We start from the raw sequence: 111,910 nt of genomic DNA on the forward strand, positions 1-111,910 counted from the left end.
GGTATCGTCAGGTCCGTGACGCAGGTAAGGGACATCATGGGTGAAATTGCCGCTGCATCAGACGAACAGAATCGCGGCATTACCCAGATTGCACAGGCCATGACGGAAATGGATAGCACAACCCAGCAGAACGCTGCGCTGGTTGAGGAGTCTTCTGCTGCGGCCAGCAGTCTGGAAGAACAGGCGCTTGAGCTTGAAAAAACCGTTGCCGTTTTCCGTGTGCCGTCTTCCGGGACGTTTACACCCAGAGCGCAGACTACCAGGCGCAACGCACAACCGTCAGTATCTCTGATGGCGTCGAAAGCAAACTGGGAAACCTTCTGACCATCGTTGTCCTGCATCCTAAGGGGCCGACCGACGTCGTTTCTGGCATTCGGTGGTCCCCTTTCTGGGTTTATGTCATCGGAGGTGATAAATGTGTGACGATAACGCCGTTAATGCACTGCATGTTCACATTGGTAAAGCGGTGGAGGCTCTTTTTTATGATGGCGAGCCAATCACCCGTGCAAAAGTCATTGCCCAACTATGTCTGTTGTTAGATGAAGAACCTGACTGCATCCTGCAAAACGAAATAGCAGGCGCAGTCAGCCTGCTCACTTACCCGTTCGACACAAAATGAGAGTGAACGGGTTGCTACAATCCCTGGCGACAGAATTTTGCGTGCGATGAGAGGTTGATCTGAAGAGGACGTGGTTAACCTCCGCACTGCATTCATGATCGGGCATACCCGATTTACTGTAGCAACAAACATTCAGATTTATTCCTGTGATCCTCAATCTTCCTGGCAACGAGGCTCGTTCAGACGAGCATAGGGAAAGGGGACAGCTGACCCAGTGGCTGAACGCATTACCGGCTGGAAGCTGTATCAGTCCGGATAAGCAAGCGTATGAAATCGCTGACAGATATCAGTAAGTATTCTGATGTGTTCAGCGAGTCCGTGGCTGATCCAGTTCATTTTTAACAGTAATTTTATTAATTCATGCAGGCGCTTAAGGGACAGGTTATTGACCTGCACGTGATTTTTAGCTTTTTTCCACTCGGTGGTGTCTGGCAATGATCTGCCAGGTTTTCTCGCTTATTCCTCTCATAATACCGCGTTATGTTCGGGCGTCGCCAGTCGTGCTGCATCACCGATTTAACCGAAAAAGGTCACTTTCTGTAATGAGTAGGGGTTTCGATACCTTTCAAAAACATAAAAGAAACTGATTAGTTTTACCATCTGACCATAAAGTGTGTTTTAGGATAGCCGATAAAAGAAAGGTATCTTGACTTCTCCCTCGGGTAACCTCTCATGACAATTTTAAAGAAACTTACGCTGGTCTTTATCTTTACACTTCTGGCGCTGCTTTTTTTGGGCATTATCAGTATCCGCTCTCTGGGCGGCGCACAGGATCGGTTCGATTATGTGGCCACCAACTCCCTGCCCAGCATCAACAAAATCAGTGAAATCTCTCAGCTTCGTGAAGAAGCAAGACGGCAGATACTGATGGGCCTTTTGGGTACCGATAAAGCGATTTTTGAAAAGCATATGGTCACTGCAAAGGAATATCTGACCAAAACGCGCGAGGCAATGGATGACTATAAAGCCCATTTTATTTCAGATAAGAAGGATGGGGAGTCAATAAATCAGGCTATTCAGAATTTCGGGGTCTATCTCGAGAAAGTAAATAAGATGGCGGGCGTCTATCAGACCGGCGGCATTGATGCGGCCAGGGTCATGGTTTCCGATCAGGGAGAGACCGCGGCGGCCTCGGTTGTGGTGAGCCAGAATCTGAAGGATCTTCTAGCCTATAACTATATGATAGCCAATAACTTTGCGGCGGAAAACCATGCGCAGTATCTACATACGCTCTGGCTTCTGAGCAGCATTATAGTAGCCGCGGTGATACTGACAGCCCTTTCTTCATACTCTGTCCTGAGCTATATCAGAAAAGGCCTGCAGAATTTACAGAGCACCATGAAAACCATCGAGGAAACCCTGGACCTGACTCTTCGGGTAAATCTCAATAAAAAAGATGAACTGGGCGCAACGGCTGGCAGTTTTAATGCCCTTGTGACTAAGTTTCGGGAGGTTCTGTCAGGCGTCCGGGATGCCAGCAAAGAGGTGGATACGGCGTCAGAGGAAATCGCTCACAGCAATGATGATCTGTCATCACGCTCAGAGTCTCAGGCTTCTTCACTTGAGCAAACCGCAGCCAGTATGAACGAGCTGTCGGCCACCGTGAAACACAATATGGATAACGCGACAGAGGCGAATAACTTCATCGGTAAAGTGCAATCCATCGTCAACCATAGCAACCGTGAGCTGAATGATTTAACAAGTGCCATCAACGATATCTCTGTCTCTTCAAATAAGGTTTCAGAAATTATCTCCATTATTGATGGCATTGCGTTTCAGACCAACATTCTGGCGCTTAACGCTGCAGTGGAAGCCGCCCGTGCCGGGGAGCAGGGCAAGGGGTTTGCCGTGGTCGCCGGCGAGGTCCGCTCATTGTCACAGCGTTCTTCTGTAGCAGCCCAGGATATCCGGGGTCTGATTGAAGAAGCAATCCAGAATGTGGATAAAGGCGTGGTATACGCAGCGAATGTGACGTCGCGAATGAATGAAGCTCTGAGTGTTGTTGATGAAACGACGCAATTGATTAATCAGGTCAATACTTCCTCTAAAGAACAGAGTTATGGGATCGACCAGGTGAACATTGCGGTCACGCAGATGGAAAGCAATCTGCAGCAGAATGCCGCAATGGTAGAGCAGATGTCTGCCGCTGCGGGCTCACTGAGTCAGCAGGCGGGCAGGCTGCTGACAGAGGTCAGCTCATTTAAGCTCTGAGCCAATCCGGATTCAGCCAACGTTTATTACCGCACAGGCTGAGAACATAGCGTGACTGGCCCTGTTTTACCGGTTTCAATCCCGTGTAGGGCAGGGTGCAGCCTGAGGGTCAAAAAAATTTATTGCCGTCAAGGATGCGCGCTAAATGCGCTCAGAACGGAAGGCTCGCTTTGAGAATTATATCGACGCACGCAGCGGGCGATAATTTTGCGGTATCCAGCTGCAGATGATCCCTTCTCCAGGGTTCATAATCACGATCCATGACGGCCTGCCAGTCAGGCACTTTTAAGCCAGGAATTTCTGAGATTCTGTTCTCTACACGAGCCCGATGCTGTTCCGGATCCGAACAAAGGATTTCGATTTCCAGAAAGGGAACACCTGATGATAGTGCGATATCACGAAAACTATCTCGCACCAGATTAAGATCATTTACTGAGTCAGTGACAACGGGTAGTCCCAGTCTGAGATTCTCCCGCGCAAGCGCATAGAGGATGAAATAGCCTTCAGGGCCAATCTCTCTGAACGCTGCTGATTCATTACGCAGTACCTGTTCGATCGTATCGACGCGTAAATACACCGCTTTTAATTTTTCAGATAACATTTTAGCGACCGTGCTTTTTCCACAACCGGGAAGGCCACTGAATATGTACAGCATAACGACTCCTGTTTAAATCCGCGCTCCAGCGTTAAATTCTGACATGTTTGCAGAGCATGCTGCGCGCGATTATCCATACACATTACGAATGCGCATCACCCTTTGCCCGCAGCGAACGTGGGTGATTCTGCATAGCTATTTATCTGGCAAGGCTTCAACATTAGCAGAGCGGATTGCCGGGAGGTTTTGGGTAATCTTTTCCACAGGCCAGTCCCACCAGGCCAGCTTCTCGAGTATCGATAGGGTCTCATCGTTAAAACGCTGCCTGATAACCCTGGCTGGATTACCCCCCACAATCGAATATGCCGGGACATCCGACGTGACGACAGAACGTGACGAAATGATCGCGCCGTTACCGATTTTAATGCCTGGCATAATCAGCGCCTGGTAACCAATCCATACGTCATTGCCAATCACTGTATCGCCTTTATCGGGCAGGTCACCGGCCTGAGGCTGGCTTGCTTCCCATCCGTTTCCGAAGATGTAGAACGGATAAGTGGAGAACCCCGCCATGCTTTGGTTAGCCCCATTCATAATGAACTGAACGCCTTTCGCTATAGCGCAAAATTTTCCAATAATGAGTTTGTCGCCAATAAACGGGAAGTGATAAAGGACATTGCGCTCGAAGTTTTCTGCGCCTTCAGGGTCATCATAATACGTAAAATCACCGATGATGATGTTGGGGTTTTTCACCCTGTTTTTAATAAAACAAACCTGTGGGAAGCCTTCCATTGGATGGGGATTGGCCGGATCCGGTCCGTACATATTCTCTCCTTTACGTGCGGCTTTAGGTCGTTCCAGTGTACACCCTAATGCCCGTTGTCCTTTTCACAGACACAATGTAACCATGATGAGGGATAGATTCTGTCTGTGAAAAACTTCCGTTTCCTGATGTGCTGCTTATTAGAGTCTGGATAAATAATACGCAAAATTTTCATTCTCTGTTCATCCCTTTATTATCAATCATAGAGAATCAGAAACGATTTTATTAATGCCGTTTCGCCAGTGTGAAGCGTCACACGACGCCGTTTTCATAACGGCTGGTTTCAGATTTACCACTCAAAAATAAAATTTTTGCATTTTTGTCAGTTTATGCAGGGGCAAAGAGTTCTGATTTTCAGAATACTATATTTCAATTAAATCAAAGAGTTATGCTTGTAAGAATCCTGGCTATATGGAAGGTTTGGTAGGAAAGCGAAACGCTGAGAAACATAACTTTACATTGGTTTTTTTATGTGACGCTCAGAAGGCCAGTAAAAGACGTTAATTTAATCAGATTGCTTAAAATTAACAGTGTAAATTTCGCTCGCCGGGCAAATTATCTATATCGCCATATACTGACAGCATATTCGTTGAACGAATATAACCGTCTTTTATTAACGCTAATTCATAGCGGCAGGGCTGGCACCATACCGGCGTTTTAGCACAGGAGAGAGTAAAATGGATCAAACCGCATTTATGATTGGGTTTTCGGTCATGGCCATTGCATCACTGATTATTTACGTGACCGGTGATAAGAAATATCCCTTTGGTCACCATACACTCGTGCACGCGTCAGTGCCGTTTATTGCCGCCACAGCCTATCTGGCCATGGCGTTTGGGTTTGGCAATCTCACGCTGGACAGTGGCACGATAGTGTACCTGGCGCGTTACGCTGACTGGTCCATCACCACGCCTCTCTTACTGGCCGGGTTGGTCATGCTGGCTTTCCATGAACAGGGTAAACCAGGAGAAATGGGCGGCTTTCTGACTGCCATCATTGTGCTGGATGTGATGATGATTATCACCGGCCTGGTCTCTTCCCTGGCGGAAAATCCTGTCGCGAAATGGGTGTGGTATTCATGGTCGTGTGCGGCATTTCTGGGCGTTGTTTATCTGCTCTGGGGGCCACTGCGCGCACTGGCCGCGACGCGAGGCAACGCGCTGGCAGGTGCCTACAACAAGAATGTAGCCTTGCTGACCCTCGTGTGGTTTATCTATCCGATCGTTTTTCTGGTCGGTCCGGAAGGTCTCAGTGTCATCACTGATGCGACATCTGTTCAGGCATTCCTGATTCTGGATATTATCGCTAAAGTTTTCTACGCCTTCTACGCTGCGGCTAATATGAAAAAAGCGCTCTCTCATACTACGCCTGTTGGTGCTGTGAGGAGATGACAGCCCAGGTGCGGTTCGGCTGGGCAGGACTCTGGGGGGCAGCGCTCGCTGCCTCTTTCAGCCCCCCTGCGGGGCAAGTGCTGTTTGCGACCCTGGCCATTGGCGTTATCGGCATGGCACACGGTGCCAGCGATCTTGACGTCGTTAAACGCGAGCGTCAGTTCCCGTTTCTTGCCGCCTATGGACTGGTCATCTTGATCTGTCTGTTCTGGTGGCACGGTGCTCCGGCGCTGGCGTTGCCCGTTTTTCTTCTGGCATCTGCCCTGCATTTTGCGCTTGAAGACGCCCCTGATGGACGCAGCCCCGAACGTCTGGCGCGGGGGATAAGTATGATAGCGGCCCCAGCGACACTGCATCTGCAGGCATTTAGCGCAATTCTGCATGAGGCGGCACCAGGATTTTCAATGCCGGACGCTCTTGCTGTGGGCATTGCCATTACAGGGGGACTCTGTGCGTCAGGGCTTATTTTTGCGGGTTTCGTTCGTCAGGACAGGCGTCTTCTGACGGGTACACTGGCGTTATTACTGCTTCCACCTTTCGTCGGTTTTTCAATGGGATTCTTAATTTTACATGCGCTGCCGCAAACCCGACAGCGGCGCGATCAGCTGAAGTGCACCAGCTATCTCCGCTACCTGCAAGCCACCTGGCCGGTACTGACGGCGGCTCTTCTGCTGGCTGCGGGAACCATTGTGGTGATGCATCCTGTGGACAACGCGGGAATTCAGCCATTGTTTGCTGTACTGGCCGCACTGGCAATCCCGCATATGCTCATTACGCCCTGGTTTGAATCACGGCATCCGGCGTGAAACCGTCCCGCTAATAGGGTAGACGCCCCTACATTCACCACTCCTTCACTCCCCCGTCACCGTTCTGTCATCTGATCCCTTCAGGCTAACACCATCCCGCAGCGTCTTATCACTGCGTTCCCACTCTGTAACCCGTGAGGATTTCATCGTGATGGAGTTATCCAGACATCCGACCACTGTTTATCAGGCTGTTGCCGCACAACTGGAGCAGGCGCTGAAAGAGCGCTACCGCTGCGGCGACTATCTTCCTTCCGAGCAGCAGCTGGCCGATCACTACGAGGTCAACCGCCACACGCTGCGCCGGGCTGTCGATGAGCTGGTGCACAAAGGGCTGCTGCAGCGCCGTCACGGTGTTGGCATCCTGGTATTGATGCGTCCTTATGACTATCCGCTGCATGCCCAGGCGCGCTTCAGTCAGAACCTGATGGAGCAGGGGAGTCACCCGACCAGCGAACGGCTGCTGGCGGTACTGCGTCCGGCCAGCAACGACGTCGCCAATGCGCTGGGCGTGAAAGAGGGCGACAACGTCATTCATCTGCGCACCCTGCGCCGCGCCAATGGCGTGCCGCTCTGCCTGATTAATCATTTCCTCGCCGACCTCAGCTGGTGGCCGCAGCTTCAGCAATTTAACAGCGGCTCGTTGCACGACTTCTTAGTGGAACACACCGGCAAACAGCTGGTGCGCACTCAGACGCGTATCAGCACCCGCCGGGCGCAGGCCAAAGAGTGCCGGCAGCTCGACATCGCCCTGCATGCGCCGCTGCTCTGCGTGCGGACGCTCAACAAAACCAGTGATGGCGCGGTGGCGGAATACTCCGTCAGCCTGACGCGCGGCGACATGATCGAACTGACTCTGGAGCACTAATGGAACAGCAAACAGATCGCCAGCGCTGGCTGTCGGTACTGGCGCACAGCAGCGCCGCCTTGCTTGAAGCGCACTGGCAGGGGCTTAGCCTCCAGCCCGAATTCACCCTGGTCCGTCCGGCAGAGATTGGGCTGGCGCGACTCCAGGCGCGGATGGGCGCTACCGGCAAACGCTTTGTCATGGGCGATGCCACGGTGACACGTGCGGTGGTGCAACTGAGCGACGGTACCCTGGGTTACAGCTATCTGCTGGGGCGCGACAAAGCCCACGCTGAACGCTGCGCCCTGCTGGATGCGCTGTTGCAGCAGCCGGAAACACGGCCGTTGCTGGAAGAGAAGATTATTACCCCGCTGGCGGCGTGGCGCGAGGAGCAGCGACAGCTGCGCGCCCGTGAAATCGCCAGCAGCAAAGTGGATTTCTTTACGCTGGTTCGCGGAGATAACTGATGACTTTACTGGCAAGTTTTAACCATCCGGTCGCGGATGCGCAGCGTGCGTTTCGCCGTATTCTGAAAGCGATGAGCGAGCCGGGCGTGATGGTCTCGCTGCCGCTGCAGCAGGGCTGGGGCGCACTGTCACCGGCGGCCACAGCATTGCTGCTGACGCTGGTCGATCAGGAAAGTCCGGTCTGGCTGGATGCGCAAATTGACAATGAACAGCTGCGTAACAATCTGCGCTTCCATACCGGTGCACCCATTACTTCGCAGCAGGACGCACCGTTCGCCCTGAGCCATGCAACAGCACAGCCCGATCCGACGCAGTTCGCGGCGGGTGACAATATGTCGCCGGAGAAAAGCACCACGCTGATTATCGAAGTGCCGTCGCTGAATGGCGGACTAACGCTGCGTCTCTCCGGCCCTGGCCTGCGGGAAACCCGTGCTATTGCACCACAGCTGCCGGAAAGCGTGCTGGAATATCTGCGCACCCGTCCGCATCCGTTCCCGCAGGGCGTGGATCTGATCTTCACCTGTGGCGAAGCGATCATGGCCGTGCCGCGCACCACCGTTGTGGAGGTGTGCTGATGTATGTCGCGGTGAAAGGGGGCGAAAAAGCCATCTCTAATGCCCATCAGTTACAGGCCGATCTGCGACGGGGCGATCGGGCAGTAGCGGAACTCGGCTGCGATCAGGTGGCGCAGCAGCTGGGGCTGGCGGTGGATCGGGTAATGACCGAAGGCGGAATATACGATCCTGAACTGGCGGCGCTGGCGATTAAGCAGGCCAGTGGCGATCTGGTCGAGGCGATTTTTCTGCTGCGTGCCTATCGCACCACGCTGCCACGTCTGGCAGAGAGCACGCCACTGGCGACCGGTTCGATGCGCATCGAACGCCGCATCTCGGCGGTCTATAAAGACCTGCCGGGCGGCCAGGTGCTGGGGCCAACCTATGACTACAGCCACCGTCTGCTCGACTTCACCCTGCTGGCAAACGGTGAAACGCCTGCCGCGCCGCGTGACGACCGTTCGGTGCCGGATCAGTGTCCGCACATGTTCAGCATGATGAGTGAGGAAGGGCTGGCCACCGCCGAGAGGGATGACGGCAGCGAGCCGGTTGATATCACCCGCGAGCCAATGCGCTTTCCTGCTTCGCGCGCTGCACGGCTGCAACAACTGGTGCGTGGCGATGAAGGTTTTCTGCTGGCGCTGGGCTATTCGACCCAGCGCGGCTATGGCCGTACCCATCCGTTTGCTGGCGAGATCCGCACCGGCTATCTCAGCGTCAGCATCTGTCCCGAAGAGTTGGGCTTTGAGCTGGAGATTGGGGAAGTGCTGCTGACCGAATGTGAAATGGTCAACGGCGTCGCCCACAGTGATGACGCCGCGCCGCAGTTTACCCGTGGCTACGGGCTGGTGTTTGGCCGTGCCGAACGCAAGGCGATGGCGATGGCGCTGGTGGATCGGGCGCTGCAAAGCCGCGAGCAGAATGAGCGCGTGACCAGCCCGGCGCAGGACGAAGAGTTTGTGCTGTCGCACGCCGACAACGTCGAAGCCGCGGGCTTTGTCTCGCATCTCAAGCTGCCGCACTACGTCGATTTCCAGGCAGAACTGGAACTGCTGAAACAGCTGCAGCACGATTATCAGGAGCGCAACCATGGCTGAACTCACCGGCTATAACAATGGCTATCTCGATGAGCAGACCAAACGCACCATCCGTCGCGCCATCCTGAAAGCGGTGGCGATCCCCGGCTATCAGGTGCCGTTCGCCGGACGCGAGATGCCAATGCCTTACGGCTGGGGGACAGGCGGCATCCAGATTACCGCCAGCGTGATTGGCGATCAGGATGTGCTGAAGGTGATCGATCAGGGCGCTGATGACACCACCAATGCGGTGTCAATACGTCAGTTCTTTAAGCGGGTCAGCGGGGCCGCAACCACCGAACGCACCGCCGATGCCACCCTGATCCAGACCCGGCACCGCATCCCGGAAACGCCGCTGGAGGAAGACCAGATCCTGATATTCCAGGTGCCGATTCCTGAGCCGCTGCGTTTTATCGAACCGCGCGAAACCGAGACCCGCACCATGCATGCGCTGGAGGAGTACGGCATCATGCAGGTGAAGCTGTATGAAGATATCGCCCGCTACGGCCATATCGCCACGACCTACGCCTATCCGGTCCGGGTTAACGATCGCTACGTGATGGATCCGTCGCCCATTCCCAAATTCGACAACCCGAAGATGCACATGATGCCTGCGCTGCAGCTGTTTGGGGCCGGGCGTGAAAAGCGCATCTACGCCTTACCGCCTTACACCCGCGTGGAGAGCCTGGACTTCGACGATCACCCCTTCACCGTGCAGCAGTGGGATGAACCCTGCGCGCTGTGCGGATCGCGCCACAGCTACCTCGATGAGGTGGTGATGGACGATCAGGGAACGCGGATGTTTGTCTGCTCCGACACCGACTTTTGCCATCAGCAGCAGGAACAGCAACATGCACAGTGAACAGCCGCTGCTTGCGGTGAACCAGCTCACCCATCTTTATGCGCCGGGCAAAGGGTTTGAGCAGGTCAGTTTTGATCTCTGGCCCGGCGAAGTGCTGGGGATTGTCGGCGAGTCCGGTTCCGGTAAAACCACGCTGCTGCAGAGCCTGTCGGCGCGCCTCACACCGCAGCAGGGCAGCATTCTCTATCAGAATCGCGATCTCTATCAGATGAGTGAAAGCGACCGCCGTCGCCTGCTGCGCACCGAGTGGGGTGTGGTGCATCAGCATCCGATGGACGGGCTGCGTGCGCAGGTCAGCGCGGGCGGCAACATCGGCGAACGGCTGATGGCGACCGGAGAGCGCCACTATGGTGACATCCGCGCCGAGGCGAGCCGCTGGCTGCAGGCGGTGGAGATTGATGCCAGTCGCATCGACGATCTGCCGACCACTTTTTCCGGCGGGATGCAGCAGCGTCTGCAGATTGCCCGCAACCTGGTGACGCAGCCCCAGCTGATGTTTATGGATGAGCCGACCGGCGGGCTGGATGTCTCGGTGCAGGCGCGACTACTGGATCTGCTGCGCACCCTGGTGCGCGAGCTGAATCTGGCGGTGGTGATTGTCACCCACGATCTCGGGGTGGCGCGACTGCTGGCGCATCGCCTGCTGGTGATGAAACAGGGGCGGGTGGTGGAGAGCGGTCTGACAGACCGTGTTCTGGACGATCCTCATCATCCTTACACTCAACTGCTGGTCTCTTCGGTGCTCAATTAAATGACAACACTCACTCCGCGCCTGCGGGTAGAAAATCTGTGTAAAACCTTTGTGCTGCACAACCAGAACGGCGCGGCGCTGCCGGTGCTGCACAACGCCAGCCTGACGGTGGGCGAGGGCGAATGCGTGGTACTGCACGGTCATTCCGGCAGTGGCAAATCCACGCTGCTGCGCGCGCTTTACGGCAACTATCAGCCCGACAGCGGTCATATACGGGTTGCACATCAGGGTGAATGGATCGACATGGCGCAGGCATCAGCGCGCCAGATTATCGCCCTGCGTCGCGACACGCTGGGCTGGGTCAGCCAGTTTCTGCGGGTGATCCCACGCGTGCCGACGCTGGAGATTGTGATGCAGCCGCTGCTGGAGCGCGGCGTTGATCGCGAATTCTGCGAAGCGCGGGCCGCCGAACTGCTCAGCCGGCTGAATGTGCCGCAGCGTCTCTGGTCGCTCGCCCCGTCTACCTTTTCTGGCGGTGAGCAGCAGCGCGTGAATATCGCACGCGGCTTTATCGCCGATTATCCGGTGCTGCTGCTGGATGAACCCACTGCCTCGCTCGACAACGTCAACAGTGAGGCGGTGGTGAGCTTAATTGAACAGGCGCGCGCACGTGGTGCCGCCATCGTCGGTATTTTTCACGATCGGGCGGTGCGCGAGCGGGTCGCCGACCGGCTGCACCTGATGCACCCGATCGACACAGGAGTGCAGGCATGATCATCAATAACGTCAGACTGGTGCTGGAAAACGAAGTGGTCAGCGGGTCACTGGAGTTCCGCGATGAGCGCATCAGCAGCTTCAGCGAAACCACCAGCCAGCAGCCCGGTGCGCTGGATGGTGAAGGTGCCTGGCTGCTGCCAGGTCTGGTGGAACTGCACACCGATAACCTCGACAAGTTTTTCACCCCGCGCCCGAAAGTGGACTGGCCCGCACACTCGGCGATGAGCAGCCACGATGCGCTGATGGTTTCCAGCGGCATTACCACGGTGCTGGACGCGATAGGCGTCGGGGATGTGCGCGACGGCGGGCACCGGCTGGATAACCTCAGCAAGATGATCGACGCCATCCGCGACAGCAACCGCAAGGGACTGAACCGGGCTGAGCATCTGCTGCATCTGCGCTGTGAACTGCCGCATCCTACCACTGCGCCGCTGTTTGAAGCGCTGATGGGCACGCCTGAGCTGGCGCTGGTATCGCTGATGGACCATTCGCCGGGCCAGCGTCAGTACGCGTCGCTGACCAAATATCGCGAATATTATCAGGGTAAATATCAGCTTAATGACGCCGAGATGGATCAGTTCGAGCATGACCAGCTCACCCTTGCGGCAGCGTGGTCGCAGCCCAATCGTCAGGCGATTGCGGGACTGTGCCGGGAACATGGCATCGCCATTGCCAGCCATGATGACGCCACCGCCGCGCATGTGGAAGAGTCCCATGCGGCAGGCAGCCGCATTGCGGAGTTTCCGACCACGCTGGAAGCGGCACGTGCCTCACGCTATCGCAACATGCAGGTGCTGATGGGTGCGCCCAACATCGTGCGCGGCGGCTCGCACTCCGGCAACGTCGCCGCCTGGGAACTGGCGTCACACGGCCTGCTGAACATTCTGTCGTCCGATTACTACCCGGCCAGCCTGCTGGATGCCGCGTTCCGGCTGGCGGATGACGAGCGCAACAGCCTGGGCATGGCGCAGGCCATCGCGCTGGTGACCTGTAATCCGGCCCGCGCATTAGGATTGGAGGATCGCGGTGTCATCGCGGAAGGTTGCCGCGCCGACCTGGTGCTGGCGCACACCGCACACGGCTACCCGCACGTGCGGCACGTCTGGAGCAAAGGCCGGCAGGTGTACTGATGGCGCGGCTGATCTGGCTCACCGGTCCCTCCGGCTCCGGCAAGGATAGCCTGCTGGATGCGCTGCGGGAGGCACCGCCGCCCAAACTGTTGATCGCCCATCGCTACATCACCCGCGCCGCCGATGCGGGCGGTGAAAACCATGTGGCACTCACCGAGGCGGAGTTTGCCCGCCGCGCCGCGCTCGGTCTGTTTGCCGTGAGCTGGGAAGCGCACGGTTTCCGCTACGGCATTGGCTGTGAGACAGAACAGTGGCTGCTGCGTGGACAGAATGTGGTGGTGAACGGGTCGCGGCTGCATCTGGCTCAGGCACAGGCCCGCTTTGGCTCACAGCTGCTGCCGGTCTGTCTGCAGGTGTCGCCCGCTGTGCTGGCGGCGCGGCTGCGTCAGCGTGGACGGGAAGATGAGGCGGAGATTGCCCGGCGGCTGGCGCGTGCTGCCCAGCCGCAGCCCGACGGCTGTCTGATCCTCAACAACGACGGCGCGCTGGCGGAAACCGTCTGCCAGCTTCGCCAGATACTGGAGGCGCATCAATGACATCGACTTTTCCGGCACGGGCAGTAAGCGCCCGGCAGCGATATACGCGACCAGGAGCGCATCCATGAAACTCACTTTTCTTGGCACTGGCGGTGTGACTGCCGCGCCGCTGCCGGGCTGCGACTGTCACGCCTGTCAGCGGGCGCAGCGTAACAGCACTCATGCACGGGCGCCCTGCAGTGCGCTGATTGAGTTTGGCCACGAACGCATCCTGCTGGATGCCGGTCTGCCGCTGCTGGCATCACGCTTTCCGCCTGGCTCGCTGACCCGCATTCTGTTGACGCATTATCACATGGATCATGTTCAGGGCCTGTTTGCGCTGCGCTGGGGCGTGGGCGCGCCGATTCCGGTCTGGGGACCGCCCGATCCGCGTGGCTGTGACGATCTCTACAAACACCCTGGCCTGCTGGATTTCCGTCCCGCTTTAACCCCTTTTGTGGCGCATGCCTTTGGCGAGCTGCAGGTTACGCCGCTGCCGCTGCAGCATTCAAAGCTGACGCACGGTTATCTGTTTGACTGGCATGACACCCGGCTCGCCTGGCTGTGTGATACCTGCGGACTGCCGCCCGACACCGCCGACTTCCTGCGCGGCCAGCCGCTGGATCAACTGGTGATTGACTGCAACGATCCACCCCGTGCAGAGCCTCGAAATCACAATGATCTGACCCAGGCGCTGGCGATAGCAGAGAGGCTCAAGCCGCGTCAGACCTGGCTCACTCACCTCAGTCATGAGATGGATAACTGGTTAGCCGAAAACCCGTTGCCAGAAGGCGTGCTGCCAGCCCGTGACGGCCAGACTTTGCTGTGCGGCGCGCACTGGCCTGTCACGGTTTGATCATCTGGCTGTCATCTCGTGTTCATCGCGTCACGCCTTAATAACCGGCAGAACGCAATCAGCGATGACGGAGAACACCATGGCACAGGCACTTCTGAAAACGGTGGTCGACAACGATCTGCCACCGGCCAGCCTCAGCGGACAAAAAGTGTTGTCGGTGCAGAAACTGAGTAAAGCCTATGGCGACACGCAGGTGCTGGATCAGGTCAGTTTCGACCTGCACGCCGGTGAGCTGGTGGCGGTGATTGGCCGCTCTGGCGCGGGTAAATCGACACTGCTGCACATGCTCAACGGCACAATTAACGCGACGTCCGGTGCGATTATCAGTCTTCATCAGGGCGAAGCAGATCGTAACGTGGTCACGCTTAACAGCCGCCAGCTGCGCGAATGGCGCAGTCAGTGCGGCATGATCTTTCAGGATTTCTGTCTGGTGCCGCGCCTCGACGTGCTGACCAACGTGCTGCTGGGCCGCCTGAGCCAGACCAGCACGCTGAAATCCTTCTTCAAAATCTTTTCTGACCAGGACCGGGCGCACGCCATCGAACTGCTGCAGTGGATGAACATGCTGCCGCAGGCGCTGCAGCGGGCCGAAAATCTCTCAGGCGGACAGATGCAGCGCGTGGCAATCTGCCGCGCCCTGATGCAGAACCCCAAAATCCTGCTGGCTGATGAGCCGGTGGCCTCACTCGACCCTAAAAATACCAAACGCATCATGGATGTGCTGCGCCAGGTCAGCGAGCAGGGCATCAGCGTGATGGTCAACCTGCACTCGATTGAGCTGGTCAAAAGCTACTGCACCCGGGTCATTGGCATTCAGCGCGGTGTCGTGCTGTTCGACGGCCATCCTTCCCGACTCACCGACAGCCTGTTGCACCAGCTGTACGGCGATGAACTTAACCAAATCCATTAACGTCCACAGCAAGAGAATAATTCCGAATGAAACTGACTTCTTTAGCACTTCTGACCAGTGTCATGGCGTTTGGTGTCAGCGCAGCGGATGCGCCGAAACAGCTTAATCTGGGGATTCTGGGCGGGCAGAACGCCACCCAGCAGATTGGCGATAATCAGTGTGTAAAAACCTTCTTGGATAAAGAGCTGGGTGTGGATACCCAGATGCGCAACGCCTCTGACTATTCCGGCGTGATTCAGGGCCTGCTGGGCGGCAAGATCGATATGGTGCTGAGCATGTCACCGGCTTCGTTTGCGTCGGTCTACATTCAGGACCCGAAAGCAGTGGATGTGGTGGGTATTGTCGTCGATGACAAAGATCAGTCACGTGGCTACCACTCTGTCGTCATCGTTAAAGCGGACAGCCCGTATAAAAAGCTGGAAGACCTGAAAGGCAAATCATTCGGTATGGCCGATCCCGATTCGACGTCCGGCTTCCTGATGCCAAACCAGGCGTTTAAGAAGATGTTCGGCGGCACGGTGGATGACAAATATAACAACTTCTTCTCCAGCGTCACTTTCTCTGGCGGTCATGAGCAGGACATCCTGGGCGTGCTGAATAACCAGTTTGATGGCGCAGTCACCTGGACGTCCCTGGTCGGTGACTACAACAGCGGTTACACCTCTGGCGCCTTTGGCCGATTGATCCGCATGGACCATCCGGACCTGATGAAGCAGATCCGCATCATCTGGCAGTCGCCGCTGATCCCTAACGGCCCGGTGCTGGTCAGCAACAAGCTGCCCGCTGACTTCAAAGCGAAAGTGGTGTCGGCGATTAAAAAACTGGATAAGGACGATCACGCCTGCTTCGTAAAAGCCGTGGGTGGTGAACAGCATATCGGTGAGGCGACGGTCGCTGACTATAAAAACATCATCGATATGAAGCGTGACCTGATGAAAGGCAGCCGCGGCTAAGGCCGACGGTGCCCTGACTTTCCCCGTCGAGGCGGGGAGAGCGGGACGCGGCAACCCCGCCTGCGTCCCGCTGCTTTAGCGCCGGAGATCCTCCTTTGACCGAATTCGAACACTACTACCAACGCATCCGACGCCAGCAGAAACGTGACACGCTGCTCTGGTCACTGCTGCTGGTGGCACTCTATCTGGCGGCGGGCAGGGTGGCAGAATTTAATCTGCTCACCGTCTGGCAGTCGCTGCCGCATTTTTTTGACTATCTGCATGAAATCCTGCCGGTGCTGCATCTGCCGCTGCTGTTTGCCGACGGCAAAACCGAAGGTTCGCTGGCGTACTGGGGCTACCGTCTGCCGATTCAGCTGCCACTGATCTGGGAAACGCTGCAGCTGGCGCTGGCTTCGACGCTGATCGCGGTGGCCATGGCGGCGGTGCTGGCCTTTTTCGCCGCCGACAACACCCAGACGCCGGTCAGCGTGCGGATGACCATTCGTGCCTTTGTCGCCTTTCTGCGCACCATGCCGGAACTGGCGTGGGCAGTGATGTTTGTGATGGCCTTTGGCATTGGGGCGATCCCCGGCTTTCTGGCGCTGGCGCTGCACACCGTGGGCAGCCTGACCAAGCTGTTTTATGAGGCGATTGAGTCGGCATCCGACAAGCCGGTGCGCGGCCTGGCCGCCTGTGGCGCCAGCAAGCTGCAGCGGATGCGCTTCGCCTTCTGGCCACAGGTTAAACCGGTCTTTCTCTCTTACAGCTTTATGCGACTGGAAATTAACTTCCGCTCTTCAACCATCCTCGGGCTGGTTGGCGCGGGCGGCATCGGCCAGGAGCTGATGACCAATATCAAACTGGACCGCTACGATCAGGTCAGTATCACGCTGCTGCTGATTCTGATTGTGGTATCGCTGCTGGATACGCTATCTGGCCAGCTTCGTCGCCGTGTGACAGGAGATCGGACATGATGAGCCACGTACCTAATGTCACGCTAATGAAGCAGCAGCATCGTGAACTCTTTGCCGCGCAGCCGCGCTATCTGCGCCGCATAGGGCTGATGGCGCTGGCGGTGCTGCTCTACTATCTTTTTTTCTTTTCCGTATTTGGCCTGGAATGGTCGCGCCTGCTGATGGGCTGCCAGCAACTTGGACGCTATTTCCTGCGAATGTTTGTCTGGCATGACTTCATGAACTGGCCGTTTGGCTACTATTTTTCGCAGGTCGGGATTACCCTGGGGATTGTGTTCGCCGGGACGCTGACCGCCTCGCTGCTGGCGCTGCCGCTCTCGTTTCTGGCGGCACGCAACGTCATGCACGATCGCGCGGCAAAACCGCTGGCGTTTCTGATGCGCCGTTTATTCGATGTGTTACGCGGCATCGACATGGCGATCTGGGGTCTGATATTCGTGCGTGCGGTCGGCATGGGGCCGCTGGCCGGGGTGCTGGCGATTATCCTGCAGGATGTCGGTCTGCTCGGCAAACTCTACGCCGAAGGGCACGAAGCGGTGGAGCGATCGCCAGGTCGCGGGCTGAGTGCCGTGGGCGCCAACAGTCTGCAGAAACACCGCTTCGGCATCTTCACCCAGTCATTCCCGCAGTTTCTGGCGCTGAGCCTTTACCAGATTGAGTCCAATACCCGCTCGGCAGCGGTGCTGGGCTTTGTCGGCGCGGGTGGTGTCGGTCTGGTCTACGCCGAGAACATGCGCCTGTGGAACTGGGATGTGGTGATGTTCCTGACGCTGATTCTTGTGGTGGTGGTGATGGTCATGGATGTGATCTCCAGCCGCCTGCGCAAGCGCTACATTAGTGGGAAACCGGTGCCGTTGTGGCAGCCTGCTGCGCGCGATTAAGCCGTTCGCTGCGCTGCCAGGCGCGCTGCAGCGCCTGCACCAGCTGTGCCTGCTGCCAGGGTTTCGCCAGCCGTTCACACAGCGGCAGCGTCACCGGCTGGTGGCGCAGATCCTGACCGCTGATAAGCAATGTCGCCAGCTGCGGCCAGTTCTGATGGGCCTGCCGGATCACCTCTGCGCCGTTAATCTCGCCGGGCAGCATCAGGTCGCTGATCAGCAGGTCGATATCCGGAGTCTGGCGCAACAGCGCCAGCGCCTCTTCACCGTCGCCGCACTCCAGCGTCAGATAACCCAGCTGATGCAGATGCTCGCACAGTGTCTGCCGCACCGCCGGTTCATCATCCAGCACCAGCACCAGCCGGTTACTGGCCGCTTCAACATCTGCTGCAAGGTCAGCCTCACCGGGCACAGGCGGTGGCGGGGCGATGACGGCGGCTTCCGCTGCGCGCGGCAACAAGAGACGCACCGTGGTGCCCTGGCCCGGCGCAGTTTCCAGTTCTATCTGTCCGCCTGACTGCCGCACGAAGCCGTAAACCATGGACAGCCCAAGCCCGCTGCCACTGCCGGTCGCTTTGGTGGTGAAGAAAGGCTCGAAAACCTGTTCGCGCACGTCGGCGGACATGCCGCAGCCGTGGTCGATCACCTCAATTGTGACGCGGTCACGTTTTTCTCCCCCCTCCAGACGACGCTGATTCCAGATGCGCAGCCGGATTTCGCCGTTTTGCTGGTGCATGGCATCGCGCGCATTCACTACCAGATTCATCAGCGCATTTTCCAGCTGGCTGGCATCGATCCAGGCGGGCCAGCCGGGGCGCTGGGCATCAATAATCAGCTGCTGTCCCGGCAGCAGCGAGTGCTGAAGCAAGCCCTGCAGGTTATCCACCAGCGTCACCACCGACACTGCGCGCGGATAGAGCGCCTGTTTGCGCGAGAAGGCCAGCAGGCGCTGCGTCAGCTGGGCGGCGCGATCGGCCGCCTGTCGCGCCCGCTCAATGCGGGTGGCGAGGGGGCCGGGCATCAGCTGGCCTTCGGTCAGCGCCAGACTGCCGATAATCACCGCCAGCAGATTGTTAAAGTCGTGCGCCAGCCCGCCGGTCAGCTGACCGACCGCCTTCATCTTCTGGCTGTGCTGGAGCGCTTCTTCCAGGGTTTTACGTGAGGTGCGGTCCAGCACAGTATTGACCATGCCGCGCCGCGGAATCGGACTGAAACGCAGCTCCAGCGTACGGCCATCGGCCAGCCGGATCTCCTGCTGCTCACCGGGATCGTGCAAATCCACCGCCAGCGGGGCCAGCAGCTGCTGATAGTGGACGCCGCGATGGACCTCACGCGGCGCAAGGCCGAGCAGTTCCGCATACTGCGCATTCCACACCACCAGCTGACCATTGTGATCAAACAGAGCAAAGCCGTCGCGCATCGCCAGGAAGGTGGACTCCAGCTGGTTACTCTTCTCTTTCAGCAGCCGTGAGGTGTGGGCCAGCGAGGCGGTATTTCGGGCAAAGACGTTAAAGGCCCGCGCCAGTTCACCCAGTTCGTCACGCCGTTGCAGCCCCGGCACGCTGACGTTCTGTTCGCCCTGCGCCAGACGCGTCATCGCGCCGGCAATCGCTGTCAGGCTCGATCCGAGATTGCGGTAGATGTAGATTCCGGCATAGCCGGTAATCGCCAGCGCCAGCAGCACAAACAGCGCGATAAAGCCGATGATCGAATCAAGTTCGTGGTGAGTGGCCTGGGTACGCGCCTCACTTTGCAGCGCAACCTGCTGCACTGACGCATTGATATCGTCATTCAGCATCGCCACCAGTGCTTTAATCCGGTAGGTGGCATAGGCGATCGCCAGGTCGCTCTGTTCCAGCGCCTCCGCCAGCGGCAGCAGGCGCTGCTGAGTGGCCAGCAGTCGCTGCACGTTCTCGCCCGTGACGCCCGTCAGCGGCACAGTGCGCCACTGCGTCATCACCTGCTGGAGCTGCTCAATGATGGCGATGGGCGAGGGCGTGCGGATGGCGATGGTGATTAGCCGTTCGGTCTGTTCGCGCAATGCGGCATCCGGCAGTGTCCGCTGTTCCCGTTGCACCAGCTGGTCGATGTGACTGAGCAGAATCTGCGCCTGCCACAGATCACTCAGCATGTTGTTGCGCTGCAGATGCCGCTGATGGCCATTCAGCAGCAGGCTATTAATCGTCTGCTCCAGCATCAGGCTGCGGGCGCGGATCCGGGCGATGCGCTCCGGCTGACGGGCCGCCAGCGGTGCGCTGGCCAGCAGGCTCAGCGACTGCTGCAACGCCTGCTGATTCTGTTGCAGCCGCTGGGATTCGCTTTGATACTCCAGTGCCCCGACCACCTGCGACAGCCGCACGGCCGCCGTCGCCACATTGGCAGTATCGCGCGCCAGCGCCAGGCTGCCGTTCATATCTGCCAGCGTCTGCGCCTGTGCCTGTTCCTGAATCGCGCCGGCATGACGAAAGCCGATGATCGCCACCACGCTCACCATCAGCGTAACCGACACCACCAGCAGATTGAACATCAACAGGCGTCCACGCGCCCCGGCCTGCCACGGATAACTGCGCTGCATCCCACGACCTCTTAATCACTGCAACGATGCGCCGAGTATAGGAGCGTGATGTCAGGCGTTTATGACAAATATGAACGGCCGCTGACATTTTCCGTTTATCTGGCGTTGTTTTACTGGCGGCTATCCACAGTCCGCAGGAGCGAGGCGATGACAGCCACACCAATACTGGAAATGCGGGGCATTACCCGACGCTTCGGCAATTTTTATGCCCTGAAGGGTGTCGATCTCACGGTCTGGCCCGGTGAGGTTCATGCACTCATGGGCGAAAACGGCGCGGGTAAAAGCACACTGATGAAGATTCTGGCCGGTGCCTATACCGCCAGCAGCGGGGAAATTTTAATTGAAGGAAAGCCCTGGGCACTGAAAGGGCCGAAAGAGGCGCTGGCTGCCGGGATTACCCTGATTTATCAGGAGATCAATCTGGCACCCAACCTGACGGTGGCGGAAAACATTTTTCTGGGTAGCGAAATTGCACCCGGCGGGCTGGTGAAGCGGCGACAGATGGCTGAAGAGGCGCAGCGGGTCATTGATCGGCTCGGCGCACAGTTCAGCGCCTGGGATTTAGTCAGTCGTCTGAGCATCGCCGAGCAGCAGCAGGTGGAGATCGCCCGTGCGCTGCAGCGCAACAGCCGCATTCTGGTAATGGATGAGCCGACCGCCGCGCTCTCTAACCGCGAAACCGAACAGCTGTTTGCATTAATCAAACGGCTGCGCAGCGAAGGCATGGCGATTATCTACATCAGCCATCGTATGGCGGAAGTGTATGAGCTGTCTGACCGCGTCAGCGTGCTGCGTGATGGGCAATATGTGGGCAGCCTGACCCGTGACCAGCTTAACGCCAGTGAACTGGTGCGGATGATGGTCGGACGCCCGCTCAGCGACCTGTTTAACAAAGACCGTGCGATCCCTTTAGGCGACATCCGGCTGGCGGTGAATCACCTTACTGATGGCGGCAAAGTGCATCCCAGCAGTCTGGCAGTGCGGGCCGGAGAAATTGTCGGGCTGGCCGGGCTGGTAGGCGCCGGTCGCAGCGAACTGGCGCAGCTGATCTTCGGCGTACATAAGCCGAAAGAGGGCGAGATCTGGATCGACGGTGAGAAGGTCACCATTCATTCGCCGCGTGATGCGATTGCCCGTGGCATCGGCTTCCTCACCGAGAACCGCAAAGAGCAGGGACTGTTTCTGGAGATGGCCGCGCAGGAAAATATTGTGATGGCGACGCTGGAACGTGACGCCAGTTACGGGATGCTCAACCGACGCAAAGGGCAGACCATCGCCAATGAGGCGATCGCCTCACTCAATATTCGTGTTCCGCATGCTCAGGTCCGGGCGGGCGGTCTGTCCGGCGGGAACCAGCAAAAGCTGCTGATCTCGCGCTGGGTGGCGATTGGCCCGCGCATCCTGATTCTGGATGAGCCGACGCGCGGCGTCGATGTCGGCGCTAAAAGCGAGATCTACCGCATGATGCAGGAGATGGCGCGGCAGGGCGTGGCGATTTTAATGATCTCCAGCGAACTGCCGGAAGTGGTCGGGATGAGTGACCGCGTTTACGTGATGCACGAAGGCACCATCGTCGGTGAGCTGGAGGGCAGCCACATCAGTCAGGAAAATATTATGACGCTGGCAACCGGTGCGCACAGCGCGTCAACAGGCGAAATCTAAGGAGACCACCATGACACAACTGGCCCGCACCAAAGCGCCGACGCTGAAACGCGCCCTGATGGGCGATCTGCTGCAAACGGTGGGTATCCTGCCGATTCTGATCCTGATCGTGGCGGTATTTGGTTTCGTCACGCCAAACTTTTTTACTGAAGCTAACCTGCTCAACATTACCCGTCAGGCGTCGATCAACATTGTGCTGGCGGCGGGCATGACTTTCGTCATCCTCACCGGCGGTATCGATCTGTCGGTGGGGTCGATGCTGGGCACCACGGCGGTGGTGGCGCTGGTGGCGTCGCTGGACCCGATGCTCGCCTCCCTGACCATTCCGATGGCGCTGGGCGCGGGTCTGGTGATGGGGCTGTTCAACGGCATCCTGGTCGCCTGGGCCGGATTGCCCCCCTTTATTGTCACGCTGGGTACCTACACCGCATTGCGCGGAGCGGCGTATCTGCTGGCGAACGGCACCACGGTGATCAACTCCGATATTAACTTTGAATGGATTGGCAACGGCTATCTCGGGCCGGTGCCGTGGCTGATTGTGATTGCCTTTGCGGTGATTGCCATCTGCTGGTTCATCCTGCGTCGCACCACACTGGGCGTCCATATCTACGCCGTCGGTGGCAATATCCAGGCTGCACGCCTGACGGGCATCAAGGTTGGCGTGGTGCTGCTGTTTGTCTACGGCATGAGTGGCCTGCTGTCAGGGCTGGCCGGGCTGATGAGTGCCTCGCGGCTCTACAGCGCCAACGGCAACCTGGGCGTAGGTTATGAGCTGGATGCGATTGCGGCGGTGATCCTCGGCGGCACCAGCTTTGTCGGTGGTATCGGCACCATCACCGGCACGCTGATTGGCGCACTGATTATCGCCACGCTGAATAACGGCATGACGCTGATGGGCGTCTCCTATTTCTGGCAGCTGGTGATCAAAGGCGCAGTGATCATCATCGCCGTCCTGATCGACAAATACCGTACCCGTCATCATGTGAGTTGAGGCTTAAAAGGGCGGATGCGTTATCTGGCCTCCGCCACCTAAAAAACGCCATTAAGTGGTTGGCACCTTGAAAACAGCAGGAGAAGGTCTATGCGTTTTAATCCGATTGTAACCGGGCTACTGGCGGCAACGCTGTTCAGCACCGGCCTGGCTCAGGCAAAAGAACTCAAATCTATCGGCGTAACGGTCGGCGATCTGGCTAACCCTTTCTTCGTGCAGATCACCAAAGGCGCAGAGATGAAGGCGCGTCAGCTGGCGGGCGATAAAGTTAACGTCACGCTGGTCTCCAGCGGTTACGATCTTGGTCAGCAGGTCGGCCAGATTGATAACTTTATTGCAGCAAAAGTCGACATGATTATCCTCAACGCCGCCGACTCAAAAGGGATCGCCCCAGCCGTTAAACGGGCGCGTGACGCCGGTATCGTAGTGGTCGCGGTTGACGTGGCAGCCGATGGCGCGAATGCGACCATCACCTCCGATAACACCCAGGCAGGCGCAATGGCCTGTAAATATATCTCTGACCGTCTGAAGAACAAAGGCAATGTGGTGATCATCAACGGACCGCCTGTCTCTGCCGTGCAGAACCGTGTGGAAGGCTGCATGAACGAGCTGAAAACCCATCCGGACATCAAGCTGCTCTCCTCCAACCAGAACGCCAAAGGCAGTCGTGAAGGCGGACTGGAAGTGATGACCGGTCTGCTCTCGGCTAATCCAAAAATTGATGCGGTATTTGCCATCAATGATCCGACGGCTATCGGTGCGGATTTAGCGGCGAAACAGGCGCAGCGCAGCGAGTTCTTTATCGTGGGCGTCGATGGATCGCCGGACGGGGAAGAGGCATTGAAGCGTAAAAACTCACTGTTTGTCGCCACGCCAGCTCAGGACCCGCAGGTGATGGCTGCCAAAGCGGTTGAGATTGGCTATGACATTCTGCAGGGCAAACCGGCTCCGGATAAACCTGTGCTGATCCCGGTGAAGCTGATCGATCGTAATAATATCGGCAGCTATCAGGGCTGGACGGTGAAATAAGCGTTAGAGCGGCACCTTCGGGTGCCGCTTTCAGGAGGCCACTATGCAACGTTCAGAGGTTAACGACTACCTGCAACATACCCGCGAATTTTTCCGGCAGCAGGATGTGCATCTTCCGCCCTGGGCCGATTACAGCATCCGTCAGTGGCGCGCGCAGGATCGTGAAGTGATAGAGGAGATTCTGGCACTGCGACTGGGCTGGGATCTCACCAGTTTTGGCGCGGCTGATTTTTTTCAGACCGGGCTGACGCTGTTTACTCTGCGTAATGGCTCCCCTGGCGGACAGCCCTGGCATAAACCCTACGCCGAAAAAATTATGCACGTACGTGAAGGGCAACTGACACCCATGCACTACCATCCGCGCAAGATGGAGGACATCATCAATCGCGGTGGTGGCAACCTGATTGTTGAACTGCATAACCGCGACGGAGACGGGCTGGCCGACTCGCCGGTGGTGGTGTCGCTGGATGGCGTGCGACAGACCCATGCAGCCGGAACACAGCTGCGGCTTTCACCGGGTGAAAGTGTGACTTTGGAGGCGGGTATCTGGCACAGCTTCTGGGGCGAAAGCGGCTTCGGTGACGTGCTGGTGGGCGAAGTGTCGATGCCCAATGATGACGAAAACGACAATGTGTTCCTGACACCGCTGGCCCGTTTCAACCCGCTGGATGAGGATGAAGCGCCACGCTGGCTGCTGTGTAATGACTATGCGCATGCCTTTCTCTGAGCTGCATTTATTGCGTTCATTGCCTGACTCTTTTCAATCAATCCCAGTGCAAAATCTCAGTGCAACATTACCGGCCTCACGGCGGCAGGCCGGGCTGAGCGTGTGCTGTGTTTACCTCAATGATTTCGCGAGGTGCTCAGCGCTATTCAGCCTGAGTTTTCTGATACTGCGGGCGGGCGGCTCACCGAACAGGCGTGCATATTCACGGGTAAACTGCGTCAGACTTTCGTAGCCCACATCTGCCGCAACAGCGGCGACATTACCGGGGCGTAACATAAGCGCCTTGCGCGCCTCGTAAAGCCGGAGATGTTTTTGATACTGCAGCGGGGAAAGTCCGGTGCTGGCCCGGAAACCACGATGAAAGGCTGAAAGACTCATGCCCGCAATCGCCGCCATATCCTCAATACGAAGCGCGGCGGCATAGTGTGTACGCAACCAGACCAGCGCCTTTCTGATCTTCGCGAAATACCCGTTCACCTCTGCTGCCTGACGCAGTAAACCGCCCTGTGGGCTCAGCAACAGCCGATAAAGAATCTCGCGCTCTACTAACGGCGCCATCACCCTAATCTCGCCAGGCTTTGCTATCAGGCGCACCATCCGCAGCCAGGCATCCACCAGCGCCTCATCCACCCGATTGACTGACATGCCATTCTTTGTTTTGGGCGCATCGGTCATGGGCATCTGATGCAACAGTTCGCTGATAGCAGTGAAATCCAGTGTCAGGCGCACCGCCAGATAAGGTGAGGTTTCACTGGCCTCTGTAATTTCGCCTGTGGCGGGCAGGTCGAACGACGCCGTGAACATCTCTCCGGCGGAATAGCGGAGAGAGCGTTCGCCCATCTGCAGCCTTTTTTCTCCCTGCAGTATCAGGCTGACGAAAGGCGAATAGATTTCCGGCGGCAGGGGCATCGGCTGACTGACGCGGTAAAGATCCACGCGCGGAATCGCCGTCGCCGTGAGTTCATCAGCCGTGCATGCCAGCATTTCATCTCTTATCGCATCAAGCCTGTTTATGGGACACCTCTCCGGCGGTTGCCGTGTGCAGAGTGAGAAAAGCAGTAACAGGCAAATTTTAGGCAGGATTACAGCCGCCGCACAATCGGCTGAGGATTATTCTCGCTCTCTGACCATTTTACTGAAGGGGATGACATGAGAATTGAGAACGCCGTGATTATGATTACCGGTGCATCGTCGGGCATCGGAGAAGCCACCGCGCGTGCGGCGCTGGAGGCGGGTGCGCAGGTTATTTTACTGGCACGACGCAAAGACCGCCTGGTTGCCCTCGTGGGAGAATCAGGCAAAGCACTGGCTGTGGCCTGCGATGTGACGCAGCCAGAGCAGATTGCAGATGCTGTCAGGCAGGGGATAGCACGCTTTGGCCGGATTGATGTGTTAATCAACAATGCCGGGCAGGGGTTGTTCGCGGCGGTTGAGGAGATTGCTGCAAGCGAGTTCAGAGCGCTGCTCGACCTGAATCTGATCGCGCCGCTGATGATGATGCAGGCGGTGATCCCGCAGATGCGGGCGCAGGGCGCGGGGTGCATTATCAACGTCAGTTCCGGTGCGACTCTGGCAACCTGGCCGGGATCGGCGGCCTATACCAGTTCCAAAGCGGGACTGAATATGCTCTCCGGCGTGGCACGGCTGGAGCTGGCAGACGCCGGGATAACGGTATCTGCTGTTTATCCATTCATGACCGTCTCGGAATTTTACCAGTCGGTGAAATCGGGGCAGGACGTTGCGATTGCGCAGGCACAGCAGAGCGCCGCAATTGCGCATACGCCACAGCGCGTGGCTGAAACGATTCTCACCGTCATTCAGAGCGGAGAGGCGCAGGTCGATCTGGTGCCGCGCGCCTATGGCGGAAGTTATGAGGGATGAGTACCGGCCAGCGGAACGCAGGCCGGGTAAAGTGATTCAGGCGATCTGGCTGGCGCGTAGCGCGGCTTCGGGTTTCATCACGTCAGCGGAAAAGACATAGCCCAGCCCGCGAATGGTGCGAATCAGGTCGGGCTGATGCGGGTTAGTTTCGATTTTGCGGCGCAGTCGCATGATCAGCACATCGATGGTACGGTCAAATACGTCCAGGCTTTCGCTGTGGGTCAGCTCCAGCAACTGATCACGGGTCAGTACTTTGCGGGCATGACGCACCAGCGCGTGCAGCAGGCTGTATTCTCCCTGGGTCAGCGGCACCAGTTCATGCTGCGGATTAAACAGCTGGCAGCGGCCATCGTCCAGTTGCCAGCCGCCAAAACGCCAGCCCGCCTGTTCGGGGTGAGCCTGCGCAATGCGTCCGCTGCGACGCAGAGCCGCACGGGCGCGCGCCACGACCACGCGTGGATTAAAAGGTTTGGCAATATAGTCATCTGCACCCATCTCCAGACCCACGACCATCTCCGCTTCCGAACCCATACCCGTCAGCATAATCACCAGCACGTCCGGCCGCTGACGCTGGAGCTGCTGCAACACCAGCAATCCGTTGGTATCGGGCAACATCATATCCAGCATCACTAGTGAAATTTCCGGGTGTTCGCTGAGCATGGAGAGCGCCTCGCGTCCCTGATGACAGCTGTAGACAGTTAACAGATGTTCACTTAACGCATCCTGCAGGACGTCGCAGACAGCAGGATCATCATCCACCACCAAAATCGCTGGCTTCATGGCGCGGCCTCAATGTTACGAAGGAGTTAATTCTGGAGTCTACACAGGCCAGAAATGGTTGCTGAGGCAGCGTGCTGAAACGTGACCAGCTTCGCCTGTGAGAGTGCGGAAGCGTGCGCTGGCGCAGAGTTTTTCAGGGTGACGCATTTGCCGCAGGAAAACGATTGCGCGGAATCGGTGCATTGCACCATAATCGCGCCCTGTTTTGATTCGGAATCTTCTTAGGCGTGGCCGGCTCTGCCAGGTAATCGATTGCGTCGGCAGGTGGCATGGCAATTGCTTAGGCCAACAGGTAACACAGGGATTTCAGGCGGTTCTGGCAAGCAAGTATGCAGCGGCCAGGGCAATGGCCCGGAAACAGAATAAATCAGCATGCAAAACCCCTTTGGCAAGTGAGACTCCTGTCTCCTGTATCGAGAGATGATGATGTTAGAAAAACTATTCAAACTCAAAGCGCATAACACGACGGTTCGTACCGAGATTATCGCCGGGATCACCACTTTCCTGGCGATGGCTTATATTCTGTTTGTGAACCCGAGCATTCTGGGCGCAACCGGCATGGACAAGGGCGCGGTATTTGTCGCGACCTGTCTGGCGGCGGCGATTGGTTGTGTGCTGATGGGGCTGATTGCCAACTATCCGATTGCGCTGGCGCCGGGTATGGGACTGAACGCTTTCTTCACCTATACCGTGGTGCTGCATATGGGCTACACGTGGCAGATTGCGCTGGGTGCGGTGTTTCTTTCGGCGGTAATTTTCTTCGCGATGTCACTGTTTAAGATTCGTGAGTGGATTATTGCCAGTATCCCGCTGCCGCTGCGTGCCGGGATTGGCGCTGGTATCGGGCTGTTTCTGGCAATTATTGCGCTGGAAGGGGCAGGCATCGTGGTTGATAACCCGGCGACGCTGGTGGGTATTGGCGATCTGACTAAACCCGGCCCGCTGCTGGCGATGCTGGGCTTTGTGGTGATCGTGGTGCTGGAAGCACGCCGCGTAACCGGTGCGGTGCTGATCGGCATTCTGCTGGTGACCTTTATCTCCATGGGCATTGGCCTGTCGCCGTTCGCGGGCGTTTTCTCAGCTCCGCCATCGATTGCACCGACCTTTTTGCAGCTTGATATTGCCGGGGCATTTAACGTTGGCCTGGTCAGCGTGATTTTTGCCTTCCTGTTTGTCGATGTGTTTGATAACACCGGCACACTGCTGGGCGTGACCAAACGTGCCGGTCTGGCTGATGAGCAGGGTAACGTGCCGAAGATGGGCCGTGCGCTGATTGCCGACAGTGCCGCTGCACTGTTTGGTTCGCTGCTCGGCACCTCGACCACCACCAGTTATGTGGAATCTGCGGCGGGTGTGAGTGCCGGAGGCCGTACCGGCCTGACGGCGATCGTGGTAGGTGTGCTGTTCCTGCTGGCGCTGTTCTTCTCGCCGCTGGCCTCCAGCGTGCCGGTCTATGCCACCGCACCTGCGCTGCTGTTTGTGGCTGTGCTGATGACATCCGGTCTGGCTGATATTGACTGGAAAGATATTACTACCGCTGCGCCAGTCACCGTGACTGCGTTGACCATGCCGCTGACCTATTCTATTGCTAACGGCATCGCGTTTGGTTTCATTACCTGGACGCTGGTGAAGTTGCTGAGCGGTCGTGTGAAAGAGATAAATGCGGCGCTGGTGATTCTGTCGATTCTGTTTGTGATTAAGCTGGGATGGCTGAGTGCTTAGCTGTTGCCTGGCGGCAGGGATGTTACGCCTTGCGGCGGGCTGGCGCTGAGCGGGTTACGCTGAGAAGGTTACGCCCGCCAGGCGGTGGGGAGTTTCAGTTTACCCGTGCAGGCGGACGCGTTAAGGGGCGTACGCCCGCCCCTTAACAATCCCGGCGTCCGGCAGCCTTCGCGCCCCGCTTTGCGGGGTGCCTTCGTCACGCCCTGCGGACTGCGGACCGTCCGGACGCGCCATCCGTGGCGCGAGCCGTCCTTTCGCCGACGTCCTGTCGGCTCATCCTTGCCTCCGGTTGCTCCTCAGCGCTTCGGATGCCTCAGGTAAACCCCCGCCTTTAATATCCTGGTTTTTATCGGACATAGCGTTGTCTGGTGGTTTGAAAACCAGAGCTAATTTTGAAAACTATCAGCGGCAATGCACCAGCATTAAAAATAAGAGACAACAGTTGATAGGGTGAAAGGCCATTCTTCCTGTCAGGCTTAAAACCGCAGGCAATCCTTCAGACTTGCTGCAATTACTTACCCAACACAAAAATAAGCGATATCAGCGTGGGTAGAAGGCCATTCTTCCTGCCCGGCAGAGAGACACAGATAATCCTCCGGACTTACAGCGACGACGTACCCAACACAAAAAGAAGAGATAAAAGCGGGGAAGGGAGGCCGTCAGAACCGCTGAGCGGATGAGGGATTTCAGGACGAGCGGCAGGGATGCCGCGAAGAGGCGGGTTCGCGCCAAGGATGGCGCGTCCCGCCGGTCCGTAAGAAATCCGGAAGAAGCGAAGGGACCGCGAAGCGGCGGTGAAGCAGGCCGGAGCCCGGGGTCAAGGGGGCGCGGCGACTGGCGCCCCCTTGTGGGTCGCCTGCAGAGGCGTAACTGAAACTGGCCAGCTCACCAGGCGAACGAAACCCTCTCATAGCCCGTTCGCGCAGCGAACAAACACCAGCTTCAGCTCCGCACTCAAGCCCCGTTCGCGCAGCGAACACTCCCCCTCGCCAGCGGCGAAAAACTTACCTGAAAGGCGGCTCATTGAACGTCCGCAACTTACGCGAATGCAACTTATCACCCTCGGCGCGCAGCAACTCAACCGCATGAATGCCAATCTGCAGATGCTCCGAAATCGCCCCTTCGTAGAAGCGGTTCGCCTGACCAGGCAGCTTAATCTCGCCGTGCAGCGGCTTATCCGAAACGCACAGCAGCGTGCCATACGGCACACGGAAGCGATAACCCTGCGCGGCAATAGTGGCGCTCTCCATATCGACTGCGACGGCGCGGCTCAGGTTAAAGCGCAGAGCCGACGCGGAGTAGCGTAACTCCCAGTTGCGATCGTCAGTGGTCACCACGGTGCCGGTACGCAGACGCTGCTTCACCTCTTCGCCAGGCATATTACTCACGGCTTTTGTGGCGTCGTAGAGCGCGCGCTGCACTTCGGCAATGCTAGGCACCGGGATGTCTGGCGGAAGCACGCTGTCGAGCACGTGATCGTCACGCAGATAGGCGTGGGCCAGCACGTAATCGCCAATTCGCTGGCTCTCACGCAGACCGCCACAGTGACCAATCATCAGCCAGGCGTGAGGGCGCATTACCGCGAGATGATCGCAGATGGTTTTAGCATTCGACGGGCCGACGCCGATATTGATCAACGTAATACCACGGCGATTCGGCGAAGTCAGATGCCAGGCTGGCATCTGGTGCTTCTTCCACGCCAGATCAGAAAGCATCGACTCACTGTCGGCGGTGTCCGAGGTCAGCACTACATCGCCGGCACAGGCCAGGCTGTCGTAAGGGGTATTGGGATCGCGTACCTGCTCAATCGCCCAGCGCACAAACTCGTCAACATAACGGGTGTAGTTAGTGAACAGCACAAACGGCTGGAAGTGCTCCACGCTGGTGCCGGTGTAATGACGCAGGCGGGCCAGCGAGAAGTCGGTGCGCAGTGCGTCAAAATGCGACAGCGGGAATTTGGCGTCAGCGTGGAACAGACCGTCGGTGGTCTCATCGCCAATCTGTGACAGCTCGGTGGTCGGGAAGTGGCGTGCAATACCGGCACTCATGGTACGATCCAGTGACAGATCGGAGCCGTCGATCACGTAAGGATAGGGGATCTCCTGGCTGGACGGCACCACGTCAATCTCCAGCTGATACTCCTTCTCCAGCATTGCCAGCTGTTCCGCAATATAGTGACGCAGCAACGCCGGACGGGTGACGGTAGTGCTGTAACTGCCGGTGTGGGTAAAACGTCCCCAGGCACGTGTGCGGTTCTGCTGCGGGCCTTCGCCGTGCCAGGTGATGCGCAGCTCGGGGTAGACAAACAGTCCCGCTGCCCGATCGGCCTCATCCGGCAGCGTGCCGTTTTCGGTGAAGACTTTAATCGCCGCACGCAGCGCATCAACGGCACTGTCGTAGAGGCGTTCAAGTTCATCCAGCGCCTGCTGGCTGGTCAGGTTTTTCCGTAGTGTCGGCATGGTTTCTCCTTCCATTTTTTTCCGCAATTTGCCCCAAGCTTAGCGGGTTTGCTGCAGAGATTGGTGAAGAATCTGTGATTGCTGATTTTTCGCGCTAACGAAGCGGGAAATCTGAGCAGTACGGTTTTAAGGATGAGTCAGTCGCACTGAGGTCCGTTAAGTAAATCTTTACTATCAGACAGGATGATTAGCCGTCATTAACCGCGTTACGGGTGACGAATGCGCCGTAAAGCAGCCTTATGCAAGCCGGCGGTAATCGATCATAACGTCAGGTAAATAATCAGAATTGCTACAGCGGACAGGGCGGTGAGGCAGAATCTGCCGTAACGGGATTAAAAAGTTTGTAACCATGATTAATTTGCGCCGGAAAGACTTTGCATATTTCTCAGCCCCCTATCATCATTAGATCTCCTATCCAGTCACTTCTGATTTGGTAATCCTTTGCAAAATCCCGGCGTAGCAGTGATGCAGGCGATCAGGCGCACGGCGTGGTATCCAAAACGCCGCTCTTATCGCACGCTCTACTGGCGTGAAATATCGCCACTGGCAGTGCCTATCTTCTTCGAGAACGCCTGTGTGTTGTTGATGGGCGTTCTGAGCACCTTCCTGGTCAGCTGGCTGGGTAAAGAGGCGATGGCAGGCGTGGGCCTGGCTGACAGCTTCAACATGGTGATCATCTCATTCTTTGCCGCCATCGATCTCGGCACCACGGTGGTGGTGGCGTTCAGCCTGGCAAAACGCAACGGGAAGCGCGCCCGCGCCGCCACGCGACAGTCGCTGGCTATGATGACGATACTTGCCTTTGTGCTGGTGATCGCCATTGAGTTCTGGGGCCATTTGATTGTCGATGCGATCGCCGGTGCAGCCGATCCCAAAGTGAAAGAACTGGCGCTGAGCTATCTGCAGACGTCCGCCTGGAGCTATCCGGCTGCGGCCATCACACTGATCGGCAGCGGGGCGCTGCGCGGTGCAGGCAACACCAAAATTCCGATGCTGATTAACGGCGGCATGAACATCCTGAACATCATCATCAGTAGCGTGCTGATTTATGGCTGCTTCTCGTGGGACGGTTTAGGCTTTATCGGGGCCGGACTCGGACTTACCATCACCCGCTATATCGGGGCGATCGCGGTGATTTACGTGCTGATGATCGGCTTTAACGCCTCGCTGAAAATCACGCTATCGAGCTATTTCCGGCGCTGGAACAGCAGCATCCTGATGGAAGTTTTAGGCATAGGTGTGCCTGCCAGTATCGAGTCTGTGTTGTTCAACGGCGGCAAACTCCTGACCCAGGTCTTTGTGGCAGGGATGGGCACCAGTGAAATTGCCGGTAACTTCATCGCGTTCTCTGTTGCATCCCTGATCAACCTGCCGGGCAATGCGCTGGGCTCTGCATCCACCATTATTACCGGCACACGATTAGGCCGGAATCAGGTGTTCCAGGCGGAACGCCAGGTGCGGCATGTTTTCTGGCTGGCGACGGCATGTCTGAGTGCGATAGCGCTGTTGACCGTACCGCTGGCCGGGTTACTGGCCCGCTTCTATACCAGCGACCCGGAGGTGATAAACGTAACGAAGCACCTGCTCTGGCTTAACGCGCTCTTTATGCCGCTATGGGCCGCGTCCTGGGTGCTGCCCGCCGGACTTAAGGGCGCGCGTGATGCGCGTTACACCATGTATGTCTCAATGTTCAGCATGTGGTGCGCCCGTGTGGTGGCCGGTTATCTGCTCGGCATTGTGCTTGGGATGGGGGTTACCGGTGTCTGGCTGGGGATGTTCCTCGACTGGACGGTGCGCGGCATCTTCTTCTGGTGGCGGCTCAATAGCGGTAAGTGGCTCGATCGCTACCGGAAGATGATCGCCAAAACCGGTTAGCGTTCTGCTTACGCCTTCCCTGATTCTGGGGGAGGCGTTAAATCTCATTCCCGCCCCAAAAAATAACATCTCCGTCACATCTCCAGACTTCTGGTCCTAAATTCAGACAGTTGCACAAAGCCAGCCTCATCAGACGGGGTTAGCGTAATGCCTGCTGCGCACTGACGCAGAGACTACTTATCAAGGTGACCCTATGATCCGTCTCAAAACGGCGCTGGCACTTCTGCCGCTGCTGTGTAGCTGCCCGCTGTGGGCGACAACCTTTGTCTATGTGTCGAATGCTGAATCCGGCACCGTTTCCCGCTATCAGCTCAGTGAGGCGAACGGCAGCCTGAAATGGTGGGGCGATACGCCGGCCGGAAAAAAAATCATGCCGCTGGCGGCCAGCCCGGATGGTAAACATCTCTATGGTGCGCTGCGCAGTCCGCCTTATTCGATCATCAGCTGGCGCGTTACCGGGCCGCAGGGTGATTTGCAGAAACTGGCGGTAACGCCGGTTGCAGCTAGCTTCCCGTGGATTACCACTGATAAGAGCGGACGCTATCTGCTGGCCGCCTCCTATGACAGCGATATCGTCACCAGCAACCGGATTGATGACAAAGGGATTGTGACCGCGCAGGTCACGGGCGAAGTGAAAACCGGGCCCCATGCCCATTCCGTAATTACCGACGTCACTAACCATTCACTCTACGTTGGCAATCTTGGCGCGGATCGGGTGCTGCAATATACCTTTGCCAGTGACGGGGCCATCACGCCACTGGGCACCGGCTTTGTTCAGGGAGAGAAGAACAGCGGTGCGCGGCATTCGGTGATCTCGCCGGATAATCGTTTTCTCTATAACCTCACGGAAATGAGCGGCACCATCACCCAATTCCGGCGCGCGGCGGATGGCTCACTGACAGAGCTGAAACGCTGGCCAAATGCGGTGGCGAAGAAATATAACCTGCAGCATGGCGAGCAGCGCCCGGCGGGTTACAGCGATCCGACACCGCGCATCTGGGCGGCAGACATCAAAATTACGCCGGATGGGCAATTTATCTACGTGACCGAGCGCACCTCCAGCACCGTCAGCGGCTACCGGGTGGATAAACAATCCGGTGAGTTAACGCTAATCGGCAGCTGGCCGGTTGAAAAACAGCCGCGCAGTATAGCTATCGATGCAAAGGGCAAATGGCTGATCGTCAGCGGCGAGAAGAGTGCCGTGATTGGCAGTTACGCTATCGATCCTGCCAGCGGCGAACTGAAACGGGTCGCTGAAGCACCTGCTGGTAAAGGCGCGAACTGGGTGACGCTGATTACGCAGTAACAGACCTGTTTCTGGCGCTGACTAATCAGCCGGGCAGGCTGCTTATGCCATCTCCGGCATAAGCAGCGCAGAAATTTTTGCTTCAGATTGCGCGCACAAACAGGTTTACTCAGGTTATCAACCGATGCGGAGAACCTGAGATGAAACAGAAACTGATAGCCTGGTTTGAACAGCTGCTGAGTGGCCCCGGAGTGAGTCAGCATGGGCATGATATCAATGTCGAGCTGCTGCTGCCGCTGAGCCAGCTGTATGGGCTGGAATATTATCCGGCTGTGCATCGCTATCATGAAAAATAGTGGTTGTTGTGTTTTGTGTGTTTGAAGGCCCGTAATCTGAGCGGGCTTTTTTACGCAAGGGGATTGAGAGGCTGAGTCCGTTGATGAGTAGAGGTTCAATTTGGCAAAAATGCACTCAGGCAAAACAATAATGACGTCTCCTGAACGTCTCTTACGCCACGAGTATCAATCTCAGATCTAAAAAGCCCGGCGTTTTTTCTTTGAGACAAGTTTGTGCCATAACGGCATCTACCGCTTATTGGCCAATAATGAAATGGAACAACCATTGCCAAAATGCATATCTGAAAAAGGGTGTGGGATGACGTGTTTTTAATTGAAAGGGGATAAATATGAAGGAAGGGATATCCAACGGGTATAAAGCAAAAAAGCAGATATCCGAAGATATCTGCTTTCTCTAATTCTGGCTCCTCTGACTGGACTCGAACTTCATCTATAACTCCTTCTGTTATTGGGTTTGTAAAAGTTAACTGATTTTTTACCAGCATTTTTACCAACATTATTTAATGTGTAAGTGTAAAAAGTCAATTATATTCAATTGTTTATATCAGTTTACGTCAGTAGACATCACAAGAATTGTTACCTCAGAAAATCAAACCTGTCAACTTTCGGAAAACGCTATCGTATAGTAACAGCCTGTTTATAAGGGGGATTATCGATGACAAGCGCAGCTAAAAAAGTTAAGTTAACAAAATGGTTTAAGCCTGAAAATTATAATGTTTTAAAAGATATAACAGTAATGCAACTTTGCCTGGAGATCCGCAAAAGAAAGGCAATGTTTGACGAAATGGAAGAAGCGCTGGAAAGCGATGAACCTGAATGGTGTGTGAGTCAGGCTAACCTTGAAGAAAGGGAGTTAATCTTCTCAGGGAAGCCCTTGTTAGCCTCTAAGCCAACAGATGACGATGTAGAGTCTTATGAGAGTGATCAACATGTCAGGCTTATGACCGCTGGTAAGCTTTATCAATTGGAAAGGGATATCAAAAAAACTGGATTGCTAAACTACGGAGAAAAAACGGTAGCATTCCACACAGAAAAAAACAGGTACTGGTTGCAACAACCTATCCTGCGATACAAACAGATATATGCTCAGCAACTAATTGAATCCATGAAGATGACTGACGTGCAGAAGAAGAACCTTAACTTAAAGGCAGGGAGTGCATTTAATCTGGAAATAAATTTAAGTCTATCAACAGACGATCAAATCATTGAATCACTGCACTATCTGTTAAACCGATGGCGTAAGCAAACAGGCATCAAGCCAAAAAAAAGTCAGCATACCTATGGTTTCGGGGAGGCGATGGTTCAAAAAATAGTTGATTTTCGAGTTATTCCTATTTTAGACCTTCTTTATCACGCAAAATTAAATAACTACAAACTCAGTGATAAGGATCTGGAACAGCTTCTCTACCATTGGGGAATGGAGGAGTGCCGTGATCAGGTGCAAATCAAAGAAACTGACAGACCACTTGCTAAGAAAGCACTTACCGAGGAATTTGATAATCTCTTCACGATGTTTTTGTATAAAAACAGACACTTAATGGATGTTAAAGTAAGAGAAGTGTACAACCTGAATGAGAAAAAAAGAAATATAATATGAAAGTCAAGGGATAAGAGAAATAATCTTATCCCTGTAAACTACTACCTCACAGATCCCCAGAAACATTCCGTAAATTCCATCAATTTTTTCTAATCCTCCAATCTTAGATAATTCTCCTCGTCGAAATAAACAGGAGAAAACAACATGAATAAAAAATTAATACGAATGCACGAAGTCCTTTACAGGACAGGATTTTGTAGGGCATGGATTTATCGGCTCATTAAACAGAAACGGTTTCCTGAACCAATAAAGATCGGTGAAAGAGCGATTGCCTTTATAGAAAGTGAAATTGATAGTTGGATAGATAATTTAGTTAACAGTACAAGATCTTAAATTTAAAAAATAACAGAGGAATAAAATATGAATAAAAATATATACTATGAAATGCTGACTTTTATGGGGGCTGCAATCCAGGAAGCACATAAGGTAATTGTGGAGGAATTATCATTACAAAATGAAGATCAAAATGAAGTTATGGAACAGTTTAACCAATTAATAACTTCATTAGCAATGGAGCAAGTAATAAAGGAATATGGTCAAGAGGAAGCAGCTTGTTTTTTTAATGAATTCGCTAAGGAAACTTCAGAAAGTATTTCTAATCATATTGGAACTATGATTTCCAAAGGTGATGCTCTGGTTAGATTTAAATAAAACAAAAGGATAATAAAATGAATAAGAAACTGGTTGTAGAAATGACTAAGATTGTTGAAGAGTTTACCGCAGAGTTTTTGAAAAAAGTGCATGAGGAATTGGGTTATACAAATGATGATGTAGCAAACAATGTGGGTGGAGCCTATGACGCATTGCGTGATGGAGCAGAACTGATCCTGACATTAGTATATGGGAAAGAGAAGACAGAAAAGTTTAACAATATGAATATTTAATTCACAAGATAAAGAAATAAGATTAATTTATAAAAAATTCATAATAATAGAAAGGAGTAGTATGAGAAGAAAAGAATATAATAAAATATTGAAAGAGTCTTTTGGTTTACTTTCAAATTATTTAAAAAAGCTAAAGAAAGAACGTGGATATACGATTGCAGATTTAAATGCCAACAGAGACGATGTAAAATCGCTAATACGTAACCAGTATTATGAGGAAGTAATGAAGCATTATGGTAAAGAAAAAGGAATGGATTATTTTCATGAAATGATATCGAGAGGAGATAAAATGCTTGTGACTTATAAATTTGAAGATGAAGAATAAATTTAATAAAGAATTATTAGGCTGGAAATAGCCTTTGATAAACATGATATAAAAAATCAAAAGAAGACTAACATACTGGCATATTACATGCCAGAAAAAGAGGTTTTTATTGTATAAAATTAAATATAAGGAAAATAATATGAATGCTAAAAATATTGAAAGTAATGAAGAAGCGTCAACCAGTTTTTTCTCTTTGTATGCAGTGAATCGATTTTTGAGTTTTATTGAGGAAAAGGAAAGTTTGGTGCAGGGAGCAGCTACTATTGTTATGTCAAATGAATTCAGGATGCATCTCGTCAATGAAATCATCTATCGAACCAGAGAAGAACTTGAAATTGGCAAAGATATGTTAAGAGGGATGCATTATTCTTTTGAAGAAGTTGATATAGAAAAGACAAAATATATGTTGGAGTGTATGTACCAAGAATATATAAAACTCAAGGGAATGGACGGTAGGGTAAAATAATTTTTGACACTCTAACAAGTGCTCATAAAATATATGTTGATTTTATATTTTACGACTAATAATTCAAGGGCTGGAATCAGCCTTTGAAAATTAACATTGTTATCAAAGTCTAATATAAGAGTTTTTAAAATGATTAAAGGATTTCACATACTATATCAGTACAGAGACATCCAGCAAGCCGCAGCTACAACGGATATCAAAACACTTGAAAAAATTTTGGTTTAGTTTAGAAAAGTAGTCGCTGAACGGCGGGCTGAGCACTACGCAGAGATTGGGGAAGAGGCTGTACGGCAGATAAGAATGAAGAAGATCCTTGAGCAGATGAGGAAGGATGGGATTTGTATGAAGGATCTGTTGCGTCAGCCTCAAGAAACTGGGTAGTATCAAGGGTGTTGTGTGCCAATAGCGGAAATTGATGACCAAGTTTAAGTACCTCATCGGATTGAATGAAAATGGAAATTATCTGGCTGCCGGTGACCGTGATCATTTCATAGAAATCCCGCTGCATTCAGGGGGGAAGAAAACTCAACTTATGCCTGCATTGTTTTTTCGGGGGGATTACCCCCTGCACCAGAAAATTAACAAATATAGCTAATTCAATCGGTGACAGGATAATGCCCTCCCTCTGTATTTCCTAACAATTAATAAACTTACAATCGGTTTTTATGTTCAGCAAGTCTAAAAAATCTTCCTCTGATATTTTTCGTTTCAATCCAATTTTAAAAGTAGAATTGCTACCATAAAATAAGTCGTAGTGATGCAAGGGATGTATGTCTTTTTTACCATGTTTTTCATAGTTAACCCTATCATAGTCATACCTTAAATATCCATCTTCCATCATGAGTAACTCTCTCAAAAAACTCCAATAATTCTCGTTACAACTATCCTCTTGATATGAGGATATTTTCTCAACAAACTCCAAGCTACAATCACTATAAAAACTCGGCTCATTTATTAATGATATAACCTCAGATGTAATTCGATTATCAACTTCCATCTCGTTTCTAAAATTGAATGAGTAGCCTTCATTTTTCTTAATGTAAAATGGGAACATTATTGAAAAATATTTATCAGATTTCACAAAAAATATTCTACTCATTTTATCAATTCTAACAATAATCTTACCCTTAGCGTTGCTTTCTTTAATTGTCGGATTGATAAGCATATATTTAATACTATTCATCAATAGTTCTATTATCTGGATTTTATTTTTAATCGGCTTAAAAAATCTATCCATGTAAGATTCATCTATATCAAATGTGTACTCAATCATCTGCAGTAGTACTTTTTGTTATCGTTAATAAATTCAACAATCCCATCCTCATCAAAATCGTCTTTATAACTTTCAGGTAAAGACTGGATGAATTTCTTCCAATATTTCTTTTCAATCCCTTCTTTTGTTAAAATATCATTAATAAAATCATAGAAGGAGACGTTAGATTGACTTTTAACCTTAACAATACGCTTCTGTATTCTTTCTTTTTCTTCCCTGCTTGGCTCTTTAGTTTTAATTACATCTTGTGTATTAATTATATCTAAACCATCAAGTTGGCATTGGATTTTTTCATACTTTTCAATCAACAAGTAAGACTGAAGAAATGAACGGGTTAACATTGTGTAAAGACTATTCCTATATGTATAATTATCTTTAATTTCTTTTGTTACACAAATAACAAAAGGGAATTCCAATCCTTTGACATTATTAACGTTTGAAATAAATAATTGATTTGGTATTTTTTTCTTAGTCTCTACTGCCTTATTAACATCCCATTTAAGCTCAGTTCTAATTTTAAACTCTAAACGATCTATATAATCATAGATGTAATTATCTTTATCTAACATGATTATAGCAATATCATTTGATTCTACTGTCGGATTATCATTTTTAATACGCTTTAAAATATCAATAATTTGTGACTCATTTATATGTTTCATGATATTCATATTCGATATTTTTGTCTCTTCCAAATCCTCAAACCTCCGAATAGAATCACGAGAGAGTGTCACTTCTTTGTTTGCTTTATTGATAGTATAACCACTACTTTCCCACTCACTATCTTCTAACCAATTGAGTTTGTTTTTTTCAAAAAGCCCCATTCCAATAGCATGTGCAAACATTAAAATCCGAGGTGCCGTTCGGTAACATTTGTTAAGTACATAGTCGACATTTTCAACTTCTTTCTTGATGTTATTTTCAAAAATATCCTGGAAAATATCACCAGCTACGTATACCTTGTGTCTAGTAATCTTTTCACACAACTCAAAAAATACTTCAGGGAAGTCTTGTTTTTCATCAATTAAAATATAATCAAATGCATATTCTAAATCTTCAATTTTATTAATTTCAATTAATGCCTTAGAAAATATCTCATGGTAACTAGTGTTTTTGCTCCACCTTGAAAAAGAAATGCCATAAAAATCACAGATATAACTATATAACCCAGAGTCTTTATCTTGCTTAGAACCCCATGCCCTATCAACCCACAACTCATTATTCCATTTGATTTGTTTTTCGACTTTCATAAAGTCAAAAAACGTTGGAATCCTATCTTTCAGTGTATGAGATAATGCTTTATTATGACACGTAAAGAAAATTTTAATCTTATCTTCCGATGCATATATTTCTTTTAGTTTATGCATTAAAAGCTCGGTTTTACCAGTGCCAGACAAACCTTGGATTGATATTCTTTTATTTGGTAGTTGCTTGTATATAAATCGAGTTTGCTCACCATCAAATAAAATTATATTATGTTTCACTTTTTCAAGAAGCGTTGTTGGAGTTTCAACTCCGACCTTGTCTATATTATTTATACTACCCGTAATTAATGATATCAAAAGCTCACACTTTCTATAGTCAGCCTCGTTAAGTTGATTCTCTTTCAAAATTTCTGAGCAATCAAAGTCGTTATCTAGCGTAACCCGGCTCGTGAAACCTTCTTTTAATTTTCGAGCTCTTCCTATATGTTTTTGATATCTATATTTATCAGATATAGAGTTAACATCCTCCATAAAATCTTCGTAATATTCATCAAACTCATCTTCATCATTTTTTAAATCAATGAATATTATTTTGTGCTTTGGTGAAAGTATTACTATAGTGTTTTCTGAATAAGAGTAGCTATATTTGTTTTCACCTAATGGAGCTGTTATTAAGTATAACTGTTCAGTTGGGTTTTGTTCAGCATACTCCTCGATATTTTGAATAACATTTGTATTCAACTCACTCTTTTCTATATGATTATAAAATAAACTATTTGGCATGCTGCTAGTCACCTGATAATGTTAATAGTAACCACCGTAAGTGGTGGATAAACCTATAAGTTATTATCTAACATTTTTAGGGAACTTCCAACCAAGTGTATGCAGTTAGTGAGCTCGTTACAGCTTGGCGTTTTGACCTGCTCCCTGCTGATTCGCACAGAATGCTGTTAGCAGTGTCCGCTCTTCGCTCATACCGGACCCAACAGCAAGTCCTGGGGGAGAAGGTGTATTGCTGCTCCGTAGCGCGTCAGTAATTGATAATGGCGAGAAGCTGTTTGTTATCAAAAAGCCCAGCCATAACAGCTTCCAGTACTTCTGGTTGCCACATACTGGACAGGTAAAGCTCCTCCGTTCCGGTTTTGCCTGTAAGGTCTTCTCGAACTGCTACCATGACAGTGCTAAGGATCTGGTCTTTACATGACAGTAGTTTTTCTTTGTCTAAAAAGTGAAACTGACGACCGGAGAAAATCATTCTCAAGTAGTTTAGATAATTATTCTGGAACTGGTCATGGCTGATGCCATTAACCGAGTGATAACGAATAAGTGATTTTGTTATGACGTTGGCTATACCGTCTTCGTCGGTATGAATGTTTAGTATTTCGTTTATTTCATTTTTTAGCATTTTTATCTCCATTTTTTATTTTTATTTCTTCGATAAATCTGGCTCTGTCTCCATTAAACACCACCGCAGGATTGATATAGTAAATGTACTTTGATTTGCTTGGCGCTATGATCTGCTTCTCTATAAGTTCTTTTATTCCACGATAAAAAACAGGATTGGATAAGTTGAAATCACACTGATTTGCTATATCTTTTGCTGTTTCAAAATTCATATAAATCTGATCTTTACCAATCGCGTCTGAAATGGAAAAGAGAAATATGTAAAATAGCTTATTACCTGTCAGAGACAGATCAAAGAGAACACGGATTTTGGAAATGAAAAGCTTAACGAATTTCTCTTTATCAACTTCCTGTATAGAGTGAATGACACTTTCGTATCGTTCTCCCTCTGGTGATTCAAATTTTTCTCCACGAGCTACTGTTCTTCTTTTATCTTTCGTCTGGATCTCAATGCCGTTTTGCAATATAAATGGGTTCTTATCATAGGTGTTGTTATTCATCATGGTTCCTTTTTTATTATTATAATATACATATATAACTATGTTTTTTGAAATGTCAAATATATTTTGAAGTGTTTTCTTCATTTTAATGATCAGGAATGAAGAGAAATACAACAAACCCGAAGAGAAAAAGAACAGACCCGAAGAAAGATCTACAAACCCGAAGAAAAATCAACAAACATGAAGAAGATTAATTTTTAATGCGTTGTTTTATATGAATATTTTTATCTTAAGAAGTATAAGAAATATAAGATCTAAGAGGACAACAGGAATCCTGTGTGATCTTAATATCGCCACAATGAGGTTCCGACTGGAATAAGTTTACTTAAACTGGACATCCCGCCAGTTTTTATTTATCAGGAAAACGGTTTCCTTAATTTTGTTATTAAACCCCTGCACAACATGAGGTCGTGCCTGTGGGGGGCATGGTAGTTGAAGATCTTCTTTTATCCAGTAACAGAAGACAACAACAGAGCATTTGCTTCTTTGCCTTTTAGGGGCAACCAGCAATGCCTGTATGGGTTGTATGAGTAAAATAATAGTTTTGCTGAGCTACATGCTCGCTTGCTCGCACTACGCAAAAATTAAAACCTTGGATAAATGGCTGGTCTTGATTGAGCTAATGCGCTCAATCGCTAAAACCTGGCTCTCGCCCTTTTTATTTAAATTGTGAGAACGTTTTTCTTCACCTAATAAAGTGATTTAGTTCATTTTTATAGTCAGAAATGAAGAAAAGTCTTCACGCGATGAAGAAAATGGTTTCAACAAAAAATCCATGCTATTTAAGTCGTCAGTGCGCGTGAGCGCATAGCGGTTTTGCTGACAGCAGGAAGCAAAAACAAGACAGCTTTCTTTATCAAAGGGTTTTGATTTTAAAGCAGTATATGAGCAAGAGAATGTGCTGCATAGAAAAACTAATTAAATAACAAACCATCAGTCCCTGGTCTGCTGGTTGCCCCTAAAAGGCAAATAAGCAGAGTCCAGGGTTTTGTGTCCTGATTATAAAATAAAAGAGAAGTAATGAATATGAACCCCAATGAAACGGCGCAACAGCCGTGTTGGGTTACTTAAAATAAAAGAAAACCATCTTGTTTTTCACTTTATAAAATCAATAAAGAACATCTCTCGCTTCACTCTATATTAATAATGAAGAAGAAAACTGCTCTCAGGCCGCTTTAAATAAGGATCGTTACTGTCAGGTCTTGCAGATTAAACTGTCAGGATCAGTAATGTAATCTGTCATTATTTATTGTTTCCTGACAGATCGAAAATGAACTGTCAAAAACATTGCTATTGTTAGCATTTAAAGTATCGATAAAAAGAACTTGAATTGTCAGAAATAAATTTGATTTTGACACTTGACATATTTTATTATGTTTGCAATACATAACTAACCATCCAAATAAAAATAAAAAAGGTAGAAAAAATGAATGATTTTAATATTTCAGTAATAAAAGTAAAAGAAGATTCAAAGTTAAGAAAATCAAGAAGAGGATTGCCAAGATACAAAAGAAATCCATTCTTGCAAAACACCAGTAATAATACGAAGAGTGGATCACGAAGGATCACAACGGGTAAAGATCGATTGTTAGTTATTAATGAAAATACCGGAGAACAGTTAGCAGGTGCTGGCTTCTTTCAATGGCAGGAAGTGGATAAAACACAATTTTTAAAACTATACATAAACGGAGTAAAAGCGTTAACTGAACTTACCGGAGCCGGAACCAAGGTGTTTGAAATTTTGTATAGAACGGTTCAGGAGTTCAAAGATACGGACAGAGTTTTCCTTGCTTATGAACTTGTAGATCAAGACATAGTGAAGATTTCGGAGTCAACGTATTACCGAGGAATGAAAGAGCTTGTTAACAAAAGTTTTATTGCTGAAACAACTGTTCAGAACTCTTACTTTATTAATCCTGATTTCATATTTAATGGTGATCGTCTGTCATTCGTTAAATCATATATTTTAAAAAAATCACCCTCGATAAAAGAATTAAAGTAGAATGATGGCTTCACTAAGATAACGAAATATTTGCTATTTGGATTGCAAGTGATTGGCTTCGCGAGACTAACGTCTGTCTAAATCCTCATTTAGTTTCTAGTACTGATGAGGCTGAACAAAGAGCAGTGAAAATTTTAATACAGCCTGCTACAATACATGATTACGCGCAGGCTGTCTGGATAAATTTCAGAAGTCTAAAAAATCATCATTTTCAAGATAATAGTTTAGAGCATCAATAAAATCCTGGTTACTGGCAGAAGGTTTTTGTTCAATTACTGATAAGATTACATCAGCAAATTGCTCACCAGAATAAATATATGATAAACCTCTGCTAGATGCATCTTGCGGATAGACTTCATTATCATTTTCATCTACCTGTGGATAACCGGAAGCCAAATATTCTTTGTCTCCGAATAACTCTCCATCTGCACCATAAATGCAAAAGTTATCATCCTCACAACGAGTTTTGACCATGATGTCAATTATATCGTTCAATTTAATATGATTACCTTTAATCGACATAGTATCCTCTTTATATTTAGGTCTTAGCTACAAATTTTTCTACCCGTAGGACCATCAAGTTTTCCTTGTCGTCCAGGTTTTCCACCACCCCAAATATCACGTCCACCTTTACCAGTTGGATGATATAAAGCATGATTAGATCTATGATCTGCTCTGTCGACCAGAGTTAGTCTGTTTATATCTTCATGGTGATGCCATGTTAATCCCGAAGGGCTTCTGCTCATATCCCCATCTTTGAGCCAGTCATTCAGTTTTGGATATCTGTTAAGCATATCTTGTCGAAATTCCGGATTCGCCTCCATTTTTTGAACGAAATCTACATTAGCCCTGTTGAACTGGACTGCATCACTGGAATATCGATATTGAGGATCAAGTGAATAATCATGAAAAATATGATATTCACCATTATTTGGCCTATTAGCTAACCCTAACGGATCAATCCAACCCAGAGGATTAGGTGCATACTGATAAAGATTCCAGCCTCCCAGTAATCCTATGGGGTCCTGTACCGTAAACCGCCCGACCTGCGGATCGTAATACCGGAACAGATTATAGTGCAGTCCTGTCTCACTGTCAGCGTACTGCCCGGCATAGCGCAGCGGCTGATGAGCGAGGGCAGTTTGTTGTGCGAGTCTGTGAAAACCTTCCGTCTGTCGTGCAACCTCACCAAAACTCGCGTAATGTCCGCTCCACCGGAGTTGTCCCTGTTCATCAGTGATATCCAGCGGTGCACCGTTCAGATCGGTGCTGAACCAGAGAACTTCTCCGCTATTTTCATCACGCAAATGGTCAACGCGCGCCAGCGGGCTGTATGCTTCGTTCGGGTCGTAAACATATGTCTGGCACTGCCCGTTCTGCTGCTGCTCCTGCAACAGTCGCAGGCCCTGCCAGAGGAAGCGCGTCTCCCTGGTGCCGTGTGGCGTGGTGACCGTTTTGCGTGTGCGGCGGCCCAGCGCATCATAATGGTAGTGCGCGGTAAAATTGCCTTCTGGTCCATTGCCCCCGGCCTGTATCAGCCGGTTTTCCGCGTCGTACTGGTAGTGCTGTTGATACAGGCCGCTGCAGCGACTGACCAGGTTGCCCCACCAGTCGTATTCCATAAACAGGTTCTGCCAGTGCGTGAGGCGGTTATCCTTCAGCGGCAGGGCAGGGAGGTCATTATCCGGCAGCAGATTATCCGCAGCGTCGTAGCGGAACGTCCTGTTGCTGTGGTCCGGGCGGGCTTCGTAGTGCCTGAGAAAACGACCTTCCTCATCATAGCCATAAATTGTGTTGCCACGGAGGGTGTCACTGACGTCTGACAGTTCTCCCCGCCCGGTGTAGTTGAAGGCGCGTTCGAAGATTGTCTGTTCCGGCAGGTCGGGTGTGAAGCTGCTCTGCCGGGTACGTCTGCCCAGACTGTCATACTGGCGGGTCTGTTCACGGGTTCCCTGAGTGCGGGCCACCTCCCTGTGAAGGCGGTCGCGTGTAAATTCAGAGATGATTTGCTGACCGAAGCGGATGGCGTTGACGTGGCCGGAACCGTAATGCAGCCAGCTTATCTGCTGGCCGCCGGGCAGGGTCAGCGCAGTGAGATTACCCAGAACGTCATACGCAGAATGCAGTTCACCGTTGACTCCCTTTTCAGCGAGCAGGTTTCCTGCCGCGTCAAAGGTAAACTGAACTTCATCTTCTTCAATTCCCAGCGCCATGCCATCGGCGGTTGGCTTGCGGGTCAGGCCGGTAAGCTGCCCGCTGTTTTTACGCTGGTAATGGTACTGAGCATCGCGGGTAGTGCGTGTGGTCAGCAGGCCGCTGCTGTCATAGCTGAACTGCTGAGCGCGTCGCGGAATGCCGCCATCGTCGTCCGGCCTGCCGCTTTCCATAAGCGTGGTGAGCAGTCCACGTTCATTCCATTCCATCTGCCGGGATGTATCGTCCGGGCGGGTTTCGCTCAGTAGATGGCCTGTCGGGTCATAAGTAAAACGGTACTCGCCACCGTTGCCGTTTTCCAGACGCAGCAGATTGCCCCTCGGGTCATAGTGCCAGCGGCGGGTTCGTCCCGTGCGGTCGGTAACGCTTTCTGGCAGTCCAAGCGCGGAATACTCCCAGCGAACCTCACTTTCCAGCGGGTCTCGCCAGGCCGCAAGTTGCCCGTGCTCGTTCCATCGTAACGTTTCATGACTGCCATCGGCCCGAATTAAGGCGGTAAGCTGGCCTGCATCGTTCCATTCGCGGCGTGTGAGGTTGCCTTCTGCGTCCTCACTGGTGATAAGCTGACCGAACCGGTCATACGTAAAGCGGGTCACGCTGCCGGAGCAGTCGGTGCGTTGAGTCAGCAGTCCCTGGTGGTTCCATACCAGCAGCACGTCACCACCACTGGCATCGGTGATGCGGTCAGGCAGCGTTTCTTCTTCATCAGGGTAGTGATACGTGGTGGTGTGATTCAGTGCATCGGTTTCCGACAGCAGGCGACCGTTCAGGTCATACACAGACTGAGTGGCTGTTGAATCCGGGAAAACCGTGCGGGCGATTCGGTCAGTATTACGGAACCAGTAATACGCTGTGGTGCGGCCTGCCGGGTCGGTCTCTGACGTCAGGCGACCGTAACGGTCCCACTTGCTGCGCCGCATGGCTCCGTCAGGCAGGATAATATCGCACAACTCCCCATCACGACAGACGAAGCCGGTCTGGCGACCGTCATAATCGGTGAAACGTGCAACATTATCATCGTCGTCAACCAGCCAGTGTGCCTGTGCGCCATCCTCGCGGGTGGCGCGACGGGTGCCGTTTTCAAAATCGTAATCAAAAGTAAGCTGCTCACCCGCGCTGTTGCGGTAAGCCAGCACGCGGGGCAGTCCGTCAAGGCTCTGCCAGAGATACTCGTTCAGCAGACCGTTGCTGTCCTCATGGCTGCGCAGTAAATCCGTGCCGTCTCCGTCATCATACCAGCCAAAGCGGCGGCGTACCTGACCGCCGCGTCCGGTGACGCTAATCAGCCGGGCCTTAGCATCGTAATCGTAGCTGACCAGACAAATCTCATCATCCAGCCAGGCTCCGGCCAGGCGAACCTGTCCGCTGACGGTCTGATAACGGCAGACCACGCGCTGTCCGGCGCTGTCGGTGAGCGCATGCAGCGTATGGTCGTCGTTCCAGTCAAAAAGAATATCGTTACCACAAGGTTCGGTGAGTCGCAGCGGCAGGGAAGGGGAATCACCCTGCAGAGATGCGTAACACCAGCGTTCGCCGCCGATGTCATACACTGACCAGGTATCATCCTGATGGTGTTCCAGCCAGCGTTTTTCGGTTTCGCAGAAGGTACGCTTCCCTTTCGGCACGAGAGGAAATGACACGTAATCGCCGGACGGTGCACGCCACACCAGCCCGTCCTGATATTTTTCCAGTCGCGTTTCCCAGAAAAGTGACCAGCCACGGCCCAGTACGCTGTCGCCGGGATTGCCGCTGCGCCAGTAACGCTGCCAGACAACCGGCAGACGGGAGGGTAATACAAAGTCCAGCTCGTCATCACCGGAGAGGAATTTCTGCCCACTGACGATATCAACCGGGCGGGCGATAATGCCCACGGCGGCGGCGCTGGTCATCAGCACGCCAGCGCGGCAGGCGACGCGGGCCAGTTTGTTGATACCCGGAATTTTACTGAACAGCCTTCCCAGCGCACCGACTTTACCTGCCGCTCCGCCCGCTCCACCGAGCAGTCCGGCAAATAACAGCGTCAGGTCAGAGGCTTTATAGAGCCATTCCGGGACTTCTGACTGTATTGGCAGTGTCTGTTCCGGCTCACCGCCAATGCGCACGTTGCCTGAACCGGTCATAACCTTTCCACCACAGGTGGTCTGATCGCCGAGACGGGCAGCAGGCAGGCCATTGATGTACACGCGTGAGGAGCCTTCGGCCATCTGCTGTGAGCCAGCATCTTTGGCGCATTCCACCATGCTGTCGGTGGCAAGGGCGGCAGGTCTGCCATTAATGAACACATTATGAGAGCCGGTGGCGATAACGCCTTCCTTCTCCATGCTGGCGGCCCCGGCATCCGCAATGCTGTCCCTGGCCTTCGTTGCCAGTTCGCCCGTAAAATACCCAACCGCCAGACTGGCCCCGACCAGAAGCACACCAATACCCAGACATGACGCACCGATACCGGCAATCATCAATGCCCCGGCGGCGATACCTCCCGCTGCGGCAATCAGTCCACCGACAATCGTTCCGGCAATCATCCCTGCCAGCGCATGAGAATGGCCAATATCATCACCCACGCGTGCCGCTTCAAACATAACAACGTTCCTTAATTGTCAGGTGTTAAAAGAAAAGCTGGCAAGCAGCGCATGGAACTGTTGACTGTCTCCGTCTGTCAGTATCGTGGTGCAGGACACAGTGAACACCAGAATATGGTTTGCAGACGTGTTAAATACCGCCTGTTGCTGGAAGACCCGTTTACCGTCACGCAGATAGCTGGCATGCACACATTCACCATGCAAGAGGTTATTGCCGAGCACAGCAGGCACCCGTTTAGTTTGCTTCCAGTCTTTCAGATGCTTCTGCATCAGCGTTAACTGCCGGTCAATATAACCTGACAGCGTTTCGTCATCATTCATTGAATCGCGGGATATGTTAAAGGCAGGCGTGTTCTCACCGGGCAGGGTAAAGACATTAACGGTGCGATCCTGATAGTGGTCAGGAAGGGTGATGTGGCCTTCGGTAAAAACGCAGAGAGGGAGATTATCAGACATTGAGCAGCTTCCATATGCATCAGAACGGTTTAAGTGTGCCACAGGGCCAGGCAGCTTGCTATACAGAGGTTTCATTTACTTACCGAAGGTAAATGTTCTGAGATAAGTATCGGTTCAGCAACAGGCTGGTTCAGCCGATGCCCGCTTTCGGAGTGCAAAATCAGTCAATTAAGCACACATTTCATTAACTTATTGATCTGCATTATCGATCGATAATTACCTATTTAATAGGTATTGACAATCAATAGGCTCTTATCGATCGGCAATTAATTGTCTAAATCGATCGATATATTTATTTTGATAGTTTATAGCTATCATGTGTTGTGGATTTGATCGATAAAAACGATATGACAGGCCCTTTGTTCAGATCAATTATATCAATTACTTAGAGTTAATCTGGCGAGGAAAAGAGCATGTCAGAATGTCCATTTTGCGGTACAGAAGTCCAGGAGCATGTGTCAGTGTGCAGGGGATGTGGTGCGGAAAGAGTAAAAGGTTATGTCAGCCAGCAGACTATGAAGGGGCTGGTAGTTGGTGGAACGATTATTGGCATTCCTGCGGGATTTGTCATGGCCTATCTCACCAAATCCACCCCAGTAATGGTGATAACTTTGCTCGCGTTAATGCTTGGCCCCTTACTGATTCTGAAATTTAAAACCAAAGATAAAGTCAGTTGGGTTCGTCCGACCGCACGTTAATGGCTTTGCCACATCAGGGAAAAACACCACCACTCACTGTTCTGAATGACAAACTCAGGGCAGTGAGTTTTTTATAATCCTTTGCAGGTTATTTAAAATGAATAAAACGATCACGGCTTTATTAGCATCTGCCGCTTTTACGCTCGCAGGTTGTCAACAGTTGTCTGACGCAACCGGGAAAGTAGGGGAGTCAATCAACTCTTCCTTATCTTCTCTGGGCGGAGCTTTAAGCCCATCAAACAGTAAGAGCACAACTCTTACCTCTGATAATCTTCCTGTGAAAACCGTCAGTGGTTTAGGCGTTATTTGTCGTGATTACGAAGCGAATGCAATGGCTGGCAAAAAGAACTGGATTGGCAAGAAAGTCCGCATCAGCAATGCCACTGTATTAGAAGCGCAGGAAGCCTACGACACAATGAAGTACCTGGGTGCGCAGAGAGACCATAAAACTTACGCCATCATCTTCCAGACGCCTGATACAAACTACTGCGGTGGGGCTGTGCTGTTGTCTTACTATGCGGGTCAGGATGACGATATCCTGAAAATCAGGAAAGGACAGAAGATCACGATTACTGGCATTGTATACGATATTGGCGATAGGACATTTAACACGCATAATAACGGCAACATGGCAGGGAAAGTAATCAAGATGCGTGATGGTGTTGTGCGTTAACCTATGATCATTCTATATAAATGCCTTCATTGGGAAGGCTTTTATATGAGGTATGAACTATCGTTCTGACATTTTATTGATAAGCGTTAGTAGTGGTATATAAAATAGTATGGAAATAATAAAAAACGCCAGTTGGATAACATATGCACTTAATGGTATTTTCAGCACTAGCTGAAAACTTGCATAAAACACAATTGAAAGGATTGATAAAACAAAAACAATCACCTGAAATAATTGGAAGTTGCCATCTTTCTTTTTTGATTCACTAATTAAAAATGTTTTTCCAAGTAATTGGCAATACATAATTGATGTTGCAAGAGAATAGTCAGGTAATTTTAACATATCACTAATATTATTTTGCATGAATTTTATGACAAAAAGCACTAAAAAAGGCAATAGTACAAATAATGCATCTGCAATGGCACTTGAATAAATAGACTTATTCATTTGATAAATCCATCACAGCTTGCTCAACATTTCCCTGATGAATTACATTTAACACTTTAATAATTTCATCCTTGAAGATGACCATACCGTTAGTACTTTTAACAATTCTTTTTGTCACAATATCGACGAGTAATGCATCACCCGGCCAAAATTGTACATGGTGGTTCCTCCACTTACTAAGCCATGCTTCATCTAAAATTTTAGCACTTACAGGTTTTGATTTTCTCTTAACACTAAGGAAATCCCACTGAGCATTTCCAACATAGTCCGGGCGTCTTATTATTAATAAATCCTTTGAAGGAAACTCAATGATCTTATCATCAAATAATTCGTCTACACTCTTTGGAAATCGAAAGGATTTACTTACTGAACAAAATTTATCGTTTATCCCAAACTCAGTACTATCAGTTGTTGAGAGTTTCTGTGTCCCTTCATAAATCAGTTTTAAACTTTTTGCAATTTTATAATTACTGGCATCACATCCACAGATAGTATCATCGTTAGCAGGGATATTTTGATAAACATTCGCTGAAAAATTTTTTATATCTTCTTGAGTGTTTATTTGTCCAATAGTTGATATGGATTTTTCCAACCCTTTAAAAATACCATCCCAGATGCGGAATATATTAAGAAGCTTTGTTTTGTCTGTTATCTTGAGGGTAATATCAGCAATAAGAGAACCTTCTCTTGTTTCCTCTAAACCCGATTCAATGATTAATTCCCCATCGAATCCTTTAATGAATGCTTCATATAATCCGTTAAATCCTCTGACATAGAAGCTCATGGCTTCGAACACCCTTTCTGGATTCTCCATGAGTGTTTTGTCGAAGTCTATCTTGATTGAATATTTTGATGTCATAAGTGAGCCTCAGCCTAAATCACGAAATATTACTTAACATCTAATGTCAAAGGTAAAATTTGTATATTTATGCGCAAAAAGTTTAAGAAGTAAACTCTCCTGCTAACAACTCGGCCTGCTTCAAAACAGTTTCCGTAGCCAGCAATGACATATCAGGCGGATAACCATATTTTTTTAGCAGACGTTTTACCACCACGCGAATTTTCGCTCTTGCCGCTTCTTTCACTGTCCAGTCCAGACTAACATTGTTGCGGATAGCCTCCGTCAGAACGACTGCCAGTTCTCGTAGTTTTTCCTTTTGCATCAGCTCACGAGCGCTGTCGTTATCTGCAACGGCAGAATAGAAAGCATATTCATAGGTGCTGAGGTTTAACTGGCTGGCAAAGCTGTCAGATTCCTGGATAGTCTTGGCAAGCTTGATGAGTTCATCGATCACTTCCGCAGCGGTCAGTACCTTGTTCTGGTAGCTATTGATTGCAGAGGTCAGCATATCGATCAGCTTTTTACCCTGAGTAATACTTTGGTTCGATCGAACCCGTATCTCATCAGAAAGCAGCTTTTTAAGCGTTTCCAGAGCAATATTTCTGTGCTGATAATCCTTCATTTCCTGAAGGAATTCATCTGAGAGTACAGAGATATCCGGTTTTTGTATTCCCGCTGCATCAAAGATATCGACGACTTTATCGGTAACCAGAGCCTGATCGATAGTCTGTTTTACCCGCACTTCGAGACTATCATTGTGTTCTTCTTCTGAGCCGTCCGGGTTTTCAGTAAATTTATTCAGGCGAGCCTTCACTGCCTGGAAGAATGCGACTTCGGAGGCTGCTTCCATAGCTTTATCATGTGGCGTCGCCAGAGCAAATGCCTGGGACATGGCTGCAACGGCGGCAAGGAAGCGCATTTTCCCTTTGCCGTTATCCAAGCCTAAAATATGGTTTTCTGATTCAAGGATAAACGTCAGGCGCTGTGAAGTCGTTGCAGTGAAGTAGGCTTTGTAATCGTAGCCGTGCATCATGCCTTCGAGGATTTCAAGTTTTTCCTGCATGAGCGTAACGGCTTCTTCCTGAATTTCGGCTGGATCACCACGTCCACCTGCATCAGAGTAGAACGACAGAGCTTCTTTTAAATCTGAGGCAATGCCCAGATAGTCAACCACCAGACCACCGATTTTGTCCTTATACACACGGTTGACACGTGCAATAGCCTGCATCAGGTTGTGGCCTTTCATCGGTTTATCGATATACAGCGTATGCATGCTGGGAGCGTCGAAGCCGGTTAACCACATATCTCGCACTATCACCAGTTTCAGCTTGTCGTCGTCATCCTTCATACGGTTAGCCAGAACCTGACGTTCTTTTTTAGTGGTATGGTGTTTAGCGATTTCTGGTCCGTCAGCAGCAGAAGAGGTCATCACGACTTTAATTACGCCATCATTTAGATCATCGCTGTGCCATTCAGGTTTAAGCGTGACGATTTCTTTATACAATTCAGCAGCAATACGGCGGGACATTGTAACAATCATGCCCTTGCCATGATCGGCATTAGATTTTAAGCGCTGTTCAAAGTGCTGAACCATATCCGCCGCAATAGCTTTAATACGTTTTGAACTGCCAATCAAACCTTCGATTCTGGCCCATTTAGACCGTTCTTTCTGGGTAAGCGTCAGCTCGTCTTCGTTAAACTCATCGTCGAAGTCTTCAATTAGCTGGCGACCTTCGTTACTGATGGCAATTTTGGCAAGACGGCTTTCATAGAAAATACGCACGGTGGCACCGTCTTCAACGGCCTGCGAAATATCGTAGATATCAACGTAGTTACCGAAAACAGCAGGGGTATTTACGTCCGTTTTTTCTATGGGGGTTCCGGTAAAGCCCAGATAGGTAGCATTGGGCAAGGCATCACGCATATATTTGGCAAAGCCATAAACAGTGCGTTTACCTGTTACGTTGCCTTCGCTGTCTTTTACGTCAACTTCTTTGGCGCTGAAACCGTACTGAGATCGGTGGGCTTCATCAGCGATAACGACAATATTGGTTCTGTCTGATAGCAACTCATAGATATTGCTACCATCATCAGGCTGGAATTTTTGAATAGTGGCAAACACCACACCACCAGACGCGACGCGCAAATATTCTTTAAGTTCTTCTCGGTTGTCGGCCTGTTTCGGTGTCTGACGCAGTAGCTGGGTCGCGGAAGAGAACGTACCGAATAGCTGATCATCTAGGTCATTACGGTCAGTAATCACCACAACGGTTGGGTTATCTAGCGCCAGCACAATCTTCCCTGTATAAAACACCATCGACAGCGATTTCCCTGAACCCTGGGTATGCCAGACTACGCCCGCTTTGCGGTCCCCGGTTTTTTGCGCGTTAACAAGCTCTTTACTGTTACGTCCCTGTTGGCGCACTGCGACTTCGGCAGAGGGGGAGTCCGCATTCACCGCTGATGCACGAATAGTTGAAAGTACTGCTGCATTGACCGCGTAGTACTGGTGATAAGCCGCCATTTTTTTAACAGTACGGATACTGATAATCCCTTTGCTGTCTTCATGTTTGCTGGCTTCAAACACGATAAAGTGGCGGATCATATCCAGTAGCGTTACAGGATTAAGCAACCCCTGTAATAAAACTTCGAGTTGTGGCTGGGTACTGGTGGCTTGCGTTTTACCGTTAGCGGTTTTCCACGTCATATAACGACTGAAATCAGCAGAAACTGTTCCCGCTTTGGCTTCCAGTCCGTCAGATATCACATTAAAGGTATTGTAGGTAAACAAGCCGGGGATTTGGTTCTGATAGGTTTTAATCTGGTTATAGGCACCTGTTACCGTAGCATTTTCGTCAGCGGCATTTTTAAGTTCGATAACGACTAAGGGGATACCGTTGATGAACAAAATAAGATCCGGTCGGCGAGTATGGTTGCCTTCTTTGATGGTGAGCTGATTAATGACCAGAAATTCATTATTCGTGGGATCGTTAAAGTCGATCAGGCAGGCCAGCTCCCCTTGTGTATTACCATCCTTACTGACTTCGATATTGATTCCTTCGGTCAACAGGCGTTGAAAGGCCAGATTGTTTGCCATTAGTTCAGGTGAGCTGATCTGCATGACCTGTTTTAGCGCTTCCTCGCATTTCTGCTCACTGAGGTGTGGATTTAGTCGTTGCAGGGCAGTACGCACTTTATCTTCAAGGATAACCTGCTGATAGCTACGTAACGGATTGATTCCACTGGGTTCAATGTCCGGGCCGTAAACATACTCATAGCCCAGCTCTTGCAGGTGCTCAATCGTCATTACTTCAATATCGGATTCGGTCATCTTTGCCATGCGTACTGTCCTTATTGCTACTTAACCAGAGAACAGGCTGTGCACCTGCTTAATTATTTTATGCTACTGATGAGATTGCTTCTTCTGCATACCGAACCTGTACTTCACCGCTCATGAGCTTCGGTAATAGGATATCGCGGAGGTTTTCTAGTGTTTGTATCTTTTCAATGTTCAACTTTATACTATCAAAGTATGCCTCAACTTGAGTATGATATTCTGCAATGAGGTCATGACATGTTGGAATAGGCATTTTTTTAATAATTATTTGACTAATGTTTTGTTGAGCTGAGCCAATTGCTTGGTTTATTAGTTCGTTTTTTTTGCTTTTTATATACATGAAAATGAAAGTGTATGGATATTTTTTGTTGTTTTTAAGAGCACATACAGCTTGATTACATGCCATTTCTTTTGTTGTTAATGCATATTCACCAACGGTTGCTCCATACATGGCAATTAGGGTTGAGTATGCAGGTAATAATTTTGCTGACGATTTTTTTATGGCTTCATCTGTTATCATTTCTTCAGTTTTTGTAAGCAATGAACCATTTAACTCTTTAGATTTAACCCAGTTATAGATACCATTTTGGTAAAATGACATCTCTTTACGTGAAGGTGTCCCTCCACTTGATGTATCTATGACAGAGCCTAGATCTTCATATATCCACTCATCTTGGGCTTCCTCAATAAACCATTGCCTAAACAGCGTTTCAGCCATAGATTCAAGAGTTCTATTCTGGCGATGAAGCAGGTCTATTTTATCATCCAGAGCGGACAGCACCGACGCTATGGCTTTTTGTTCACTTAATTTTGGGAGTCTGAAAATTAGCTTTTTGAGCTCACTCAAATTTAAGGTCGGCTGGACAGTATCGTTTGTATTTCCATATATCTGAAACTTTATATCTTCAGTTTTAAATTGATAGGCTATGAATCGTTTATCAAAAATATCTTTGATTTTCGCTACGCTGACAGCCCTTGCCACATTATATCCCGAAAGATCCTTCGGGACAATTGCACATTCTCCCACGGCTCCTACGACGGTAATTAATAACTCCCCTCCATTAAGCCGTGTCTTTGAGTGTTTTTTGGCAATATCATCATGAATTCTCACTATCCCAGATACATCTATTTTACCGTTTTTTATATTATTAACACGTATCAAAGGAGTGCCTGCATTTGTCTGAAATGCACCTGGTTGCACTACACCATAAGAAATTTTATTATCGACAAGTAATTGTTCGAATTGAACAGTATCCCACTGACTCATAAAACCACCTTCGCCAGATTATCAGCGATAGCCTTATTGAGGAGTACTTCTTCTTCCAGTTGCGCTTCAAACTCAGCTTTAAGAGCCGTAAAGCGTTCTTTAAAGTCGAAATCGTCTTCTTCGTCAGCAAGACCAACATAACGGCCGGGAGTCAGCACATAATCAAGTTTAGCGACTTCATTGGTATCGACAGACGCACAGAAACCAGCGACGTCCTCATAGTCGCCACCTTTGTTACGCCAGTTATGGTAAGTATCGGCAATGGTTTTGATATCTTCGTCAGAAAGAACTTTGCTACGGCGGTTGATTAAATGGCCAAGATTACGGGCATCAATAAACAGAATTTCTTTACTGCGATCACGATATTGGCTGCTATTTTCACGGTCACGACGCATAAACCATAACGCGGCAGGGATCTGAGTGTTCAGGAACAGTTTTGCTGGTAAGTTAACGATACAGTCAATCACATTGGCATCTTTGACCAGCGCTGCACGGATATCACTTTCACCTGAACTTTTGGAGGTTAAAGCTCCTTTCGCCAGAACAACGCCAGCCTGACCTTTTGGCGAGAGGTGATAAAGGAAATGTTGCATCCAGGCAAAGTTAGCATTTCCAGCAGGTGGGATACCATGTTGCCAGCGGGCATCACCACGAAGCTGATCACCGGACCAGTCGGAAACGTTAAACGGCGGGTTCGCAATGATAAAATCAGATTTTAAATCTTTATGGGCATCGTTAAGGAAAGAACCTTCGCTGTTCCAACGAACGTGTTCAGAGTTGATACCACGAATAGCAAGGTTCATCTTTGCCAGACGCCATGTAGTCTGGTTGGACTCCTGTCCATAGATTGAAATATCGTCAATATTCCCCTGATGGGCTTCAACGAATTTCTCTGACTGAACGAACATACCACCGGAACCGCAACAGGGGTCAAATACGCGTCCTTTATAGGGTTCCAGCATGTTGACCAGCAGGCTGACAATGGATTTAGGCGTATAGAACTGACCACCTTGTTTGCCTTCTGCCAGTGCAAATTCACCAAGGAAATATTCGAATACGTGGCCTAAAACGTCAGCAGAACGCGCTTTGGCATCACCTAATGCAATGTTGCCAATCAGATCTATCAGTTCACCAAGAACAGTGGCATCAAGATTTTGACGGGCATAGACTTTCGGCAACACACCTTTTAGCTGTGGGTTACCCGCTTCGATAAGTTCCATCGCATCGTCTACCAACTTACCGATTTCGGGTAGCTTGGCCTTAGATATCAGGTAACTCCATCGCGCCAGTTCAGGAACAAAGAACACGTTGTAGGCAGTGTATTCGTCTTTATCTTCTGGGTCGGCTCCCGCATATTCGCCTTTACCATCTTTTAGCAGTTCATAATGCGACTCAAAAGAATCGGAAATGTATTTAAGGAAAATCAGTCCCAGTACGACATGCTTGTACTCGGCGGCATCAATGTTCTTGCGCAGCTTGTCAGCCGCTTTCCACAGGATAACCTCTAACGGGTCTGTTTTGATTTCTTTGGATTTTCTAGCCATTACGGTCATTTTCCAGATACGGACAGTTGATCTATTTTGCCTTAAAGTTCCTTTTGTTACGAGCTTATCTAAGGATTACTAATCACTCTGAATTGATTGTTTTGATTAAAAATTATTCATCTTTGCGCTTGCCAGAACCAAAGCGAAGTTTTGTCAGCGTGAACCCCTTTGATTTTTTAGAAACTTTCTTTTCCTTTGGTAAGTGTGGAAATGAAATTGCTTCGCTTGTTTTGTCTGGTTTTTGTTTTTTCTCAGGCTCGTGGTTGTAGTTAGCATCCGGAGGTACTGAAACGTCTGCTGATTTACTGGTAGTCCCAATCGACTCCCACTGCCTGCGGGTTATCTTCAATTTAGTAACTGGGTCTATCATAACCTCATCAAGCGGATCGATAACGTCTGGCGCGACTACGGTAGTGATAGTGGGTATTGGTATGGCTTTCTGAACTGGGTGCTTAACCAACACACTCATAAAACTTTTAATAAAATCATACAGCTTTTGCAAATTGATCTTACGCTTACGCCTTAACAGGGGTGGTTTTTCTGTTTTTGGCGCAACACCATAGTAAAGGGACATATCCTTTTGCTTAACCTCGGCAGGCTTAAAGCGGCGTTTCTTCTCTGGTACAACCAGCACAGGCTGACGAACAGGTTCTGGCGAACGTTGTATTGGATGCTGTGGTGCTGGTTTTGCTTTCAGACGTTCAATACGAAAAGTGCTGAGGTTGACTGTCATGAGATGGCCTAAATCACTGTTAAACAACTGCCTGAAATCGTTAGCGGCTTGCATTGCCTGAGCTGCCTGCACCTGTTCTGCGGCACGTAGGGTTTTGGCTCTATTGGTATGCCATGATTTACGGTCTATCCTGGTAAGCGCAGGGCGATCAAGTTCAATGGCCTTAGCCAGGTGTTCGTTTGCGATATCCTCTCTTCCCGCTTCCTGTGCTTCCTTCGCCAGAACAATCGCTTCTTCACGCTGCGCTGAAAGGGAACGGTGATCCATGCGATTCGCAGAACCAGTACGTTCAAGTGCACGGTTAGACATTCTGGCCCATGACGCACGCCATTCATCCATCAAATCATGCTCGTTCCAGCTTCTGTTCTTGTTACCGAAACCTTTTGGTGTTATCTCGCGTAGCGTCAGCATAACGTGAGCATGGGGATTATGACCGTCAAGGTCATGGAATGAGATATCGGCAATCATGCCTTTACTGACAAAATTGCGTTTACAGTAGTTTTTCACTAACGCGATTTTGGCATCGTTATCCAGTTCAACAGGAATAGCGATATCAAAATAACGTGAGAGCTGGGCGTCTTTTCTTTTCTCAACTTTCTCAATTTCATTCCACAACACAGCAGAGTTTTCAATAATATTAAAAGGTGTGTGTTCTGGTGCAAGAATGAAGTGGTGGAACAGGTCGGAACGATATGAATAATCGTACACGTCTCCTGTTCTCACGTCTTCTATTCTTTCTCTTGCGTTATATGCGGCAAGATAACAGGACGATTTTCCTGCGGATCTTTTTAGCATACTAAACGATAAATGAAATATTGCCATATTAAAAAAATACTCCTTGCTGATTTTAATTTGTTTTAAAGGTGTTGACCTTTGCTGCTTTTAGTTTTTCGCAAGAAAAACTTATGTGTTGACTTTAAGGCCCCAGCCAGGCCCACACGTTGCGAAGCAATGTATAAGTGGGCATTGTATTTATTTTTTATTCAGCTCGCGCCGAATCAAAATAAAACAATGGTCAAGTTTTTCTCTGGATCTAAGCGCCGAAAGAAGAGGCGCATAAGCTTGGGGGTAAAGGGATACAAATCGAAGAAGGGATATTTCCTTGTTGCTTATATTAATAATATAACTCGGTATTAAATATTTGTAAAATTTGCTAAATAAAAAATATGTGATAATTGTTTTATTCAGGTTAAGACAACAGTAGAGGTAAAGATGAATAAAATAATAAAAGTCATTAACAATGAGGATGGTGATCTGGGAACAAAATGGTTTCTTATTGATTACAGCGACAACAACGAAAGTATGTGTATCAGATTAAAAGATAACGCTGTTAACGAAGCTTTTACTGCTATCCGCAGCCAGTTTGAACCTCAACTGCTGGAAGCCAGCGAGCAAACCCGTTTCAGAACCCTGTCAGGGCGGTATGGTAATGCTATCTCTTCGCTCAAAAGAAGCATCATGCAGGAGTTGGTTATCATCGTAACGGGGCTTTTCCTGAATTATTTCAGTATCGACAGTACATATGCTAACGCCAGAGAAGTCATCAGGCGGTTGTTTGGCCTATCGGTTAAGCGAGAGGTAATTTTATCATCCTTTGCATCAGGTGGAAGGCAGGCAGACAGTAAAAGTGGGTGGTTCAGTATGCAAAAACATGAAAAATCAATGTTGTTCGACTGTTTTAATGGTGTGATTAATTCCGGTCAACAATATGAAACCATAAAAAGCCGCCTGAACGATCTTGTTGCAGCCACTAAACGATAATACAAAAAAAAAGATATATACCTTTGCTTTACTAATAAATAGATTATTGGAAAAGGAAAGCTATATAAAGATCAAACCATTCATCGTTTCGGAAACGTTGAATGAAATTACAATGATATTGCTGGGTATCAATACAATTATGTGGTTCCTAGTGATCGGAGAAAATATTACAGGAGATATTCAATGGAAAGAAAAGATTTACGTCAGTTAATCGCGTCAGTCCAACAGGAACTTAACAGATTAAGTACAAAAGAAAAAACGCTGAGCCGAAAAGAAAAAACACACCGTAAAATTGTGCTTGGTGGTGAGGTTGCAAAGTATTTAGGGCTGGATATTAATCATGATGTGTTAATTGGTTTTCTACTGACTTTTGCCAGCTCGACAGAAGTACAACGAAAAACCTGGTTAAGTAACGGGGTCAGAGTCAGAGAAAATGAAAATCTGAAAAAAGAGCAAAAAAATAAAAATTACATCAAAAAAAAGGCTCATGAAAAAGATGATGCAAAGGTACATTATGAATCGGAAAGTGTTAATCAGCTTAATGCAATGATAAAAAATACTGAAAAGGATAAATCATTGCAGCTTAATAACACTTTTTCTGCAATGCTTGAAAAGAAACTGGCAGAGAAGAAAAATAAAAATGAATGAACTTACACTGGAAGTTATAGAAAGTAACGATGAGGTTATCGCGGCTGCAACAGATCACATGGCTTTTTTTCTGTTCTCAATTCTCTCTGATTGTTATCCGGAAATCGCCACACATGAATTTGAGAATATCTTCAATGATGAGTTTAAAGTTGATATTGAAAATTTTATTAAAAGTTACAGAAAAAACATTGGAAACAGAATGGCGATGTCGGGTAAAGAGCTTGCTCAGATATATTCAAATCAGCGGTTTTATGAAAAGTTGTCCAGAGCACTCGAACAGTGTAAAAAAGATAAGACAGCTTTCACTGCTATGAATCAAGTAAAGGCTTTTCAGATATAACGCTGAACAGACTAAAACTTGTTTTGGTCTGTGAAGGGTTGGACAAGCCCACCGGGTGCGGCAGGAATTAAATTTAATATTCAGTATTGACATTTGTTGCTTGAATGTCGTGCTGGATTGTATTATTAATTTTTTTTCTTTACCGTTTAGCCCCTTTTATAGAGGGGCTTTCCCGTTATCGTTATTGTAATGATTTTTATTAGTGGCGAAATCAAACGGTCTTACCATAGAATTCTTATTTGCATCGAGAAAATTAGCCCACCATTGTAACATTAAGCGGCGCTGTTCAAGATGTTTGGCCTTATGTGTGTAGGCTGCACGGACATTGTTCTTTTCCATATGGCTCATTTGAAGTTCAACAACATCTTCTGACCAGATACCTGATTCAATCAGAGCACTACAAGCGAGGGTACGGAAACCATGACCGCACAAGTCGGTTTTGGTGTCATAGCCCATTTTACGTAGCGCCTTGTTAATTGTGTTTTCACTCATAGGCTTCATCGCGTCATAACAGCCCGTAAAGATAAAACCGTTATCACTGTTTACGTCATAAGTCAGCGTCTTTATCTCTTCAAGAATGATTAGCGCCTGATTACACAGTGGCACGTAATGTTTCCTTCGCATTTTAGCACCACGAGCAGAATGCTTAATGCCCTCAATTGCTTCACGCTGTTCCGGGATGACCCAAAGCCCACTCTTAAAATCGATTTCTGACCATCTGGCGAATCGGAGTTCACTGGAACGGACAAACGTCAGGAGATTGAGCTTGATCGCCAGTAACGTGAGCCTGCTACGTCCCTGATAACCATCAATACGTTCCAGAAGTGCTGGTATCTCTTCCAGTTCAATTGCAGGCCGATGCTCTGTCTGTGGCTTCTGTACAGCACCTTCCAGATCATAGGCAGGATTGAAGCGGATGATCTTTTGCTGAACAGCATATCGCAGGATAGCGGTAGCGTACTGTTTTACCCGCATAGCGATTTCAAGATAACCGAGTGTTTCAATCTTCTTGATTGGAACCAACAGATCACCCGTGTCTAACTCTCCTGTATCTTTGTTGCCGATATCAGGAAACAGGTAAGTTTCAAGACGAGTCCAGACTGAGCGCTGATAATCTTCTGACCAGGCAGTTTTGGTTGCAAACCAACTTTTAGCAACGTTTTTAAAAGCGCGGGTATTGTTACGTTTTTCCATCGTGGTTTTGTTGTCAGCCTGTTTTTTAGCGCTGGGATCAACTCCTGATGCTAAAAGCTTTTTGGCTTCGTCGCGGCGTTGCCTTGCGTCTGCCAGAGAAACGGCAGGGTAGACACCTATGGAAAACACCTTTTGTTTCGCTTCAAAGCGATAACCCAACTGCCAGTACTTTGAACCGTTAGGATGTACCAGCAGGTAGAGGCCGAACCCGTCAGTGAGCTTAACGGGCTTTTCAGCGGGTTTGGCATTTTTTACTTTGGTATCAGTAAGTGGCATGGCGGTTACCCCCTGAATGCTGGTAAAAGGAGAACCGAACCAGCTTTACCAGTATTTTTACCAGCAAAAGGGTGTAGCTTCGAGTATTTTTTAATAGACGTGAGTAGACAAGCTTGAAGGGTTAACCAATTGATTGAAAGCAAAAAACCAGACGTCAGTAGACATCTGGTTTCTTTAAATTGGCTCCTCTGACTGGACTCGAACCAGTGACATACGGATTAACAGTCCGCCGTTCTACCGACTGAACTACAGAGGAATCGTTTGAACGAGGCGAATATTAACGGCGTCGCTCTAAGGTGTCAACAGCAAAAAATACATTATCATTCAACTGGCTAGGTTTAACGCAAAGCGATCGGGATTTAAGCAGTTTGCGCCGTGTCAGTAGCGATCCGGGTCAGCGGATCCTGCTGATAAAACTGTCGCAGATGCTGATACATGGCGGGAAAGCGTTCTGCCAGCAGAACCGGGGCCGTAAAGAAATATTCTGAGAGCACAGCGAAGCACTCAGCCGGATCGCTGGCGGCATAAGGATCAATAGTGGCAGCCTGTTCGCCCACCAGCTCGACCTCACTCTCAATTTCTGCCATCGCGGCACGCAAATCCTTTTCCCACTGCGCCACGTCTCGCAGCGGTATCACCGGAACACCGCTGGTGTAACCACTGCCGCGCGCATCCAGCTTATGTGCCACCTCATGAATAACCAGATTAAAGCCGGAGAGGTCAAAGGAGTCCTGAATATCCAGCCAGTTGAGGACTACCGGTCCCTGTGTCCAGCTCTGTCCTGAGTGAACGGCAGGCGCACTGTGAACCAGCCCATGCTCATCCTGCCAGTGATCGTCGACCTCGAATGGCTCGGGATAGATCAGCACATCGTGAAAACCGTCCAGCCACTCCAGACCCAGCTTCAGGACAGGCAGAGAAAAGAGCAGGGCGATGCGCACGCTGCGCAGTTCATCAAGCTGTGCACCCTCGAGAGGCACCAGTTTTTTCTGCTGCAGAAAGCGCTTTGCCAGCTCAACCAACGCCTGTTGCTCGTCATTGCTGAGCAGGCTGAATACCGGCTGTGCCAGACCCTGCTGCCACGGTAATGTAGCCAGCATGTCGTCATGCGTTTTCCAGGGCCATTTAAACATCGCAACTCCCGCACAGAATCGGACTATTTCACTATCCTGACGCGGCAGATATAAAAATGCCAGCATCGAATGCTGGCACCAGTTGCTGGCTACAGGGCTGAAGGCTGTCTATTCAACCCGTTAGCGCGACCGTTGTCTGTGATTCAACCCGCAAAGCGCAGGGCTAAAGCATTAGTTGCGTTCGATGCGCTGAAATTCAATGACCCAGACCCAGGGATTCACTTCCCAGCTGGTCGCGCCGTACTGTTTTTCCCAGGCTTTGCGATACGCCTCTTTAGGCGATTCTGAGTTGGCGTTCATGGTGAAGAAGTTATTCAGGAAGTGCGAATCGGTCTGTACGCCCTCTGCCCGGATGTCATCTTCACTGATGTCCTGAATTTTCTCCGCGCGGACGCCGGTAATTTCGAGGTTGATACGGCTGGCCCAGCGAGGCATATGGATGGCGGTCTGCCAGCCAAACTCTTCGGCCTTTGGCGTGCTCAGTGCATGCTGACCCAGCTCATTACTGTCGGCCCGATACTGGCAATATTCCGGCAGGCGAAACGGCGTCGGGTCACGTTCATATTCGGCCAGATCGCTCTCTGGCACCATTGGGCCACGCCAGGTTTCACGCACCCAGAGTATGTCACCCGGTTTGCCATAGGGGCATTGATAGCTGATGTCAGCCATCGACATCATTTTGTAGCCGTGCAGATGGTTAGCACTCACATCGAAGGCGTGCACGCCCTCGTGATGATCCTGTCCCGGACCGAAAGCCTGAGTTTTCATAATGCGCCGGGTTTGCGTTTGCTGGCCAACCAACAGGGCACGAACACGCTGTTCGGAAAAAAGAATCGGCCGTTCTTTCATTGATTACCTCTTTTTTATTAGTAGAACCCGGTTACTGCTGTAAACATCCATTCACGTCACATCTCAGAGTCATCATAAAAGCTTTAAATCATTTTGCTTAATAATTTGTCGCCTGACAGTCACTTTAAAGTTGTCACGTTGGGTATTAAAAAAACGCAAAATGCAAAAAGCGCACCAACGCTTTAGATATCATGGACGCAACACGACGATTAGCCCGGATACAGTACGTTATAACGATAAAAATAGGAACCTTTTCAGACTTTTTCACCTGCTTTTGTGCACAGTTTTACAATTAAACACGTGACAAAAAAAAGTTAAACAGGGTCTGTATTATCGGTTAAACATCGACAAAACATTACAGCTGTTAAACTAATTTTCTTAGCAGCAATTCACTGAGGAAAGGCTGAAAACCGCCGAAATTGCGGTTATTGTGTAACAGAGATGCTATACAGATGATCCAGATCTCATTTTTCTGCCCGAAAAACTGGCAGCGCCGCTCTTTTCAACAGCACTGTAAAAAAAGTGTCATTAGCCAGTCGCTATGATGGCTTGCCGTTCGTGCACTGAACACGACAGAGAATCTGCTGTCGGTCACTACAGGGAGATAGACTATGTCACTCACACTCTGGCAATCTCGCTATGAAAGCTGGTTTCAGGCGAACTGGATCCACGACGACGGCGCGCACGATATTGCCCATTTACGGCGCGTCTGGATGAGCGCGCAGCGAATCATGACGGGTACACCCGCTGATCCATTGGTAGTGCTCACCGCCTGTTATTTTCACGATGTGGTTAATCTGCCAAAAAATCATCCGGAACGTCATCTCGCCTCAACCTATGCCGCCACGGAAACCCAGCGCATTCTGCAGCAGGACTTTCTCGATTTCCCTGCTGAGAAGATTGATGCGGTGATGCATGCCGTTAAAACTCACAGTTTCAGTGCTGGCATACCGCCTCAGACACTGGAAGCTAAAATCGTCCAGGATGCTGACCGGCTGGAGTCACTGGGCGCAATCGGACTGGCGCGCGTTTTTTACACGGCGGGTGCGCTGAATCGCCCGTTATTTGACAGTCAGGACCCGCTGGGCAGAGATCGCGAGCTGAATGATGTTAAGTGGACGCTGGACCATTTCCAGAAGAAGCTGTTGCGCCTGCCGGAAACCATGCATACCGAAACCGGCCGCATGTTAGCTGAGCATAACGCCGATTTCCTGGTGCGCTACATGGCGAAACTTTATGCCGAACTGCAGGGCAATCTGGTGGGGCTGGATGAGGGCGTACTGCGTGACTTCACCCCATTGAAAACTGAATATTAAATTTTTATGACAGTATATTAATCGAAACGGGCATCCGGTAGCGTGTAGCGATAACAAAAAGGAGCTGCCCGATGACCGAAACTGTTAATTTAACAATTAAAATTGATCCTGAGTTGAAAGAAACGATTAAACAGCTGGCGCTGGAAAACCAGATTTCAATGAGTCAGGAAATTGTGCAACGTTTGCAGGCCAGTCTGGAAACGCATCCCCATCCGGCGATTGATAATCAGGACATCACCGAAGAGGGGACTGAGGGATCAGGTGCCACTGACGTGAAATCCGATGGATTGAGCGCCAGCGAGTTGAAGCAGATTCGTCTGCTGCTCAAGAAACAGAGCAAGAAGAAGAAATAAAACAGAAACCCGTCGCAGGACGGGTTTTTTTATTTCAGAACCATTACGATTTCAGCTGACGTATATGTGGCAGCAGCAGCTGCGCGACTGCCGCAAACACCGGCACAACCACCGAGTTCCCAAACTGTTTATAAGCCTGCGTGTCCGAGACCGGAATGCGGAACGGCTCACGGCCAGGCACATCGAAGCCCATCAGACGGGCGCACTCGCGCGGGGAGAGACGACGGGGCCGTCGTGCCATATTGTCTGCATCCTGAAACGCTGCTTCGCCAACAGCGCTGTCCCAGCCGCGGTCAATCAGAATTTCTGAGCCATCTTTATAGTACCGCGCCGACAGCGTCCGCACGCAGCAATCAGGATTACGCGGATCGTTAAGACCAAAACCAAAGCCATTGCCTTTCGCTTTATGTTTTTTCGCATACTGGTAGAGGTAGCGCCATAACACCGGCGACAGAATATATTTGTCGTCTGGCGCGCGCTCCAGCAGGCTCTGCAGGCTGGGCACCTGCGCCGGATAGAAACGCCGGATGTCGCGTAGCGTAAAGTCCTGCTTCTTCAGGTCGCGGCGGATACCGACCAGCACAATGCGTTCGCGATGCTGTGGCAGAAAGTGACGCGCATCGATCACTTTGGCATCCGGGCTACCGGCTCCGGCATCGGCCACGTCATAGCCCAGCTCATCCAGCGTCTCCATGATAATGGCGAAGGTGCGGCCTTTATCATGGCTCTTAAGGTTTTTCACATTCTCCAGCACAAAGAAGGGCGGTTTCTTGGCGGCCAGAATACGGGCGACATCGAAAAACAGCGTGCCCTGCACCTGACACTCAAAACCGTGCGCGCGTCCCATCGCATTTTTCTTGCTGACGCCCGCCAGCGAAAAGGGCTGACAGGGAAAACCCGCCAGCAGTACCTGATGATCAGGGATCGCCGCATCAATCGCGCGGTAAATCGCGTCGTCGTCGGTCAGACCTTCCGGCTGGGTAACCTGACGGATATCGGTATTAAAGTGATGCTCCAGCGGATCGCTGTAGTGATTGGCTTTGTAAGTGCGAACCGCCTCTTTATTCCATTCACTGGTGAAGACGCACTTGCCGCCAATTGCCTCGAATCCTTTACGAATGCCGCCAATCCCGGCAAAAAGATCGATGAAACGAAACTCAGGATTATCATAATGGGCCGGTCGGGTCGGCAGCAGACTTTGCAGCAGCGACAGCTCCGCCTCGCACAACGGCGGCAAGGCGCTTTTACCCTGACGGATCCGGTTCAGCAGTGATGGCGTCCAGCAGGAAAACCCTGCCTGATGCAGGCGGGCCGTAAGATCACGAACTGAATAGATTGCCAGCACCTGCTGAACAAGTTCAGACGCGTCAGCAGATGAGGGTGCAGCAGAGAGTGGGGCAGCGAGAGCGGCGGAATGCATGCGTTTTTCCTTAACAGTAAGGCGCCTATGCTATCACTCCAGACGCTATGAGGAAATTGCCGGGATGTGCCCCGTGCCAGCGCCCCGGAAAGTTCTGTTTTTGCGGCATACTCTCCGAACTCATCCGGCGACAGCTTTCGCTTTTCGTGGCGCAGACTAAAGTTACAGAACCAGCAAAAAAGGAGAGGTTATGGCTGATGTTCACTCCAGCGAAACGCGCAGCAAAAATATGCGTGCTATTCGCGCTCAGGATACGGCCATTGAGCAACGTATTGCACTGTTGCTGAAAGACCGGGGATTCAGCTTTCGCGTGCAGGATAAAAACCTGCCAGGTCGGCCTGATTTCGTTCTGACAGAACAGCAGGCAATCATCTTCGTTCATGGCTGTTTCTGGCATCGCCATCACTGCTATCTGTTTAAGATGCCGGCGACGCGAACAGAGTTCTGGACCGGCAAAATCAACAGCAATGTTGAACGTGATCGGCGCTATGTGCGCCAGCTGCAGGAGGGCGGCTGGAAAGTACTGATCATCTGGGAGTGTGCGCTACGGGGCAAACTGCGCCTGACGGATCAGGATCTGCTGGAGCGGCTGGAGGAGTGGCTGATGGCGATGTCGGAGAGTGCCGAAGTCGACTATCAGGGTATTCATCATTACAACGCTGATTGCTAATCAGGAACATAATTGGTTAGATCTGCGCTTTCTCCGTGGCCAGGAGCCTAAATGAGCAGCATAAAACTGACGGTAAAACGCCTCTATCAGATTCGTGACGAGCGGATGGTTAACACCAAAGCGACTGCGCGGGTCTACTGCGGTGACAGGCTTATTGCCACGGAGGAGATTACCGGCATGACCGAAAGCCCGGTCAGCAAATATTTGCATGCTGAAGGCAAAGCAGGTGAGACGGTACGGGTGGAGTGGGATTGTGAGGGCATCGCAGAGATGACCGTTACGGAAATTGAGCGCTGCCCATGTTGTCAACATAACGAACCAGACTAAGGATAAGAATTTTGGCAGGCACCAGTTTACTGACTTTACTTGATGATATTGCAACACTTCTGGACGATATTTCCGTCATGGGGAAAGTGGCGGCAAAAAAAACCGCTGGCGTACTGGGCGACGATCTGTCGCTGAATGCACAGCAGGTCACCGGCGTAAAAGCCAATCGTGAGCTGCCTGTGGTCTGGGGCGTTGCCAAGGGCTCGTTCCTCAACAAACTGATCCTGGTGCCCATGGCGCTGGTCATCTCTGCGTTTGCGCCCTGGCTTATCACGCCGCTGCTGATGATTGGCGGGGCCTATCTCTGTTACGAAGGCGTTGAAAAGGTCATGCACACGCTACAACAGGATAAGCAGAGCAAATCACCGGAAGCGCGCAAGCAGCGACTTGACTCACTGGCTAAAGAGAATGCGGCAGAGTTCGAGAAGAAGAAGATCAAAGGCGCGGTGCGCACGGATTTCATTCTCTCTGCTGAAATTGTCGCGATTACCTTAGGGATTGTGTCGGACGCACCGCTGCTTAACCAGGTGATTATTCTGGCGGGCATCGCGATTCTGGTCACCATTGGCGTGTACGGCATCGTGGCCGCCATCGTGAAAATTGATGACCTTGGCTTCTGGCTGCGTGAAAAAACCTCGCGGCTTGCGCAGGGCATCGGCAGCGTGCTGCTGGCTGCAGCGCCCTGGTTGATGAAGATTCTTTCAGTGGTCGGCACCATCGCGATGTTCCTTGTGGGTGGTGGCATCGTGGTGCATGGCATTGAACCGCTGCATCACCTCATCGGGCAAGTCAGCAGCGGCTTTAACGGCTGGATCGCCATGCTCCTGAGTAATGGCGCAAACCTGGTGCTTGGTTTTATCATTGGGTCGATCGTGCTGTTAGTGGTTAACCTTATTGCCAGAGTGCGCGGAAAATCGGTATAAAGCGCACTGTGATTTACGGTCAGGAGAATGACGATGAACGACGACATGTTTGAATTTGATATCGACGCACAACTTGAGCAGGCTGAAGCGAAAGCGGAGAAAAAAGCCAGCGAAGTGCCGGATGATCTCGGCGACGAAGCCGATTGCGAAGGCTGTAAAATCTGACGTCAGCGTCAAGACCTCATCAAAGCGGATAAGTTTTTATCCGCTTTTTTTATTTTCCGCATATCCAGCTGATTAATTCCGAATTTGCCCTTTTTTTGCGTGCCTTAACAGGCAGGAACCTTCTTCGCCTGCTATAAAGAAAATAGTCACTCAGGTTAATAACACACCGGTAATCAAAGGAGCGCAATATGGTTTTCGCAATCAGTGAAGAAGTGCAGCACAAGGAACAGGGACAGACGATGGTGGTGACCGGCTTCGCGAGTGGCATGGTGGAATGCCGCTGGTACGACGGTTATGCTGTTCGCAGTGAAGCCTTTCGTAGTGATGAGCTGAGCGCCCTGAATCCTGAGCAACTGGCGAGCTAATAGCATACAGGCCTGTGGGTCCAGTGACCCGCCAGGCCCGCTTAAAGTTTATTGATGGCCCGGCACGTCCCTGTGCCGTCCTGTTTCAGACATTCCCGTCGTTATCCTCTTCAACGGCCTGATAGATACGCTGCAGCACGTCCGGAAAAGCAGACTGGACACGGCTCCAGCTCGGTATAAACGGCTTATCGTTAGGTCGCTCAATAAAAGCCTGGCCCGCTTCCAGAATGGACTGGGTAAACATCTCTACTGCTGCCTCTTCCACATGCTGATCAAACTTCAGCCCGTTCATCGCCGCCTCGTGGTTATAGGTCTCCATCATATCCAGCGCATTACGGTAATAGGTTGCTTTCAGCACACGAAACGAGTCGCTGGTCAACGGCACACCCATGGTGGCGAGCTTACGCAGCAGTGACTGGACGATATCGCTGCTCATACGCTTCAGGCCGCCGGTGCCATCATCTTCCGCCAGTGGCTGATGCTTGTGATCGTAATTATCGGCGATTTCCACCTGGCACGACTGACGGGTGGTGTAGTTGCGGTAAATCTCTGACAGCACACCAATCTCAAGCCCCCAGTCGCCGGGGATTTTAATGCCGTTCAGCACATGGGTTCGCATAGCGAACTCGCCGGAGAGCGGATAGCGGAAGCTCGACAGATAATCCAGATATTCGGAATGGCCATAGACTTTCTGCAGCGAGCGCAGCAGCGGCCCGACCAGAAGACGGCCTACGCGGCCATTAAGCTTGCCATCCGCAACTCGCGCATAGAACCCTTTACAGAATTCATACTGAAACGCCGGGTTTGCCAGCGGGTAAAGCAGACGGGCCAGCATGCCGCGCTCATAGGTGACAATATCGCAGTCATGCAATGCCACACAGCTGGTGCGGTCCGACGCCAGGGTGTAACCGGTACAAAACCAGACATTGCGGCCTTTACCCGGATTGGTGGGTGACAGACCCTCTTTATCCAGTTCCGCATCGATCGCCTTGAGGCGGGGGCCATCGTTCCACAGAATGCGATGCCGTTGCGGCAGACGGGAGAAGAATTCGCGGGCAAACAGGAACTGGTCGCGGTCGGCACGGTCCAGACCAATCACGATTTCATCCAGATAAGGCACTTTAGCCAGTTCATCAACAATTTTTGTCAGCGCCGGGCCTTCAAGTTCGGAAAATAGCGATGGCAGGATCAGCCCCATTTTGCGTTTGCGGGCAAAGCGTACCATCTCTTTTTCCAGCGACTCCACACTGCGGTGGGTAAGGTTGTGGAAGTTAGTGATTACGCCATTCTGGTAAAAGTCACTCATCGCATCATCCTTTTAATGCCCGTGGGCAGCTTATTGAGATTGAGTCAGAAAATAGTCCAGCCCTTCACGCCAGCCTTCAGGGCCATGATGAGCCGTGTGATAAACCTGAGCAGGGTCGGTCCGGCTGAGTGTCACCGGCGTTTTACTGTAGCCTTTAATCACCACGGCATAATCAACCGCATCCAGCATCGGCGCATCATTAGGCCCGTCGCCCAGACCGATTGTGGTGCGTGTCTCTCCGGGGAAGTGATCCAGCAGCCAGCGCAGCGCTTCGCCTTTGCCGCTCCCGGCGGGCAGCACATGCCAGAAACGTCCGCCCTGGGTCAGCGCAAGACCTTCAGCGCGAAGTGCGTCATGAAAACGGTCAAAGGCTTCGTCACTGTCGCGCCAGACAATGACTTCAGAAGCGTCGCGCTGACGGGACAGCGCTGATTCCGCTTCGCTTAATCCAGTCATTGAGGCAACTTCCGGATCAGAGAAGTCATGAAAACCGGTAAAGCGAAAATCTTTTTTTAAAGCAGCCAGGCGCAGACAGAGGTTGTCATAAGTCAGCGTGTTATCAGGCAGGCGAATCCGCTGTTGATCCTGTGTCTGTATCACTGCGCCATTCTCAGCAATAAACGGCGAACCGCTGATGCCGAGCCTTTTTTGCAGCGGAATAATTTCGGCCGCTGTTTTGCTGGAACAGATCACCAGCGGAACCGCATGGTGTTTCAGCGTGGTGAGCCACTCGGTGGCCGCATCCCAGCGATAGGTATGATGGTCCAGTAGTGAACCATCCAAATCGGTAATAATCATTAACGGCTGGTGGAGATCGGGCATTAACAGGCTCCTTTCATCACGTTCGCGGCTAAAGCGGCGATTTTTCAATATTATAGTTGAATATGGCTCACACTTTTTTTCCTGCGTCATTGGCCCGAAATCCAGGATAATTCTTAAAACCAGGTCGCAATAATCCGAGGGATGCATGAAGTGTGCGGGGCGCAATGACCAGCTGGCGCGGTGTTTCCGGTAACATTTTTCCATATCTGTCTGACATGTTGCAAAAATGTGCATATCTGATGCTTGTTTCAATCCAGGGATAGGGTAATCTGCAGAGGTGTTAAGAATTCCCTGGTGTAACGAATGAGTTTTTTACCCGGCCTTCCCGCCGGGTATTTTTTTGAAATCGATTTCAGCCATCAAGTTCTCAGGCGCGATAATTCGAAATGTCGATCTCAAACGCCTCTGCCAGTTCGGTGTAGGAGTGAAAAACCCGGCCTTCAACTTCCAGCCGTGGCTGCTGGTCCTGATCCATATACTCCCGAATTTCTCCAGACGTTCTGGCCTGAATAGCCGTTAGTAAACCCTCGATATCAACCTGTAAATCTGACGGCTGACCCTCGCTGTGCTGCATTTCGTCTTTCATTTTCTGACTCCTGAGAGCAAACAGAATATTGAGTATAGAACCTGATGCAGAAAGGCGGGCGAGGGCAAATTTCAGGCAAAAAAAAGCCCGCGCTGCGCGGGCAAAATCCTTGTTACTTGCATTTTGGCTGCACCTATTGGGGTGGTGCAGTCAGGGAAGTGTATAGGCGAGGCGCGTAAGAAATCTTGCGGTAAAACGTTAAGATACTGCAAAACTTTATCCTTACTCAGATTTACCTGACTTTATGTCCTGACAGAGCATATTCAGCTATAGTTGATAATAAAGCTGATTTTTATCAATACCTAAAGGAATGGTCATGGACATTTTACGAATTATTATTGCGATATTGCTGCCACCACTGGGCGTGTTTATGCAGGTTGGTTTTGGCGGCGCATTCTGGCTGAACATCCTGCTGACGATCTGTGGTTATATCCCGGGCATCATTCACGCCGTCTGGGTTATTGCCCGCCGGTAACGCGCTGCATTGGCACGGTTCTTCGTTTAGACTGTATTCAGGATATTATCTGGAGAACCGAAATGAAGGTAAATGACCGCGTCAGCGTTAAAACCGATGGCGGCCCACGTCGCACAGGCAACATTCTGGCTATGGAGCCATTCAATGAAGGCACTATGTTTTTAGTGGCGCTGGAAGATTACCCATTGGGTATCTGGTTTTTTAATGAAACAAACCAGCCGGATGGCATTTTTGTAGAGCCTTGCCAGGATGCCTGAACCTGACGCGCAATAAAAAAGCCGCGTTCCGGTATACGGAAACGCGGCTTTTTGCTGTTGTTAATCCCCCGGCAGTCGTCGCCCGCCCGGGATGACTGGCGAAGAGTTTAGAAGGTTTCCCAGTTATCAGTACCGGTGGCGAGCGCAGGACGTGCTGCCAGTGCCGGTGTTTTGAGTGGTGCAGCGGCGCGTGGAGCCACACCTGCGGTAGCGGGGGAGTCGTGCAGGCGGAATGCGGCTACCGCCTGTGTTAATTTACCGGCCTGATCTTCAAGCGAGGCTGCTGCGGCTGAAGCTTCTTCCACCAGAGAGGCGTTCTGCTGGGTAACGTTATCCATCTCGGTAACCGCCTGGCTCACCTGCTGAATGCCACGGCTCTGTTCATCCGACGCTGCGGCAATCTCTGACATAATGTCGGTGACGCGACGGACTGCTTCTACAATTTCACCCATCGTGTTCCCGGCCGCGCCGACCTGATGCGAACCGTCATTGATCAGCGTAACCGACTCCGCTATTAAAGATTCTATCTCTTTAGCAGCCTGCGCACTGCGCTGGGCCAGATTTCGCACTTCGCTCGCTACCACCGCAAAACCACGTCCCTGTTCACCGGCCCGTGCCGCTTCAACCGCCGCGTTCAGCGCCAGAATATTGGTCTGGAACGCAATGCTATTAATGACATTGGTGATCTCAGCGATTTTCTTCGAGCTGCCGGAAATATTGGTCATGGTTTTCACGACATTATTGACCAGATCGCCTCCGCTGCGCGCTTTGCCTGAGGCATCTGCGGCGAGCTGACTGGCGTGATGCGCATTCTCGGCGTTCTGTTTCACTGTGGCGGTAAGTTGTTCCATGCTGGCTGCGGTCTGCTCCAGTGCCGCTGCCTGCTGCTCGGTACGGGATGAGAGATCGGTGTTACCGGCTGATATTTCGCTGGAACCCTGATAAATGGCCACTGCGCCTTCACGCACCGTACCCACGGTGGTCACCAGCGACTGCTGCATCAGCTGCAGATTGTGGATCAGTGTACCAATCTCACTGCGACCAAAGGGCAGGGGGGCGGAGGTCAGATCGCCCTGCGCAATACGCTCGATACGCAGCACAGACTGACGCAGGGGGCTAATGACCACGCGGCGCAGGAACACAAAGGTCAGCAGCACCAGCACCAGTGCGGCACTGAACGCCACAGCCATTGAGATAAAGCCGATGCGCGATTGCTGATCCGCTTCAGCGGTAATGGCATTGGCGCGGTCAGTACGAATCTTGATCGCTTTGAGTAATACCGCGTTGTACTCGTCATCCAGCTTGCGGGTAACGTCCGTCTCCTGAGCGATAATGCCCTCAAAACTGCCCTGTTTACCGGAATCGATCATCGGTATCAGGCCTTTATTGATGTAATTGTTGAAGCGGGTCTGCAGTGTGGCGTCCAGTTCAACGTCTGCTGGCGTCTTCACTACACGCGCCATATAGACCGCGAACCCCTGCTTTGCCTGTTGAATACGTTTTTCAGCGGCGGCGATATTGGCACGAAAATCGTCCATTTCACCGATACGCGCGGCGGCACCCGCCTGAATAATGGTCAGTCGCGCAGTACGCAGGTGGTTTGAACTGTTAGAAAGGCCCATACGAACCTGAATTTCGTCCGTGGCATCATCAAGTGAGTGGTTGCTTAAAATCAGAAAGTAACTGGCGACACCAATGCAGAGTGCGAACAGCAGCAAAATGCCGCCGAAGATCAGGCTAAACAGCGGCACCAGGCGGAGATTCTGCCAGATGCCAGCGCTTTTCTGTCCATCATTATCTAATGCAGTGTTCATATCCTTGCTCTCTTGAGGCTGTTGTTATAAGGCATAACATCGGCAAAAGAGCGAAAAAGGTTAGCAGTAAGAATGAGACATGGATCGCAATTTAGTGCAAAAAAAAACCGGCCATACCGGCCGGTTCTTCAGGATTTACGATCAGCGAATATTAACGTAAATACCCGAGGTCACATTATCGGTCAAACGCACCACATGATAAATAACCTGCTTATTATGGGTTTTGATTTTGCGTTTAATATTACCTTTGTGTGACGATACCGTTTTGGCCTTAATTTGCATTTTATCTGAGATCTGAATGGTATCATGACCTGACATCCACATCTTCAGCATGTTTGACTCAGTCTGGCTCAACGTTAATGGATGAACATCCATGCCAGAAGAGATGCGTGCAGACTGGTTAAGCTTCTTCTGCAAATAGGTGCCGAGTAAGGAGTCCAGGGTCGATGTCTTCATCGATTTTGATGTAATAATCAGGTTCTTACGAACGTAGAGATATTCCTCAAAATGGATATTGCTAATCGCCATGAATATAAAGAACAGTGTGTCCGGATGCTGCGTAATAATACTGCGAATACGTTCACTGGAATCTGACTCATGAATGAAACAATCTTCATTAATAAAGACGACACCAGGATTTAATTGCTCACATTTCTGCTGTAGTTGCTCAATATCGGAGACAGATGAGATATTTTTCTTCTTAACTCCTTTTAAAGACATATAGTCTGATAATCCCAGGCGTGTGTAGTTGCAGGAATCCATAATAATAGTTGGCATAATAGCGACCCTCACCAATTTGTTATCCGTTTAAATCAACGATGAATACGCGTTGCGGTACGAGAGAGATTTCTTAGATACTTTTTATTCTGCTCGTGCAGTTTGGCAACAGGCAACCGCCCGTAAAAGTCTTCATCCCTGACCCGTTCTGCAAAAATTTTGTGCCGCCATGACGTCACACACTCTCCGACCATGGCGGGGGAGTGCCAGTGAAGTGTCGGAAGCAGTAAAACGCATTTTTGAGAGCTGTATCACTATCCTAGAAAACAAAGCGTTTTCTGATAGGACAATTCTCAAAAACATTTGTTTTACGAAAGTGTGAAGTCTCAACGTGCGTTGACAATGCCGGAAAAACACTTTTTTAACAAGAAAAATCACTTAAAGAATTTTTTCTTGTAAATACAGTGATTTGCCGATTTAGCCTGCACATTCACAGTCTGACCGCTTCTGTGAACCACCCAACTAAAATACGCGAAGCCCGGTTTAATAAGAATTATTTTCAGACTCTGCGCACGTTTATCAGAATTTCCTTAGTTGCATTCTGGAAAACATGGTTCTGAAGATGCATGGATGGTTTTGTGATACTTAAGTGTCATTTTGCAAAGGTAGTTAGAAACTTAATGTTCAGGGACGGGATAGTTCTGTCAGGAACAGGGCGAGTAAATCAAAAATTTCACCGAATAAACGTTCACAGAACGGGGCTAGCAGGGGCATCAGCAAGCTGATGGTTAAAATTCCAACTGATAAGGTAATAGGGAAGCCAATTGCGAAGATTGATAACTGTGGTGAAACACGATTTAACAAACCCAGTACCAGATTTACCATGAGTAACAAAACGATTAAGGGCAGCGCTAACATCATGCCGTTAAGGAAAATTAATCCGCCCGACTTCACCAGTGCCATGAACGCGTTGGCATTTACCGGCTCACCGCCAATCGGCAGCGTATGAAAACTGTCCACCAGCAGCGAAATCAGCCACAGATGCCCGTTAAAGGTCAGGAACAGCAGCATCGCCAGCATGTCGAGAAAACGGGCCAGCACTGGCATGTTCAGGCGGCTGCCGGGATCGAAAAAGGTGGCGAACGAGATGCCCATCTGCAAACCAATCACTTCACCGGCAAGGCGCACAGCCGCAAACGCGAACTGCATGGTGAAGCCGAGGGCAATACCAATCAGCATCTGCTGAATCAGCAGCAGAAAGCCGGGAGGTGAAAACAGCGTCACATTAACAGCCGGTAACAGCGGCATGACCAGCCAGGTGATCATCACCGCCAGACCGATTTTGACACGCTTGCTGATAGATCGTTCATTAAGGATGGGAGCAGTGGCGAATAATGCCATGATGCGCACCAGAGGCCAGAAGAACTGGCTGACCCAATGAACCAGCTGGCTGCTATCGAGAGTAATCATCAGCCGATGATGTATGGCAGGTTAGTAAAGACGGTGCGGATATAATCCAGCAGCAGATTCAGCATCCACGGACCGGCAATGATACCGGTGGTGGCAACGGCCAGAATCTTAGGAATAAAGGATAAGGTCTGTTCGTTGACCTGCGTCGCCGCCTGGATCAGGCTGATCAGCAGGCCACTGACCAGGGCTGCCAGCAGCAGCGGGGCGGCCAGCATCAGGGCGACGCGCATCGCTTCCTGTCCCATTACCATTACTGATTCAGGTGTCATATGTTGCTCCGGTAAGAAAAGGGGGATCAGGAGTAGAAGCTTTGCGCCAGTGAACCGACCAGCAGTTGCCAGCCATCGACCAGAACAAACAGCATCAGTTTAAACGGCAGCGCGATAGACGCTGGCGGGACCATCATCATTCCCAGCGCCATCAGCACACTGGCAACCACAAGATCGATGATCAGGAACGGGATAAACACGGTAAAGCCAATCTGGAACGCCGTCTTCAACTCGCTGGTGACATAGGCGGGCAACAGAATGCGCATCGGCACCGCTTCAGGGCCGGCAATCGGGGCGGTATTCGCCAGACGGGCAAACAGCGCTAAATCGGCTTCGCGGGTCTGACGCAGCATAAATTCGCGCAGTGGCTGGGCGCCTTTATCGATCGCCACATCCATGCTGATCTTGTCCTGACTGAATGGCAGATAAGCGTCCTGATAAATTTTGTCGAACGTCGGCGCCATAATAAAGAAGGTCAGAAACAGCGACAGTCCAAGCAGCACCTGGTTAGGCGGCGCCGAGGGCGTGCCAAGGGCGTTACGCAGTAAGCCAAACACGATGATGATGCGGGTGAAACTGGTCATCATCAGCAGCACGGCTGGAATAAAGGTCAGTGCAGTGATAAAAACCAGCGTCTGAACCGGCAGGGACCAGCTCTGACCGCCGTTCGGCAGTGAGTGGCTCACCAGGCCCGGCAGCTGGGCATGGGCAACCGGTGCCAGTAACAGCAGTGGCAGTAAAGGAAGCAGTCGACGCATCATTGTGGTTTTCCGGGACGTTTAACCAGGTTCTGTAACAGCTGACGAAAATCCTGTGGCGCACTGTTCACCGGCGTCACAGCGACCGGTTCACCCGGCGGCAGCGTGTGCAGATGGGTAACCTGCTGTGCGGTGACGCCCAGCACCAGACGGGCATCGGCGGTATCGATAATCACCACCCGCTCACGCTGGCCCACCGATACGCTGGCGGTGAGTTTAAGCTCCTGGCTGCTGACCTTTTTCGGCGCGAAGCCGACACGGCGTGCCAGCCAGGCGCAGGCCAGAATCAATAAGATAATTACGGCTAATACGCTGCTGACCTGAGCCAGCATAGAGCCGGTTGAGATCGCCTGAGCGTGCGGTGCAGCCGGTTGCAGCGTTTGATTCTGGCTATTCATAGTGTGACTCTTAGCGACTCAGACGACGCATACGTTCAGATGGGGTGATGATGTCAGTGATGCGCACGCCATATTTGTCGTTCACCACGACAACTTCACCCTGAGCGATCAGGTAGCCGTTGATCAGAATATCAAGCGGTTCACCTGCCAGGCCATCCAGCGAGACCACCGAACCCTGCGTTAAACGCAGCAGCTCTTTAATGGTCATTTTGGTGCGACCCAGTTCCACGGTGAGTTTCACCGGGATATCCATAATCAGATCGATATCCTGCAGCGATCCAGCAACGTTGCCGCTGTCGAATGATTTGAAGACGTCGTCGGTCTGCGGCGCACTGCTGCTGCCGACCTGCTCATTCATCGCTTCAGCCCACAGATCGTCCGCAGAGATATCGTCAGACGGTTTATTACTGTCAGTCATGGGGCTGTTCCTCGTTCAGCGAATTCAAAATCGGGTTAATCAGGTGTTCGACACGGAGCGCGTACTGACCATTCATCGTGCCATATTGGCTGGTTAAGACCGGGACGCTATCGACATGGGCGATAATGCGTTCCGGCTTCTCAATCGGCAGCACGTCACCGGGTTTCAGCTGCAAAATCCGTGACAGACGCAGTGAGGTTTCGGCAAAGTGCGCAATCAATTCCAGCTCAGAGTGCTGCACCTGTTTGACCAGGTTGTCGCGCCAGTGGTTATCTTCCTGACGAGAGTTTTCGAGCGGTGGGTTCACCAGCAGCTCGCGCAGCGGTTCAATCATTGAAAACGGGATGCAGATATTAAACTCACCCACCAGGTTACCAATCTCCACCTGGAACGGCGTGTTAACCACGATATCGTTAGGTGAAGTGGTGATGTTGGTGAACTTTACCTGCATCTCTGAACGTACATACTCAACGTCCAGTGGATAAATGGCTTTCCATGCGTCGCTGTAACCATCCAGCGCCAGCTTCAGCATGCGGCGAATAACGCGCTGCTCGGTATGGGTAAACTCACGGCCTTCAACTTTCGTCGGAAAACGTCCGTCGCCACCAAACAGGTTGTCGACAGCGATAAACACCAGGCTTGGTGAGAACACCACCAGCGCTGTACCACGCAACGGTTTCAGGTGGATCAGGTTCAGGTTGGTTGGCACCGGCAGATTGCGGGCAAACTCATGATACGGCTGAATCTTGATCGCCCCGACGCTGATATCCGGGCTACGGCGCAGCAGGTTAAACAGCGCCATACGGAAACTACGGGCAAAACGCTCGTTAATAATCTCCAGCGCCTGCAAACGCTCGCGCACCACGCGGCGCTGGGTATTCGGATCGTAAGGACGAATATCGCCTTCCGGTCCGTTTTGTTTCTTTTCTTCTTCCGCGCTGCCACTGTCGCCGTTTAAAAGGGCGTCAATTTCAGCCTGGGAAAGAATGCTATCGCCCATTGATTCACCTCAAAATGAAGGCAGTAAACAGCACGTCGCTTACAGCCTGCGGAGGTTGACCTTTTACCAGCGGGGGTGTCAGCGCCTGTTTGATTTGTTCAACAAGCGCCTGCTTTCCTTGCTCTGTCGCCAGCGTCGCAGCGCTTTGACGCGAGAGCAGCAGCAGCAAACGGCTGCGCACCTCAGGCAGATAGTCATTCAACCGACGCCGGGTATCCTCATCGGCCAGACGCAGGGTAAAGCCTACGTAAAGCACGCGGTCGGGATCGTTGTCGGGATTGACCAGGTTAACCGTAAATGTATCAAGTGCAAAAAAGACCGGAGCGGGAGGCGGTTCAACTTTCGCCACCTCAGGCTTATCGCCCTCATGTTTATTCATCATTCGCCAGACTGCATACCCTGCCGCGCTGCAAGCGGCCAGCGTTACAATGAGCAACACTGGTATTAAGAGTTTACGTTTGCGGCCTTTTGCTTTCGCGTTATCAGACATGGTTGCAGTTACTTCCTGTGAATTATGGGCAAGCCTCTCGGCTCACGGGACAGATTATCCGCGTCTTAAGTCAAACCAATGGGTAGATAAGACGCGGGTTTTACGCTTACCTTCAGCGTTTGCCGCTGTCAGGCGAAAGTATCGACGGCGCTGTTGCCGCTAACACGAGCCTGAAGGGCGGCGGGAACGGCAATCGGCGTAATGTCGGTGTCACTGTCCTGGGTGAGGGAGAAGCGGCCGTGCTCTCCATCGCGGCGCGCCTCCTGTTGTTGCTGGAATTGCTGGCCCTGCGCGGAACTGTCACTGCTCACCTGACTCTCGCCCAGGTTAATACCGCTTTCTGCCAGCGCACTGCGCAACTGCGGTATTGCGGCTTCCAGTGCCGCTCTGACGTGGCTATGGCCGGAAACCAGATTAATTTGTGCCTGGTCGTTATCCAGTTTCAGGCTGATCTGGATAGCGCCAAGGTCTGCCGGATGTAAACGCAATTCCGCGTTCTGCTGGCCGTTACGCGTGAACATCACAATCTGCTGACTTAGCGCCTGTTGCCACTCGTCGCTGCCCAGCTGTGAGTTCAGCGTTGGCGTTGACGGGGTGCTGATGGTCGCGGAGGCGGTCACCGCGGCGGGCAGGCTGCTGGCGGTGGCAACGGGCATCGCGTTGATCGTGCTATCGCTGGTGCTGGCTTTGATCGCTTGATCATCCTGCTTAACCATATTGCTCAGTGCCTGCTGAAAACTGCTATCAAGCGTCAGGCCATTGCCTGTTGCACTCTGCGCGGCGGTGTTGCTCTGGCTGGCGGCAGTCGCGACGGCAGGTTTGCTTTGTGCGTCGCTTCTGACTTCAGCCTTCTCATCGTCACCTGTTTCGTGGCCCGGCTGTGCGCTGCTCAGCAGTTGCGTCAGCGACGTCTGACTTTTCCGGCCGGTGTCGGTCTGGGCAATCAGCTCGCCCGCCTCACTGCTGACCGGGGTCGACGGTGTCGCTGTCGGTGTCACCGCACCGGGTAACATGGCGAACAACGCCTGCACATTTTGCATGTCAGTGGCGCTTAAGGGTGCCACGTCCGGCTTGTCTTTATCATCGGCTGATTTTGACCCAGCTTTAATATTTTCCGGTTTAAACAGGGCGGTCAGCGCAGCAGGATTATCCAGCGCCGCCATCAGTGCATTCAGGGGGGCCTTCGGGCGGGCGTCATCAGTCTTTTCTGCTTTAGCGTCAGCGGATTGCGCCACTTTCCCATGCTGTTTCGCCAGGCCGAGCAGCTGGTTTCCCAGCGCAGTCAGAAAGTCCTTAGGCAGCGCGTCTTCACCCGCTGCAAGATCGGTTGAAACTGATGGTTCCGCGTCGGTTTTAACCGACGCTTTCGTGGCAATATGTGGCAGCGTAATCATTCGCCTCTCCTCGATGCGGCCCGTTGGGCAAATTCGTCCATCCGTTTCTGATCGAGACGGTTTTCCTGTCGTAATGCATTTTCTGCTGCACGCGTTATCAGCGTCTGATAAGCGTTCAGCCGCTGCTGTTTGTCGCGCCAGTTGATCAGCGCCTGTTCCAGCCGCTGATTCCAGTTATTGAGCTGGTTACGATGCTGCTCAATCGCTTTTTCCAGCGTCTGAATAAACTGGTGATAGTTGGTCCAGCGGGTGCTGGCGATACCGGATGACATATCGTCGTTGAGCTTGTTGCGATACTCATCCTGATAATCGAGCAGCATCGTCAGCTGCTCGTTAGCGGCGTGCTGGCCGCGACGCATATCGCCTAAGTAGATGGCGGCACGTTCGAGATCCTGCTCCGCTAGGTCGCGCAGCGTATCGATGGCATTTGCAGTTTTCATTGCCGTTACCTCGTGTTAATTCGTGTGACTAGCCAAACAGCGCATGCAGATGCAGGCTGGCGTCGTCATAATCGCTGCGCTCAAAGATGCCCTGTTGCAGGAAAGCTTCCATCTGCGGATAGAGCGTGATCGCTTTATCCAGCATCGGATCGCTGCCGGCGGCATAGGCGCCGACGCTGACCAGATCGCGGTTTCGCTGGAAGCTGGAAAGCAACTGCTTAAACTGGCGCACCTGTGCATAGTGGTTCTCATCGATCAGATGCGTCATCGCACGGCTGATCGAGGCTTCAATATCGATGGCCGGATAGTGACCCGCTTCGCCCAGCCGGCGCGACAGCACGATGTGGCCGTCGAGAATGGCGCGCGCAGAGTCCGCAATCGGATCCTGCTGATCGTCGCCTTCGGTCAGTACGGTATAGAAGGCAGTGATCGAGCCGCCGCCGTCGATGCCGTTACCGGCACGCTCAACCAGCGCAGGCAGTTTGGCGAACACGGAAGGCGGATAGCCTTTGGTTGCGGGCGGTTCACCGATTGCCAGGGCGATCTCACGCTGCGCCATGGCGTAGCGGGTCAGGGAATCCATAATCAGCAACACATGCTTGCCGCGGTCGCGAAAATCTTCCGCGATGCGGGTGGCGTAAGCGGCACCCTGCATACGCAGTAGCGGTGACACGTCGGCCGGCGCGGCAATAACCACTGAACGCGCACGGCCTTCAGCACCGAGAATGTTCTCGATAAAATCTTTTACTTCACGGCCACGTTCGCCAATCAGACCGACCACGATCACGTCGGCTTTGGTATAGCGCGCCATCATGCCGAGCAGGACGCTTTTACCCACGCCCGAACCGGCGAACAGGCCCATACGCTGTCCGCGACCGACCGTCAGCAGGGCGTTAATTGCCCGCACGCCGGTATCCAGCACGTCGGTAATCGGCGTACGCTGCAGCGGGTTAAACGGCGGGGTGTTCAGCGGTGCGCGATAGCCGGTATCCGGCGACGGCAGGCCATCCAGCGGTCGACCGCTGCCATCAAGTACGCGGCCCAGCAGTTCCGGGCCCAGCATCATCTGTTTGCCTGCCTGCGGGTTCTCACCGTTCTGGCGCGCATAGACACGCGCACCCGGTAATATGCCGTCCACTTCTTCCAGTGGCATCATCAGCAGTTTCTGCCCGTTGAATCCCACCACTTCGCTTTCGATTTCACTGATGGTTTTGCCATCGTTGCGTTCGATCACACAGGTCGCACCCAGTGGCAGCTGTAAGCCGGTCGCTTCGAGCACCAGGCCGGTGGCGCGGGTCAGGCGGCCATAACGGCGCACCGGCTGCACCTGGGCGATCCGTTTCTCAAAGGCGTCGAGCGAGCCAAGCCAGCGATTCAGACGGGTGGTCATTAAATTTCTCCAGGTGCAGCAAGACGGCAAAGTTCCTGCCAGCGCGTCGCGACGCTGGCATCCAGGTCGCCATCTTCTGCGCTGAGTTTGCAGCCGCCAGGATGCAGGGTGCTGTCAGCGATCAGACGCCAGCCATGCAGATCCAGCGTCGGACCCAGGGTCTGCTCAATACGTTGTAAATCATCCGGGTGAACACGCAGCTGCGGTTTGCCGCTGAACATTGGTTCCTGCTGCAGTAAACCCTGAATCTGGCGTAGCAGGGCGGTGCCATCTACCGTGGTCGCCTGACCAATCACCGAGCGAGCCGCTTCCAGCGCCAGCTGCATCAGACGGGCAGCGATGACGCTGTCCAGGGATTCCAGCGTGTTCTGGAACTCCGTTACCAGTTGCTGCATCCGCGCCTGAAGTGGCGCCTGCTGCTGCTGGGCATCGGCCAGACCCTGCTGAAAACCGGCGTCATAGCCCGCTTTCTGTCCTTCGGTCACACCCTGCTGATAACCTTCGTTGTAACCCTGACTCTGTGCCTCTTTCCGCATCTGCTGCTGCAGACGTTCAAGCTGCTGTTGCTGCTCATCAACGCCATCGCCATCTTCAGCGTCGTAGATTTCTGGCTGCAGCTCCGGTTCAGGCTCATCAAAACGGCCTAAATCATTGGGCTGCCACAGCTGCCAGGGGCGGGCAGAAAATGCATCAGACATACGTTTCCTCGCCACCACCAATCACCATCTCGCCAGATTCGGCCAGGCGGCGAACCACCAGCAGGATTGCTTTCTGTTCGTTTTCCACTGCCGACATCCGAACCGGACCACGGTTGGCCAGATCGTCGCGCAGGATATCGGCCGCACGGGCTGACATGTTTTTGAGGAATTTCTCGCGCAGTGGCTGTTCGGCACCTTTCAGTGCAACCAGCAGCTGCTCGGACTCCACTTCCTGCAACAGACGCTGGATGCTGCGGTCGTCCACGGCCACCAGGTTTTCGAACAGGAACATCTCGTCGATAATTTTCTGTGCGAGTTCGCCATCGAAGTCGCGTACCGCTTCGATAACGGCCTCTTCCTGCTGCGTTTTCATCAGGTTGATGATCTCGGCTGCCGTTCTCACGCCGCCCATCTTCGCGCGCTTGAGGTTGGTGCCATCCAGCAGGCCGTTCAGTACTTCGGTCAGTTCGGCCAGCGCGGCTGGCTGCACACCACCGAATGTCGCGATACGCAGCATCACATCGTGACGCAGACGTTCGTCGAACAGCGCCACGATATCCGCAGCCTGGGCACGCTTGAGGTGCACCAGGATGGTCGCGATAATCTGTGGATGCTCGTCGCGAATAAGGTCGGCGGCGGCCTGCGGTTCCATAAAGTTGAGCGTTTCCATACCGCTGGTGGTTTCGCGCGTTTCGAGAATGTCCTCCAGCAGGCTGGAGGCACGCTCTTCGCCCAGTGCACGTGTCAGCACCGAACGCAGGTATTCGTTCGAGTTCAGGCTCAGCGCCGCGAACTGCTCAGCATCTGCTTCGAACTCACGCAGCACCTCTGTCAGCTGTTTGTGCGACACCTGACGCATATTGGCCATCGCACCACTAAGATGCTGCACCTCGCGCTGATTCAGGTGTTTGAAAACTTCCGCAGCACGCTCTTCACCAATGGTCATCATGAGGATGGCGCTTTTTTCGGTTCCGGTCAGACTCATAGCTCTTTACTCATCCATTCGCGAATTACCAGCGCGACGACGCGCGGATCATTTTCTGACATGTCGCGGATGCGTTGACTCATCACTTCTGCGCTCATGCGGTTGTTTGACTTACGTTCCTGATCCAGCTCATCTTTGCTGAGCTGCACATTAAAGGCTTCTTCCTGCGGCTGATCAGTAGCGGCACGGGCGGCAACGGCTTCAGCAGCGGCTTTCTCTGCGGCCTGCTTGCGAACCAGATGCGGACGAACCATCTTGCGGTAGAGGACGAAGGCGACCAGAGCAACCAGCAGCCACTTACCGGCATCCATCAGCTGATCAAAGAAGGACTGCTGTTGCCAGAATGGCAAATCAGTGGTCACAGGTTCAGTGGTGTTAAACTGCGAGTTCACCACGTTAATGCTGTCGCCACGGCTCTGGGAGTAGCCCATCGCTTCGCGGGTCAGGTCTTCAATCTGCTTCAGTTGTTGTTCGTTCAGCGCAACGGCTTTGCCTTTATCATCTGCACGAAAGTTCACCACTACCGCAACCGACAGGCGCTGTACGTCGCCGACGTTGACTTTGGTATGACGAATGGAGCGATCCAGCTCGTAGTTCACCGTGTCATCACGACGTGAATTCGTCGGGCCTGAGCTGGCCGGTGCAGTGCTGGTGGTCTGGCTGGCGTTATTCGCCGCGTTATTCTGACCATTCGCGGCCTGACCGTTGGCTGCATTGTTGTTCGGCGTCGTCACCGGCGCGGTGTTGGCTGGCGCCGGCTGGTTAGAAAGTGCGCCCGGCACGCCGCCCGGATAAGGGCTGCCTGATTGATCGCTGGTGCTGGTCTGACGCGAACGAATCGCTGAGTTCGACGGATTAGCGTTAGGCTGATATTTCTCGTCAGTCTGCTCGGCAGTGTCGAAGTTAATCTGCGCGGTAACCTGCGCATGCACATTGCCCTGGCCAAGAATCGGATTCAGGATTGCTTCAATACGTTGCTGGTAACGCGCTTCAACTTCAGAGGAGTATTTCAGCTGCGCGTCATTCAGATCGCGACCAGCAGAATCAGAACGAGTCAGCAGGCGTCCGGTCTGATCAACCACCGTCACGTTGCCCGGCGGTAAACCGGCGACGCTGCTTGAGACCATGTGGGCAATGGCCTGAATCTGGCCTTCGTCCAGCGCACGGCCAGGTTGCAGCGTTAAGGTGACAGAGGCGGAGGGCGCTTTCTGCTCACGCACAAATAAGGTGGGTTTAGGCATTGCCAGATGAACGCGGGCACTTTTGACCGGGCCCAGCGATTCGATGGTGCGCGCCAGTTCGCCTTCCAGCGCGCGCTGGTAGTTAACCTGCTCGCTGAACTGGCTGATACCGAACTTCTCTTTATCCAGCAGCTCGAAGCCTACCGAGCCGCCTTTCGGCAGACCCTGCTGAGCCAGACGCAGACGCAGCTCATGCACATTCGCTTCAGGCACCATTAATGCGCCGCCGTTTTCGGCGAAGCGATAGGGAATGTTCATCTGTGTCAGCTGCGTGACGATGGCACCGCCATCCTCATCAGTGAGGTTATTATAAAGGACGCTATAAGATGGCTGTTTCGCCCAGAGTACCATCGCGATCACGATTGCTATGACAGCAGCCGCGGCGATGACTAAAGGAATACGCGGATTTGCGCGCAGGCGAGCTAACAGGTCACCGAAGCCTTTCTTTTCTTGTTCTGTTGTGGCGGCTGTACTCGCATTCATGACCGTTTCCTGCCTGACGTAATTGACCGGGTAAGTTGAGATGGCAAAACAGACTCCCTGACCTGCGTAGATAAAATTTCCACTTCAATGCCAGGCATTATTAGGTGATAAGCAAAATTCGATGGCTGGATAAGGTAGGGTTTTTGATGTTATTTAGCGGCTTTGTCTCATTGACAACGTGCTAACTTTTGCTCACATCAAAAATGTCACCCTCTTTAAAAGGTATCGTTCATGTCCATTCAGGCAATTGACGGCGTACTGCAGCAGCTACAGGCGACCTCACTGCAGGCCAGTAATCGCAGCAGTGAAGCACCCAATCAGATCGATTTCGGCGCGACCATGAAAGCGGCGCTGGATAAGATCAGCGAGACGCAGACTACCGCACGCACCCAGGCGCAGGATTTTGAAATGGGGAAACCCGGCATCGCATTGAATGATGTGATGGTCGATCTGCAGAAATCGTCAATCTCAATGCAGATGGGAATTCAGGTCAGGAACAAACTGGTGTCGGCGTACAGCGAAATTATGAATATGCAGGTTTAGTTATACTGACCTGCGCATTAAATCTTTCTGTTTGCCTTAAGATAAGCAGACTTGAATGTCAGCAATAATGTCAGTCCTTTTGCTAAGCCTATGACCCTGTACTGACGTCAATGCAGGCGTCATTGGCTATACTGTTCATTATTAGTCGTTACGCACCGGGCACCTCACTTTTCGGCGCTATCGACTCATCGCCCATCAGCAGGACGCCAGCACAGTGCTAAAAATAATTATCCTTATCGCATCGTTGATTAGCCTATCAGCTCCCGGCATTGCCGCCATGCAGTGCGGACCCTTTTACCTTAAGCAGGATAAGAGTGGCTGGTTCTCAGTAAATGGTGAACGGGCAAAAACCCAGAAAGTGACGTTTGCCAGAGAGAAGGGTGACTACAGCAACGCAACGGTGAAAATCCGGGTTAAAAATAGCAAAGCGCCGGGAATGGTGGATATGGAGCAGACAAACCGTGATGGCAAAGGGTTGTTGAGGGCAGAAATTGCCCGCACCAGTCAGAGTCAGATCCGCATTCGGGGTGACTATGATTGCGAGCCGGCTAAGTAAGTTGAGTTATTACTGCAAATGCCTGTGATTATCGCAACCCTGAAGTAGTGATAGCCGGTGCTTTTGAATCATAGTAAAACGTCGCACTGATTTGATGATGACTTAACTGTGCCCTTTCAACCCAGGCTACTGTTTCATTATCCTGCACCATGTTAAACCGCTTTTAACCAGTAAGCAGCGGATCATCCTGCTCCAGATTGAATCTCCGGTCTTGTGCCATTCCGGTAAGGCAAGACCGTCAAAATAAGCGGTTTTATATAAAGGCGCAGTCCAACCCGTTCACTATCCATGTCCGCCAGCAGGGGCTGGCTCAGGGCAATAATGATCTTCTTCATCTGTTAAATCATAAGCATTATTTTGTCGACAAATAACATCGGGAACTCACTTGTCCCGCTGATTTTCAATCAAAAATTTGCGCTTAATATTGCTAGCGCCGCTGAGTAAATGTAACATCCGACGGATAAATAAAGCATCGAATATCTTTTAGCTGCAACAATATTTTATTCCACTGTTACATTGTTAGCCAGCTTACAATAAACACGGAAAATTTAACGCAGTTAAATACCGCATCTATCAGACGCATATAAATCAGCCTTATAAAAAGGTATGCAGACGTTTGTTAAGTGCCATTAACACCATTGTCCTGATGAAAATTTTCTACTTAAGTGCCTCTGATGACTATGATTTATGACTGTTTTTTATACTACGATGAAGATGTTTTGCTTGAAATGCGTCTGAACACGCTTGAGCATGTTGTTGACCGGTTTGTCATTGTTGAATCGCTTTATACCTTTACGGGTAAACGCCGATGCAAGCTTAATTTTGACATTGAGAAATTCGACCGTTTTCGCGATAAAATTATTTATGTCGTCAACGATATTGCGCCAGTATTTTATCAGCACGCCTTTCAGTCGAATAGCTCTCTGGTTAAGGCGGGCGAGACCGATCCCTGGGAGAATGAATCCACTGCACGGAATCAGATTATGCAAGGTCTGGCTGGCGCGCAGGATGATGATATTATTATTGTGTCAGACGTCGATGAAATTCCCCGACCTGAAGCGATTAAAGCCTTTAGCCATCGTCACCTCTGTACAACATTGCACCAGCAATATTTCAATTTTAAATATAATGTACGTGTATTGAACAATGACGGTACACCGCGTTGTGCCACACTGGCAAAAATGGTGACGTTTAAAACATTACGAACCTTTTTCATGGGACAACCGGAATTACTGCGCAACGTTAAGCGCCGTGGAACACCCATACGCGACAGCTGGTGGCGCTGGAAATGGCTCGGCTGGCGAACGAAAGTCATTAAGGATGGAGGATGGCATTTTTCATGGGTGATGAGCGATGAACGCATAAGTGAAAAAATGGCGTCGATTTCACATACCGAACATAACTGTCCTGAATTCAATAACCCGGATCATATCCGGCGCTGCGTTGAGAACAACATTGATATCTGGAATCGCCCAGGAAGAATGGAAATAGTGCCGATTACCGCTGAACATTTTCCTGAGTGGCTGGTTACACATCAGCATCAGCTGACTGATTTTATTAAATCCTGATGCTGACCAGCGCGCCCACCGGGCGCGCCTCTCGTCCTTCAGGTTGCTTTGTAGGGATCTTTTTTATCATCCTGACTGTCATCATTTTTCCGCGGCACTTCACCATGGTCTTTTGGTGCATCGGTGGCGGGATGATCATCTTCCTCATACGCATTACCGGCGTTAGGTGCTGCTTCGGGCAGGCCTTTGCTGACATCACCTTCTTTCTTACGTTCTTCATTCGTATTGTGCTTAAACATAATTCACTCCTGTTGTCCCAGTCGTTTAAGTCTAGACCAGCCCTGAGATCCCGCATTAGCATGGAATTAAAGGCAAAAAAAAGCCCGCCAGAAGCGGGCTAATCGGAGTTTCTCTCATACTGAACATGTTATCTTTCGATGTTTTGGTGTACAGCAGCTCAATGCTAACGGGAAATTCCTGATGCAGAAATGGACAAACTTGCCATATCGCTTGCGACAGGTCACATTCCAGGTCGATAAAAACATCGATAAATAAATTCGATTGAACTGATTAATGAAAAGCATATAGTGGCCTCCGTTACCAGGAGATAGAAAATATGTTACGAGACCATTTAAAGATTGAAGCAGAAGATCAGTTAATTGAACAACGCTCCCTAAGCCTGAGAAATCGTGGTCAGGAAGAGGTGACCGAGTGGATTATCGTTAATCGTCAGGGCGTTAAAAAAGGCGGTGTCACACTGTTCGATAAACTCAGTACCCGCCGCTCATGGCCAGTGAACTACCGCATTATGCAGACCGATCTGCAGGGCAATTTGGTCGTGGATCAACTCACCGACGCCCTGTAGTTACCAGACCCGGACGCTGTGCACTGTTGTACGATAAAAAATTAACCCGCATTGGCGGGTTTTTTTATGACTGCCGGTAGCGGCGCAGTTCAACCACTGTACCAATTAGCTTCAGGTTCTCCCGACTGGAATGCAGTTCAGGAAAGTTGATGTTAATGGGGGCCAGCTCAAACTGCGTAACGCCACCTTCACTGCTACGTTGCCGCCAGGTACGGATCAGAGCAATCTGCTGCTGTAATGCCAGCACGCTATCGCCAGGCCGGGGTGAAACTCGCGGATCGATGATCACCACATCATCCCGCACAATCGCGGGCATCATTGCCTGTTCTTCAACGCGAAAGGCAAAGCTCTGCTGCGAAAGCGCCATATCGTTATGCATCAGCAATTCGTGTCGCACTGAACTGTCATCCGAAAGCCATCGTGTCACATCACGCTGATTAAGCAGCGGAATCTGGTGAAGACCGCCATAAGCACTTTCGCTGAAAACAGGGCCATCCCCATCTATCAGAAAAGCCGGGGCACAACCCAGCGCTTCGGCGAGCCGTAGCAGATTCTCACCGCGCGGAAGCGTCTCCTCTTTTTCCCATTGCGAAATCGCTACATGGGACACTTTTACCTGTTGTGCCAATTGCTTCTGCGTTAATTGCAGTGATTTCCGTCGGAGGCGGATTCGGTCACCCAGCGTTTCGTTTTTCATAAGCTTGACATATTGGTTGAAAGTGATTTAAGTATACTTAAGCATGGTATTTAAGTAAACTTAAATTTCAAGCGGAGGACGTGGCTTTTCAGCACGCAATATGTTCCAGCGACCTAACCGGAAAAAGGGGTATGGCATGGAAAGTAGTCTGATTACCAGTATGGGAGCGTTAGTTCTGGGTGGAGGCGCAGCAGCACTGTTCTGGAAACCGTTATTGGCGGGTATCGCGTCAATCGTAACCAGTAACCGAGCGGGCGGCGAAATTATTACCAGCTACAAAGAGCAGGTGGTGTTGCTGAAAGAGAGCAACCTGCTGATACGGGAGGAAAACGATGAATTACGCGAACGGCACGACAGGAATTTGCGGCGAATCTCGACACTCGAAACCGATCTTAGGTTAATCAAGAATGCGGTAGGGATTTTGCTCGCAATGACCGAAACCGATCAAAACGACAAATTTCGTAATGAAGTTGATCGGCTTATCTCAACTCTGGAGGATCGCAGCAATGGCAATGATTGATAATACCAGGGCTCCAATATCATACAGGCGTAAAGTTATCCTCGGCTGCATTCTTCTCAGTTGTTCGATGATTTGCATCCTGATGACGATTATTTTTCTTTATGTCAGTAATACCGCAAACAAACGAGTCGAGGAGATTAGGGCGGATTACCGGGCAATAGCGGCACGACGTGATGAAAGGGTCGAGGTGCTGACGGATAAGGTCACAGCATTACAACATAAGCTTGATGTGATACCGGATCGTACCGCTGATAAAACACTGAGTAGAGTGAAAGAGGTCGTTTCTGAAGACAACCAGACGTCCGCAAAACCGGGCCAGACACCGTAACTTCCGATTATTCTTAGTGCGGCTTCGCTATTATCGACTAGTTTTAAATCTCCGGGCAACATTTTGTACCTGAATGCAGGCCCGATGATTGGCCGGTCGATGAACCGCTAAGCCTAACCACTTTGGATAACTGACCAGAAGGAAATTTAGCATGAGCGATTCAACAGAAACCAAGACCAAAACTGACTATCTGCGTGATGTGACGTCTCAGCTAAAAGAGATGCGCCACTATGCGCAGACCAACACCGAAACGCTGTCCAGCCATTGGTTAGCGTTTGACGCCGGTGAATACAAAGATAAGACGAACGCCGACCGAATCGATGCGTTGCTTAATAAGCAGGGTAAACTGCTGGAAGATCTGGATGCGGCTATCCAGGACATTGAGATTGAAATTAATCACAGCGAGCAGGAGAGCTAAGTCATCTCCCGCTAACTGATGCGGTGGCCGGTAAAGGATTAATCGGCCACCAGCCACATCTCCGCTTCGTCGAACATCTCTTCAACAATCCGCGCAACCGTCGCTTTATCGTTCTTACTCAAATCAGTATCAATCGCGTTACGTTCCATCGGCTTGACCTTAACTTCAATGTCAGGAAACACCCGATGCACCCGCTTTTCCAGCTCCTCACGAATCATCTCGCGGGCACCCGGTAAACCGGCAACGTTGCGCTTGTCATAAATCAACTCAACAAACATGATGGCAATCCATTCAGGGCAAAATCGCTGACATATAATACTGTAAATAAAAACAGTGGCAAGGCATGGCGCGTGATTTCGCGTAAATTTTTATGTCGTGTAAAACACGATCTTCAACTGGAAAAATGCGCACGCATCACGACATAATGACGGCTTACTTTTCAGGAGGTCCGCGATGCGACAACTGGTAATAGATATTCTGCTAAAACTGGCAAAGATGGATGTCGATGCAAAAGAGTTGACGGCGCAGCTTGAAGCGCAGTCCCTGCTGGTTGCAGCGCTGCTGGTGCAGGCGAAACAGGACAACTCGCTGACCATTTCAGAAACGGTGCAGGATGCCATCATTACCGCTTCGCAATCGTCGACCGGGTTTCTGCAATCGGATGTTGATCTGCTGCTGACGCACATTAATCGTCTGCTGGCTGTGGCAAGTTATGTTGAAGTGAAGGGTAAAGCGACGGAAGAGAGAGAGTAGGGCAGGAAAAATTCGCCTCTGGAGATGGATATTTATCAACATCTTCAGAGGCAGTGCAGGCGCAGGCGTCGTTCAGGGATGGTCATGATCCGAGTCCTGCGGAAAAGTGACTACTCTCTTAACCGGGTACACATTCTTCAGCTACTTTCATGCTGGCAGGCGTTGTGCTTTGCAGGCCTCTTCTCTGCAGCGCGTATTACAATTCGTTTTTAATGCAAAATTCTTCCCAGCTCATACCCAATGATTCAGCGTGAGATTTGAGATAAGTCTCGATCGCTTCAGCCGCCACCGCTTTATCTGGCTCAGCGAGCTGAATGGAGAAGATCATTCCATCCAGATTCTTCTGGCGCAAAAAGGCCGCATAGATACGTTCGGCATGCCATTCGCGCAGCTGGCGCAATGACAGGTTGGCGGCGCGGGCATCGCTTTCAGTTAATTCGTCAAGTGCGGATTGAAAGTCTGGATGCGCGGTAAAAAACATCTCGCGAGCCTGGGCATAGTAAGCTTCTGGCGTTTTCATATTCATATTCCTGAAAGTCTGTTGCAGCGCGTCAGTGTAGCGGGTTGTCTCCTGCTTGTCAGGCGTGGCAAAGATAAGAGATGAACCTGCTTCGCCAACAATTTTCCGGTTAAAATGCTTTATGCAGACCTCACTACGGGTTTCGTTCTGCCGCAATCATCGTCTGTGTGGCGTCTTAACATCCAGATATCTTGCGTAACGCAGTGGAAAAATTATAACGTAGCCGCCATTGACGTGATCTTAGGGATTTAATATGAAAAAGTGGATGCTGATTGCCGCGCTGGCATTGAGTGGTTGTGCGCAAATCAACGATTATGAAAATGCGGTGCAGACACCGGCACCTGCTGATCTGCAGGGGACCTGGCAAACCGTCGGCCCACAGAGCAGCCTGATCAGCGACAAGGCGATAGCCAGTCTGATCATTAATGCCGATGGCAGCACGCTGGATTGCCGTCAGTGGATGCGGGTGATCGCGAAGCCGGGCAAACTGACCCGATTAAATGGCGATTATGTGAATGTAACACGTAAAATGCGGGTGATGCCGCTGGTGGTCGATAATGGCGAGCTGAGCTACGACAGGATGACTCTGCGCAAAGTGGCGCGTCCGACAGTAGAGTGTCAGCAGGCACTGGAAGAAGTCGCAAAGCAGCCAAAAGCCGCCGTGATTCAGAACATCGAACCGCAACTGTTGCGCACGGCGATTACCGAGAATAACGCGAAGTCATAACCGTCGATCCATAGCAAAACCGCCCCAACAGGTAGAGTGCCGTTCACGCACTTGTCTGCCGGGGCGGTTTTGGTTTTTACTGCATCCCTAATTTTGCTGCTAACTTATTCTGCGATGACCCAGACGCTGACGCTGCCACCGTTACAGGCAAAGACCGCTGTGCCATGCTCGTCGGCGGTAATCGTCTCTTCACGGTTACCCAGATAATCCCGCCAGACCTTACCGGCAAAACCTTCACCCATCGGCACGCTTTTCTCACCTGCATCGCCATTTGACATGATCACCACACAGCCTGGCTGCGTTTCGGTGCCGCTGCGGCTGAATGCCACGCAGTTAGGATGATCAAAATAGTCGGTCTGTACGCCCCAGCCATATTGCTGACGCGCCCGGATTAACCCTTCCAGTTCAGGGATCACCGGCATCTCTATTTTGTGCGTTTCACCGTCGCCGCCTTCATCTTCGTAGGTTGCCCCGAACAGATCAGGATAAAAAATGGTGGGCACACCTTGTTCACGCAGCAGGATTAGCGCATAAGCCAGAGGCTTAAACCAGGCTTCAACCGGCGCTTCCAGAGACTGCAACGGCTGGGTGTCGTGGTTGGCGACGATCGTCACGGCATGCCAGGGATCAGCCACGACCAGCGAATTAGCAAAAATCTGGCTCATGTCATAGGCACTGCCCGCGGTGGAAGCCTGATGGAAGTTCATATGCAGTGGGGCATCAAACAGCATGGTTTTGCCTTCAACCTGATGCACATACTCCTGCAGTTTCTCGGTTTCAAATGACCAGTATTCCGCGACGATAAACATCGGCTCTTCAGCAACCTCCTGAATATGCTCGATCCACTCTTTGTAGAACCAGGCCGGAATATGTTTGACCGCGTCCAGACGAAAGCCAGTGCAGGGGACCTGTTCCATCACCCAGCGCGCCCAGTATTTCAGCTCTTCCCGGACCGCATTGTTACGGAAATCGATGTTGGCACCCATCAGATAGTCGAAGTTACCCAGTTCGTTATCGACCTGATCGTTCCAGCCTTCGGCGGTATAGTCATTGATGATTTTAAACACGCCGTTTTCGTCCGGATTCTCAATGTGGTCTACACCGCTAAAGCACTTGTGATCCCAGACAAACTTAGAATATTCCCCGGCACGGGCCGGAAAGGTGAATTTCGTCCAGGCTTCGCACTCGACAACCTCTTCGTAGATTTCATCACGGTTATCCGGGTTGACGCGGTTAACACTGATCGCCTCTTTCTCATCAGCACCCATTTTGTGGTTCAGCACCACATCCAGCACTACCCCAACGTTGTGGCTGCGCAGGGCTTCTGCTGCCGCCAGTAATTGCGTTTTGTCGCCATATTTGGTGGCAACACCGCCTTTTTGATCAAATTCCCCCAGGTCGAACAAATCGTAACTGTCGTAACCGACTGAATAGCCGCCTGAACCCCCTTTGTAGCAGGGTGGTAACCACACCATACTGATTCCAATTTCGCTGAGCCAGGCTGCACGATCGGCGACCTCAGGCCACAGTTTGCTGCCATCCGGGTAATACCAATGGAAAAACTGTAATAACGTTGGGTTTTGCATGTACCACACTCCAGGGGATGATGAGAATCAAGTATGGAGCAAGCGGCAGAAAAGAGACGCCGCGCAGAGAAATAAATCTGGCGGCGTAGCAGAGAAGGGGATCAGGAGAGCGTTTCGCGCGGCACCATGACTAAGCCGCCCTGACTACTGTAGGCAGACATGACCGATTTCTGACGGGTGTTCTGACCTACCAGCGAGGCCAGCTCATCCATCCGCGCCTGCAGCAGACGTTTCACTTCGCTTTCGTTATCCAGTATACGACGCAGCACCGGGCGTAACTGCTCCTGCGTCTGCGATGAAGGCGACACAGCTTCTGTCGATTGGGCCAGGTTCTGCACCGCACTGACATACTCCATCTCCCTGCTGATCAATTCATCCCATTCGCCCTGTACTGCATGACGCAGCATTCCCTGGCTGAGATCGAGTAACTGTTGGTAAACGGTAATCAGATGCGGTGCAGTGGTCATTAAACGGCGTCCTGAATCAGGTGAGATTGAACTACTTCTTTCCACGCGTCCGCGATATTGCGCAGCAGGCCTTCGACCTCCTCGACCGCTGCAACATCATTGTGCAGGTTGGCATGCAGCAGGCGACGGGTCATATAGTTGTAAAGATCCAGCAGATTGTCTGCCAGTTCATCACCACTGTTTTCAAGCAGGCCCTCTTTCAGGCCTGCTTCGATAATATTGATGGCTTTGGAGATCGAGCTGCCTTTTCCTTCAATATTGCCATCCTGCATAAATAAGCGGGCGCGGATTAACGCGCTCAGTGCACCGTCGAACAGCATCATCACCAGCTGCTGCTGGGTGGCGCTCATCACGGCGCTTTCGACGCCAATTTTTGCATAGGCTTTGGTGCCTGTAGCGCTGTACATGGTCACTCCTATGATTTGTTAGAAGAATTCGACGTATCGAACTGCTGTGTCAGATACGTACTGGTCGAGTTGAGTTTACTGATGGCCAGATCAAGCTGAGTAAACTGTGTTTTATAACGGGCGATATCCGCATCAATACGATCGCTGGTGGTGTTATAGAGGGCGGTTAAATTATTCAGTGTCTTACTGACGCCATCGGTAGCCGCCTGAACAATCCCTTTGGTCGATAACCAGCCCGTGATGTTGGTTGCGATTTTGGTGGTAATACCGGTGGTTTTACCGTCACCCACGATCATCTCTTTTACACCTGCGGCATCTTTATCCAGCGCTGCGTTAACCTTCGTCGTATCAATTAACAATGATCCGGTTTTAGGATCGGTGGTGACTCCAATCTGCCCCAGCGATTTGAATGAAGAAGAGCTTTGCGCATTGGTCAGCATACTTTTCAGCTGCGTCTCAATCGTCCGTAACGTGCTGTCACCAATCAGGGCACCATTGCTGGAGTCCTGTGAATCCGTATTGGTATCCACCTTGGTGTATTTGGTCAGGGTATTGAACTGATCCAGCAGGGTGTTATAGGCAGATACCCAACCGCTGATCGCGCTGGACGCTTTTGAGGTATCTTTGGTGATCGTCAGAGACTGATCGCCAACAGTCTGAGCGGTCAGATTCAGGGTAATGCCTTCCAGTGCATCACTGATCTGGTTGCTGCTGTTCTCAATCGCCACATTGTTGACCGTGAGCTGGGCATTCTGCGCTTTAACGCTTTCTGTCATCACATTGCTGCTGGCAGAGGCGTCAAAACCCACAATCCCCTGTAGCGTGCTGTCACCAGTGACAGCAATCGTCGCCACCGCATTGTCACTGCCAGTTTTATTGGCATTCATAGAGAGACGGAAGCTGCCGTCTGACACCTTAATAATGGTGGCAGTGACGCCAGCATTGGCGCCGTTGATGGCGTCACGCATACCGGTTAGCGAGGTTTGGTCGCTGGAGAGGGTCACGCTTTTGCTTGAACCATCTTTTAAGGTAATCGCAATGCTGCGGCTGGCTACAGAGCTGTCGCCCAGTGCTGCAGTGTTGCTGCTCTGCACCGCAGAGGTCAGGACCTGCGCCTGGGCCAGCTGCGTCACGTTAATCGCATATTTGCCGGGCACCGTGGTGCCAGACGTGGTCGCGCTGAATGCCGTTGAGCTGCTGACCGCAGTAGTAGAAGTAAACAGGTCAGCACTGTTCAGCTTGGTGTTAGCCGTCTGGAACGTTGTCAGTGAGCTTTTTAGCGTGGCATAGGCACTGAGCTTGGCCGTATAAGCCGTTTGCTGTTTTGAAATCGGTGTCAGTGACGCTTTTTCAGCGGTGGTCAAACTGTCAAGCATGGTACTAAGTGGCAGGCCGGAGCCCACACCAAGGTTGCTTATACTGGCCATGTTAATTCCTTTATAAGGTCGACAGAGAAATTGATACCTGGGTTATCGGCCTTGACTAAGGAAAGTTTAAGGTTATTTGCCTTAGGGTAATGAGGTAAATAAGCACTATAGAGAAGGGTAATTCAGCGGCTAGAAAATTAATGAATTAAGTCTAAAGAAGTTCGGATGGGTGGCGATAACTTAAAACGTGACAGGCTGAAGCAGAAAAATTCGCCTGGTACTAAAAAAATTCTAAAGGTTGTTAAACGGCAGACGATAACAACTTTGACGGCGCTGAAGCCGGCGGGTTGAAGCCCACACCTTAACCGAAAGACTTGATTAACAGGAAAATTCATCATGGCCCAAGTCATTAATACCAACAGCCTCTCGCTGATCACTCAGAACAACATCAACAAGAACCAGTCAGCTCTGTCTACTTCAATGGAGCGTCTGTCTTCTGGTTTACGTATCAACAGCGCGAAAGATGACGCTGCTGGTCAGGCAATTGCCAACCGTTTCACCTCTAACATCAAGGGCCTGACTCAGGCTGCCCGTAACGCCAACGACGGTATCTCTGCTGCGCAGACTACTGAAGGCGCGCTGTCAGAAATCAACAACAACTTACAGCGTGTTCGTGAGCTGACTGTACAGGCTCAGAACGGCACCAACTCTGATTCTGACCTCGGTTCAATCCAGGACGAAATCAAATCCCGTCTGAGCGAAATCGACCGCGTATCGGGTCAGACTCAGTTCAACGGCGTGAACGTGCTGGCTAAAGACGGCGCAATGAAAATTCAGGTTGGCGCAAACGACGGCGAAACCATCTCAATTGACCTGAAGAAAATCGATTCTTCAACTCTGGGTCTGAAAGGTTTTGCTGTTGATAAAACTGCTGTATCTGTTGGTGATGCGATTACCCAGTTACCATCAGCAACTGCTGGTAATCCCCCAGTTAAAATTACTTTTGATACTTCAGTCGCGTCTGACTTGGGTATTACCGACACTTCCAAGTTAAGCTTACACAATACTAAAGATAAAGATGGCGTACTGACCGCTGATTATGTTGTTCAGAATGGTGACAAATCATATGCAGCTACAGTTGCCGCTGATGGTTCAGTTACACTGAACAAAGCTAATGTTACATACACAGATGTTAAAAACGGTATTAACTCAGCGACTCAGTCTGGTCAACTTGTCCAAGTTGGTGCTGATTCAACAGGCACACCAAAAGCATTCGTTTCAGTACAGGGCAAAAACTATGGCATCTCTGATGCTGCTCTTACAAACAATGGCGGCGATGCAACTGCAACTACTCCGACTACAACGGGCACAACTGTTGAAGCTGCTTCAATAAACTTGAGCACCGGTACCACCACAGGCGCAACTCCTACTGCAGTAACTGCATCAGATGAGTTCGCTGGAGCATCAACCTCAGATCCTTTGGCTTTGATTGACAAAGCTATCGCATCTGTTGATGATTTCCGTTCAAGCCTGGGTGCAGTACAGAACCGTCTGAACTCAGCGGTAACTAACCTGAACAACACCACCACTAACCTGTCTGCAGCACAGTCTCGTATTCAGGATGCTGACTACGCTACTGAAGTTTCCAACATGTCTAAAGCACAGATCGTGCAGCAGGCTGGTAACTCAGTATTGTCTAAAGCGAACCAGGTTCCACAGCAGGTTCTGTCTCTGCTGCAGGGCTAATCGCTCTAAAGTCCGATATAAAACCCCGCTTCGGCGGGGTTTTTTTTGCCCGAATTTATGCGCTGCGACCACATCATTTTGAATCTCATTTGGCAGTGTCATCGATTTAACAAAGTACTTTTTCAGATCAGGCCGGCTGAGCGCACTCAATAGATGATTTTTATTTATACAAGCAATGCCTAAATTGAGCATTACGCTTCCAACCCACTGCCCGGAAACGCTATGATTAGGCCTTTGAAATAAATTGTTACCTGAGTCAGGCTGCCCCCAAATGAAAGCTTTTATTATCAATCTCGATTCTTCAACCGAACGCCGTGCCACTATTGCTGCCCAGTGTCAAAATGCAGGCATCAGCTACGAATTTATTCAGGCTGTAAATGGCAAACAACTGAGCAATGAAGAGATAGCGCTACACACGCAACCCCTAAACTATGCGTTTAAAGCCGGTGAAATTGGTTGTGCATTAAGCCATATTAATATTTATAGAAAAATTGTAGATGAGAAAATCCCACAGGCGCTAATTCTGGAAGATGATGCCTTGTTAACTGAGCCATTGCCAATAGTGTTAGGCAGTCCGGCACTGCAGCTGAGTACGGTTAAACCCACTCTGGTGTTGTTATCAAGTGTTAATAAATATGTAGATAATCCAATCGCAACTGTGACTGAAAGTGCTCAACTTTATCCGGTTTACAGTGCCACGACCTCACATGCTTATGTCATTAATTTTGAAGCGGCAAAGCGGTTGCTTACTCTTCTTTATCCAGTCTGGATGGCAGCGGATAAATGGTGCGTGTTTGAGGAGTATGGGGCATTCCAGTTACTGGCTGTGCATCCCGCGCCAGTACTGTTGCACGAAGTAGCACAACAGACGACCATTCAGCAGATTGATGATGTTGAAAATCATAATCGGCTAAAACGCGAACTCTGGTCCAAAATTATGGCGAAACGTCCACTTCGTGCAAAGCTCCGTCAGCGTTACCGTCGCGCGGTGCTACCTCTGTTGCATGAAATTGTTGATGTTAAAGCCGCTGTTAAGCAGTCATAAAACTTGCGGAAAACTTTGCGCACGGTGGAACAACCAGAAAAAATGTCTCCATCAGTGCGCTGATAGCCCTGACATGACTGTCTTAAGAATCAGAATTTAAAAAATCGATGCTGAGCATATTCAAAGCCGACGCATCCTACTCATCCCGTTACAGTTCCCCCCACGCCTGCCGATAACTCTCTACAGAACAACATCAATTTTGATTTTCACTTTGTGGAGTGTCTATGCGCTTCAATTACGACCTGTTACCGGGCGAGCGGCTGACGTTTGAAGAGATCGCCCGGCGTTATGCTTTGCAATACCCTGATGAGAAAGAGCTGACAGCCCGCGCGTTACTCAGTCCCTCAACGGGCCTGCGTACGCTAAAAATTCGTGCGGTGTTCGCGCAGGAAGAGAGCAACAGTCCGCTGGAGGACCTGCTGTTCATCTCCCATGACAACGAGCGAAAAAATTACCTGCGTCGCTTTGAGCACTACCTGAAGCAGAATCTCTCTTTCCTCTATTTCCGTCGCAGCGAGAACGAGAAGCGCGAAAACCTGTGGAAAGTGATGGGCAGCAGCCAGGTTTTCGCGATGATCGATCCGCAATCCGCTACGGCGCAGAACCTGATTAACAGTCGCGGCTACAAACTGGTGCTGATGCATCAGGATGATGATGACGCTTACTGGCAGCTCTTCAGTCCCCAGGCCGATCCCTGTTTTCCGCAGTCGCAGCGCATTCAGTTCATCGTGGTGCTGAGTACGCCGCAGCACAAAGTCCCTGCGGCGGTCATGCCGGGTACTGAAGTCGGACGTCGGGTTAAAGCGCGGGTGCTGCAGCGCGCCAGTCAGGCGGAATTCAGTGCCGGGGTAAAAGCCCGCTACGGCGCCTGTGTAATGACCGGAACCGAGCTGACCGAACGCCATAACTGGCCGTGGGTGGAAGCCTGCCATATCGACACACAGGAAGGCGATGACGGTATCCTTGCCGATAACAGCATCGATAATGGCCTCTTTTTACGCAGCGATTTACAGCGGTTATTTATTAACCGACTGATTAGTATAAATGGTGAGTCGGGAGAGATTCAGGTGCACCCTGGCGAGGAGGCGCGGCAGCATATCGCGCCCTGGTATCAGGAGCTGGATGGTCGCGTCTGCAGCTTGTGGGCCGCCGTACCACCCGCCACGCGGCAACGGCTTCGCGCCCGTCGTTAATTTTCCCTGATGAGTGCAGAAGGATCTGCACTCTGACGTTACAAAATGAAATAGCCTCGTTTTACCCCGCCTATTCAGTCAATCGAAAACGCTACAGAATTGCATAATCATGCCGATAACTTCATTAACGCAGGGTAGTCAACGTGAACGATTTCTATACCGCCGAAGGCGTGATGGACAAGCATTCGCTCTGGCAGCGCTACGTGCCGCTGGTGCGTCATGAAGCGTTGCGTCTGCAGGTTCGCCTGCCGGCAAGCGTTGAGCTTGACGACTTGCTGCAGGCAGGTGGGATAGGGCTGTTAAATGCCGTAGAGCGCTACGACGCGCTTCAGGGTACAGCCTTTACCACCTACGCCGTGCAGCGTATTCGTGGCGCAATGCTCGATGAGCTTCGCAGTCGGGACTGGGCACCACGCAGCGTGCGTCGTAATGCACGCGAGGTAGCCGGCGCAATGCACAGAGTTGAACAGTCACTGGGGCGTTCTGCTTCCGAACAGGAAGTCGCGCAGCAGCTGAACGTTTCAATGGAGGAGTACCGGCAGATCCTGCTGGACACCAACAACAGTCAACTTTTCTCCTACGACGAGTATCGGGAAGAGCACGGCGACAGCGCGGAGCTGGTGACGGAAGGCCATGAAGAAGCCAATCCACTTCACCAGTTGCTTGAAGGGAGTCTGCGTGAGCGCGTCATTGAAGCGATCGAAGCGTTACCCGATCGTGAAAAGATGGTGCTGACACTGTACTACCAGGAAGAACTGAACCTGAAAGAGATTGGTGCGGTACTTGATGTGGGTGAATCCCGTGTCAGCCAGCTGCACAGTCAGGCGATTAAACGCCTGCGGGCCCGACTTGCGGGAGCGCGCTAGCAGTATCAGTTCCTGGCGATTCAAAATTATAAGAAACCGGGGACTCAGTAATGGGAGCCAAGACCAAAGCCAGACCGTTAAGTCGTTATCTTAAAGACTATAAACACAGCCAGAGCAATTGTTCACACTGTGGCAAGGTATTAGATCGAATGGCGCTCGTTTTTCGTGGCCAGATCATCAATAAAGAGGCCATCGCTCGGATGGACCAGATGATTGATGAACAGCTGTGGCTGAAACTTCAGCCCGAGCTGACCGCGCTTTGTCGTTTTTGTAGTGATATTTTTTGCAATACCCATCCTAATTACTTCGACATTATGGCGTTTAAACAGTATCTGTTTGAACAGACAGAGATGAGCCCGAGCACGATTCGTGAGTATGTGGTGCGTCTCCGTCGACTGGATGAGATGCTGAAAGCCAAAAATTTCCCGGCCGAAAAGCTTAAAGGAAATAGCTGGCATCAGTGTCTGGAAAGCGATTTGCCCGATGCCGGTAATAACAATTACCGCATTGCGCTGCGCAAGTACGATCAGTTCTTAGGCTGGCAGCAGGCGTAAGCCTGATCTGCACCGATTGTTCCCCCGCGTGCCTGTGGCACAATCCTCTTTTCCCGCCAGCCGGGAAAAAGGGGCGGGGGAGCACGGCGCTTCTTCCTCCTGGTTTTTTCCCTGCACTTCCGTCACACCGCATCTGCTGACACCTGAATCAGGGTGATCCTTTTCGCATCTTCTGCAACACTGTAAGGATAATTCCCGTGCCCAAACGGAGGCCGCATTGTCTTTGCATTTGTTACACCAATTTCCTCGTCTTGAACTGCTGGGCGCACCGACGCCGTTAGAACATCTGCCACGGCTTTCTGATTATCTGGGGCGCGATATTTTCATCAAACGCGATGACTTCACGCCTGTCGCGATGGGTGGCAACAAGCTGCGCAAGCTGGAATTTCTGGCGGCCGATGCCCTGCGTGAAGGTGCCGATGTGTTACTGACTGCGGGCGCTATTCAGTCCAACCATGTGCGTCAGACGGCGGCAGTCGCTGCCCGGCTTGGCCTGAAGTGCGTAGCGCTGCTGGAAAACCCGATCGGTACACACGCTGAAAACTACCTGAGCAACGGCAACCGTCTGTTACTGGATCTGATGGATGCTGAAGTGATCATGGTGGATGCGCTGCACAATCCCACCGAACAGCTGGCTGAAGAGGCAACCCGGCTGGAAGCGCAGGGCTTTCGTCCTTACATCGTGCCGGTCGGCGGCTCAAATGCGCTGGGTGCACTAGGCTATGTGGAGTGTGCACAGGAGATCGCGCATCAGAGCGAAGGCGTGGTTGATTTCGCCGCCGTGATCGTTGCTTCCGGTAGTGCTGGCACCCATGCCGGACTGGCGGTAGGACTGGAGCATCTGCTGCCGGAGACCGAGCTGGTGGGCGTCACCGTTTCACGTCAGGTTGACGCGCAGCTGCCGCTGGTTGAGCGGCTGCGTCAGTCGCTGGCAGAGAAGCTGGAAGTACAGGTTAAGGCACCGATCACCCTGTGGGATGACTATTTTGCGCCACGCTACGGCGAGCCGAATGATGAAGGCATGGCGGCGGTAAAACTGCTGGCGCAGCTGGAAGGGATACTGCTGGATCCGGTTTATACCGGCAAGGCGATGGCCGGACTGCTGGATGGCATCAGCCAGAATCGTTTCCGCCGTGAAGGTCCGTTGCTGTTTATTCATACGGGCGGGGCACCGGCGTTATTTGCTTATCATCCTTCAGTCTGAGACAAGCGAATAAAACAGTTTATACTCCGTGCGTTATCATTTTGAACAGGCAGCGATACGCGGTGCTGCCCTTATAAGAACACACACACAATACTGTCAATAATGGGGTGAATATGTCCTTTTCTCGTGCAGGTCGTCAGATGGTGATGGGCGTTATGGCTGTGGCGCTGATTGCAGGCGTCAACGTTAAAACCTTTGCAGCGGAAAACCTGCTGAACAAAATTAAAGAGCGCGGCACGCTGCTGGTGGGGCTGGAAGGCACTTATCCGCCATTCAGCTTTCAGGATGAAAAGGGCAAGCTGACTGGCTTTGAAGTGGAATTCGCGGAACAGCTGGCGCAGCACATGGGCGTCAAAGCGAGCCTTAAACCCACCAAGTGGGATGGCATGCTGGCGTCACTCGACGCGAAGCGCATAGATGTGGTGATCAACCAGGTCACTATCTCTGATGAGCGCAAGAAGAAGTATGACTTCTCTACGCCATACACAGTCTCCGGTATTCAGGCACTGACCATGAAAGCCAACGCCAGCACCATCACCAAACCGGCTGATCTGGCCGGTAAGAAAGTGGGCGTGGGTCTGGGCACTAACTACGAGCAGTGGCTGCGCGAGAATGTGAAGGGCGTGGACATCCGTACCTATGATGATGACCCGACCAAATATCAGGATCTGCGTTCTGGCCGTCTGAATGCGATTCTGGTTGACCGTCTGGCCGCGCTGGATCTGGTGAAGAAAACCGGTGACACCATGGCCGTCGCGGGCGATGCGTTCTCCCGTCAGGAATCGGGCGTGGCGATGCGTAAAGGTAACGACGATCTGCTGAAAGCGGTCAACCAGGCTATTGCTGATATGCAGAAAGATGGCTCGCTGAGCAAGCTGTCTCAGAAATGGTTTGGCGCGGATGTGACGAAATAATGCAGGAAAGTCTTCAACTGGTGCTGGATTCAGCACCTTTTTTATTAAAGGGCGCGCTGTTTACGCTGCAGCTCAGCATCGGCGGGATGTTCTTTGGTCTGCTGCTGGGCTTTATTCTGGCGCTGATGCGTCTGTCACGCTTCTGGCCGGTTCGCTGGCTGGCGCGGATCTATGTCTCGATTTTCCGTGGCACGCCGTTAATCGCCCAGCTTTTTATGATCTATTACGGCCTGCCGCAGTTTGGCATTGAACTGGATCCGATCCCCTCTGCGATGATTGGTCTTTCCCTGAATACCGCCGCTTACGCCTCAGAGTCACTGCGCGGCGCGATTTCATCGATTGAACGCGGTCAGTGGGAAGCGGCGGCCAGTATCGGCATGACGCGCTGGCAAACGCTGCGCCGGGTCATTCTGCCGCAGGCAGCGCGCACCGCGTTGCCACCGCTGGGCAACAGCTTTATCAGTCTGGTGAAAGATACCTCGCTGGCAGCGACCATTCAGGTGCCGGAACTGTTCCGTCAGGCGCAGTTGATCACCTCACGCACGCTGGAAGTCTTCACCATGTATCTGGCGGCCTCGCTAATCTACTGGGTGATGGCAACGGTGTTGTCTGCGTTGCAGAACCGGCTGGAACAGCATGTTAATCGTCAGGATTCGGAGTCGAAATGAGCGCCATTGAAGTCAGAAAGCTGGTGAAATCGTTTAACGGCCAGACGGTGCTCCACGACATCGACCTTGATGTTGCCGCTGGTGAAGTGGTGGCGATTATCGGTCCCAGCGGCTCAGGTAAAACCACGCTGCTGCGCAGTATTAATCTGCTGGAAGTGCCGGATAGCGGCACGATTCGTGTTGGGGAGATTACTGTGGATGCCGCGCTGGCGCAGAGCAAGCAGAAAGAGCAGGTGCGTCGTTTGCGTCAGCAGGTCGGCTTTGTCTTCCAGAACTTCAATCTGTTTCCGCACCGTTCGGTGATGGAGAACATTATTGAAGGGCCGGTCATCGTTAAAGGCGAGCCGAAAGCGGATGCAATAGCCCGTGCCCGCACTCTGCTGGAGAAGGTCGGGCTGAATGGTAAGGAGGGGAGCTATCCGCGCCGTCTGTCAGGAGGACAGCAGCAGCGCGTGGCAATTGCGCGTGCACTGGCGATGCGGCCGGAAGTCATTCTGTTCGACGAGCCGACCTCTGCGCTGGACCCGGAGCTGGTAGGCGAAGTGCTCAGCACCATTCGTGCCCTGGCCGAGGAGAAACGTACCATGGTTATCGTCACGCATGAGATGAGTTTTGCCCGCGACGTTGCGGACCGCGCCATTTTTATGGACCAGGGACGTATTGTCGAGCAGGGCGACGCGAAAGCGTTGTTCAGTAACCCTCAGCAGCCGCGAACCCGTCAGTTCCTCGATAAATTCCTTAATCAGTAATTCCACTGCCTTCTCCGGAAGGCAGTTTTATCCCTCCCGTACGCCTGTTTTAACGCAGCAATGGACTGCTTTTTCCTGAGTGTGCGGCGCAATATCATAACTATTTATTTAGCCGTTAAACCTTTTGGCACATCTGACAAATCTTTTCTTTTCATCGGATATTAAATGGCTTTTACTGATGCCACTTTCTCTTATTTGTATTTTAGCGATCATCAGGGAATATTATCGTTTTCTTTGAGTGAGGTGGCGGTAATAAGCGTATCGCTTCATCAATTAATAAGTGTAAGGAAACGTTCGGTCAGGTAAATAACTGTAGCAGCAGGGCCACTCCACGGCTTTTAAGAGTTTCGCTACATTCAACTTCGGCTCAATGGCGAATAATCGCTGGATAACCATAAAAGCAAAACTGCTTTCCTCGCTTTTACATTCCAGCATTCTGACCTACACAGCAGGAGTCATTGAATGAGCCAGACTAAGTCAGACCAGATATTATGGGTAGATACCCTTAAGGGCGCCTGCATATTGCTGGTGGTCCTGTACCACACGGTTTTACCCGGCTTTGAAGGAACCATGAAATATCTCACTGCCGGATGGATTCCTGCCGAAATATGGATACAGTTTAATACGGTATTGTCGCCGCTGCGTATGCCCGCCTTTTTCTTTGTTTCAGGATTGCTGGCGACGAATGGCATTATTAACCGGCCCTGGAAACAGGTGTTTACCAGTCGTATTACCAATCTCTTTTATCTCTACATTCTGTGGGGCTTTATTCAGTGGTGGTCCATCATAGGCATCTCTACTGAAATTACCGGCCAGCGTATTTCCCAGAATCTGAATGCTGCCTATGCGGGTTCACTATTCGAGTTCCTGAAACTGACCTTTATGGCCATGAGTACATCATGGTATTTGTATGGGCTGGGGCTCTATTTTCTCTGTGCCAAATTTTTTCGTCAATATAAGCTGGCCCTGGTGGTGGTGGCGATCCTGCTGAATTATCTGGCGGTGGAAAAAGTGATTCCATTCTGGGGTCCCCAGAGTCTGGCCCAATATTTCCTGTTCTTCCTGTTAGGTGCGTTCTGGAGTCAGACCATGCTGCGCCTGAGTGAGTGGCGGCGCGAGAATCTGATGCCCTGGGCGTTACTGGCAGCGGTTGCCGGGATTCATGTGATTTTCGGTCTGGATAAGAGTCTGTTCCTGTGCGTACTGGCTGTGTTGTTCAGTATTGCCGCGTGCCGCTGGCTGAATCAGCATTTTAGCATGCGCTATCTCAACTGGGTTGGCCGCAATACACTGCAGATTTACGTTATCCATCGTATCTTCATCGAGTTCTTTGGTATGTCTGCGATTCTTTTCGCGCAGCGTCATCATCTGTTTGAGCAGGCGTGGTTTTCGTTTCTCTGGGCTTGCTTCTATCCGGTGGCGATAGTCGGTCTGTGTTCGCTCTGCTCTGTGGCTATCTGGTCGCTGACCAATCGCGGCGTGGGGCAGTCGCTGTTTGTATTTCCAACACTGGTTAAGCGGGCGCATGGCAGGGGATGAAAGTCGGTTTGCGGCAAGGTGTGCGGGAGCTTCCACCTGGAAGCGGGCAGGGTACGCTTTGCAGCGGGCTGACACTGAGCGGGTTACGCCCGCCAGGCGGTGGGGAGTTTCAGGTTGCCCGTGCAGGCGGACGCGTTAAGGGGCGAACGCCCGCCCCTTAACAATCCCGGCGTCCGGCAGCCTGCGCGCCCCGCGTTGCGGGGTGCCTTCGTCACGCCCTGCGGCCTGCGGACCGTCCGGACGCGCCATCCCTGGCGCGTTCCGTCCTTTCGCCGACGTCCTGTCGGCTCATCCTTGCCTCCGGTTATTCCTCAGCGCTTCGGATGCCTCTGGTAAACCCCTGCCGGTGGGATTTTTGCCCGGTTCGGGGATTCAGGCCGCTGAAAGTGGGGGGGAAGGGGCTGGCTGGTTTCGCTTTGCAGCGGGCTGACACTGAGCGGGTTACGCCCGCCAGGCGGTGGGGAGTTTCAGGTTGTCCGTGCAGGCGGACGCGTCAAGGGGCGTACGCCCGCTCCTTAACAATCCCGGCGTCCGGCAGCCTTTGCGCCCCGCGTTGCGGGGTCCCTTCGTCACGCCCTGTGGACTGCGGACCGTCCGGACGCGCCTTCCCTGGCGCGTTCCGTCCTTTCGCTGACGTCCTGTCGGCTCCTCCTTGCCTCCGGTTATTCCTCAGCGCTTCGGATGCCTCTGGTAAACCCCTGCCGGTGGGATTTTTGCCCGGTTCGGGGATTAAGGCCGCTGAAAGTGGGGGGGAAGGGGCTGGCTGGTTTCGCTTTGCAGCGGGCTGACACTGAGCGGGTTACGCCCGCCAGGCGGTGGGGAGTTTCAGGTTGCCCGTTCAGGCGGACGCGTTAAGGGGTGTACGCCCGCCCCTTAACAATCCCGGCGTCCGGCAGCCTGCACGCCCCGCGTTGCGGGGTGCCTTTGTCACGCCCTGCGGCCTGCGGACCGTCCGGACGCGCCTTCCCTGGCGCGTTCCGTCCTTTCGCCGACGTCCTGTCGGCTCCTCCTGGCCTCCGGTTGTTCCTCAGCGCTTCGGATGCCTCTGTTAAACCCACGCCTGTAATATCCGGGTTTTTATCGGACATAGCGTTGTCTGGTGGTTTGAAAACCAAAGCTAATTTTGAAAGCTATCAGCGGCAATGCATCAACATTAAAAAGAAGAGCCAACAGAGGATGGTGTGAAAGGGCATTTTTCGTGTCAGGCTTAAACCGCAGGCAATCCTTCAGACTTGCTGCAATTACTTACCCAACACAAAAATAAGAGATATCAGCGAGGGTAGAAGGCCATTATTCCCGCCCGGCAGAGAGCCGCAGATAATCCTCCGGACTTACAGCGATGACGTGATCAACACAA

At 51.1% G+C, this 111,910-nt stretch carries 119 protein-coding genes, 1 tRNA gene and 1 pseudogene (1 of these 121 running past the window's edge); 70 read left to right on the forward strand and 51 right to left on the reverse strand.

Annotation, left to right across the window (positions count from 1 at the left end; all coding sequences use genetic code 11):
- The 3 genes from LQK91_RS02775 to LQK91_RS02785 form a co-directional block, all read left to right on the forward strand.
- A protein-coding gene (locus tag LQK91_RS02775) for a methyl-accepting chemotaxis protein (protein ID WP_105099031.1) crosses the window boundary here: on the forward strand, window positions 1-324 show its 3' portion. The gene continues 1,593 nt to the left of window position 1, outside the view; 324 of the gene's 1,917 nt are visible here — the last part of the coding sequence; the start codon falls outside the window, past its left edge; the stop codon is at window positions 322-324.
- A 91-nt stretch (window positions 325-415) separates the two neighbouring features.
- A complete protein-coding gene (locus tag LQK91_RS02780; RefSeq protein WP_105099032.1) occupies window positions 416-619 on the forward strand; it encodes a hypothetical protein in 204 nt (67 codons plus the stop codon).
- 672 nt (window positions 620-1,291) lie between these two features.
- Window positions 1,292-2,830, forward strand: a complete 1,539-nt coding sequence (locus tag LQK91_RS02785; protein ID WP_078805171.1) for a methyl-accepting chemotaxis protein — start codon at window positions 1,292-1,294, stop codon at window positions 2,828-2,830.
- 151 nt (window positions 2,831-2,981) lie between these two features.
- On the opposite strand, the gene LQK91_RS02790 is transcribed toward LQK91_RS02785, so the two are convergent.
- On the reverse strand, window positions 2,982-3,485 hold the full coding sequence (locus LQK91_RS02790; protein WP_033762735.1) for an AAA family ATPase: 504 nt from the start codon (window positions 3,483-3,485) through the stop codon (window positions 2,982-2,984).
- 135 nt (window positions 3,486-3,620) lie between these two features.
- Window positions 3,621-4,250, reverse strand: coding sequence for a Vat family streptogramin A O-acetyltransferase (locus tag LQK91_RS02795; RefSeq protein ID WP_105099033.1), 630 nt, complete (start codon window positions 4,248-4,250; stop codon window positions 3,621-3,623).
- 675 nt (window positions 4,251-4,925) lie between these two features.
- Between LQK91_RS02795 and LQK91_RS02800 the strand changes: the two genes are divergently transcribed.
- The 16 genes from LQK91_RS02800 (at window position 4,926) to phnE (LQK91_RS02875) (ending at window position 17,917) form a co-directional block, all read left to right on the forward strand.
- A complete protein-coding gene (locus LQK91_RS02800; protein WP_003852428.1) occupies window positions 4,926-5,639 on the forward strand; it encodes a bacteriorhodopsin in 714 nt (237 codons plus the stop codon).
- On the forward strand, window positions 5,636-6,445 hold the full coding sequence (locus LQK91_RS02805) for a Brp/Blh family beta-carotene 15,15'-dioxygenase (RefSeq protein WP_008926907.1): 810 nt from the start codon (window positions 5,636-5,638) through the stop codon (window positions 6,443-6,445). The genes LQK91_RS02800 and LQK91_RS02805 overlap by 4 nt, the downstream gene beginning before the upstream one ends.
- 151 nt (window positions 6,446-6,596) lie before the next feature.
- Window positions 6,597-7,310 (forward strand): phosphonate metabolism transcriptional regulator PhnF, encoded by a 714-nt coding sequence (gene phnF / locus LQK91_RS02810; RefSeq protein ID WP_003852432.1) that lies wholly within the window; start codon window positions 6,597-6,599, stop codon window positions 7,308-7,310.
- Window positions 7,310-7,756, forward strand: coding sequence for a phosphonate C-P lyase system protein PhnG (gene phnG / locus LQK91_RS02815; RefSeq protein ID WP_105099034.1), 447 nt, complete (start codon window positions 7,310-7,312; stop codon window positions 7,754-7,756). The genes phnF and phnG overlap by 1 nt, the downstream gene beginning before the upstream one ends.
- Window positions 7,756-8,331 carry a phosphonate C-P lyase system protein PhnH gene (gene phnH / locus LQK91_RS02820; protein ID WP_003852437.1) on the forward strand — a complete coding sequence of 192 codons (576 nt, stop codon included), beginning with the start codon at window positions 7,756-7,758 and terminating at the stop codon, window positions 8,329-8,331. The genes phnG and phnH overlap by 1 nt, the downstream gene beginning before the upstream one ends.
- Entirely contained in the window at window positions 8,331-9,407 is a 1,077-nt protein-coding gene (locus LQK91_RS02825) for a carbon-phosphorus lyase complex subunit PhnI (protein ID WP_003852439.1), read from the forward strand. Before phnH ends, LQK91_RS02825 begins: the two co-directional genes overlap by 1 nt.
- Entirely contained in the window at window positions 9,400-10,248 is an 849-nt protein-coding gene (locus tag LQK91_RS02830; RefSeq protein ID WP_008926903.1) for an alpha-D-ribose 1-methylphosphonate 5-phosphate C-P-lyase PhnJ, read from the forward strand. Before LQK91_RS02825 ends, LQK91_RS02830 begins: the two co-directional genes overlap by 8 nt.
- Window positions 10,238-10,999 carry a phosphonate C-P lyase system protein PhnK gene (phnK, locus tag LQK91_RS02835; protein WP_105099035.1) on the forward strand — a complete coding sequence of 254 codons (762 nt, stop codon included), beginning with the start codon at window positions 10,238-10,240 and terminating at the stop codon, window positions 10,997-10,999. Before LQK91_RS02830 ends, phnK begins: the two co-directional genes overlap by 11 nt.
- On the forward strand, window positions 11,000-11,713 hold the full coding sequence (gene phnL / locus LQK91_RS02840) for a phosphonate C-P lyase system protein PhnL (protein WP_003852445.1): 714 nt from the start codon (window positions 11,000-11,002) through the stop codon (window positions 11,711-11,713). It begins immediately after the preceding gene.
- Window positions 11,710-12,846, forward strand: coding sequence for an alpha-D-ribose 1-methylphosphonate 5-triphosphate diphosphatase (gene phnM / locus LQK91_RS02845; protein ID WP_003852448.1), 1,137 nt, complete (start codon window positions 11,710-11,712; stop codon window positions 12,844-12,846). The genes phnL and phnM overlap by 4 nt, the downstream gene beginning before the upstream one ends.
- Window positions 12,846-13,382 (forward strand): ribose 1,5-bisphosphokinase, encoded by a 537-nt coding sequence (gene phnN, locus LQK91_RS02850; protein ID WP_105099036.1) that lies wholly within the window; start codon window positions 12,846-12,848, stop codon window positions 13,380-13,382. Before phnM ends, phnN begins: the two co-directional genes overlap by 1 nt.
- A gap of 64 nt (window positions 13,383-13,446) precedes the next feature.
- A complete protein-coding gene (phnP, locus tag LQK91_RS02855; RefSeq protein ID WP_039659940.1) occupies window positions 13,447-14,217 on the forward strand; it encodes a phosphonate metabolism protein PhnP in 771 nt (256 codons plus the stop codon).
- A 79-nt stretch (window positions 14,218-14,296) separates the two neighbouring features.
- A complete protein-coding gene (phnC, locus tag LQK91_RS02860) occupies window positions 14,297-15,127 on the forward strand; it encodes a phosphonate ABC transporter ATP-binding protein (protein ID WP_003852452.1) in 831 nt (276 codons plus the stop codon).
- 26 nt (window positions 15,128-15,153) lie between these two features.
- Window positions 15,154-16,080 carry a phosphonate ABC transporter substrate-binding protein gene (gene phnD / locus LQK91_RS02865; RefSeq protein WP_003852454.1) on the forward strand — a complete coding sequence of 309 codons (927 nt, stop codon included), beginning with the start codon at window positions 15,154-15,156 and terminating at the stop codon, window positions 16,078-16,080.
- Between the two features lie 95 nt (window positions 16,081-16,175).
- Complete coding sequence (gene phnE, locus LQK91_RS02870; protein WP_105099037.1) at window positions 16,176-17,036, forward strand: phosphonate ABC transporter, permease protein PhnE; 861 nt, start codon at window positions 16,176-16,178, stop codon at window positions 17,034-17,036.
- The gene (gene phnE, locus LQK91_RS02875; RefSeq protein ID WP_105099038.1) at window positions 17,033-17,917 is read left to right on the forward strand and encodes a phosphonate ABC transporter, permease protein PhnE; all 885 of its coding nucleotides are present in this window, start codon (window positions 17,033-17,035) and stop codon (window positions 17,915-17,917) included. The genes phnE (LQK91_RS02870) and phnE (LQK91_RS02875) overlap by 4 nt, the downstream gene beginning before the upstream one ends.
- Here the strand turns inward: phnE (LQK91_RS02875) and LQK91_RS02880 are convergent.
- Complete coding sequence (locus tag LQK91_RS02880) at window positions 17,871-20,489, reverse strand: ATP-binding protein (RefSeq protein ID WP_105099039.1); 2,619 nt, start codon at window positions 20,487-20,489, stop codon at window positions 17,871-17,873. The genes phnE (LQK91_RS02875) and LQK91_RS02880 overlap by 47 nt on opposite strands.
- Before the next feature lie 147 nt (window positions 20,490-20,636).
- Between LQK91_RS02880 and LQK91_RS02885 the strand changes: the two genes are divergently transcribed.
- From LQK91_RS02885 to LQK91_RS02900, 4 genes are all read left to right on the forward strand, one after another.
- The gene (locus tag LQK91_RS02885; protein WP_033743533.1) at window positions 20,637-22,151 is read left to right on the forward strand and encodes a sugar ABC transporter ATP-binding protein; all 1,515 of its coding nucleotides are present in this window, start codon (window positions 20,637-20,639) and stop codon (window positions 22,149-22,151) included.
- Between the two features lie 10 nt (window positions 22,152-22,161).
- A complete protein-coding gene (locus LQK91_RS02890; protein ID WP_008926895.1) occupies window positions 22,162-23,142 on the forward strand; it encodes an ABC transporter permease subunit in 981 nt (326 codons plus the stop codon).
- A gap of 90 nt (window positions 23,143-23,232) precedes the next feature.
- Window positions 23,233-24,171: an ABC transporter substrate-binding protein gene (locus LQK91_RS02895; protein WP_008926894.1), complete on the forward strand. Its 939-nt coding sequence runs from the start codon at window positions 23,233-23,235 to the stop codon at window positions 24,169-24,171.
- A gap of 43 nt (window positions 24,172-24,214) precedes the next feature.
- Complete coding sequence (locus LQK91_RS02900; protein ID WP_105099040.1) at window positions 24,215-24,898, forward strand: D-lyxose/D-mannose family sugar isomerase; 684 nt, start codon at window positions 24,215-24,217, stop codon at window positions 24,896-24,898.
- 111 nt (window positions 24,899-25,009) lie between these two features.
- Here LQK91_RS02900 and LQK91_RS02905 read toward each other — a convergent pair whose 3' ends face one another.
- Complete coding sequence (locus tag LQK91_RS02905) at window positions 25,010-25,882, reverse strand: AraC family transcriptional regulator (protein WP_105099041.1); 873 nt, start codon at window positions 25,880-25,882, stop codon at window positions 25,010-25,012.
- 165 nt (window positions 25,883-26,047) lie between these two features.
- Between LQK91_RS02905 and LQK91_RS02910 the strand changes: the two genes are divergently transcribed.
- Window positions 26,048-26,779 carry an SDR family oxidoreductase gene (locus LQK91_RS02910; RefSeq protein ID WP_003852464.1) on the forward strand — a complete coding sequence of 244 codons (732 nt, stop codon included), beginning with the start codon at window positions 26,048-26,050 and terminating at the stop codon, window positions 26,777-26,779.
- Between the two features lie 36 nt (window positions 26,780-26,815).
- Here the strand turns inward: LQK91_RS02910 and LQK91_RS02915 are convergent, their stop codons facing one another.
- Window positions 26,816-27,559: a response regulator gene (locus LQK91_RS02915; RefSeq protein WP_003852465.1), complete on the reverse strand. Its 744-nt coding sequence runs from the start codon at window positions 27,557-27,559 to the stop codon at window positions 26,816-26,818.
- Between the two features lie 423 nt (window positions 27,560-27,982).
- Between LQK91_RS02915 and LQK91_RS02920 the strand changes: the two genes are divergently transcribed.
- Entirely contained in the window at window positions 27,983-29,281 is a 1,299-nt protein-coding gene (locus LQK91_RS02920; RefSeq protein ID WP_008926891.1) for an NCS2 family permease, read from the forward strand.
- A gap of 1,004 nt (window positions 29,282-30,285) precedes the next feature.
- Here the strand turns inward: LQK91_RS02920 and LQK91_RS02925 are convergent.
- Window positions 30,286-31,740 (reverse strand): AMP nucleosidase, encoded by a 1,455-nt coding sequence (locus tag LQK91_RS02925; RefSeq protein ID WP_008926890.1) that lies wholly within the window; start codon window positions 31,738-31,740, stop codon window positions 30,286-30,288.
- A gap of 465 nt (window positions 31,741-32,205) precedes the next feature.
- Here LQK91_RS02925 and LQK91_RS02930 point away from each other — a divergent pair, with 465 nt between their 5' ends.
- The 11 genes and pseudogenes from LQK91_RS02930 (at window position 32,206) to LQK91_RS02980 (ending at window position 39,084) form a co-directional block, all read left to right on the forward strand.
- On the forward strand, window positions 32,206-33,615 hold the full coding sequence (locus LQK91_RS02930; RefSeq protein ID WP_039659961.1) for an EmmdR/YeeO family multidrug/toxin efflux MATE transporter: 1,410 nt from the start codon (window positions 32,206-32,208) through the stop codon (window positions 33,613-33,615).
- A gap of 193 nt (window positions 33,616-33,808) precedes the next feature.
- Window positions 33,809-34,921: a lactonase family protein gene (locus LQK91_RS02935; protein ID WP_105099042.1), complete on the forward strand. Its 1,113-nt coding sequence runs from the start codon at window positions 33,809-33,811 to the stop codon at window positions 34,919-34,921.
- A gap of 140 nt (window positions 34,922-35,061) precedes the next feature.
- On the forward strand, window positions 35,062-35,217 hold the full coding sequence (locus tag LQK91_RS02940; protein ID WP_003854427.1) for a hypothetical protein: 156 nt from the start codon (window positions 35,062-35,064) through the stop codon (window positions 35,215-35,217).
- Window positions 35,218-35,872: 655 nt separating this feature from the next.
- On the forward strand, window positions 35,873-36,814 hold the full coding sequence (locus tag LQK91_RS02945) for a DUF6387 family protein (RefSeq protein WP_105099043.1): 942 nt from the start codon (window positions 35,873-35,875) through the stop codon (window positions 36,812-36,814).
- 144 nt (window positions 36,815-36,958) lie between these two features.
- Window positions 36,959-37,147 (forward strand): helix-turn-helix transcriptional regulator, encoded by a 189-nt coding sequence (locus LQK91_RS02950; RefSeq protein WP_105099044.1) that lies wholly within the window; start codon window positions 36,959-36,961, stop codon window positions 37,145-37,147.
- A 27-nt stretch (window positions 37,148-37,174) separates the two neighbouring features.
- Window positions 37,175-37,465 (forward strand): hypothetical protein, encoded by a 291-nt coding sequence (locus LQK91_RS02955; RefSeq protein ID WP_105099045.1) that lies wholly within the window; start codon window positions 37,175-37,177, stop codon window positions 37,463-37,465.
- Between the two features lie 17 nt (window positions 37,466-37,482).
- A complete protein-coding gene (locus LQK91_RS02960) occupies window positions 37,483-37,698 on the forward strand; it encodes a hypothetical protein (RefSeq protein WP_105099046.1) in 216 nt (71 codons plus the stop codon).
- A 61-nt stretch (window positions 37,699-37,759) separates the two neighbouring features.
- The gene (locus LQK91_RS02965; RefSeq protein ID WP_105099047.1) at window positions 37,760-38,023 is read left to right on the forward strand and encodes a hypothetical protein; all 264 of its coding nucleotides are present in this window, start codon (window positions 37,760-37,762) and stop codon (window positions 38,021-38,023) included.
- 139 nt (window positions 38,024-38,162) lie between these two features.
- A complete protein-coding gene (locus LQK91_RS02970; protein ID WP_105099048.1) occupies window positions 38,163-38,489 on the forward strand; it encodes a hypothetical protein in 327 nt (108 codons plus the stop codon).
- 129 nt (window positions 38,490-38,618) lie between these two features.
- Window positions 38,619-38,870 (forward strand): annotated as a pseudogene (locus LQK91_RS02975) (DNA-binding protein).
- Between the two features lie 34 nt (window positions 38,871-38,904).
- Entirely contained in the window at window positions 38,905-39,084 is a 180-nt protein-coding gene (locus LQK91_RS02980; protein WP_105099049.1) for a hypothetical protein, read from the forward strand.
- A gap of 39 nt (window positions 39,085-39,123) precedes the next feature.
- On the opposite strand, the gene LQK91_RS02985 is transcribed toward LQK91_RS02980, so the two are convergent.
- The 4 genes from LQK91_RS02985 to LQK91_RS03000 form a co-directional block, all read right to left on the reverse strand.
- Window positions 39,124-39,726: a hypothetical protein gene (locus tag LQK91_RS02985; protein WP_146257613.1), complete on the reverse strand. Its 603-nt coding sequence runs from the start codon at window positions 39,724-39,726 to the stop codon at window positions 39,124-39,126.
- A gap of 32 nt (window positions 39,727-39,758) precedes the next feature.
- Window positions 39,759-41,750, reverse strand: coding sequence for a DEAD/DEAH box helicase (locus LQK91_RS02990; protein ID WP_105099051.1), 1,992 nt, complete (start codon window positions 41,748-41,750; stop codon window positions 39,759-39,761).
- Window positions 41,751-41,997: 247 nt separating this feature from the next.
- Window positions 41,998-42,372 carry a hypothetical protein gene (locus LQK91_RS02995; protein WP_105099052.1) on the reverse strand — a complete coding sequence of 125 codons (375 nt, stop codon included), beginning with the start codon at window positions 42,370-42,372 and terminating at the stop codon, window positions 41,998-42,000.
- The gene (locus LQK91_RS03000) at window positions 42,359-42,955 is read right to left on the reverse strand and encodes a replication/maintenance protein RepL (protein ID WP_146257614.1); all 597 of its coding nucleotides are present in this window, start codon (window positions 42,953-42,955) and stop codon (window positions 42,359-42,361) included. Before LQK91_RS03000 ends, LQK91_RS02995 begins: the two co-directional genes overlap by 14 nt.
- 1,342 nt (window positions 42,956-44,297) lie before the next feature.
- Between LQK91_RS03000 and LQK91_RS03005 the strand changes: the two genes are divergently transcribed.
- Window positions 44,298-44,873, forward strand: a complete 576-nt coding sequence (locus tag LQK91_RS03005) for a replication/maintenance protein RepL (protein ID WP_105099054.1) — start codon at window positions 44,298-44,300, stop codon at window positions 44,871-44,873.
- A 186-nt stretch (window positions 44,874-45,059) separates the two neighbouring features.
- Here LQK91_RS03005 and LQK91_RS03010 read toward each other — a convergent pair whose 3' ends face one another.
- From LQK91_RS03010 to LQK91_RS03020, 3 genes are read right to left on the reverse strand one after another with little or no spacing between them, the layout of a single operon-like run.
- On the reverse strand, window positions 45,060-45,395 hold the full coding sequence (locus LQK91_RS03010; RefSeq protein ID WP_072628443.1) for a DUF7716 domain-containing protein: 336 nt from the start codon (window positions 45,393-45,395) through the stop codon (window positions 45,060-45,062).
- Window positions 45,396-45,418: 23 nt separating this feature from the next.
- Entirely contained in the window at window positions 45,419-49,666 is a 4,248-nt protein-coding gene (locus tag LQK91_RS03015; protein ID WP_105099055.1) for an RHS repeat-associated core domain-containing protein, read from the reverse strand.
- A gap of 18 nt (window positions 49,667-49,684) precedes the next feature.
- Complete coding sequence (locus tag LQK91_RS03020; protein ID WP_105099056.1) at window positions 49,685-50,122, reverse strand: DcrB-related protein; 438 nt, start codon at window positions 50,120-50,122, stop codon at window positions 49,685-49,687.
- 413 nt (window positions 50,123-50,535) lie between these two features.
- Between LQK91_RS03020 and LQK91_RS03025 the strand changes: the two genes are divergently transcribed.
- Together LQK91_RS03025 and LQK91_RS03030 are read left to right on the forward strand one after the other, a co-directional pair.
- Window positions 50,536-50,820, forward strand: coding sequence for a hypothetical protein (locus LQK91_RS03025; protein WP_146109183.1), 285 nt, complete (start codon window positions 50,536-50,538; stop codon window positions 50,818-50,820).
- 97 nt (window positions 50,821-50,917) lie between these two features.
- Entirely contained in the window at window positions 50,918-51,493 is a 576-nt protein-coding gene (locus LQK91_RS03030; protein WP_105099057.1) for a hypothetical protein, read from the forward strand.
- Window positions 51,494-51,550: 57 nt separating this feature from the next.
- On the opposite strand, the gene LQK91_RS03035 is transcribed toward LQK91_RS03030, so the two are convergent.
- The 6 genes from LQK91_RS03035 to mobQ all read right to left on the reverse strand — a co-directional run bounded on the left by LQK91_RS03035 (window position 51,551) and on the right by mobQ (window position 60,484).
- The gene (locus LQK91_RS03035) at window positions 51,551-51,940 is read right to left on the reverse strand and encodes a hypothetical protein (RefSeq protein WP_105099058.1); all 390 of its coding nucleotides are present in this window, start codon (window positions 51,938-51,940) and stop codon (window positions 51,551-51,553) included.
- The gene (locus LQK91_RS03040) at window positions 51,933-52,799 is read right to left on the reverse strand and encodes a hypothetical protein (protein ID WP_105099059.1); all 867 of its coding nucleotides are present in this window, start codon (window positions 52,797-52,799) and stop codon (window positions 51,933-51,935) included. Before LQK91_RS03040 ends, LQK91_RS03035 begins: the two co-directional genes overlap by 8 nt.
- Window positions 52,800-52,881: 82 nt before the next feature.
- Window positions 52,882-56,121, reverse strand: a complete 3,240-nt coding sequence (locus LQK91_RS03045) for a type I restriction endonuclease subunit R (protein ID WP_105099060.1) — start codon at window positions 56,119-56,121, stop codon at window positions 52,882-52,884.
- Window positions 56,122-56,179: 58 nt separating this feature from the next.
- Complete coding sequence (locus LQK91_RS03050; RefSeq protein ID WP_105099061.1) at window positions 56,180-57,385, reverse strand: restriction endonuclease subunit S; 1,206 nt, start codon at window positions 57,383-57,385, stop codon at window positions 56,180-56,182.
- Entirely contained in the window at window positions 57,382-58,929 is a 1,548-nt protein-coding gene (locus tag LQK91_RS03055) for a type I restriction-modification system subunit M (RefSeq protein ID WP_105099062.1), read from the reverse strand. The genes LQK91_RS03050 and LQK91_RS03055 overlap by 4 nt, the downstream gene beginning before the upstream one ends.
- Before the next feature lie 112 nt (window positions 58,930-59,041).
- Window positions 59,042-60,484: a MobQ family relaxase gene (gene mobQ / locus LQK91_RS03060; protein WP_105099063.1), complete on the reverse strand. Its 1,443-nt coding sequence runs from the start codon at window positions 60,482-60,484 to the stop codon at window positions 59,042-59,044.
- A gap of 390 nt (window positions 60,485-60,874) precedes the next feature.
- Here mobQ and LQK91_RS03065 point away from each other — a divergent pair, with 390 nt between their 5' ends.
- From LQK91_RS03065 to LQK91_RS03075, 3 genes are all read left to right on the forward strand, one after another.
- Entirely contained in the window at window positions 60,875-61,423 is a 549-nt protein-coding gene (locus LQK91_RS03065) for a hypothetical protein (RefSeq protein WP_105099065.1), read from the forward strand.
- 183 nt (window positions 61,424-61,606) lie between these two features.
- Window positions 61,607-62,071 (forward strand): conjugal transfer protein TraD, encoded by a 465-nt coding sequence (gene traD / locus LQK91_RS03070; protein ID WP_105099066.1) that lies wholly within the window; start codon window positions 61,607-61,609, stop codon window positions 62,069-62,071.
- Window positions 62,064-62,411: a hypothetical protein gene (locus LQK91_RS03075; RefSeq protein WP_105099067.1), complete on the forward strand. Its 348-nt coding sequence runs from the start codon at window positions 62,064-62,066 to the stop codon at window positions 62,409-62,411. Before traD ends, LQK91_RS03075 begins: the two co-directional genes overlap by 8 nt.
- A 156-nt stretch (window positions 62,412-62,567) precedes the next feature.
- Here the strand turns inward: LQK91_RS03075 and LQK91_RS03080 are convergent, their stop codons facing one another.
- The 4 genes from LQK91_RS03080 to LQK91_RS03095 form a co-directional block, all read right to left on the reverse strand.
- Window positions 62,568-63,881 (reverse strand): tyrosine-type recombinase/integrase, encoded by a 1,314-nt coding sequence (locus LQK91_RS03080; protein ID WP_105099068.1) that lies wholly within the window; start codon window positions 63,879-63,881, stop codon window positions 62,568-62,570.
- 180 nt (window positions 63,882-64,061) lie between these two features.
- A tRNA-Asn gene (locus LQK91_RS03085) sits at window positions 64,062-64,137 on the reverse strand.
- Between the two features lie 103 nt (window positions 64,138-64,240).
- A complete protein-coding gene (gene mtfA, locus LQK91_RS03090; protein ID WP_008926889.1) occupies window positions 64,241-65,014 on the reverse strand; it encodes a DgsA anti-repressor MtfA in 774 nt (257 codons plus the stop codon).
- Between the two features lie 171 nt (window positions 65,015-65,185).
- Window positions 65,186-65,863 carry a hypothetical protein gene (locus tag LQK91_RS03095; RefSeq protein ID WP_105099069.1) on the reverse strand — a complete coding sequence of 226 codons (678 nt, stop codon included), beginning with the start codon at window positions 65,861-65,863 and terminating at the stop codon, window positions 65,186-65,188.
- Between the two features lie 611 nt (window positions 65,864-66,474).
- Here LQK91_RS03095 and LQK91_RS03100 point away from each other — a divergent pair.
- Together LQK91_RS03100 and LQK91_RS03105 are read left to right on the forward strand one after the other, a co-directional pair.
- Complete coding sequence (locus LQK91_RS03100) at window positions 66,475-67,179, forward strand: phosphohydrolase (RefSeq protein WP_003854432.1); 705 nt, start codon at window positions 66,475-66,477, stop codon at window positions 67,177-67,179.
- A gap of 71 nt (window positions 67,180-67,250) precedes the next feature.
- Window positions 67,251-67,532, forward strand: a complete 282-nt coding sequence (locus LQK91_RS03105; protein ID WP_003854433.1) for an Arc family DNA-binding protein — start codon at window positions 67,251-67,253, stop codon at window positions 67,530-67,532.
- 43 nt (window positions 67,533-67,575) lie between these two features.
- On the opposite strand, the gene dcm is transcribed toward LQK91_RS03105, so the two are convergent.
- Window positions 67,576-68,952, reverse strand: coding sequence for a DNA (cytosine-5-)-methyltransferase (gene dcm / locus LQK91_RS03110; RefSeq protein ID WP_039659965.1), 1,377 nt, complete (start codon window positions 68,950-68,952; stop codon window positions 67,576-67,578).
- A 190-nt stretch (window positions 68,953-69,142) separates the two neighbouring features.
- On the opposite strand from dcm, the gene LQK91_RS03115 reads away from it, so the two are divergent.
- The 5 genes from LQK91_RS03115 (at window position 69,143) to LQK91_RS03130 (ending at window position 71,402) form a co-directional block, all read left to right on the forward strand.
- Window positions 69,143-69,622 carry a very short patch repair endonuclease gene (locus LQK91_RS03115; RefSeq protein WP_105099070.1) on the forward strand — a complete coding sequence of 160 codons (480 nt, stop codon included), beginning with the start codon at window positions 69,143-69,145 and terminating at the stop codon, window positions 69,620-69,622.
- 51 nt (window positions 69,623-69,673) lie between these two features.
- Window positions 69,674-69,949 (forward strand): hypothetical protein, encoded by a 276-nt coding sequence (locus tag LQK91_RS03120; protein ID WP_003854439.1) that lies wholly within the window; start codon window positions 69,674-69,676, stop codon window positions 69,947-69,949.
- Window positions 69,950-69,960: 11 nt separating this feature from the next.
- Entirely contained in the window at window positions 69,961-70,872 is a 912-nt protein-coding gene (locus tag LQK91_RS03125) for a DUF808 family protein (protein ID WP_003854441.1), read from the forward strand.
- Window positions 70,873-70,905: 33 nt separating this feature from the next.
- Window positions 70,906-71,037, forward strand: a complete 132-nt coding sequence (locus LQK91_RS21990; protein WP_003854444.1) for a hypothetical protein — start codon at window positions 70,906-70,908, stop codon at window positions 71,035-71,037.
- Window positions 71,038-71,225: 188 nt separating this feature from the next.
- Window positions 71,226-71,402 (forward strand): YodC family protein, encoded by a 177-nt coding sequence (locus LQK91_RS03130; RefSeq protein WP_003854445.1) that lies wholly within the window; start codon window positions 71,226-71,228, stop codon window positions 71,400-71,402.
- A gap of 85 nt (window positions 71,403-71,487) precedes the next feature.
- Here the strand turns inward: LQK91_RS03130 and LQK91_RS03135 are convergent, their stop codons facing one another.
- The 3 genes from LQK91_RS03135 to LQK91_RS03145 all read right to left on the reverse strand — a co-directional run bounded on the left by LQK91_RS03135 (window position 71,488) and on the right by LQK91_RS03145 (window position 74,116).
- Window positions 71,488-72,708, reverse strand: a complete 1,221-nt coding sequence (locus LQK91_RS03135) for a glycosyl transferase (RefSeq protein WP_003854447.1) — start codon at window positions 72,706-72,708, stop codon at window positions 71,488-71,490.
- A gap of 30 nt (window positions 72,709-72,738) precedes the next feature.
- Window positions 72,739-73,530, reverse strand: a complete 792-nt coding sequence (locus LQK91_RS03140; RefSeq protein ID WP_105099071.1) for a mannosyl-3-phosphoglycerate phosphatase-related protein — start codon at window positions 73,528-73,530, stop codon at window positions 72,739-72,741.
- Window positions 73,531-73,897: 367 nt separating this feature from the next.
- Window positions 73,898-74,116 carry a DUF2525 domain-containing protein gene (locus LQK91_RS03145; protein WP_003854453.1) on the reverse strand — a complete coding sequence of 73 codons (219 nt, stop codon included), beginning with the start codon at window positions 74,114-74,116 and terminating at the stop codon, window positions 73,898-73,900.
- A gap of 316 nt (window positions 74,117-74,432) precedes the next feature.
- Between LQK91_RS03145 and LQK91_RS03150 the strand changes: the two genes are divergently transcribed.
- Window positions 74,433-74,591, forward strand: coding sequence for a YqaE/Pmp3 family membrane protein (locus LQK91_RS03150; protein WP_003854456.1), 159 nt, complete (start codon window positions 74,433-74,435; stop codon window positions 74,589-74,591).
- A gap of 62 nt (window positions 74,592-74,653) precedes the next feature.
- Window positions 74,654-74,848, forward strand: a complete 195-nt coding sequence (dsrB, locus tag LQK91_RS03155) for a protein DsrB (protein ID WP_003854458.1) — start codon at window positions 74,654-74,656, stop codon at window positions 74,846-74,848.
- A gap of 107 nt (window positions 74,849-74,955) precedes the next feature.
- On the opposite strand, the gene LQK91_RS03160 is transcribed toward dsrB, so the two are convergent.
- The 15 genes from LQK91_RS03160 to fliF all read right to left on the reverse strand — a co-directional run bounded on the left by LQK91_RS03160 (window position 74,956) and on the right by fliF (window position 88,813).
- Complete coding sequence (locus tag LQK91_RS03160; protein ID WP_003854460.1) at window positions 74,956-76,662, reverse strand: methyl-accepting chemotaxis protein; 1,707 nt, start codon at window positions 76,660-76,662, stop codon at window positions 74,956-74,958.
- A 141-nt stretch (window positions 76,663-76,803) separates the two neighbouring features.
- Window positions 76,804-77,439: a transcriptional regulator RcsA gene (rcsA, locus tag LQK91_RS03165; protein WP_008926881.1), complete on the reverse strand. Its 636-nt coding sequence runs from the start codon at window positions 77,437-77,439 to the stop codon at window positions 76,804-76,806.
- A gap of 624 nt (window positions 77,440-78,063) precedes the next feature.
- Window positions 78,064-78,849, reverse strand: coding sequence for a flagellar biosynthetic protein FliR (gene fliR / locus LQK91_RS03170; RefSeq protein WP_003854464.1), 786 nt, complete (start codon window positions 78,847-78,849; stop codon window positions 78,064-78,066).
- Entirely contained in the window at window positions 78,849-79,118 is a 270-nt protein-coding gene (gene fliQ, locus LQK91_RS03175; RefSeq protein WP_003854466.1) for a flagellar biosynthesis protein FliQ, read from the reverse strand. The genes fliR and fliQ overlap by 1 nt, the downstream gene beginning before the upstream one ends.
- A 26-nt stretch (window positions 79,119-79,144) precedes the next feature.
- A complete protein-coding gene (gene fliP / locus LQK91_RS03180; RefSeq protein ID WP_031593200.1) occupies window positions 79,145-79,876 on the reverse strand; it encodes a flagellar type III secretion system pore protein FliP in 732 nt (243 codons plus the stop codon).
- Window positions 79,876-80,274, reverse strand: coding sequence for a flagellar biosynthetic protein FliO (gene fliO / locus LQK91_RS03185; protein ID WP_003854470.1), 399 nt, complete (start codon window positions 80,272-80,274; stop codon window positions 79,876-79,878). The genes fliP and fliO overlap by 1 nt, the downstream gene beginning before the upstream one ends.
- A gap of 10 nt (window positions 80,275-80,284) precedes the next feature.
- Window positions 80,285-80,692 carry a flagellar motor switch protein FliN gene (gene fliN, locus LQK91_RS03190; protein WP_003854471.1) on the reverse strand — a complete coding sequence of 136 codons (408 nt, stop codon included), beginning with the start codon at window positions 80,690-80,692 and terminating at the stop codon, window positions 80,285-80,287.
- The gene (fliM, locus tag LQK91_RS03195; RefSeq protein WP_003854473.1) at window positions 80,685-81,692 is read right to left on the reverse strand and encodes a flagellar motor switch protein FliM; all 1,008 of its coding nucleotides are present in this window, start codon (window positions 81,690-81,692) and stop codon (window positions 80,685-80,687) included. The genes fliN and fliM overlap by 8 nt, the downstream gene beginning before the upstream one ends.
- A 4-nt stretch (window positions 81,693-81,696) precedes the next feature.
- Complete coding sequence (fliL, locus tag LQK91_RS03200; RefSeq protein WP_003854474.1) at window positions 81,697-82,182, reverse strand: flagellar basal body-associated protein FliL; 486 nt, start codon at window positions 82,180-82,182, stop codon at window positions 81,697-81,699.
- Between the two features lie 128 nt (window positions 82,183-82,310).
- A complete protein-coding gene (locus LQK91_RS03205) occupies window positions 82,311-83,576 on the reverse strand; it encodes a flagellar hook-length control protein FliK (RefSeq protein WP_003854476.1) in 1,266 nt (421 codons plus the stop codon).
- Window positions 83,573-84,016, reverse strand: coding sequence for a flagellar export protein FliJ (gene fliJ, locus LQK91_RS03210; RefSeq protein WP_003854478.1), 444 nt, complete (start codon window positions 84,014-84,016; stop codon window positions 83,573-83,575). The genes LQK91_RS03205 and fliJ overlap by 4 nt, the downstream gene beginning before the upstream one ends.
- Before the next feature lie 28 nt (window positions 84,017-84,044).
- Window positions 84,045-85,406, reverse strand: coding sequence for a flagellar protein export ATPase FliI (gene fliI / locus LQK91_RS03215; RefSeq protein ID WP_003854480.1), 1,362 nt, complete (start codon window positions 85,404-85,406; stop codon window positions 84,045-84,047).
- On the reverse strand, window positions 85,406-86,104 hold the full coding sequence (gene fliH / locus LQK91_RS03220; RefSeq protein ID WP_003854482.1) for a flagellar assembly protein FliH: 699 nt from the start codon (window positions 86,102-86,104) through the stop codon (window positions 85,406-85,408). Before fliH ends, fliI begins: the two co-directional genes overlap by 1 nt.
- Window positions 86,097-87,089 carry a flagellar motor switch protein FliG gene (gene fliG, locus LQK91_RS03225; RefSeq protein WP_003854483.1) on the reverse strand — a complete coding sequence of 331 codons (993 nt, stop codon included), beginning with the start codon at window positions 87,087-87,089 and terminating at the stop codon, window positions 86,097-86,099. Before fliG ends, fliH begins: the two co-directional genes overlap by 8 nt.
- Complete coding sequence (gene fliF, locus LQK91_RS03230) at window positions 87,086-88,813, reverse strand: flagellar basal-body MS-ring/collar protein FliF (RefSeq protein ID WP_105099072.1); 1,728 nt, start codon at window positions 88,811-88,813, stop codon at window positions 87,086-87,088. The genes fliG and fliF overlap by 4 nt, the downstream gene beginning before the upstream one ends.
- Before the next feature lie 231 nt (window positions 88,814-89,044).
- Between fliF and fliE the strand changes: the two genes are divergently transcribed.
- Entirely contained in the window at window positions 89,045-89,356 is a 312-nt protein-coding gene (gene fliE / locus LQK91_RS03235) for a flagellar hook-basal body complex protein FliE (protein ID WP_003854485.1), read from the forward strand.
- Window positions 89,357-89,633: 277 nt separating this feature from the next.
- Complete coding sequence (locus tag LQK91_RS03240) at window positions 89,634-89,912, forward strand: hypothetical protein (RefSeq protein WP_231001590.1); 279 nt, start codon at window positions 89,634-89,636, stop codon at window positions 89,910-89,912.
- 182 nt (window positions 89,913-90,094) lie between these two features.
- On the opposite strand, the gene LQK91_RS03245 is transcribed toward LQK91_RS03240, so the two are convergent.
- Window positions 90,095-90,247, reverse strand: coding sequence for a hypothetical protein (locus LQK91_RS03245; protein ID WP_231001591.1), 153 nt, complete (start codon window positions 90,245-90,247; stop codon window positions 90,095-90,097).
- A 345-nt stretch (window positions 90,248-90,592) separates the two neighbouring features.
- On the opposite strand from LQK91_RS03245, the gene LQK91_RS03250 reads away from it, so the two are divergent.
- Window positions 90,593-91,480 carry a benzoate transporter gene (locus LQK91_RS03250; RefSeq protein WP_105099074.1) on the forward strand — a complete coding sequence of 296 codons (888 nt, stop codon included), beginning with the start codon at window positions 90,593-90,595 and terminating at the stop codon, window positions 91,478-91,480.
- Window positions 91,481-91,518: 38 nt separating this feature from the next.
- Here the strand turns inward: LQK91_RS03250 and LQK91_RS03255 are convergent, their stop codons facing one another.
- The gene (locus LQK91_RS03255; RefSeq protein ID WP_003854493.1) at window positions 91,519-91,719 is read right to left on the reverse strand and encodes a hypothetical protein; all 201 of its coding nucleotides are present in this window, start codon (window positions 91,717-91,719) and stop codon (window positions 91,519-91,521) included.
- Between the two features lie 317 nt (window positions 91,720-92,036).
- Between LQK91_RS03255 and LQK91_RS03260 the strand changes: the two genes are divergently transcribed.
- Window positions 92,037-92,285 carry a hypothetical protein gene (locus LQK91_RS03260; RefSeq protein ID WP_105099075.1) on the forward strand — a complete coding sequence of 83 codons (249 nt, stop codon included), beginning with the start codon at window positions 92,037-92,039 and terminating at the stop codon, window positions 92,283-92,285.
- Window positions 92,286-92,349: 64 nt separating this feature from the next.
- On the opposite strand, the gene LQK91_RS03265 is transcribed toward LQK91_RS03260, so the two are convergent.
- A complete protein-coding gene (locus tag LQK91_RS03265; protein ID WP_105099076.1) occupies window positions 92,350-92,982 on the reverse strand; it encodes a helix-turn-helix domain-containing protein in 633 nt (210 codons plus the stop codon).
- Between the two features lie 136 nt (window positions 92,983-93,118).
- Between LQK91_RS03265 and LQK91_RS03270 the strand changes: the two genes are divergently transcribed.
- The 3 genes from LQK91_RS03270 (at window position 93,119) to LQK91_RS03280 (ending at window position 94,248) form a co-directional block, all read left to right on the forward strand.
- Complete coding sequence (locus LQK91_RS03270) at window positions 93,119-93,502, forward strand: hypothetical protein (protein WP_008926860.1); 384 nt, start codon at window positions 93,119-93,121, stop codon at window positions 93,500-93,502.
- Window positions 93,489-93,830, forward strand: coding sequence for a hypothetical protein (locus LQK91_RS03275; RefSeq protein WP_033763175.1), 342 nt, complete (start codon window positions 93,489-93,491; stop codon window positions 93,828-93,830). Before LQK91_RS03270 ends, LQK91_RS03275 begins: the two co-directional genes overlap by 14 nt.
- A gap of 151 nt (window positions 93,831-93,981) precedes the next feature.
- Window positions 93,982-94,248, forward strand: a complete 267-nt coding sequence (locus tag LQK91_RS03280) for a hypothetical protein (RefSeq protein WP_003854505.1) — start codon at window positions 93,982-93,984, stop codon at window positions 94,246-94,248.
- Between the two features lie 38 nt (window positions 94,249-94,286).
- On the opposite strand, the gene LQK91_RS03285 is transcribed toward LQK91_RS03280, so the two are convergent.
- Complete coding sequence (locus tag LQK91_RS03285) at window positions 94,287-94,526, reverse strand: DinI-like family protein (RefSeq protein ID WP_003854508.1); 240 nt, start codon at window positions 94,524-94,526, stop codon at window positions 94,287-94,289.
- A gap of 175 nt (window positions 94,527-94,701) precedes the next feature.
- Between LQK91_RS03285 and iraP the strand changes: the two genes are divergently transcribed.
- Entirely contained in the window at window positions 94,702-95,001 is a 300-nt protein-coding gene (gene iraP, locus LQK91_RS03290) for an anti-adapter protein IraP (RefSeq protein ID WP_003854510.1), read from the forward strand.
- Between the two features lie 196 nt (window positions 95,002-95,197).
- Here iraP and LQK91_RS03295 read toward each other — a convergent pair whose 3' ends face one another.
- Window positions 95,198-95,521 (reverse strand): DUF6388 family protein, encoded by a 324-nt coding sequence (locus LQK91_RS03295; RefSeq protein WP_008926858.1) that lies wholly within the window; start codon window positions 95,519-95,521, stop codon window positions 95,198-95,200.
- A gap of 253 nt (window positions 95,522-95,774) precedes the next feature.
- On the opposite strand from LQK91_RS03295, the gene yedD reads away from it, so the two are divergent.
- Window positions 95,775-96,248, forward strand: a complete 474-nt coding sequence (gene yedD, locus LQK91_RS03300; RefSeq protein ID WP_008926857.1) for a lipoprotein YedD — start codon at window positions 95,775-95,777, stop codon at window positions 96,246-96,248.
- A 104-nt stretch (window positions 96,249-96,352) separates the two neighbouring features.
- Here the strand turns inward: yedD and amyA are convergent, their stop codons facing one another.
- The 4 genes from amyA to fliD form a co-directional block, all read right to left on the reverse strand.
- Entirely contained in the window at window positions 96,353-97,834 is a 1,482-nt protein-coding gene (gene amyA / locus LQK91_RS03305; RefSeq protein ID WP_105099077.1) for an alpha-amylase, read from the reverse strand.
- A gap of 101 nt (window positions 97,835-97,935) precedes the next feature.
- On the reverse strand, window positions 97,936-98,301 hold the full coding sequence (gene fliT, locus LQK91_RS03310; RefSeq protein WP_039659989.1) for a flagella biosynthesis regulatory protein FliT: 366 nt from the start codon (window positions 98,299-98,301) through the stop codon (window positions 97,936-97,938).
- Window positions 98,301-98,708 carry a flagellar export chaperone FliS gene (gene fliS, locus LQK91_RS03315; RefSeq protein WP_090960064.1) on the reverse strand — a complete coding sequence of 136 codons (408 nt, stop codon included), beginning with the start codon at window positions 98,706-98,708 and terminating at the stop codon, window positions 98,301-98,303. Before fliS ends, fliT begins: the two co-directional genes overlap by 1 nt.
- Window positions 98,709-98,716: 8 nt before the next feature.
- A complete protein-coding gene (gene fliD, locus LQK91_RS03320) occupies window positions 98,717-100,135 on the reverse strand; it encodes a flagellar filament capping protein FliD (protein ID WP_105099078.1) in 1,419 nt (472 codons plus the stop codon).
- A 336-nt stretch (window positions 100,136-100,471) separates the two neighbouring features.
- Between fliD and LQK91_RS03325 the strand changes: the two genes are divergently transcribed.
- The 10 genes from LQK91_RS03325 to LQK91_RS03370 all read left to right on the forward strand — a co-directional run bounded on the left by LQK91_RS03325 (window position 100,472) and on the right by LQK91_RS03370 (window position 110,553).
- The gene (locus LQK91_RS03325) at window positions 100,472-101,821 is read left to right on the forward strand and encodes a flagellin (protein WP_105099079.1); all 1,350 of its coding nucleotides are present in this window, start codon (window positions 100,472-100,474) and stop codon (window positions 101,819-101,821) included.
- A gap of 271 nt (window positions 101,822-102,092) precedes the next feature.
- Window positions 102,093-102,866, forward strand: a complete 774-nt coding sequence (locus tag LQK91_RS03330) for a glycosyltransferase family 25 protein (RefSeq protein WP_105099080.1) — start codon at window positions 102,093-102,095, stop codon at window positions 102,864-102,866.
- A gap of 224 nt (window positions 102,867-103,090) precedes the next feature.
- On the forward strand, window positions 103,091-104,059 hold the full coding sequence (locus LQK91_RS03335) for an HNH endonuclease signature motif containing protein (RefSeq protein ID WP_105099081.1): 969 nt from the start codon (window positions 103,091-103,093) through the stop codon (window positions 104,057-104,059).
- Window positions 104,060-104,202: 143 nt separating this feature from the next.
- Window positions 104,203-104,925: an RNA polymerase sigma factor FliA gene (locus tag LQK91_RS03340; RefSeq protein WP_003854529.1), complete on the forward strand. Its 723-nt coding sequence runs from the start codon at window positions 104,203-104,205 to the stop codon at window positions 104,923-104,925.
- Between the two features lie 50 nt (window positions 104,926-104,975).
- Window positions 104,976-105,479 (forward strand): flagella biosynthesis regulatory protein FliZ, encoded by a 504-nt coding sequence (gene fliZ / locus LQK91_RS03345; RefSeq protein ID WP_008926851.1) that lies wholly within the window; start codon window positions 104,976-104,978, stop codon window positions 105,477-105,479.
- A 217-nt stretch (window positions 105,480-105,696) separates the two neighbouring features.
- Complete coding sequence (locus LQK91_RS03350) at window positions 105,697-106,683, forward strand: D-cysteine desulfhydrase (protein WP_039660002.1); 987 nt, start codon at window positions 105,697-105,699, stop codon at window positions 106,681-106,683.
- 113 nt (window positions 106,684-106,796) lie between these two features.
- Window positions 106,797-107,597, forward strand: coding sequence for a cystine ABC transporter substrate-binding protein (gene tcyJ / locus LQK91_RS03355; protein ID WP_033743520.1), 801 nt, complete (start codon window positions 106,797-106,799; stop codon window positions 107,595-107,597).
- Window positions 107,597-108,265, forward strand: a complete 669-nt coding sequence (gene tcyL / locus LQK91_RS03360; RefSeq protein ID WP_003854540.1) for a cystine ABC transporter permease — start codon at window positions 107,597-107,599, stop codon at window positions 108,263-108,265. The genes tcyJ and tcyL overlap by 1 nt, the downstream gene beginning before the upstream one ends.
- Window positions 108,262-109,014 carry an L-cystine ABC transporter ATP-binding protein TcyN gene (gene tcyN / locus LQK91_RS03365; RefSeq protein WP_105099082.1) on the forward strand — a complete coding sequence of 251 codons (753 nt, stop codon included), beginning with the start codon at window positions 108,262-108,264 and terminating at the stop codon, window positions 109,012-109,014. Before tcyL ends, tcyN begins: the two co-directional genes overlap by 4 nt.
- A gap of 462 nt (window positions 109,015-109,476) precedes the next feature.
- The gene (locus LQK91_RS03370; RefSeq protein WP_105099083.1) at window positions 109,477-110,553 is read left to right on the forward strand and encodes an acyltransferase family protein; all 1,077 of its coding nucleotides are present in this window, start codon (window positions 109,477-109,479) and stop codon (window positions 110,551-110,553) included.
- Window positions 110,554-111,910 lie beyond the last annotated feature (1,357 nt).

The organism is Pantoea sp. MHSD4 (genome assembly GCF_021043305.1).
In the GTDB taxonomy this organism is placed as follows: domain Bacteria; phylum Pseudomonadota; class Gammaproteobacteria; order Enterobacterales; family Enterobacteriaceae; genus Pantoea; species Pantoea eucalypti.

What these genes read in the sequence shown, in the direction of transcription:
- LQK91_RS02780 (WP_105099032.1), top strand. Translation starts at nt 416, where the DNA reads ATGTGTGACGATAACGCCGTTAATGCACTGCATGTTCACATTGGTAAA.
- LQK91_RS02785 (WP_078805171.1), top strand. Translation starts at nt 1,292, where the DNA reads ATGACAATTTTAAAGAAACTTACGCTGGTCTTTATCTTTACACTTCTG.
- LQK91_RS02790 (WP_033762735.1), bottom strand. Translation starts at nt 3,485, where the DNA reads ATGCTGTACATATTCAGTGGCCTTCCCGGTTGTGGAAAAAGCACGGTC.
- LQK91_RS02795 (WP_105099033.1), bottom strand. Translation starts at nt 4,250, where the DNA reads ATGTACGGACCGGATCCGGCCAATCCCCATCCAATGGAAGGCTTCCCA.
- LQK91_RS02800 (WP_003852428.1), top strand. Translation starts at nt 4,926, where the DNA reads ATGGATCAAACCGCATTTATGATTGGGTTTTCGGTCATGGCCATTGCA.
- LQK91_RS02805 (WP_008926907.1), top strand. Translation starts at nt 5,636, where the DNA reads ATGACAGCCCAGGTGCGGTTCGGCTGGGCAGGACTCTGGGGGGCAGCG.
- phnF (WP_003852432.1), top strand. Translation starts at nt 6,597, where the DNA reads ATGGAGTTATCCAGACATCCGACCACTGTTTATCAGGCTGTTGCCGCA.
- phnG (WP_105099034.1), top strand. Translation starts at nt 7,310, where the DNA reads ATGGAACAGCAAACAGATCGCCAGCGCTGGCTGTCGGTACTGGCGCAC.
- phnH (WP_003852437.1), top strand. Translation starts at nt 7,756, where the DNA reads ATGACTTTACTGGCAAGTTTTAACCATCCGGTCGCGGATGCGCAGCGT.
- LQK91_RS02825 (WP_003852439.1), top strand. Translation starts at nt 8,331, where the DNA reads ATGTATGTCGCGGTGAAAGGGGGCGAAAAAGCCATCTCTAATGCCCAT.
- LQK91_RS02830 (WP_008926903.1), top strand. Translation starts at nt 9,400, where the DNA reads ATGGCTGAACTCACCGGCTATAACAATGGCTATCTCGATGAGCAGACC.
- phnK (WP_105099035.1), top strand. Translation starts at nt 10,238, where the DNA reads ATGCACAGTGAACAGCCGCTGCTTGCGGTGAACCAGCTCACCCATCTT.
- phnL (WP_003852445.1), top strand. Translation starts at nt 11,000, where the DNA reads ATGACAACACTCACTCCGCGCCTGCGGGTAGAAAATCTGTGTAAAACC.
- phnM (WP_003852448.1), top strand. Translation starts at nt 11,710, where the DNA reads ATGATCATCAATAACGTCAGACTGGTGCTGGAAAACGAAGTGGTCAGC.
- phnN (WP_105099036.1), top strand. Translation starts at nt 12,846, where the DNA reads ATGGCGCGGCTGATCTGGCTCACCGGTCCCTCCGGCTCCGGCAAGGAT.
- phnP (WP_039659940.1), top strand. Translation starts at nt 13,447, where the DNA reads ATGAAACTCACTTTTCTTGGCACTGGCGGTGTGACTGCCGCGCCGCTG.
- phnC (WP_003852452.1), top strand. Translation starts at nt 14,297, where the DNA reads ATGGCACAGGCACTTCTGAAAACGGTGGTCGACAACGATCTGCCACCG.
- phnD (WP_003852454.1), top strand. Translation starts at nt 15,154, where the DNA reads ATGAAACTGACTTCTTTAGCACTTCTGACCAGTGTCATGGCGTTTGGT.
- phnE (WP_105099038.1), top strand. Translation starts at nt 17,033, where the DNA reads ATGATGAGCCACGTACCTAATGTCACGCTAATGAAGCAGCAGCATCGT.
- LQK91_RS02880 (WP_105099039.1), bottom strand. Translation starts at nt 20,489, where the DNA reads ATGCAGCGCAGTTATCCGTGGCAGGCCGGGGCGCGTGGACGCCTGTTG.
- LQK91_RS02885 (WP_033743533.1), top strand. Translation starts at nt 20,637, where the DNA reads ATGACAGCCACACCAATACTGGAAATGCGGGGCATTACCCGACGCTTC.
- LQK91_RS02890 (WP_008926895.1), top strand. Translation starts at nt 22,162, where the DNA reads ATGACACAACTGGCCCGCACCAAAGCGCCGACGCTGAAACGCGCCCTG.
- LQK91_RS02895 (WP_008926894.1), top strand. Translation starts at nt 23,233, where the DNA reads ATGCGTTTTAATCCGATTGTAACCGGGCTACTGGCGGCAACGCTGTTC.
- LQK91_RS02900 (WP_105099040.1), top strand. Translation starts at nt 24,215, where the DNA reads ATGCAACGTTCAGAGGTTAACGACTACCTGCAACATACCCGCGAATTT.
- LQK91_RS02905 (WP_105099041.1), bottom strand. Translation starts at nt 25,882, where the DNA reads ATGCTGGCATGCACGGCTGATGAACTCACGGCGACGGCGATTCCGCGC.
- LQK91_RS02910 (WP_003852464.1), top strand. Translation starts at nt 26,048, where the DNA reads ATGAGAATTGAGAACGCCGTGATTATGATTACCGGTGCATCGTCGGGC.
- LQK91_RS02915 (WP_003852465.1), bottom strand. Translation starts at nt 27,559, where the DNA reads ATGAAGCCAGCGATTTTGGTGGTGGATGATGATCCTGCTGTCTGCGAC.
- LQK91_RS02920 (WP_008926891.1), top strand. Translation starts at nt 27,983, where the DNA reads ATGATGTTAGAAAAACTATTCAAACTCAAAGCGCATAACACGACGGTT.
- LQK91_RS02925 (WP_008926890.1), bottom strand. Translation starts at nt 31,740, where the DNA reads ATGCCGACACTACGGAAAAACCTGACCAGCCAGCAGGCGCTGGATGAA.
- LQK91_RS02930 (WP_039659961.1), top strand. Translation starts at nt 32,206, where the DNA reads ATGCAGGCGATCAGGCGCACGGCGTGGTATCCAAAACGCCGCTCTTAT.
- LQK91_RS02935 (WP_105099042.1), top strand. Translation starts at nt 33,809, where the DNA reads ATGATCCGTCTCAAAACGGCGCTGGCACTTCTGCCGCTGCTGTGTAGC.
- LQK91_RS02940 (WP_003854427.1), top strand. Translation starts at nt 35,062, where the DNA reads ATGAAACAGAAACTGATAGCCTGGTTTGAACAGCTGCTGAGTGGCCCC.
- LQK91_RS02945 (WP_105099043.1), top strand. Translation starts at nt 35,873, where the DNA reads ATGACAAGCGCAGCTAAAAAAGTTAAGTTAACAAAATGGTTTAAGCCT.
- LQK91_RS02950 (WP_105099044.1), top strand. Translation starts at nt 36,959, where the DNA reads ATGAATAAAAAATTAATACGAATGCACGAAGTCCTTTACAGGACAGGA.
- LQK91_RS02955 (WP_105099045.1), top strand. Translation starts at nt 37,175, where the DNA reads ATGAATAAAAATATATACTATGAAATGCTGACTTTTATGGGGGCTGCA.
- LQK91_RS02960 (WP_105099046.1), top strand. Translation starts at nt 37,483, where the DNA reads ATGAATAAGAAACTGGTTGTAGAAATGACTAAGATTGTTGAAGAGTTT.
- LQK91_RS02965 (WP_105099047.1), top strand. Translation starts at nt 37,760, where the DNA reads ATGAGAAGAAAAGAATATAATAAAATATTGAAAGAGTCTTTTGGTTTA.
- LQK91_RS02970 (WP_105099048.1), top strand. Translation starts at nt 38,163, where the DNA reads ATGAATGCTAAAAATATTGAAAGTAATGAAGAAGCGTCAACCAGTTTT.
- LQK91_RS02980 (WP_105099049.1), top strand. Translation starts at nt 38,905, where the DNA reads ATGACCAAGTTTAAGTACCTCATCGGATTGAATGAAAATGGAAATTAT.
- LQK91_RS02985 (WP_146257613.1), bottom strand. Translation starts at nt 39,726, where the DNA reads ATGGATAGATTTTTTAAGCCGATTAAAAATAAAATCCAGATAATAGAA.
- LQK91_RS02990 (WP_105099051.1), bottom strand. Translation starts at nt 41,750, where the DNA reads ATGCCAAATAGTTTATTTTATAATCATATAGAAAAGAGTGAGTTGAAT.
- LQK91_RS02995 (WP_105099052.1), bottom strand. Translation starts at nt 42,372, where the DNA reads ATGCTAAAAAATGAAATAAACGAAATACTAAACATTCATACCGACGAA.
- LQK91_RS03000 (WP_146257614.1), bottom strand. Translation starts at nt 42,955, where the DNA reads ATGAAGAAAACACTTCAAAATATATTTGACATTTCAAAAAACATAGTT.
- LQK91_RS03005 (WP_105099054.1), top strand. Translation starts at nt 44,298, where the DNA reads ATGAATGATTTTAATATTTCAGTAATAAAAGTAAAAGAAGATTCAAAG.
- LQK91_RS03010 (WP_072628443.1), bottom strand. Translation starts at nt 45,395, where the DNA reads ATGTCGATTAAAGGTAATCATATTAAATTGAACGATATAATTGACATC.
- LQK91_RS03015 (WP_105099055.1), bottom strand. Translation starts at nt 49,666, where the DNA reads ATGTTTGAAGCGGCACGCGTGGGTGATGATATTGGCCATTCTCATGCG.
- LQK91_RS03020 (WP_105099056.1), bottom strand. Translation starts at nt 50,122, where the DNA reads ATGTCTGATAATCTCCCTCTCTGCGTTTTTACCGAAGGCCACATCACC.
- LQK91_RS03025 (WP_146109183.1), top strand. Translation starts at nt 50,536, where the DNA reads ATGTCAGAATGTCCATTTTGCGGTACAGAAGTCCAGGAGCATGTGTCA.
- LQK91_RS03030 (WP_105099057.1), top strand. Translation starts at nt 50,918, where the DNA reads ATGAATAAAACGATCACGGCTTTATTAGCATCTGCCGCTTTTACGCTC.
- LQK91_RS03035 (WP_105099058.1), bottom strand. Translation starts at nt 51,940, where the DNA reads ATGAATAAGTCTATTTATTCAAGTGCCATTGCAGATGCATTATTTGTA.
- LQK91_RS03040 (WP_105099059.1), bottom strand. Translation starts at nt 52,799, where the DNA reads ATGACATCAAAATATTCAATCAAGATAGACTTCGACAAAACACTCATG.
- LQK91_RS03045 (WP_105099060.1), bottom strand. Translation starts at nt 56,121, where the DNA reads ATGGCAAAGATGACCGAATCCGATATTGAAGTAATGACGATTGAGCAC.
- LQK91_RS03050 (WP_105099061.1), bottom strand. Translation starts at nt 57,385, where the DNA reads ATGAGTCAGTGGGATACTGTTCAATTCGAACAATTACTTGTCGATAAT.
- LQK91_RS03055 (WP_105099062.1), bottom strand. Translation starts at nt 58,929, where the DNA reads ATGGCTAGAAAATCCAAAGAAATCAAAACAGACCCGTTAGAGGTTATC.
- mobQ (WP_105099063.1), bottom strand. Translation starts at nt 60,484, where the DNA reads ATGGCAATATTTCATTTATCGTTTAGTATGCTAAAAAGATCCGCAGGA.
- LQK91_RS03065 (WP_105099065.1), top strand. Translation starts at nt 60,875, where the DNA reads ATGAATAAAATAATAAAAGTCATTAACAATGAGGATGGTGATCTGGGA.
- traD (WP_105099066.1), top strand. Translation starts at nt 61,607, where the DNA reads ATGGAAAGAAAAGATTTACGTCAGTTAATCGCGTCAGTCCAACAGGAA.
- LQK91_RS03075 (WP_105099067.1), top strand. Translation starts at nt 62,064, where the DNA reads ATGAATGAACTTACACTGGAAGTTATAGAAAGTAACGATGAGGTTATC.
- LQK91_RS03080 (WP_105099068.1), bottom strand. Translation starts at nt 63,881, where the DNA reads ATGCCACTTACTGATACCAAAGTAAAAAATGCCAAACCCGCTGAAAAG.
- mtfA (WP_008926889.1), bottom strand. Translation starts at nt 65,014, where the DNA reads ATGTTTAAATGGCCCTGGAAAACGCATGACGACATGCTGGCTACATTA.
- LQK91_RS03095 (WP_105099069.1), bottom strand. Translation starts at nt 65,863, where the DNA reads ATGAAAGAACGGCCGATTCTTTTTTCCGAACAGCGTGTTCGTGCCCTG.
- LQK91_RS03100 (WP_003854432.1), top strand. Translation starts at nt 66,475, where the DNA reads ATGTCACTCACACTCTGGCAATCTCGCTATGAAAGCTGGTTTCAGGCG.
- LQK91_RS03105 (WP_003854433.1), top strand. Translation starts at nt 67,251, where the DNA reads ATGACCGAAACTGTTAATTTAACAATTAAAATTGATCCTGAGTTGAAA.
- dcm (WP_039659965.1), bottom strand. Translation starts at nt 68,952, where the DNA reads ATGCATTCCGCCGCTCTCGCTGCCCCACTCTCTGCTGCACCCTCATCT.
- LQK91_RS03115 (WP_105099070.1), top strand. Translation starts at nt 69,143, where the DNA reads ATGGCTGATGTTCACTCCAGCGAAACGCGCAGCAAAAATATGCGTGCT.
- LQK91_RS03120 (WP_003854439.1), top strand. Translation starts at nt 69,674, where the DNA reads ATGAGCAGCATAAAACTGACGGTAAAACGCCTCTATCAGATTCGTGAC.
- LQK91_RS21990 (WP_003854444.1), top strand. Translation starts at nt 70,906, where the DNA reads ATGAACGACGACATGTTTGAATTTGATATCGACGCACAACTTGAGCAG.
- LQK91_RS03130 (WP_003854445.1), top strand. Translation starts at nt 71,226, where the DNA reads ATGGTTTTCGCAATCAGTGAAGAAGTGCAGCACAAGGAACAGGGACAG.
- LQK91_RS03135 (WP_003854447.1), bottom strand. Translation starts at nt 72,708, where the DNA reads ATGAGTGACTTTTACCAGAATGGCGTAATCACTAACTTCCACAACCTT.
- LQK91_RS03140 (WP_105099071.1), bottom strand. Translation starts at nt 73,530, where the DNA reads ATGCCCGATCTCCACCAGCCGTTAATGATTATTACCGATTTGGATGGT.
- LQK91_RS03145 (WP_003854453.1), bottom strand. Translation starts at nt 74,116, where the DNA reads ATGAAAGACGAAATGCAGCACAGCGAGGGTCAGCCGTCAGATTTACAG.
- LQK91_RS03150 (WP_003854456.1), top strand. Translation starts at nt 74,433, where the DNA reads ATGGACATTTTACGAATTATTATTGCGATATTGCTGCCACCACTGGGC.
- dsrB (WP_003854458.1), top strand. Translation starts at nt 74,654, where the DNA reads ATGAAGGTAAATGACCGCGTCAGCGTTAAAACCGATGGCGGCCCACGT.
- LQK91_RS03160 (WP_003854460.1), bottom strand. Translation starts at nt 76,662, where the DNA reads ATGAACACTGCATTAGATAATGATGGACAGAAAAGCGCTGGCATCTGG.
- rcsA (WP_008926881.1), bottom strand. Translation starts at nt 77,439, where the DNA reads ATGCCAACTATTATTATGGATTCCTGCAACTACACACGCCTGGGATTA.
- fliR (WP_003854464.1), bottom strand. Translation starts at nt 78,849, where the DNA reads ATGATTACTCTCGATAGCAGCCAGCTGGTTCATTGGGTCAGCCAGTTC.
- fliQ (WP_003854466.1), bottom strand. Translation starts at nt 79,118, where the DNA reads ATGACACCTGAATCAGTAATGGTAATGGGACAGGAAGCGATGCGCGTC.
- fliP (WP_031593200.1), bottom strand. Translation starts at nt 79,876, where the DNA reads ATGCGTCGACTGCTTCCTTTACTGCCACTGCTGTTACTGGCACCGGTT.
- fliO (WP_003854470.1), bottom strand. Translation starts at nt 80,274, where the DNA reads ATGAATAGCCAGAATCAAACGCTGCAACCGGCTGCACCGCACGCTCAG.
- fliN (WP_003854471.1), bottom strand. Translation starts at nt 80,692, where the DNA reads ATGACTGACAGTAATAAACCGTCTGACGATATCTCTGCGGACGATCTG.
- fliM (WP_003854473.1), bottom strand. Translation starts at nt 81,692, where the DNA reads ATGGGCGATAGCATTCTTTCCCAGGCTGAAATTGACGCCCTTTTAAAC.
- fliL (WP_003854474.1), bottom strand. Translation starts at nt 82,182, where the DNA reads ATGTCTGATAACGCGAAAGCAAAAGGCCGCAAACGTAAACTCTTAATA.
- LQK91_RS03205 (WP_003854476.1), bottom strand. Translation starts at nt 83,576, where the DNA reads ATGATTACGCTGCCACATATTGCCACGAAAGCGTCGGTTAAAACCGAC.
- fliJ (WP_003854478.1), bottom strand. Translation starts at nt 84,016, where the DNA reads ATGAAAACTGCAAATGCCATCGATACGCTGCGCGACCTAGCGGAGCAG.
- fliI (WP_003854480.1), bottom strand. Translation starts at nt 85,406, where the DNA reads ATGACCACCCGTCTGAATCGCTGGCTTGGCTCGCTCGACGCCTTTGAG.
- fliH (WP_003854482.1), bottom strand. Translation starts at nt 86,104, where the DNA reads ATGTCTGATGCATTTTCTGCCCGCCCCTGGCAGCTGTGGCAGCCCAAT.
- fliG (WP_003854483.1), bottom strand. Translation starts at nt 87,089, where the DNA reads ATGAGTCTGACCGGAACCGAAAAAAGCGCCATCCTCATGATGACCATT.
- fliF (WP_105099072.1), bottom strand. Translation starts at nt 88,813, where the DNA reads ATGAATGCGAGTACAGCCGCCACAACAGAACAAGAAAAGAAAGGCTTC.
- fliE (WP_003854485.1), top strand. Translation starts at nt 89,045, where the DNA reads ATGTCCATTCAGGCAATTGACGGCGTACTGCAGCAGCTACAGGCGACC.
- LQK91_RS03240 (WP_231001590.1), top strand. Translation starts at nt 89,634, where the DNA reads ATGCAGTGCGGACCCTTTTACCTTAAGCAGGATAAGAGTGGCTGGTTC.
- LQK91_RS03245 (WP_231001591.1), bottom strand. Translation starts at nt 90,247, where the DNA reads ATGAAGAAGATCATTATTGCCCTGAGCCAGCCCCTGCTGGCGGACATG.
- LQK91_RS03250 (WP_105099074.1), top strand. Translation starts at nt 90,593, where the DNA reads ATGATTTATGACTGTTTTTTATACTACGATGAAGATGTTTTGCTTGAA.
- LQK91_RS03255 (WP_003854493.1), bottom strand. Translation starts at nt 91,719, where the DNA reads ATGTTTAAGCACAATACGAATGAAGAACGTAAGAAAGAAGGTGATGTC.
- LQK91_RS03260 (WP_105099075.1), top strand. Translation starts at nt 92,037, where the DNA reads ATGTTACGAGACCATTTAAAGATTGAAGCAGAAGATCAGTTAATTGAA.
- LQK91_RS03265 (WP_105099076.1), bottom strand. Translation starts at nt 92,982, where the DNA reads ATGAAAAACGAAACGCTGGGTGACCGAATCCGCCTCCGACGGAAATCA.
- LQK91_RS03270 (WP_008926860.1), top strand. Translation starts at nt 93,119, where the DNA reads ATGGAAAGTAGTCTGATTACCAGTATGGGAGCGTTAGTTCTGGGTGGA.
- LQK91_RS03275 (WP_033763175.1), top strand. Translation starts at nt 93,489, where the DNA reads ATGGCAATGATTGATAATACCAGGGCTCCAATATCATACAGGCGTAAA.
- LQK91_RS03280 (WP_003854505.1), top strand. Translation starts at nt 93,982, where the DNA reads ATGAGCGATTCAACAGAAACCAAGACCAAAACTGACTATCTGCGTGAT.
- LQK91_RS03285 (WP_003854508.1), bottom strand. Translation starts at nt 94,526, where the DNA reads ATGTTTGTTGAGTTGATTTATGACAAGCGCAACGTTGCCGGTTTACCG.
- iraP (WP_003854510.1), top strand. Translation starts at nt 94,702, where the DNA reads ATGCGACAACTGGTAATAGATATTCTGCTAAAACTGGCAAAGATGGAT.
- LQK91_RS03295 (WP_008926858.1), bottom strand. Translation starts at nt 95,521, where the DNA reads ATGAAAACGCCAGAAGCTTACTATGCCCAGGCTCGCGAGATGTTTTTT.
- yedD (WP_008926857.1), top strand. Translation starts at nt 95,775, where the DNA reads ATGAAAAAGTGGATGCTGATTGCCGCGCTGGCATTGAGTGGTTGTGCG.
- amyA (WP_105099077.1), bottom strand. Translation starts at nt 97,834, where the DNA reads ATGCAAAACCCAACGTTATTACAGTTTTTCCATTGGTATTACCCGGAT.
- fliT (WP_039659989.1), bottom strand. Translation starts at nt 98,301, where the DNA reads ATGACCACTGCACCGCATCTGATTACCGTTTACCAACAGTTACTCGAT.
- fliS (WP_090960064.1), bottom strand. Translation starts at nt 98,708, where the DNA reads ATGTACAGCGCTACAGGCACCAAAGCCTATGCAAAAATTGGCGTCGAA.
- fliD (WP_105099078.1), bottom strand. Translation starts at nt 100,135, where the DNA reads ATGGCCAGTATAAGCAACCTTGGTGTGGGCTCCGGCCTGCCACTTAGT.
- LQK91_RS03325 (WP_105099079.1), top strand. Translation starts at nt 100,472, where the DNA reads ATGGCCCAAGTCATTAATACCAACAGCCTCTCGCTGATCACTCAGAAC.
- LQK91_RS03330 (WP_105099080.1), top strand. Translation starts at nt 102,093, where the DNA reads ATGAAAGCTTTTATTATCAATCTCGATTCTTCAACCGAACGCCGTGCC.
- LQK91_RS03335 (WP_105099081.1), top strand. Translation starts at nt 103,091, where the DNA reads ATGCGCTTCAATTACGACCTGTTACCGGGCGAGCGGCTGACGTTTGAA.
- fliZ (WP_008926851.1), top strand. Translation starts at nt 104,976, where the DNA reads ATGGGAGCCAAGACCAAAGCCAGACCGTTAAGTCGTTATCTTAAAGAC.
- tcyJ (WP_033743520.1), top strand. Translation starts at nt 106,797, where the DNA reads ATGTCCTTTTCTCGTGCAGGTCGTCAGATGGTGATGGGCGTTATGGCT.
- tcyL (WP_003854540.1), top strand. Translation starts at nt 107,597, where the DNA reads ATGCAGGAAAGTCTTCAACTGGTGCTGGATTCAGCACCTTTTTTATTA.
- tcyN (WP_105099082.1), top strand. Translation starts at nt 108,262, where the DNA reads ATGAGCGCCATTGAAGTCAGAAAGCTGGTGAAATCGTTTAACGGCCAG.
- LQK91_RS03370 (WP_105099083.1), top strand. Translation starts at nt 109,477, where the DNA reads ATGAGCCAGACTAAGTCAGACCAGATATTATGGGTAGATACCCTTAAG.